112 protein-coding genes and 1 tRNA gene (2 of these 113 cut by a window edge) are annotated in these 115,343 nt (G+C 49.3%); 29 read left to right on the top strand and 84 right to left on the bottom strand.

All coding sequences use genetic code 11. From position 1 onward, the window contains the following. The 15 genes from ACXAG2_RS08260 to ACXAG2_RS08190 all read right to left on the bottom strand — a co-directional run. A protein-coding gene (locus tag ACXAG2_RS08260; protein WP_474865891.1) for an AMP-binding protein crosses the window boundary here: on the bottom strand, positions 1-1,144 show its 5' portion. 239 nt of this gene lie to the left of the window's left edge; only the first 1,144 of its 1,383 coding nucleotides appear in the window; its start codon is at positions 1,142-1,144; its stop codon lies beyond the left edge, outside the window. Beyond that, positions 1,141-1,908 carry an SDR family NAD(P)-dependent oxidoreductase gene (locus tag ACXAG2_RS08255; protein ID WP_119500540.1) on the bottom strand — a complete coding sequence of 256 codons (768 nt, stop codon included), beginning with the start codon at positions 1,906-1,908 and terminating at the stop codon, positions 1,141-1,143. Before ACXAG2_RS08255 ends, ACXAG2_RS08260 begins: the two co-directional genes overlap by 4 nt. Continuing rightward, on the bottom strand, positions 1,892-2,131 hold the full coding sequence (locus tag ACXAG2_RS08250) for an acyl carrier protein (RefSeq protein WP_474865888.1): 240 nt from the start codon (positions 2,129-2,131) through the stop codon (positions 1,892-1,894). The genes ACXAG2_RS08255 and ACXAG2_RS08250 overlap by 17 nt, the downstream gene beginning before the upstream one ends. Before the next feature lie 18 nt (positions 2,132-2,149). After that, the gene (locus ACXAG2_RS08245; protein WP_474865885.1) at positions 2,150-2,725 is read right to left on the bottom strand and encodes a GNAT family N-acetyltransferase; all 576 of its coding nucleotides are present in this window, start codon (positions 2,723-2,725) and stop codon (positions 2,150-2,152) included. After that, entirely contained in the window at positions 2,722-3,747 is a 1,026-nt protein-coding gene (gene pseG, locus ACXAG2_RS08240) for a UDP-2,4-diacetamido-2,4,6-trideoxy-beta-L-altropyranose hydrolase (RefSeq protein WP_474865882.1), read from the bottom strand. The genes ACXAG2_RS08245 and pseG overlap by 4 nt, the downstream gene beginning before the upstream one ends. Before the next feature lie 24 nt (positions 3,748-3,771). After that, on the bottom strand, positions 3,772-4,827 hold the full coding sequence (pseI, locus tag ACXAG2_RS08235; RefSeq protein ID WP_474865879.1) for a pseudaminic acid synthase: 1,056 nt from the start codon (positions 4,825-4,827) through the stop codon (positions 3,772-3,774). Beyond that, the gene (locus tag ACXAG2_RS08230; RefSeq protein WP_474865877.1) at positions 4,820-5,791 is read right to left on the bottom strand and encodes a glycosyltransferase family 9 protein; all 972 of its coding nucleotides are present in this window, start codon (positions 5,789-5,791) and stop codon (positions 4,820-4,822) included. The genes pseI and ACXAG2_RS08230 overlap by 8 nt, the downstream gene beginning before the upstream one ends. 4 nt (positions 5,792-5,795) lie before the next feature. Continuing rightward, positions 5,796-6,488 (bottom strand): pseudaminic acid cytidylyltransferase, encoded by a 693-nt coding sequence (pseF, locus tag ACXAG2_RS08225; RefSeq protein ID WP_474865874.1) that lies wholly within the window; start codon positions 6,486-6,488, stop codon positions 5,796-5,798. Further along, positions 6,485-7,630, bottom strand: a complete 1,146-nt coding sequence (pseC, locus tag ACXAG2_RS08220) for a UDP-4-amino-4,6-dideoxy-N-acetyl-beta-L-altrosamine transaminase (protein WP_474865871.1) — start codon at positions 7,628-7,630, stop codon at positions 6,485-6,487. Before pseC ends, pseF begins: the two co-directional genes overlap by 4 nt. Beyond that, on the bottom strand, positions 7,627-8,625 hold the full coding sequence (pseB, locus tag ACXAG2_RS08215) for a UDP-N-acetylglucosamine 4,6-dehydratase (inverting) (RefSeq protein ID WP_303574400.1): 999 nt from the start codon (positions 8,623-8,625) through the stop codon (positions 7,627-7,629). Before pseB ends, pseC begins: the two co-directional genes overlap by 4 nt. 68 nt (positions 8,626-8,693) lie before the next feature. Beyond that, positions 8,694-9,005, bottom strand: a complete 312-nt coding sequence (locus ACXAG2_RS08210) for a hypothetical protein (RefSeq protein WP_474844635.1) — start codon at positions 9,003-9,005, stop codon at positions 8,694-8,696. Next, the gene (gene fliS / locus ACXAG2_RS08205) at positions 9,002-9,430 is read right to left on the bottom strand and encodes a flagellar export chaperone FliS (RefSeq protein ID WP_119500530.1); all 429 of its coding nucleotides are present in this window, start codon (positions 9,428-9,430) and stop codon (positions 9,002-9,004) included. The genes ACXAG2_RS08210 and fliS overlap by 4 nt, the downstream gene beginning before the upstream one ends. Positions 9,431-9,446: 16 nt before the next feature. After that, entirely contained in the window at positions 9,447-10,889 is a 1,443-nt protein-coding gene (fliD, locus tag ACXAG2_RS08200; RefSeq protein ID WP_474865868.1) for a flagellar filament capping protein FliD, read from the bottom strand. A 13-nt stretch (positions 10,890-10,902) separates the two neighbouring features. After that, positions 10,903-11,346 (bottom strand): flagellar protein FlaG, encoded by a 444-nt coding sequence (locus tag ACXAG2_RS08195; RefSeq protein ID WP_474844633.1) that lies wholly within the window; start codon positions 11,344-11,346, stop codon positions 10,903-10,905. Positions 11,347-11,428: 82 nt separating this feature from the next. Continuing rightward, positions 11,429-12,253 carry a flagellin N-terminal helical domain-containing protein gene (locus ACXAG2_RS08190; RefSeq protein ID WP_474851016.1) on the bottom strand — a complete coding sequence of 275 codons (825 nt, stop codon included), beginning with the start codon at positions 12,251-12,253 and terminating at the stop codon, positions 11,429-11,431. Positions 12,254-12,673: 420 nt separating this feature from the next. On the opposite strand from ACXAG2_RS08190, the gene ACXAG2_RS08185 reads away from it, so the two are divergent. After that, entirely contained in the window at positions 12,674-12,847 is a 174-nt protein-coding gene (locus ACXAG2_RS08185) for a hypothetical protein (RefSeq protein ID WP_474865866.1), read from the top strand. Between the two features lie 202 nt (positions 12,848-13,049). Here the strand turns inward: ACXAG2_RS08185 and ACXAG2_RS08180 are convergent, their stop codons facing one another. After that, positions 13,050-13,883 carry a flagellin N-terminal helical domain-containing protein gene (locus tag ACXAG2_RS08180; RefSeq protein WP_474844632.1) on the bottom strand — a complete coding sequence of 278 codons (834 nt, stop codon included), beginning with the start codon at positions 13,881-13,883 and terminating at the stop codon, positions 13,050-13,052. Positions 13,884-14,636: 753 nt separating this feature from the next. Further along, a complete protein-coding gene (locus ACXAG2_RS08175) occupies positions 14,637-15,476 on the bottom strand; it encodes a flagellin N-terminal helical domain-containing protein (protein WP_474844631.1) in 840 nt (279 codons plus the stop codon). Positions 15,477-15,702: 226 nt separating this feature from the next. On the opposite strand from ACXAG2_RS08175, the gene ACXAG2_RS08170 reads away from it, so the two are divergent. Then, complete coding sequence (locus ACXAG2_RS08170) at positions 15,703-16,686, top strand: hypothetical protein (protein WP_474865863.1); 984 nt, start codon at positions 15,703-15,705, stop codon at positions 16,684-16,686. On the opposite strand, the gene flgL is transcribed toward ACXAG2_RS08170, so the two are convergent. From flgL to ACXAG2_RS08105, 13 genes are all read right to left on the bottom strand, one after another. Continuing rightward, the gene (gene flgL / locus ACXAG2_RS08165) at positions 16,654-17,880 is read right to left on the bottom strand and encodes a flagellar hook-associated protein FlgL (protein WP_119500523.1); all 1,227 of its coding nucleotides are present in this window, start codon (positions 17,878-17,880) and stop codon (positions 16,654-16,656) included. The two genes, ACXAG2_RS08170 and flgL, sit on opposite strands and share 33 nt — an antisense overlap. A gap of 8 nt (positions 17,881-17,888) precedes the next feature. Further along, positions 17,889-20,006 (bottom strand): flagellar hook-associated protein FlgK, encoded by a 2,118-nt coding sequence (flgK, locus tag ACXAG2_RS08160; RefSeq protein WP_474865859.1) that lies wholly within the window; start codon positions 20,004-20,006, stop codon positions 17,889-17,891. A 49-nt stretch (positions 20,007-20,055) separates the two neighbouring features. Continuing rightward, on the bottom strand, positions 20,056-21,009 hold the full coding sequence (flgJ, locus tag ACXAG2_RS08155) for a flagellar assembly peptidoglycan hydrolase FlgJ (protein WP_474865856.1): 954 nt from the start codon (positions 21,007-21,009) through the stop codon (positions 20,056-20,058). Further along, positions 21,009-22,121: a flagellar basal body P-ring protein FlgI gene (locus tag ACXAG2_RS08150; protein WP_474865853.1), complete on the bottom strand. Its 1,113-nt coding sequence runs from the start codon at positions 22,119-22,121 to the stop codon at positions 21,009-21,011. Before ACXAG2_RS08150 ends, flgJ begins: the two co-directional genes overlap by 1 nt. Positions 22,122-22,130: 9 nt before the next feature. Further along, on the bottom strand, positions 22,131-22,811 hold the full coding sequence (flgH, locus tag ACXAG2_RS08145) for a flagellar basal body L-ring protein FlgH (protein WP_119500520.1): 681 nt from the start codon (positions 22,809-22,811) through the stop codon (positions 22,131-22,133). Between the two features lie 11 nt (positions 22,812-22,822). Further along, on the bottom strand, positions 22,823-23,611 hold the full coding sequence (gene flgG, locus ACXAG2_RS08140) for a flagellar basal-body rod protein FlgG (protein ID WP_119500519.1): 789 nt from the start codon (positions 23,609-23,611) through the stop codon (positions 22,823-22,825). Positions 23,612-23,658: 47 nt separating this feature from the next. Continuing rightward, positions 23,659-24,402: a flagellar basal-body rod protein FlgF gene (gene flgF / locus ACXAG2_RS08135; protein WP_474844624.1), complete on the bottom strand. Its 744-nt coding sequence runs from the start codon at positions 24,400-24,402 to the stop codon at positions 23,659-23,661. A 213-nt stretch (positions 24,403-24,615) separates the two neighbouring features. Continuing rightward, the gene (gene flgE / locus ACXAG2_RS08130; protein ID WP_119500517.1) at positions 24,616-26,001 is read right to left on the bottom strand and encodes a flagellar hook protein FlgE; all 1,386 of its coding nucleotides are present in this window, start codon (positions 25,999-26,001) and stop codon (positions 24,616-24,618) included. 14 nt (positions 26,002-26,015) lie between these two features. Then, the gene (locus ACXAG2_RS08125) at positions 26,016-26,705 is read right to left on the bottom strand and encodes a flagellar hook assembly protein FlgD (RefSeq protein ID WP_119500516.1); all 690 of its coding nucleotides are present in this window, start codon (positions 26,703-26,705) and stop codon (positions 26,016-26,018) included. 24 nt (positions 26,706-26,729) lie between these two features. After that, positions 26,730-27,152 carry a flagellar basal body rod protein FlgC gene (gene flgC, locus ACXAG2_RS08120; protein ID WP_474865849.1) on the bottom strand — a complete coding sequence of 141 codons (423 nt, stop codon included), beginning with the start codon at positions 27,150-27,152 and terminating at the stop codon, positions 26,730-26,732. Beyond that, positions 27,152-27,559, bottom strand: coding sequence for a flagellar basal body rod protein FlgB (flgB, locus tag ACXAG2_RS08115; protein WP_119500514.1), 408 nt, complete (start codon positions 27,557-27,559; stop codon positions 27,152-27,154). The genes flgC and flgB overlap by 1 nt, the downstream gene beginning before the upstream one ends. A 142-nt stretch (positions 27,560-27,701) precedes the next feature. Next, positions 27,702-28,535: a CheR family methyltransferase gene (locus ACXAG2_RS08110; protein WP_474865846.1), complete on the bottom strand. Its 834-nt coding sequence runs from the start codon at positions 28,533-28,535 to the stop codon at positions 27,702-27,704. A 19-nt stretch (positions 28,536-28,554) separates the two neighbouring features. After that, a complete protein-coding gene (locus ACXAG2_RS08105) occupies positions 28,555-29,475 on the bottom strand; it encodes a chemotaxis protein CheV (RefSeq protein ID WP_474844621.1) in 921 nt (306 codons plus the stop codon). A gap of 165 nt (positions 29,476-29,640) precedes the next feature. Here ACXAG2_RS08105 and flgA point away from each other — a divergent pair, with 165 nt between their 5' ends. The 3 genes from flgA to flgN all read left to right on the top strand — a co-directional run bounded on the left by flgA (position 29,641) and on the right by flgN (position 31,246). Further along, positions 29,641-30,375, top strand: coding sequence for a flagellar basal body P-ring formation chaperone FlgA (gene flgA, locus ACXAG2_RS08100; RefSeq protein WP_474851004.1), 735 nt, complete (start codon positions 29,641-29,643; stop codon positions 30,373-30,375). A gap of 93 nt (positions 30,376-30,468) precedes the next feature. Beyond that, the gene (gene flgM, locus ACXAG2_RS08095) at positions 30,469-30,804 is read left to right on the top strand and encodes a flagellar biosynthesis anti-sigma factor FlgM (protein ID WP_119500510.1); all 336 of its coding nucleotides are present in this window, start codon (positions 30,469-30,471) and stop codon (positions 30,802-30,804) included. A 10-nt stretch (positions 30,805-30,814) separates the two neighbouring features. Beyond that, on the top strand, positions 30,815-31,246 hold the full coding sequence (gene flgN / locus ACXAG2_RS08090) for a flagellar export chaperone FlgN (protein WP_474865843.1): 432 nt from the start codon (positions 30,815-30,817) through the stop codon (positions 31,244-31,246). 78 nt (positions 31,247-31,324) lie between these two features. On the opposite strand, the gene ACXAG2_RS08085 is transcribed toward flgN, so the two are convergent. Next, the gene (locus tag ACXAG2_RS08085) at positions 31,325-31,801 is read right to left on the bottom strand and encodes an LPP20 family lipoprotein (RefSeq protein WP_474865840.1); all 477 of its coding nucleotides are present in this window, start codon (positions 31,799-31,801) and stop codon (positions 31,325-31,327) included. A gap of 234 nt (positions 31,802-32,035) precedes the next feature. Here ACXAG2_RS08085 and ACXAG2_RS08080 point away from each other — a divergent pair, with 234 nt between their 5' ends. Then, entirely contained in the window at positions 32,036-33,211 is a 1,176-nt protein-coding gene (locus ACXAG2_RS08080; protein WP_474865838.1) for a flagellar assembly protein T N-terminal domain-containing protein, read from the top strand. A 284-nt stretch (positions 33,212-33,495) separates the two neighbouring features. Next, positions 33,496-33,572, top strand: a tRNA-Arg gene (locus tag ACXAG2_RS08075). Positions 33,573-33,808: 236 nt separating this feature from the next. On the opposite strand, the gene ACXAG2_RS08070 is transcribed toward ACXAG2_RS08075, so the two are convergent. From ACXAG2_RS08070 to ACXAG2_RS07985, 18 genes are all read right to left on the bottom strand, one after another. Continuing rightward, positions 33,809-34,681 carry an IS5 family transposase gene (locus ACXAG2_RS08070; RefSeq protein ID WP_474866221.1) on the bottom strand — a complete coding sequence of 291 codons (873 nt, stop codon included), beginning with the start codon at positions 34,679-34,681 and terminating at the stop codon, positions 33,809-33,811. 271 nt (positions 34,682-34,952) lie between these two features. After that, complete coding sequence (locus tag ACXAG2_RS08065; RefSeq protein WP_474865836.1) at positions 34,953-35,288, bottom strand: 2Fe-2S iron-sulfur cluster-binding protein; 336 nt, start codon at positions 35,286-35,288, stop codon at positions 34,953-34,955. Positions 35,289-35,356: 68 nt separating this feature from the next. After that, positions 35,357-35,773, bottom strand: coding sequence for a tautomerase family protein (locus ACXAG2_RS08060; RefSeq protein WP_474817790.1), 417 nt, complete (start codon positions 35,771-35,773; stop codon positions 35,357-35,359). A 44-nt stretch (positions 35,774-35,817) separates the two neighbouring features. Continuing rightward, positions 35,818-36,570 (bottom strand): SDR family oxidoreductase, encoded by a 753-nt coding sequence (locus ACXAG2_RS08055; RefSeq protein ID WP_474865835.1) that lies wholly within the window; start codon positions 36,568-36,570, stop codon positions 35,818-35,820. A gap of 160 nt (positions 36,571-36,730) precedes the next feature. Continuing rightward, a complete protein-coding gene (gene dmpG / locus ACXAG2_RS08050; RefSeq protein ID WP_474817788.1) occupies positions 36,731-37,768 on the bottom strand; it encodes a 4-hydroxy-2-oxovalerate aldolase in 1,038 nt (345 codons plus the stop codon). Beyond that, the gene (locus ACXAG2_RS08045) at positions 37,768-38,685 is read right to left on the bottom strand and encodes an acetaldehyde dehydrogenase (acetylating) (protein WP_474865832.1); all 918 of its coding nucleotides are present in this window, start codon (positions 38,683-38,685) and stop codon (positions 37,768-37,770) included. The genes dmpG and ACXAG2_RS08045 overlap by 1 nt, the downstream gene beginning before the upstream one ends. Continuing rightward, the gene (locus ACXAG2_RS08040) at positions 38,682-38,903 is read right to left on the bottom strand and encodes a tautomerase family protein (RefSeq protein WP_474817786.1); all 222 of its coding nucleotides are present in this window, start codon (positions 38,901-38,903) and stop codon (positions 38,682-38,684) included. The genes ACXAG2_RS08045 and ACXAG2_RS08040 overlap by 4 nt, the downstream gene beginning before the upstream one ends. A gap of 13 nt (positions 38,904-38,916) precedes the next feature. Beyond that, a complete protein-coding gene (gene dmpH / locus ACXAG2_RS08035; RefSeq protein ID WP_474865830.1) occupies positions 38,917-39,711 on the bottom strand; it encodes a 2-oxo-3-hexenedioate decarboxylase in 795 nt (264 codons plus the stop codon). Next, positions 39,708-40,505 carry a 2-oxopent-4-enoate hydratase gene (dmpE, locus tag ACXAG2_RS08030; protein WP_474865828.1) on the bottom strand — a complete coding sequence of 266 codons (798 nt, stop codon included), beginning with the start codon at positions 40,503-40,505 and terminating at the stop codon, positions 39,708-39,710. The genes dmpH and dmpE overlap by 4 nt, the downstream gene beginning before the upstream one ends. Before the next feature lie 10 nt (positions 40,506-40,515). Further along, complete coding sequence (locus tag ACXAG2_RS08025; RefSeq protein WP_474865826.1) at positions 40,516-41,976, bottom strand: 2-hydroxymuconic semialdehyde dehydrogenase; 1,461 nt, start codon at positions 41,974-41,976, stop codon at positions 40,516-40,518. Positions 41,977-42,129: 153 nt separating this feature from the next. Beyond that, a complete protein-coding gene (locus ACXAG2_RS08020; protein ID WP_474865824.1) occupies positions 42,130-43,188 on the bottom strand; it encodes a 2Fe-2S iron-sulfur cluster-binding protein in 1,059 nt (352 codons plus the stop codon). 1 nt (position 43,189) lies between these two features. Beyond that, the gene (locus tag ACXAG2_RS08015) at positions 43,190-43,549 is read right to left on the bottom strand and encodes a phenol hydroxylase subunit P4 (RefSeq protein WP_474865821.1); all 360 of its coding nucleotides are present in this window, start codon (positions 43,547-43,549) and stop codon (positions 43,190-43,192) included. Between the two features lie 31 nt (positions 43,550-43,580). Continuing rightward, entirely contained in the window at positions 43,581-45,101 is a 1,521-nt protein-coding gene (locus ACXAG2_RS08010) for a YHS domain-containing protein (RefSeq protein WP_474865819.1), read from the bottom strand. A 196-nt stretch (positions 45,102-45,297) separates the two neighbouring features. Continuing rightward, complete coding sequence (locus tag ACXAG2_RS08005) at positions 45,298-45,567, bottom strand: MmoB/DmpM family protein (protein WP_474865817.1); 270 nt, start codon at positions 45,565-45,567, stop codon at positions 45,298-45,300. Further along, the gene (locus ACXAG2_RS08000; RefSeq protein ID WP_474865814.1) at positions 45,567-46,574 is read right to left on the bottom strand and encodes a ferritin family protein; all 1,008 of its coding nucleotides are present in this window, start codon (positions 46,572-46,574) and stop codon (positions 45,567-45,569) included. Before ACXAG2_RS08000 ends, ACXAG2_RS08005 begins: the two co-directional genes overlap by 1 nt. 87 nt (positions 46,575-46,661) lie before the next feature. Further along, a complete protein-coding gene (locus tag ACXAG2_RS07995) occupies positions 46,662-46,940 on the bottom strand; it encodes a phenol hydroxylase subunit (protein ID WP_474865811.1) in 279 nt (92 codons plus the stop codon). Between the two features lie 21 nt (positions 46,941-46,961). Next, complete coding sequence (locus ACXAG2_RS07990; protein WP_474837970.1) at positions 46,962-47,891, bottom strand: catechol 2,3-dioxygenase; 930 nt, start codon at positions 47,889-47,891, stop codon at positions 46,962-46,964. A gap of 407 nt (positions 47,892-48,298) precedes the next feature. Then, positions 48,299-49,093, bottom strand: coding sequence for an SDR family NAD(P)-dependent oxidoreductase (locus tag ACXAG2_RS07985; RefSeq protein ID WP_474865808.1), 795 nt, complete (start codon positions 49,091-49,093; stop codon positions 48,299-48,301). A gap of 386 nt (positions 49,094-49,479) precedes the next feature. Between ACXAG2_RS07985 and ACXAG2_RS07980 the strand changes: the two genes are divergently transcribed. From ACXAG2_RS07980 to ACXAG2_RS07970, 3 genes are read left to right on the top strand one after another with little or no spacing between them, the layout of a single operon-like run. Next, entirely contained in the window at positions 49,480-50,154 is a 675-nt protein-coding gene (locus tag ACXAG2_RS07980) for an FAD-dependent oxidoreductase (RefSeq protein ID WP_474865805.1), read from the top strand. Between the two features lie 4 nt (positions 50,155-50,158). Beyond that, entirely contained in the window at positions 50,159-50,290 is a 132-nt protein-coding gene (locus ACXAG2_RS07975; protein WP_474865803.1) for a hypothetical protein, read from the top strand. Between the two features lie 54 nt (positions 50,291-50,344). Beyond that, a complete protein-coding gene (locus ACXAG2_RS07970) occupies positions 50,345-50,506 on the top strand; it encodes a hypothetical protein (protein ID WP_474865801.1) in 162 nt (53 codons plus the stop codon). A 57-nt stretch (positions 50,507-50,563) separates the two neighbouring features. Here ACXAG2_RS07970 and ACXAG2_RS07965 read toward each other — a convergent pair whose 3' ends face one another. The 5 genes from ACXAG2_RS07965 to ACXAG2_RS07945 all read right to left on the bottom strand — a co-directional run bounded on the left by ACXAG2_RS07965 (position 50,564) and on the right by ACXAG2_RS07945 (position 58,985). Further along, positions 50,564-52,273, bottom strand: a complete 1,710-nt coding sequence (locus ACXAG2_RS07965; RefSeq protein ID WP_474865798.1) for a sigma 54-interacting transcriptional regulator — start codon at positions 52,271-52,273, stop codon at positions 50,564-50,566. A gap of 118 nt (positions 52,274-52,391) precedes the next feature. After that, positions 52,392-54,776: an efflux RND transporter permease subunit gene (locus ACXAG2_RS07960; RefSeq protein ID WP_474865796.1), complete on the bottom strand. Its 2,385-nt coding sequence runs from the start codon at positions 54,774-54,776 to the stop codon at positions 52,392-52,394. Then, entirely contained in the window at positions 54,776-55,879 is a 1,104-nt protein-coding gene (locus ACXAG2_RS07955; RefSeq protein WP_474865794.1) for a WD40/YVTN/BNR-like repeat-containing protein, read from the bottom strand. The genes ACXAG2_RS07960 and ACXAG2_RS07955 overlap by 1 nt, the downstream gene beginning before the upstream one ends. Positions 55,880-55,955: 76 nt before the next feature. Beyond that, positions 55,956-57,308: a DUF1329 domain-containing protein gene (locus tag ACXAG2_RS07950; protein WP_474865791.1), complete on the bottom strand. Its 1,353-nt coding sequence runs from the start codon at positions 57,306-57,308 to the stop codon at positions 55,956-55,958. Between the two features lie 12 nt (positions 57,309-57,320). Continuing rightward, positions 57,321-58,985 (bottom strand): DUF1302 domain-containing protein, encoded by a 1,665-nt coding sequence (locus tag ACXAG2_RS07945; RefSeq protein ID WP_474865789.1) that lies wholly within the window; start codon positions 58,983-58,985, stop codon positions 57,321-57,323. A 179-nt stretch (positions 58,986-59,164) separates the two neighbouring features. On the opposite strand from ACXAG2_RS07945, the gene ACXAG2_RS07940 reads away from it, so the two are divergent. From ACXAG2_RS07940 to smrA, 3 genes are all read left to right on the top strand, one after another. After that, positions 59,165-60,064 carry a LysR family transcriptional regulator gene (locus ACXAG2_RS07940; RefSeq protein WP_474837988.1) on the top strand — a complete coding sequence of 300 codons (900 nt, stop codon included), beginning with the start codon at positions 59,165-59,167 and terminating at the stop codon, positions 60,062-60,064. A 281-nt stretch (positions 60,065-60,345) separates the two neighbouring features. Further along, complete coding sequence (locus ACXAG2_RS07935) at positions 60,346-62,667, top strand: acyl-CoA dehydrogenase (RefSeq protein WP_474865787.1); 2,322 nt, start codon at positions 60,346-60,348, stop codon at positions 62,665-62,667. A gap of 190 nt (positions 62,668-62,857) precedes the next feature. Further along, positions 62,858-63,445 carry a DNA endonuclease SmrA gene (smrA, locus tag ACXAG2_RS07930; RefSeq protein WP_474865785.1) on the top strand — a complete coding sequence of 196 codons (588 nt, stop codon included), beginning with the start codon at positions 62,858-62,860 and terminating at the stop codon, positions 63,443-63,445. Between the two features lie 817 nt (positions 63,446-64,262). On the opposite strand, the gene purL is transcribed toward smrA, so the two are convergent. Continuing rightward, on the bottom strand, positions 64,263-68,159 hold the full coding sequence (purL, locus tag ACXAG2_RS07925; RefSeq protein ID WP_474865783.1) for a phosphoribosylformylglycinamidine synthase: 3,897 nt from the start codon (positions 68,157-68,159) through the stop codon (positions 64,263-64,265). Between the two features lie 169 nt (positions 68,160-68,328). Between purL and ACXAG2_RS07920 the strand changes: the two genes are divergently transcribed. Next, complete coding sequence (locus ACXAG2_RS07920) at positions 68,329-69,327, top strand: membrane-bound lytic murein transglycosylase MltF (protein WP_474865781.1); 999 nt, start codon at positions 68,329-68,331, stop codon at positions 69,325-69,327. A gap of 275 nt (positions 69,328-69,602) precedes the next feature. Here the strand turns inward: ACXAG2_RS07920 and tadA are convergent, their stop codons facing one another. Then, positions 69,603-70,139, bottom strand: coding sequence for a tRNA adenosine(34) deaminase TadA (tadA, locus tag ACXAG2_RS07915; RefSeq protein WP_474865779.1), 537 nt, complete (start codon positions 70,137-70,139; stop codon positions 69,603-69,605). Between the two features lie 295 nt (positions 70,140-70,434). On the opposite strand from tadA, the gene ACXAG2_RS07910 reads away from it, so the two are divergent. Continuing rightward, positions 70,435-70,668 (top strand): hypothetical protein, encoded by a 234-nt coding sequence (locus tag ACXAG2_RS07910; RefSeq protein ID WP_119500502.1) that lies wholly within the window; start codon positions 70,435-70,437, stop codon positions 70,666-70,668. An 8-nt stretch (positions 70,669-70,676) separates the two neighbouring features. Here ACXAG2_RS07910 and ACXAG2_RS07905 read toward each other — a convergent pair whose 3' ends face one another. Then, positions 70,677-72,614 carry a cation:proton antiporter domain-containing protein gene (locus ACXAG2_RS07905; RefSeq protein WP_474866219.1) on the bottom strand — a complete coding sequence of 646 codons (1,938 nt, stop codon included), beginning with the start codon at positions 72,612-72,614 and terminating at the stop codon, positions 70,677-70,679. Positions 72,615-72,788: 174 nt separating this feature from the next. Here ACXAG2_RS07905 and ACXAG2_RS07900 point away from each other — a divergent pair, with 174 nt between their 5' ends. After that, positions 72,789-73,694, top strand: coding sequence for a GGDEF domain-containing protein (locus ACXAG2_RS07900; protein ID WP_161599110.1), 906 nt, complete (start codon positions 72,789-72,791; stop codon positions 73,692-73,694). Positions 73,695-73,756: 62 nt separating this feature from the next. On the opposite strand, the gene tilS is transcribed toward ACXAG2_RS07900, so the two are convergent. From tilS to rpsB, 17 genes are all read right to left on the bottom strand, one after another. After that, complete coding sequence (gene tilS, locus ACXAG2_RS07895) at positions 73,757-75,109, bottom strand: tRNA lysidine(34) synthetase TilS (RefSeq protein ID WP_474865776.1); 1,353 nt, start codon at positions 75,107-75,109, stop codon at positions 73,757-73,759. A gap of 16 nt (positions 75,110-75,125) precedes the next feature. Then, on the bottom strand, positions 75,126-76,082 hold the full coding sequence (gene accA, locus ACXAG2_RS07890; protein WP_119500499.1) for an acetyl-CoA carboxylase carboxyl transferase subunit alpha: 957 nt from the start codon (positions 76,080-76,082) through the stop codon (positions 75,126-75,128). 33 nt (positions 76,083-76,115) lie between these two features. Beyond that, complete coding sequence (gene dnaE / locus ACXAG2_RS07885) at positions 76,116-79,598, bottom strand: DNA polymerase III subunit alpha (protein ID WP_474844612.1); 3,483 nt, start codon at positions 79,596-79,598, stop codon at positions 76,116-76,118. An 11-nt stretch (positions 79,599-79,609) separates the two neighbouring features. Further along, positions 79,610-80,185, bottom strand: a complete 576-nt coding sequence (gene rnhB / locus ACXAG2_RS07880; RefSeq protein WP_474865773.1) for a ribonuclease HII — start codon at positions 80,183-80,185, stop codon at positions 79,610-79,612. Beyond that, the gene (lpxB, locus tag ACXAG2_RS07875) at positions 80,178-81,332 is read right to left on the bottom strand and encodes a lipid-A-disaccharide synthase (protein WP_474865771.1); all 1,155 of its coding nucleotides are present in this window, start codon (positions 81,330-81,332) and stop codon (positions 80,178-80,180) included. The genes rnhB and lpxB overlap by 8 nt, the downstream gene beginning before the upstream one ends. Continuing rightward, positions 81,333-82,103: an acyl-ACP--UDP-N-acetylglucosamine O-acyltransferase gene (gene lpxA / locus ACXAG2_RS07870; RefSeq protein WP_474865768.1), complete on the bottom strand. Its 771-nt coding sequence runs from the start codon at positions 82,101-82,103 to the stop codon at positions 81,333-81,335. A gap of 1 nt (position 82,104) precedes the next feature. Beyond that, complete coding sequence (fabZ, locus tag ACXAG2_RS07865) at positions 82,105-82,554, bottom strand: 3-hydroxyacyl-ACP dehydratase FabZ (RefSeq protein WP_303574431.1); 450 nt, start codon at positions 82,552-82,554, stop codon at positions 82,105-82,107. Positions 82,555-82,740: 186 nt separating this feature from the next. Continuing rightward, positions 82,741-83,256, bottom strand: coding sequence for an OmpH/Skp family outer membrane protein (locus ACXAG2_RS07860; RefSeq protein WP_119500493.1), 516 nt, complete (start codon positions 83,254-83,256; stop codon positions 82,741-82,743). Positions 83,257-83,304: 48 nt separating this feature from the next. Next, positions 83,305-85,782, bottom strand: a complete 2,478-nt coding sequence (bamA, locus tag ACXAG2_RS07855) for an outer membrane protein assembly factor BamA (RefSeq protein ID WP_349584945.1) — start codon at positions 85,780-85,782, stop codon at positions 83,305-83,307. Between the two features lie 57 nt (positions 85,783-85,839). Then, positions 85,840-87,195 (bottom strand): sigma E protease regulator RseP, encoded by a 1,356-nt coding sequence (rseP, locus tag ACXAG2_RS07850; protein ID WP_474865766.1) that lies wholly within the window; start codon positions 87,193-87,195, stop codon positions 85,840-85,842. After that, the gene (ispC, locus tag ACXAG2_RS07845; RefSeq protein ID WP_474865764.1) at positions 87,195-88,376 is read right to left on the bottom strand and encodes a 1-deoxy-D-xylulose-5-phosphate reductoisomerase; all 1,182 of its coding nucleotides are present in this window, start codon (positions 88,374-88,376) and stop codon (positions 87,195-87,197) included. Before ispC ends, rseP begins: the two co-directional genes overlap by 1 nt. Further along, positions 88,376-89,239, bottom strand: a complete 864-nt coding sequence (locus ACXAG2_RS07840; RefSeq protein WP_119500489.1) for a phosphatidate cytidylyltransferase — start codon at positions 89,237-89,239, stop codon at positions 88,376-88,378. The genes ispC and ACXAG2_RS07840 overlap by 1 nt, the downstream gene beginning before the upstream one ends. Before the next feature lie 53 nt (positions 89,240-89,292). Then, complete coding sequence (gene uppS / locus ACXAG2_RS07835; RefSeq protein WP_474865762.1) at positions 89,293-90,063, bottom strand: polyprenyl diphosphate synthase; 771 nt, start codon at positions 90,061-90,063, stop codon at positions 89,293-89,295. Between the two features lie 18 nt (positions 90,064-90,081). Beyond that, entirely contained in the window at positions 90,082-90,639 is a 558-nt protein-coding gene (gene frr / locus ACXAG2_RS07830) for a ribosome recycling factor (protein ID WP_119500487.1), read from the bottom strand. A gap of 16 nt (positions 90,640-90,655) precedes the next feature. Then, the gene (gene pyrH / locus ACXAG2_RS07825) at positions 90,656-91,396 is read right to left on the bottom strand and encodes a UMP kinase (RefSeq protein ID WP_119500486.1); all 741 of its coding nucleotides are present in this window, start codon (positions 91,394-91,396) and stop codon (positions 90,656-90,658) included. A 193-nt stretch (positions 91,397-91,589) separates the two neighbouring features. After that, positions 91,590-92,462, bottom strand: a complete 873-nt coding sequence (tsf, locus tag ACXAG2_RS07820) for a translation elongation factor Ts (RefSeq protein WP_474844604.1) — start codon at positions 92,460-92,462, stop codon at positions 91,590-91,592. Between the two features lie 128 nt (positions 92,463-92,590). Next, on the bottom strand, positions 92,591-93,322 hold the full coding sequence (gene rpsB / locus ACXAG2_RS07815) for a 30S ribosomal protein S2 (protein WP_119500484.1): 732 nt from the start codon (positions 93,320-93,322) through the stop codon (positions 92,591-92,593). Between the two features lie 404 nt (positions 93,323-93,726). Here rpsB and map point away from each other — a divergent pair, with 404 nt between their 5' ends. The 3 genes from map (at position 93,727) to dapD (ending at position 98,178) form a co-directional block, all read left to right on the top strand. Beyond that, positions 93,727-94,521: a type I methionyl aminopeptidase gene (gene map / locus ACXAG2_RS07810; protein WP_303574437.1), complete on the top strand. Its 795-nt coding sequence runs from the start codon at positions 93,727-93,729 to the stop codon at positions 94,519-94,521. A gap of 184 nt (positions 94,522-94,705) precedes the next feature. Continuing rightward, a complete protein-coding gene (gene glnD, locus ACXAG2_RS07805) occupies positions 94,706-97,357 on the top strand; it encodes a [protein-PII] uridylyltransferase (protein ID WP_474865759.1) in 2,652 nt (883 codons plus the stop codon). Continuing rightward, entirely contained in the window at positions 97,354-98,178 is an 825-nt protein-coding gene (dapD, locus tag ACXAG2_RS07800) for a 2,3,4,5-tetrahydropyridine-2,6-dicarboxylate N-succinyltransferase (RefSeq protein ID WP_119500480.1), read from the top strand. The genes glnD and dapD overlap by 4 nt, the downstream gene beginning before the upstream one ends. Positions 98,179-98,278: 100 nt before the next feature. Here dapD and ACXAG2_RS07795 read toward each other — a convergent pair whose 3' ends face one another. From ACXAG2_RS07795 to ACXAG2_RS07785, 3 genes are read right to left on the bottom strand one after another with little or no spacing between them, the layout of a single operon-like run. Further along, complete coding sequence (locus ACXAG2_RS07795; protein WP_349584919.1) at positions 98,279-98,728, bottom strand: flavodoxin domain-containing protein; 450 nt, start codon at positions 98,726-98,728, stop codon at positions 98,279-98,281. A gap of 22 nt (positions 98,729-98,750) precedes the next feature. Further along, positions 98,751-99,470: a pseudouridine synthase gene (locus tag ACXAG2_RS07790; RefSeq protein WP_474865757.1), complete on the bottom strand. Its 720-nt coding sequence runs from the start codon at positions 99,468-99,470 to the stop codon at positions 98,751-98,753. A gap of 28 nt (positions 99,471-99,498) precedes the next feature. After that, positions 99,499-99,810 (bottom strand): YqcC family protein, encoded by a 312-nt coding sequence (locus ACXAG2_RS07785; protein ID WP_474865755.1) that lies wholly within the window; start codon positions 99,808-99,810, stop codon positions 99,499-99,501. Positions 99,811-99,919: 109 nt separating this feature from the next. Here ACXAG2_RS07785 and ACXAG2_RS07780 point away from each other — a divergent pair, with 109 nt between their 5' ends. Continuing rightward, a complete protein-coding gene (locus ACXAG2_RS07780) occupies positions 99,920-100,972 on the top strand; it encodes a DUF3549 family protein (RefSeq protein WP_474865752.1) in 1,053 nt (350 codons plus the stop codon). Between the two features lie 4 nt (positions 100,973-100,976). Continuing rightward, entirely contained in the window at positions 100,977-101,279 is a 303-nt protein-coding gene (locus ACXAG2_RS07775; protein ID WP_303574442.1) for a DUF3301 domain-containing protein, read from the top strand. A gap of 847 nt (positions 101,280-102,126) precedes the next feature. Here ACXAG2_RS07775 and ACXAG2_RS07770 read toward each other — a convergent pair. Beyond that, positions 102,127-102,774 (bottom strand): GNAT family N-acetyltransferase, encoded by a 648-nt coding sequence (locus ACXAG2_RS07770; RefSeq protein ID WP_474865750.1) that lies wholly within the window; start codon positions 102,772-102,774, stop codon positions 102,127-102,129. 135 nt (positions 102,775-102,909) lie between these two features. After that, the gene (locus ACXAG2_RS07765; protein WP_474865748.1) at positions 102,910-103,269 is read right to left on the bottom strand and encodes a DUF3192 domain-containing protein; all 360 of its coding nucleotides are present in this window, start codon (positions 103,267-103,269) and stop codon (positions 102,910-102,912) included. Between the two features lie 208 nt (positions 103,270-103,477). On the opposite strand from ACXAG2_RS07765, the gene ACXAG2_RS07760 reads away from it, so the two are divergent. Then, entirely contained in the window at positions 103,478-103,771 is a 294-nt protein-coding gene (locus ACXAG2_RS07760; RefSeq protein WP_474865745.1) for a hypothetical protein, read from the top strand. A 3-nt stretch (positions 103,772-103,774) separates the two neighbouring features. Here ACXAG2_RS07760 and syd read toward each other — a convergent pair whose 3' ends face one another. Beyond that, on the bottom strand, positions 103,775-104,323 hold the full coding sequence (syd, locus tag ACXAG2_RS07755; RefSeq protein WP_474865743.1) for a SecY-interacting protein: 549 nt from the start codon (positions 104,321-104,323) through the stop codon (positions 103,775-103,777). A gap of 102 nt (positions 104,324-104,425) precedes the next feature. Here syd and queF point away from each other — a divergent pair, with 102 nt between their 5' ends. From queF to ACXAG2_RS07720, 7 genes are all read left to right on the top strand, one after another. After that, positions 104,426-105,268 carry an NADPH-dependent 7-cyano-7-deazaguanine reductase QueF gene (gene queF, locus ACXAG2_RS07750; RefSeq protein ID WP_474866217.1) on the top strand — a complete coding sequence of 281 codons (843 nt, stop codon included), beginning with the start codon at positions 104,426-104,428 and terminating at the stop codon, positions 105,266-105,268. Between the two features lie 32 nt (positions 105,269-105,300). Next, a complete protein-coding gene (locus tag ACXAG2_RS07745; protein WP_474865740.1) occupies positions 105,301-106,812 on the top strand; it encodes a GGDEF domain-containing protein in 1,512 nt (503 codons plus the stop codon). A gap of 9 nt (positions 106,813-106,821) precedes the next feature. Beyond that, positions 106,822-108,180 (top strand): nucleotide 5'-monophosphate nucleosidase PpnN, encoded by a 1,359-nt coding sequence (ppnN, locus tag ACXAG2_RS07740; RefSeq protein WP_474865737.1) that lies wholly within the window; start codon positions 106,822-106,824, stop codon positions 108,178-108,180. Between the two features lie 91 nt (positions 108,181-108,271). Further along, positions 108,272-108,646, top strand: a complete 375-nt coding sequence (locus tag ACXAG2_RS07735; RefSeq protein WP_474865735.1) for a DUF3192 domain-containing protein — start codon at positions 108,272-108,274, stop codon at positions 108,644-108,646. A 10-nt stretch (positions 108,647-108,656) separates the two neighbouring features. Continuing rightward, positions 108,657-110,270 carry an HDOD domain-containing protein gene (locus ACXAG2_RS07730; RefSeq protein WP_474865733.1) on the top strand — a complete coding sequence of 538 codons (1,614 nt, stop codon included), beginning with the start codon at positions 108,657-108,659 and terminating at the stop codon, positions 110,268-110,270. 219 nt (positions 110,271-110,489) lie between these two features. After that, positions 110,490-111,497 carry an isocitrate dehydrogenase gene (locus ACXAG2_RS07725; RefSeq protein WP_119500469.1) on the top strand — a complete coding sequence of 336 codons (1,008 nt, stop codon included), beginning with the start codon at positions 110,490-110,492 and terminating at the stop codon, positions 111,495-111,497. Positions 111,498-111,666: 169 nt separating this feature from the next. Beyond that, complete coding sequence (locus tag ACXAG2_RS07720; protein ID WP_474865731.1) at positions 111,667-111,990, top strand: ComEA family DNA-binding protein; 324 nt, start codon at positions 111,667-111,669, stop codon at positions 111,988-111,990. 58 nt (positions 111,991-112,048) lie between these two features. Here the strand turns inward: ACXAG2_RS07720 and galU are convergent, their stop codons facing one another. The 4 genes from galU to wecA form a co-directional block, all read right to left on the bottom strand. Continuing rightward, on the bottom strand, positions 112,049-112,942 hold the full coding sequence (gene galU / locus ACXAG2_RS07715) for a UTP--glucose-1-phosphate uridylyltransferase GalU (RefSeq protein ID WP_119500467.1): 894 nt from the start codon (positions 112,940-112,942) through the stop codon (positions 112,049-112,051). A 359-nt stretch (positions 112,943-113,301) separates the two neighbouring features. After that, the gene (locus ACXAG2_RS07710) at positions 113,302-114,159 is read right to left on the bottom strand and encodes a glycosyltransferase family 2 protein (protein WP_474865729.1); all 858 of its coding nucleotides are present in this window, start codon (positions 114,157-114,159) and stop codon (positions 113,302-113,304) included. Beyond that, positions 114,156-115,046, bottom strand: a complete 891-nt coding sequence (locus ACXAG2_RS07705; RefSeq protein WP_474865727.1) for a glycosyltransferase — start codon at positions 115,044-115,046, stop codon at positions 114,156-114,158. Before ACXAG2_RS07705 ends, ACXAG2_RS07710 begins: the two co-directional genes overlap by 4 nt. A 93-nt stretch (positions 115,047-115,139) precedes the next feature. Beyond that, a protein-coding gene (wecA, locus tag ACXAG2_RS07700; protein WP_474865724.1) for a UDP-N-acetylglucosamine--undecaprenyl-phosphate N-acetylglucosaminephosphotransferase crosses the window boundary here: on the bottom strand, positions 115,140-115,343 show its end. 867 nt of this gene lie beyond the right edge of the window; the window shows 204 of its 1,071 coding nt (coding positions 868-1,071); its start codon lies beyond the right edge, outside the window; it ends in the stop codon at positions 115,140-115,142.

Genomic DNA, 115,343 nt, shown 5'->3' with positions numbered 1-115,343 from the left:
CCAGTCCGTCCAGATTCACCCGTTCACCGGCCAGTTTAATAATGCGTTTCAGACGGCCTGTTATGGTGTAGTCGCCATCTTCATCGAAAAAGGCTAAATCGCCGGTATGAAGCACCGGGGGAGGAGTAAACACTGCCAGATCGGTATGATCAGACACATACCCCAGCATGACATTTTTTCCTTCATACAGCAGTTCACCTGTTACGCCGGGCTCACTGATAAGCCGGCCATATTCATCACAAAGTGACAATTTGCCGCCCGGTATCGCTTTACCTGCTGCTGAAGGTTTGCTCAATACGGTATGTGGTTCGAGATATGCCATTCTCGCGGTCGCCTCTGTTTGTCCGTACATGATGAAACATTGCTTGTTATACTTATCGGCATATTCAGCGAGGGTTTTAACCCCGGCTTCTTTGAGCTTGCCACCAGCCTGAGTGAAATAAGTAAGTTCCGGCAATAATTGGCGGTCAAACCGTAAGCGCAGCAGCATTTCATAAAAAGACGGTACGCCGGACAGTGACGTCACCGCTTCATCTTTAAGCAACGTCCAGAATGCACGGTCCATTGGCGTAAGTGAAGTCAACCTGACTGTCGCCCCTTTTGCCAGATGGGTATTTAGTACCGACAACCCGTAGGAATAAGAGAGTGGCATGGTAAGCAGGGTTTTATCTTCTGATGTAACAGGAAGATAAGAACAGATAGAGGCCGTATTCGCAGCAAGGTTTTCACGGGATAAAGCAACAAACTTTCCACCGCCGGTTGAACCCGATGTGGTAAGCAACAGTGCCAGTTCCCCGGCTACAGGTATGCATCGCTGGTGTTTTACGGTCAGGCTGTTGTCTGCCACCAGCAAATTGGGGGTGAGCCTGGTGATTAATGCCTGTTGTCCCGCTGCGGACAAACCAGGGTGAAACAGCACCAAAGGAAAGCCCGATTTCAGACAGGCCAGGTAGCAACTTACAGAATTAACATTGCTGCACATTGCCAGCGCCACTAACGGTCGCTCCACGGTGCTACTGAGTTTTTCCTGCCACTCTGCAATATGCTTTTGCAGCACAGTGTAAGAGCAGCTCCCGTCGTCTGTGATCAGTGCCGCCTTATCACTGTTGCAGGCAAACACATCCTCTGGGAACACAACGCTCACGGATAAAATAACCCGTCCACGGGCAAGGTATGACCCGTCGTATAAGCCGACTGACGGGACAGTAAAAATACAACAGCCCGCGCCACATCACCGGCACGGCCAGCCCTTTTCATGGTAATTCTGGCTTCAACTTCAGCCCTGGCATCCTCTTCATAATGCGCGGTAAGTCCTGTATCGATGAAGCCCGGAGATACCGCATTCACACGGATCCCCACTGCCGCCAGTTCTTTCGCCAGCGATTTGGTTGCTCCGCTCAGCGCAGCTTTACTGGCACCGTAGGCACTCATGCCTGTAGCCCCCATTTCGCCAATCTGAGAAACAATGTTCACAATACTGCCATGACGGTGGCGCGCCATTAAGCGGCTGGCCAGTTGCATATGCTGATAAGGGGCCAGAAAGTTCACATTCAACTGGGACTTCAGCGCGTCCATACCGCTTACGGTAAAAGCGGCCTCTTCCATAATGCCGGCATTATTAACCAGGCCGGTTAACGGACCGATATCACTTTGATTCTGTTGTTTCTGAATTTGACGAAAGGCATCTTTAACCGCTTTTTCGTCAGTCACGTCATAGTTCAGCGGGATCACCCGTGATTCATACTGATTTACCAGCGCAGCCAGTTTGGCTTCATTGCGCCCGGCAGCAAATACTGCGGCACCGGCCTGCACGCACTCATTAACAATGGCACGACCAATATCACCGGTAGCCCCTGTTACCAGTACCGAGCCACCTTTAAGCAGGATAGATTCAGAATTGGACGTCATACTTTGTCAGGATCTCTTTCGCTTTGCCCACGGAACTCATATCAATAATGTCGTCAGTATCGAGCATGACATCAAAGGTGTTTTCCAGCTCGGAGATCAGGATCATGTGTGCAGTAGAATCCCACTCTTTAATAGTGTTGTAGGTCAGTTCATCCGTGACCTGCTCTGCACCGATCCCCAGAGCCTGAACAAATGACTGTACGAGCTTTTGCTGATTATCCACAAAAAACCTCTTTATTGACTAAGACTTGCGCGGACGCGACAAGAAAGATTTCAATGTTACAGTTTGCCGCTCATAGGCCTCTTTTTGCAAGCGCAAGCGCACAAAATCGTCCTGACCGCTGATTTCATAGCCCAACTGACGGTTATATTTCAGTGCGGCGACGTTATCCGGTTTTACCGCCGCCGAAAATTCGGTCACATTGAAATGGGAAAAACAATAATCATACATCGCCAGAGTGGGAGCGAAAGCCAGAATGTTACCCTGATAATCGGGTTCACCAATATATAAACCGGGCTCTAATACCCGGGCGGAGACTACCGTCTCTCCGATGACCGGCACTTTCACATTGGTTGAGCCAACAGGCCGACCTTTGTATTCGATAATCCAGTGCATCTGATACGGGTCGTGACTGATTTTTTGAAACCATGCAGCTTGTTGCTCCGCAGTGATGAGTGATGTCGACACCATCTTCTCACGCACGAAGTCGCTGTTCCGCCACTGCCTTAATTTATCCAGGTCGCCCTCTTCAAGCGGCCTTAAGGTAACCTGCCATGCTTTAATACGTGGTGCCTTAACAGCTGACTCCTGCCTCATGGCTGAATGACCTCTGCGATAGCATTAAGGACATTAAACGCACCGTCAGCGTGATACTTACCTTTTACTGCCTGCTGCATAGCTTCCAGCTTACCGGGTTGCTGCCAGAGTGCATGCACTGTGCGGGCAATCTCGTCAACAGGCACATCGCCGGTACAATCAAAGGTGGTACACCAACCTTCCTGCTGAGCCTGCTCAGTCGCCGTTCTCTGGTTTTCTGCCACCATCAGCAGTACTGAAGGTGTTTCGCAGACGCCCAGTTCAAATTGACTGCCTCCGGCGGCACTGACAGCAAGCTTACTGTGCCGCCACACATCGGCCATATCCTGACAATTATGTATATGCTGAATCGCCAGCGGACTCGCCTTTATTGCCTCATTCAGCGCACTGATATTATTAAACGCCGCTCCGGTAATTACCCGGACCGGCACATCATCAAGTACATCAGACAACGCATTGATTAACGGGACGGTCAACCCTTTCGGATCGCTGCCGCCGATACAAACGGCGATGCCAAAGCGCTTATCCTGTGGCGGGTTGACTCCCCGTTGAAATTCTCGTCTCATCAAACGGTAATCAGGCCCGGAACAAATTTTTACTGCCGAATTAATTTCCAGATATTGCGCATCCAATGACGAAGTGGTGCTGTTTACCACCAGCGAGGCCTGCGCGACCTGACTAAGCTGCCCGTCATCCATGACCACCACAGGGATCCCTGCCCCGCGCAGTCCGCTCAATGAAACAGCCGGAATATCGTAGCCGTCAACCACAACAGCTGAGGCATTCATGCGCTGTGCCTGTTCTGTCAGCCAGCGACTTTCTTCATCACTGCCACAGGAAACTTCCGTCACCGGATAAATCCAGTCGTTTCTTGCTACAGCCAGCGCCCTGCCGCCTTTATCTGTAAAAAAATGGCAGGGAATATCGTAGCTTCCGGCCGCCTGAGCCAGTGCCAGCGAACGCATCAGATGTCCCATTCCAATCGCGGGCGACACACTGACTCTGAATACAATAGGTCTCACTTAAACGTTCTCACTTCAGGACTCTCATTTCTCCAGATGTTCCCACTTGAGCGCGGTGCCTTTTTTCAACGCGGTACGGGCTTTACTGCCGAGGACTTCCTGCCAGTGCTTTGGCGCAAGGCCAAAAGCCGGCCGGACGATTTTCAGGTTAGACTCATCCAGCGTGTCACCAATATTCACATCTGCGCTTATATAAATTGAGCGGCGGTATTGTTTTGCCGCTTCCTCAGCCTGACTGCCTCCGTAACGAACCTGCCCCATGCCTTGCCAGGCACGCTCAGATTCTGTTACCAGCATTTTGAGCTCTGCAGGCTCCAGTGAAAAAGCCGCATCCACACCACCGGCGCTGCGATCCAACACGAAATGTTTTTCAATAACAGTGGTGCCCAGCGCGACGGAAGCCACTGCCACACCGATACCGCCGGTGTGATCACTCAGTCCCACCTGACAGTGAAAAGCGCTGCGCATATTGGGAATAGTGTTCAGATTAGTATTGCCGGGGTCTGCCGGATAGGTGCTGGTGCACTTCAGCAGCACGATATTGTCACACCCGTTGCGGCGGGCACAGTGAACGGCCTGCTCAATTTCAGCAAGGCTTGCCATGCCCGTAGACATGATCAGGGGCTTCCCTTTACTCGCGGCCCGGGCGATAAGGGGTAAATCAGTCAGCTCGAACGACGCAATTTTAAAACACGGCACGTCCAGACTGTCGAGGAAATCCACAGCTTCACCATCGAAGGGAGAGCTGAAAGCGAGCATACCCAGCGCCTTTGCCCGGTCAAACAGCGGCTTGTGCCACTCATAAGGCGTTGCCGCTTTTTGATATAACGCGTGCAAAGATTCGCCATGCCACAAACTGTCTTTTTCTGAAATCACGAAATCGTCGGTAGCTACATCCAGCGTCATGGAGTCGGCGGTGTAGGTTTGCAATTTAATAGCATGGGCACCGGCTTCAGCTGCAGCATCCACCATCGCGCAGGCAAGGTCAAAGTCCTGACTGTGGTTGCCGCTCAGTTCTGCAATAATAAACGGAGGTTCATCCGGGCCGATTAAACGGTCACCAATTTTTACATCATGCACGGGCATTCCCCTCTAAGATATTCATCACGCCCTGTGCGATCTGCTCAGGTTCAACAGCCACATCTGACATGTCAGTGGCATACTCGGGCATCAGCGTTCTGGGATCGACATTGCCGCTGATAACCAGAGACGGCGTACCGGTTGCTGTTGCCAGCCACTGCGGTGCAGAAGGTACGGTTATCAGTAACTGACTTGCTTTGAGTTGTGATAACGTCTGACGCATAGAGCAACGCCCGTCAAAACCGGTCCAGACATGAACGCCCTGTGCATCAAGAAGCGCTTTGAGCGCCTCTCCGTGGGGGTAATTCCGCTCCGCAGTTCTTGCGCCTGTCGCCATGGCAACCACAGGCTGATTGAGACCGGCAAGATGACTGTCGGCTTCTACATCAATGGTCATGTCCATGTCGATAGTGCTGAATCCGCAACAACGTCTGAGATAAAATTCAGGATACCCCCGCTCAGGTACCTGTCCGTACTCCCACCAGGTTGTATGCCATTGTGCCATGCTCATCCAGCTGCTTTGCATATACTGAGCAGGTAAATTAACGTAATCCGGCGACAGAGTTTGCTTCTGAAATTTATCAACGAGTTCAGCCACACTGATACTCATGGTATTACCAACCACTGGTTCACCGGCATCTTTTAAGAAGCGGGCGAGGAAACACGGCATAAACCACGTGTCGAGATTGATGATCTGAGTATATTCTTCAGCCAGGATCTGTTCAGCCAGCCCGAGAAACGTTTGCATGGCATCTACGATGTTTTCCGGCCACTCTCCCTGTTTCAGCGCGTGAACGGTAATGTCCGGTTCTGCCAGCTTCAGTAACTCCTCACCGGCGGCATAAGTCAGTGCGTGAATACTGGCTCCGGGGAATTTTGTTTTTACGTAGCGGATAGCCGGGATCCCCACACAGGTGACATCGCCAAGTCCCAGCATTCTGATTATGAGTATTTTTTCCTGCATAAATTTATTCTGTCTTTATATACGCGCGGTACATGAGTTCAGCCCTTTCCCAGTCCTCCGGTGTGTCAATATCCTGTACCAGATGGCGGGGCAGGATCACGGGAATACTGGTAGGCGCAAACATAGGCTTATCTGTCAGCCAGGCAGAAGCTTTCCCCCAATAGAACTGGCCGGCATCGTGAAAACTTTCGGTCAAATCCTGAGAACGGGTGGCCATTTTGCTGGCATCGAAAGGAAGCACGCCTTTGCCATGTAACCGGATTGCACGTTGGATTGGGAATGGAAACGTTGTGACTGAAAAAGCAAAGTACATGTCAGGATTGTCGTTCAGCCGTGACAACCCTTCTTTCAGGTATGTGGCACTTAGAAAAGGCGCTGTGGCATAGATACAACATACGTTGTCTACCTGCCCCTTATCGTCCTGATAAGAATCAATAGCATGACATACTACCGGCGCAGTGCCGGTGAAATCATCAGCCAGCGACGCCGGGCGACGGATAACATAACTGGCACCGTACTTTTCTGCGATAGCGGCAATTTCTTCACTGTCGGTGGATACGACAATATCATCGAAAACAGCGGCTTTCAGCGCCGCTTCAATAGAATAAGCAATGAGCGGTTTACCGGCAAAATTCCGGATATTTTTACCTTTTATCCGTTTGCTGCCGCCCCGTGCCGGAATAATGGCAATGTTCACAGTAATACCTCTTTCAGACAGTCAATCACCTTTTGCTGCTCGCCGTCTGTGAGTAAAGGATATAAGGGCAACGTCAGTGCACCCAGGTAATATTGTTCACTGACAGGAAAGTCACCTGCGCCAAATCCTAAAGCCTGATAATAAGGATGAAGATGTATAGGGATGTAATGAACATTTACGCCGATACCAACGGCTCTCAGGGTATTAAAAATGGCTGTGCGCTGCGCCGGTTCCACTTCAATCATATAAAGATGCCACGCACTGTTGTCATCAAACAACGGACGTTTTACCGGCAATGACGCCAGTGTCTCATGATATCTGGCTGCTCTGGTGCGTCTTTCTGCGACAAAACTGTCCAGTCTGCCCATTTGTGCCACACCTAAAGCAGCGTGCAAGTCACTCAGCCGGTAGTTAAAGCCTAAATGTATTTGCGCGTAGAACCAGGGTTCATCGTCATGCCCTGCCGGCAAGGTCGTCGGATCTTTAGTAATGCCATGACTGGCATATAAACGAAGTTTATCCGCCAGCACCTGAGATTTCGTCAACACCGCGCCGCCTTCAGCTGTCGTCACTGATTTCACCGGATGAAAACTGGTCACGACCATGTCGGAGTAAACACAGGAGCCGACACGGTTTCCCGCGGCATCTTTACCTCCCAGAGCGTGGGCAGCGTCTTCAATGATCGTAATTTTCAGCGGGCGACATAAATCAGCAATCGCTTTCATGTCACAGCTACTACCCGAAAAATGCACAGCAATAAGCACGTCAGGCAAGTTACCGGCAGCAGAAGCTTTTTCCAGTTTAGCCGCAAGGGCATCCACACTTAAATTACGGGTGACAGGGTCAATGTCGACAAAATCCACAGTAGCCCCGCAATACAACGCCGCATTGGCAGAAGCCGCAAAGGAGTTCGGGACTGTCCATACTAAATCTCCGGCTCCCACGCCGGCGGCCAGACAAGCAATATGAAGTCCTGACGTGCCGCTGTTACAGGCGACTGCATATTTTGCCCCGGTATAGTCACACAAGGCCTGCTCAAAGGCAGGGACCTGCTTGCCCTGGGTCAGGAACTCATTTTCCAGCACCTGTACCACGGCATCCACATCTTCTTTAGCAATAGTGTGTTTACCGTAAGGGATCATGAGGTGAGCTTATCCAGTTCGCGAAGCTCTTTCACTGACAGAAAATGTGGATTTTTACCGGAATGATATTCAAACTTTTCTTCTGCGGCTTTACCACGCTCACCGGTGCGATTTTTGAAGTAATCCACATTCTTATCGAAGAAGGTAATGGCCGGCGCGATAACAAAGTGGTCATCGAACTCAATAGAATGATGTGCCATTTCTTCAGGCACCATCACCTCGTGAAGCTTTTCACCTGGGCGTATACCAATGGTTTCGTATTCCCGTTTACCGCTCATAGCTTCCACCAGATCGACGATACGGATTGAGGGTATTTTAGGAACGAAGATTTCTCCTCCCTGCATGCGGGAGAAGTTTTTAATTACGAATTCCACCCCTTCATCCAGAGTGATCCAGAAACGGGTCATTTCCGGATGAGTCACCGGCAATTTGTCACGGCCTTCACTGAGCAACTGACGATAAAAAGGAACTACCGAGCCGCGGGAGCCGACAACATTGCCGTAGCGTACTACCGAGAACCTTGCACCGTTGGCTCCGGATATATTATTGGCTGCTACAAAGAGTTTATCCGAAGCCAGCTTCGTTGCGCCATACAGGTTAACCGGATTAGCGGCCTTATCGGTGGATAACGCAATGACCCAGGATACTTTATTGGCTATGCAGGCATCGATGACATTTTGCGCGCCGTTGATATTGGTCTTTATACACTCATTAGGATTGTATTCTGCCGCCGGTACCTGCTTCAGTGCTGCCGCATGGACCACGTAATCCACATCTTTCATGGCAGTGATCAGACGTTCTTTATCTCTGACATCACCAATGAAGTAACGCATGCAGCTGTCATTGAAGCGCTGCTGCATTTCAAACTGTTTCAATTCATCGCGGGAATAAATGATGATTTTTCGGGGTGAGTAATTTTTGAGTAAGTGACTGACAAACTTTTTCCCAAAAGAGCCTGTACCACCGGTAATCAAAATATTTTTATCATTGAACATATTCGTGTTCCCACAAAGCGTGAGCCCTAAGGCTGCAAGTCAAGATTCAGCGCATCATACAGCCAGACTTAACGGTATTTTTTTACCGCCTTCTGGCTTCTCAGAAATTGGCTGACATCGTCTTTAGCTGATTTTAGCAAAGTCTGCGCCATTTCTTTTAACATATTATTGACGGTAACTTCCTGTTCTGCAAAAGATCTTGCCGTTTCAGGGTCTGAATTTTCAAGGTGGGATTGAATAACCGTATCACGCCGGGTCATCAAAGACAGCAAAGTGCTGTAGCGGGCTTCTTCGTCATCGTCCGTCAGGCACTGCAGGATTTCAGCATTAATGTCTGCCAGCGCCTGAGGAGTAAACTCATGATTTAATTGTATATTCACACGGCCTGTCGTTTTTGACGCTGTGCTTCGTACGCTTCCTCTTTAGCGGCTTGAGGAATCTGTACCCAGGCATCACGAATGGGAGTTAACAGGCTAATCACTTCATCCAGGATCTGCAAGTCATTCCGTACGTGAGCTTCCCCGGTTCTCTCAATCATATACTCATAAAGTGAGTACATGTTTTCAGCAACTTCTCCGCCCACATCCAAATCCAGTGTGTCACGAAGATTCATCAGAATAGCCGTCACGCGGGAAAGAAACTCAGATTTAGCGGCAAATTCTTTACGCTCCATTGCGCCTTTTGCAAACGCTAACCGGTCCAGTGCGCCTTGCATCAACATAAGCGTCAACTTATGGGGATCAGCATTTGCGATATCTTGTTTCAGGTTACCCTTGCGGTATGCGTTTATGCCTGTCAGTGCCATTATAATTCCTCACTTATCACAGAGATGCCAGCAGTGCAGAGCCTGTCGAATTCAATTGCGAAACGGTCTGGTCGAGGGCCAGATATTTATCCCGCAATATTTGTTCGTAGTTTGCCATTCTTAATTCCAGACGCTCACGATCATCATAAAGCTGCTCCCGGTCATCCTTCGCTGCACGCTCTCTTAAACTGATTAATCCACTGTATGACGTGTATTGATCAGTGAACTCATAGAGTTTAACGGCAATACCTTCGTTTTCATCAGTAAATAATTTGGCTATTTCGTCAAAATTATCTTCAAGTGCATCTTCAAGGCGCTCATTACCGGAACCCAGACCGAAATCTGTGTCACCGATTTCCAGCTCACCATCGGAATTAAGCTCTACACCCAACTGGAATAAACCGCCAAGCGCAGAGGATGAAACACTGCCGCCGACAATCGAACCCAGTCCGGTCATGATGCCCCGCATCAGCGAGTCGCCGGCAAGATCACCATCGTCTTCCAGTTCAGATTCACCGTAACGGGTAAGGTTCTGCAACTCTTTGATGACACCGTTATAGGTGTCGACGAAATCACGGATCTTTTTATCAAGGCCGTCACGGTCATAACCGACTTCTAATGTTGATGTCTGAAAACTCAGACCATCAGCGGATTTTGGCGACACGCGCTCCGCTTCAAAAGAAACGTTCTGGATAGTGTTTTCAAATTCGTTGGTACTGCTCTCTACCACGATACCGTCGATGGTAGCCCGTGCATTGGTCGCAGACGTGATATTAGACGAAGAGATTAAACCGGCAGAGGTTGAGCTGCTTGTTGCCACACGGTTAAGTTCCGCCGCCCCGGTATCGTTGACAATTTCCAGATCATTACCGTCTCCGGTCACATCAGATGTGAAAACCAGCTTAGGACCGGCCGATGTGCCCGTGTCGATAATATTGGCATTAACACCGAAATTATCTTCACTATTGTTAATAGCTTCCCGCAACTGCGCCAGAGTCATACCGGCAGACACGTTGATAGTAAAGGAATCGCCGGATGCCCCTACATTAAACGTCAGGGAACCTGAACCGGAGCTCAGTACAGCATCGGAAGAAGAAGAGAAATTACCGTCATCAGTGACAATACGGCTGCCCGTTGCCAGCTGCTCTACGGCAATTTCATAGCTGCCCCGCAGGGCAGAATTTGATGCATCTGCAGAGAGGATCTCTACATCTTCATCAGGATTGGTAATAGTAGGCTCACGACCATTGATGTCGTTATCGCTGCGCAGTTTATCCACTGCGTCTTTAAAATCGGACAATAAGGATTTAACCTGCCCGAGACCAGAAATTTCAGCTTCAATACGATCTTCACGCTCATTCAGGCGCTCTTCTTTCGGCGTCCTTTCGGCCTCAAGCAGTTGCGTGACCAGATCGTCAAGCGCAAGTCCGGAACCAACACCTAACGATTGAATAGTCATTTGCTTACCTCATTTAAACTTTGTTGTTTACCAGCACTCCTACACTGCTGCCAACATCTTCCTGCAAGGTTTTAATCCGTTCCGCAAGCTTTAACACTTCATCGGACGGGATCTGCCGGATGACATCACCAGACTCAGAATCTTTAACAGTAACCACTGAACGATTAGTATTTTCGTCAACGGAAAATGCCAGGTTTCGATTCTGAACCTGTAGGAATGCTTCTACCTCACGCGCAGCAACTTCGATGTCTTGCTGAGCCTGACCCTCTCTGCTTACTATATCGGCAGCATCGGTCACACCTTGAGCATTTCGGGAAGAATTACGCTCTTCCTGTTGCTTCTCAGTTGCTGACGCATCCTGGTTTGCAGGGGCAGGTGTTTGCACACGTTGAGACTGCACTTCTGTAAGGTTTGAAGCAGCAAAATTTTGGCCAACTTGTAAATTTGCAATTTCCACGTTTACCTCCATTCTCAAACGGCTCAGACGGGAAACAGAACTCCCTGTTTCCCCTTAGCCTTTCAAGTACGGCTTTCTACTATTATCCTAGCAGAGACAGAGCTGTTTGTGGACGCTGATTAGCCTGACTCAGCACAGAAACAGACGCCTGCTGGATGATCTGATTACGGGTCAGTTCTGCAGTTTCAGACGCAAAGTCAGTATCACGGATACGTGAACGTGCAGTTGACAGGTTTTCAGAAATACTGCTCAGGTTACGAATAGTAGACTGGAAGCGGTTTTGCAATGCACCCAGGTCAGCCCTTGCAGCACCGATAGTAGAAATGGCGTTATCAATGGCCGTTAAGGCGGATGTTGCGCCGTCTACAGTAGCAATTGACAATGTACCAACGCCCAGACCGGAAGCACCGTAACCGCCACTGCGTGACAGGTTAACACTGATAGTCTGACCAGCATTTGCACCTACCAGGAACGCGGCAGAATAACCGCCTTTCAGCAGGTCAACACCACCAAACTGAGTGTCGGTAGAAATACGGGAAATTTCAGTTTGCAGTGCTGCCACTTCTTTTTGCAGCGCCGCGCGATCAGCTGAGCTATTAATACCGTTTTGTGACTGAACAGCAAGCTGACGGATACGCTGTAAACTGGTTGTTACCTCAGCTAACGCACCTTCAGTAGTCTGCGTTAATGAGATAGCATCATTTGCGTTACGCACGGCCTGGTTTAAGCCCTGAACCTGCGTAGTCAGACGATCTGAAATTTGCAGACCGGCTGCGTCATCAGCAGCACTGTTAATGCGGAAACCTGACGACAGTCTTTCAAAAGATGTGCTTAGCTTATTGCCTACATCGAACAACTGACGCTGTGCGTTGAGAGCAGAAGCATTTGTATTTACGTATAAAGACATTTGAATACCTCCTGGGGATCCGTTGCATACAATGCTACAATCAAATCCTTCCTGTTCAGATTCTCCGGGTCACTACTCCCATTGAATCCCCTCTTAGCGAACACATTCGGTGAATCGCATTAAAGTAATTAAATTACCCCTCAGCTATAGGTATCGGCGACTTCTTGAGGATCTTTAGCTTTTTTTCGAAAAAATTTAAAATAATTTTATGCTATTGATTTATAAAGATTTTACATAATTAAAAACAGCTAAAATGTAGTTTTAGAGGAGTATTGATAAAGATATTTAGTTTGCGAACGGGCAAAAATGTGCAAAATAGAAAAGTATAACTGGCACAACTTGTGTATCTGAGAAAATACACAACTGATGCAAACGCCAACAATTTGACAATTAGTTGGCACAGGAAATGCTAAGATTAGAATGAATACTTCAGGTATGAAAATAATGCCGGGGGATTCATCATCGACGTTTGATGAAAAAGTTTCGCTCTTAAAAAGAGAAGCAAATTACGGTGTTCCGGTACATCCTTTAAAAAAGGCCGGAACAGATGTTCCGGCCAATTTGCTCACGTTAGGAGATAGAGCAAACTTTTAAAATGTTTCCAGTCGGCTGGCAGGAAAATTAGTAGAATTAACTGGCCTCTCAACCAACACTTCTACCTCTCAGTCCTGTTAGCCGGCGTTTTCTTGCTACGGCCCCCACTCGGGGGCCGTTTTTCATGGGCTGGCCTCTCATTTCCTACCCCCCCATTTTTTTACCCTTTATAATTACGCAGGGTATAGCGCTCTATTCCTTATTAACCTCCGAGCAGAGATAACGCTGCCTGCGGACGCTGGTTTGCCTGTGACAGTATAGTTGTACTTGCCTGTTGCAGGATCTGATTGCGGGTAAGCTCTGCCGTTTCGGTGGCAAAATCTGTATCACGTATGCGGGATCTTGCCGCTGATACGTTTTCCGAGATGTTGCTCAGGTTGCGGATAGTTGACTGAAAACGGTTCTGTATCGCACCGAGATCTGCCCGTTTAGCATCAATATTGGAGATAGCCGCATCCACCGCTGTCAAAGTCACCGAAGCGTTAGACTCAGTAAGCACGTTAAGCTGGCTATTACCATTGGTCAGTCCAGAGAAGCCATAACCACCGGCACGAGAAATATTCACACCTATTGTTTGCCCGGCGTTCGCCCCGACCAGGAAGGCTGAAGAAAAGCCGCCCGTCAAAATATCCACACCGGCAAACTGGGTAGTTTGTGCGATACGGGAAATTTCAAACTTAAGCGCAGATACTTCTTTTTGCAGTGCCAGCCGGTCCGCAGAACTGTTGATACCGTTCTGGGATTGAATAGCCAGTACACGAATACGCTGTAATGCGTTGGTAATTTCCTGCATCGCACCTTCAGCGGTTTGAGCAAGTGAAATACCGTCATTTGCGTTACGAACTGCCTGATCAAGACCCATGATTTGTGACGTCATACGGTCAGAGATTTGCAGACCTGCAGCATCGTCGCGGGCACTGTTGATACGGAAACCGGAAGACAGGCGTTCGAACGCAGTTGTCAGTGAATTTCCAGTGTTAAACAATTGTCGTTGTGCATTCAAAGATGACACGTTGGTGTTTACATAAAGACTCATGGGTCTCTCCTAACAATTTAAGTAAGTGTTGTATTTATCTTTTTTATCAACACCGGTTTTTTAAAATCTGGCACAGCGTATGCTAGATAAGCTATGTCAGTGATAATTCTCTGACACTTCCGGGTCACTCCCGGGAGTTGAGCGTCACGCTCTGCTGACAGGCAGGTATGTTGTTCCAGACCTCATACCTCTCACTACCTCCTGGCTTCATTCCTGCCGGTCGGCCCCATTAACTAGTAAGCACTCACTATCACTATTAAACCAAATTTTCCATGGCCTTTATTCTTCTGATTTTTTGAGGAAAATTGTTTGGTCTGATGATAGCCGGCAATGTTCGGTTGTTTCGCCGGAGTAAGCGGGCTTGTCAAAATATTGCCACTTACCTGTCATCTCCTAACGATTTTTGTTGCCGGATATGTTTGCTTTTATTCTTTACCGGCGGTGACAAATATTGTTTTTATTCTTGTCACTTATTGTTCATCTGAAGGTAGCCGGATGATTATTATTTTTGTACCGTGCCCCTTTGCTTTATGTATCGTACGGGGACGAAATTTCCTTTAGCCTTTTTTTAAAAAAGCAGAGAAAAAAGATGGGATTTTTTGAGGATTATTGATTTTTAAGGAAAAAATGGCCGGACAAATTGTCCGGCCAACCGCTCTTCGTTAGGAGAGAATGAGCGTATTCTCACGCAAAGGGCCTTACGAGTCACTACCTCCCGGCTTCATTCCCATGCGTTTTCAGCTATACGGGTGATTAACCCAGTAACTGTAAGGCTGCCTGTGGACGCTGATTAGCCTGTGACAATACTGTAGTACTTGCCTGCTGGATAATCTGGTTACGGGTCAGGTCAGCGGTTTCTGAAGCGAAGTCAGTATCACGGATACGTGAACGTGCTGCAGATACGTTTTCTGAAATGCTGCTCAGGTTACGGATAGTAGACTGGAAACGGTTTTGCAGCGCACCTAAGTCAGCACGTACACCACCAATCGCAGAGATTGCGCTGTCAACGGCGTCCAGCACGCTTGACGCACCGGCAACGGTAGCGACAGTGGCATCGCTCATGCCCAGGCCACCGGCACTGAAGCCGTCAATACCCGCCAGATTGGCAGCAGAAAGGTTTACAGAGATAGTCTGACCGGCATTCGCACCAACCAGGAACTGCGCTGAGAAACCACCGGTTAAGATATCAACACCGTTGAACTGAGAGTCCGTAGAAATACGGGTGATCTCTGTTTTCAGTGCAGACACTTCTTTTTGCAGCGCCAGACGGTCAGCAGAACTGTTGATCCCGTTCTGAGACTGAACCGCAAGCTGGCGGATACGCTGAAGCGCAGTTGTAGTCTCATCTAACGCACCTTCTGCTGTCTGTGACAAAGAAATAGCGTCATTGGCATTACGGACGGCCTGGTTCAGGCCCTGAATTTGGGTAGTCATACGGTCTGTGATTTGCAGACCAGCGGCATCGTCTTTTGCACTGTTAATCCGGAAACCAGATGACAGACGCTCAAAAGAGGTGCTCAGGGAATTACCAACATCAAATAATTGACGCTGTGCGTTTAATGCAGACGCATTTGTATTAACGTACAAAGACATAAGTCTCTCCTACACTCTCAGTCCAGCAGGGCTGGCTGCCGGAACAACCGGCGATTACAAATTAGTAGTCACCAAAACCTGAGGGGTAATTGATGAACTGGCTCTCTCAGTAGTGTTATCGACATGGGGGGATTTCCCTTTAATAAAAAAATACAAAAATTGCCGTAGAGCGGCAGACATTTGCCGCCTATACTTAGTTAACACTTTGGTTTTATGACTATTTTCTATGCCCGAAAAAATTTTAAAAATTGATCGTCTTTGCCGCATATCCAGCCCGTATGCCCATTCCGCCTTTACCGGGCTGATAGAAAATGGTGAAACATTTCTTTGCTGTTACCGCCAGGCACTGACCCATGTCAGTGACGATGGCAGGATTGAAGTGACGTCGGTGACCGGTGACGGACGGGTGACAGACAGGCAGAGATTGTCATTACCGGGTTACGATTTGCGGGATCCTAAACTTTCCCGCGATGATACCGGGCGATTATGGTTAATTGCATTTGCCCGTCCGGTGACTCAGGCGACACGGGGAAACCGTTTTCAGATGGTGAGCTGGTTTTCCGGCTCCGGAAAAAGCTGGTCCTCTCCCCGTTTCTTTGGTGAACAACACTGGTGGTTATGGCGGATTATATGGCAAAACAACAAAGCGCTGGGTCTTGCTTACCATGGCGGCCCTCAGCAACTGACGTTATTTACCGGTCATCCCGGCAAAAATATGCAGCGCCATCCGATCCCGGCGATGTCTCTGGCAAGAGATAAGTTGGGCTACCCTAATGAAAGTGACATGCACATAAGCAGTGACGGTGTGATTACCGCACTGGTCAGACGCGATGCAGACAGTTTTACCGCGCAGTTAGGCACAAGCAAACCACCCTATAACCGCTGGTACTGGCGGGATTTGAAAACCTATATTGGCGGACCTGCCATGGTAATGTTGACGGAGGGATATGCACTGGTAGCCGGAAGACAATGGACGGGCAAAGAACTGGTCACACAAATCTGGTTGCTGGATTTGGCGAAGGCTTCACTGGCGCCCTGCCTCACCTTACCGTCCGGTGGAGACAACAGCTATCCCGGCCTTGTGATTCAGGATGACACACTGTTTGTCAGCTATTACTCAGGCCATACCGACGATGAAACCCGCGTGTATTTCGCACGGGTTTCAGGCGTGAATAAGTTAAGAGATATAATTAAACAGGGAAAGGTTTGAGACTTTCGGGAATGTTGCCAGGGCTGCGCTCAGCGCAGCTTCCTGTTTAGCAAACTCTGCTGACGCTTCTGCGTAATCAGTTTCTTCAATCTGTGCACGGGCATCTTTTGCGGTGATTTCTAAGTCCAGATTAGTTTCATATATGGATTCCGCCACGTTCATCCGGCCTCCCAGCGAAGAACGTTCAAGATTGATACGTTCCATGCCGTTGTCCAGACCCACCAGCGCATCACCGAGGGCATCCGTTAACGCATCGCCGCTTAACGAATCATTAATCAGCTGATTGGCGATATCATTCAGCGTTTCGGCCACGTTTTTCTTCACCGGCGTATCCAGAGAGAAATTCACCGTGTCTCCGGTGGTTCCGTCAAGGGTAAATGCCATCCCTTTAATGGTGAACGGCTCTCCGGACGTGAAATCTACTGTACCTTCCACAGCACCGGTACCGGTATTCGTTAACTGTACCTGTCCGGTACCCAGCACTGTCAGTTGGTAATTATTATTTGCCGCTGTCACCGGGTCATAGTTATTTTCATAAAACTGATCAAACGTGCCCTGCTCTCCCACCTTCGCCGTTTGTACGGTGGCGCCGGCAGAACCGGTTACGGTGAAATCAAAACGACTGAGCACATTTTCAAACACTTCCTGTCCGGACGTGCTGCGCTGCACCGTGACACTGTCTGAAAGCTTCACTGATGTCGCGCCCGAATCGCCGGTATAGAAAATAGCATTACCGGTGGCAGCGGGATTGAAGGTAAAAGCCTGCTGCTGCGACTGATAGCCGGCGAAAATATAATTACCGGCAGCATCCTGCGTGTTCATCAAGTCGAACACCTCATTACGGATTTGCTCGAGTTCCACGCCGATTGCCCGTTTATCTTCATCGGTCATAATGCCGGAGCCCGCCTGCACAACCAGAGTCCGGGCACGGTTCAACGAATCATTAATATTGGTCAGTACTGCTTCCTGTTGTTCCAGGGCATTAGTTAACAAGTCATTGTTACGCTGATACTGGGTAAGCTTATCGAGTTGTTCGGTGATACGGATAACCTTTGCAGCTCCCACAGGATCGTCACTGGGGCGATTCAGTTTTTTCCCCGTCGCCAGCGCTTCCTGAGTATCTGCCAGGCCTTTCTGGTTATCCATGATGGCGCGGATATTTTGATCGTAAATCTGATTAGTTGAAATACGCATAAGTTACATTACCTCGCTGCCGATAAAATCGTATCGAACAACTCCTGAGCCGTGGTGAGAATGCGGGCTGCCGCAGCATAGGATTGCTGATAGCGAACCAGGTTCGCCGCTTCTTCGTCCAGACTCACGCCGGATGTGGAATCAAACCAGTTTTCCGACTGCACTTTCATCGCCTCGGCGGCATCCAGAGAAATTTGTGCCGTAGCAGATTTCTCACCAACCCGTCCAACCAGCGACGAATAAGCATCATGAAAAGTACGCTGTTTATTCGAACTGTCACTGCTTAATTGTACCAGGCTTTCACGCTGTAACGCCGCCATTTCTTCGGCGTTAGTATTGTCAGCAATCCCGTCAGTATTATAGGTCAGATTAAAAGAATCTCCCGCAACAGGAATGCCGCTCAGGCTGACATCGTAACCGGGATAATCATCCAGCGCACTGAACGCGGCCGGCCATGCCGGCCCTGTGCCATTCGCTTCCGCCTGTGCCAGCAAATTGTCGAAACTGGTCACACCGGATACGTTGGTTATGACGTTACCTGCATCGTCCAGCACCTGAAAATCACTGGCAGAGGTAAATACGATTTGCGCCGGCGCACCGACAGTACCACCCGGTGCAGCTGCCGCACTGTGTATACCGCCGGCGCCGTCAAAGGCAGACGCCTCAGCGCCTAAGGCAGCATCAACTGTAGTATTACTTATGGACACTTTACTGACCGTGGCATCACCCAGGTTAGATAAGCTGGCTTCTGCCCGCACTGGAGCAGCAAAGGCGAGATCTTCCGGCCGGTCTGTTGCCAGCGTGAGATCGGATGCCGCATATTTTGACGGCTGGATCAAAAATTCATTGTCGACGCTGTAGCCCGTAGCAGCCTGAAACTCGACCTCAATGCCACCCGGCAATTCGTTGAAACCGGCTCCGACTGAGAGCCCGGCAAATACCACATCAGCGCCGGAAGCGTCTTTCTTCGGCGTACCGTCACCATTTAACAGCTCAACCGTCACTGAAGTGGGAAAGCCTGCGCCGTTTACCGCATCGACGGTAATTTTATAATCTGCATCAGTTAACTGATTACCCTGCCCTGCCGTTACCTGTGCCCGTACGGGTAAGTTATCCGGTGTTCCGCTGAACGGTAAACCGGTAAACTCCGGCATGGAAAAAATATCACCGCCAAGCTGCAGGTCTAAATCCATACCAAGACGGTTTTGCTGATTCACCGCATCAGCCATCGCCAGCGCCATCTGGCCAATATCCCGTTGTGCCGGTCCAAGAATTTCATCGCGAAAACGGAATAAGCCCCCCAGCGAACCGCCAAGATCTTTTTCATTCACGTTGATGGCAGTATTCTGTTTATTAGCAAAATTGGTGGTGAGTTGCAGTTCCTTGAAAGTCAGATCTGCATCATTGCCCAGCTCGAACAAATTAAAACTGCCATCTTCCAGTACCAGCGACTCTCCGGATGATAAATTTACCACCACTGAGCCATACTGGTTTTCACGCACTTCCACTGACATCAGCTCAGCCAGTTCGTTGATCGCCTTGTCACGTTCGTTGAGCAATGCTCCGGGTTCTTCACCACTGCCACCTCTGGCTGTCAGAACGGCGGTATTTAATTCACCGATACTGGCAATCAAACTGTTCGCCCGTTCAATCTGGCTGGTGAATTCCAGGTTCAGCTCTTCTTCTTTCGCTTCCATGAAGTCAGATAACGTGCTCATGCGGGACAACAATCCGGAAGCCTTACCCAGCACCGCTTCCCGTGAAGCAAGGTTAGTCGGATCATCAGACGCTGTCTGTATGGCAGCAAAAAACTGACTCAGACCGTCAGCAATGGAGTTGGCTTCACTGGCCAGCAGGTTATCCAGCGAGTTAGTTTTCTCCACGAAAGTTTCCAGCTCACCGACAGAGGTAATATCACGGCGTAACTGGTTTTGCGCAAAAATGCTGATAACCCGTTCCGTTGTGCCTTTACCCACACCACCTAAAATTGTACTTTCAAATACCGTGCGCTCGCGGACGTAGCCTTCCGTGTTTACGTTAGCTATGTTATTCGACGTTGTATTCAGCAGTTTGCTGCTGGCGGTAACCCCACTGTTAGCAATATTAAAAAGGTCAGTGCGGATCATGGTGTGACACTCCGTAACAGAACATCATAAGGTTGAGCAGGTCCGGTATTCATGGCTGATATCCCTGTACTGCATCACTGCGGTAAACAGCCATCACTTTACTGGCGTATTGCGGATCGGTGGCGTATCCGGCCTGTTGTAATTCATTAAAGTATTGCGATGCATCTGCACCGTTTGCCACAGCCTGCTGATAACGGGGTTGAGTACGGATAAAATCAACGTAATCGGCCAGTCCGGATTCCAGAGAATCATACTGACGAAAGGCTGCTTTGCGCCGTTCGGGTACACCATTACTGAATTCCAGGGTATCAACTACAGCCTGCTCACCCTGCCACTGGTTGTTGGCTTTGATACCAAACAAATTGTGCGTGCTGTTGCCGTGCTTATCGTGAATAACATACTGGCCCCAGCCGGTCTCAACGGCAGCCTGGGCGATAATGGCTCTGGCATCCGTACCCAGTGCTTCTGCGGCTTTTTCTGCGTACGGATAGAGGGTTTCTACAAAGTCCTGCTGGTCACTGAACATTGCGGCCTTGTAGGCGGATTGTGAACCGGCAGACGCGGAATCCAGCATTGTTGCCTGAGCACGGCTTACTGCCTCTGCCCTTTCACGATTGATTGACGACAGGTTGCCGTCGGAGCGCAGGGTACTTGCCGGACGGTAGTCCGGGTCCTGCTGACCAAGTTGCTTCACAATTAAATCAGCCAGGCCGAGCCCGCCATTACTGGATAAGTCCACGGCCAGTTGTTGATCGTGCATATCACGGTAGAACTTAACCTGTTCAGAGTTAAACGGGCTGTCCTCATCAGCAAGGGCATCCTGGGCCTTGCGCATAGACTTCAGCATCATTTGCACAAAAATCGCTTCAAATTGCTGTGCCGCTTCCTGCAACACTTCACCGTTACCACTTGCCATGGCTTCACGCAGGTTATTAAGCCCGCTGATATCACTGGCATTACGGGCCATTTCTAACTGGCTTTGGGAAGTGTTCTGCAGATTCATCAGATAATCACCAGTTCACCACGAAGCGCACCGGCCTGACGCAGGGCTTCAAGGATTGCCATCAAATCGCCCGGAGCGGCACCCACTTCGTTCACGGCACGTACCAGCTGATCCAGTGTTACACCGGGTTCAAACTTGAACATGCGGCTGTCTGCCAGATCCACATCCACAATAGACTGGGTCGTCACTACGGTGTTTCCGTCTGCAAGAGCATTAGGCTGAGACACCTGTTGGTTTTCAGCAATCGTCACCGTTAATCCGCCGTGGGTGATAGCTGCAGGCAGCAGTACCACATCCTGACCGATTACAATGGTTCCGGTACGGCTGTTAATAACCACCCGCGCCGGAGCGTCAGCGGGTTCGAAATCAAAATTCTCCACCGTCGCCAGAAAACCGACCCGCTGACCCACATCACGGGGTGCGGTGACCCGGACAGATGCAGCATCAATAGGAGTGGCAATGGTATAGCCCTGATCCGGTTGCGCACCAAGACGTTCATTAATGGTATCGGCAAGCCGCTTGGCAGTAGAAAAATCCGGATAGTGCAGATTCAGTGTTAAGGTGTCACCGTTAGCAAAACCGGAAGGAACAGTTTGCTCAACAAACGCGCCGTTCGGGATACGGCCAACAGTAGGTGTATTCACCACAATGCGTGATCCGTCTCCGCCCTGGGCACCGAAACCACTTACTACCAGGCTGCCCTGAGCAACGGCATAGACTTTTCCGTCAACCCCTTTTAAGAAGGTTTGCAACAATGTGCCGCCTTGCAGGCTGCTGGCTTCGCCCACTGATGATACAGTCACATCGATAGACTGACCGGGCTTGATGAACGGCGGCAGTTCAGCATGTACGGCAACTGCTGCCACATTTTTAATTTTTGGCTTGGTATTCGGATCCAGGCTGATACCGAAGTTGCTGAGCATGGTGCGGAAGCTTTGTTCGGTAAACGGACTTTGTTCACCGGTACCCGGCAACCCCACAACCAGTCCGTAACCCACCAGCTGGTTGCTTCGCACACCCTGAATACTGGCCACGTCTTTAATACGTTGTGCATCAGCAAGAGGCGCTGCAAATATCACAGCAGTTACAAGGAGAAATCTTAAAATTGGCATAAGTTGCTCCTAGAAAGGCCACACGTCGGAAGAGAAAAAGCGGGTAAGCCAGCCCTTTTCCTGTGCCCGTGCAAAGCTGCCTGTACCACTGTACTGAATGCGGGCATTGGCAATCTTTGTGGACACAATTTCGTTCTCAGGGCTGATGTCCGCAGGACGGATAATGCCGGTCAGACGGATATATTCATCCCCCTGATTCAGCGTCAGCCATTTTTCTCCCCGGATCACCAGATTCTGGTTTGGCATCACATCAACCACGGTAACCGAGATAGCACCTGACAGGCTGTTGCTCTGGTTCGCCTGAGCATTACCGGTAAAATCATTCGACGAATTCAGTCCGAACTGAATGGACTGGCTTCCAAGATTAATGGTATCGCCACCCAGGCCGGTTATTGGTTGCACATCCACGCCGGTGCTTTTCGCTGTTGTGGTATCAGCCGTTTTGGACGCCGCGGTATTTTCACTCAGCGTAACGGTAATGATGTCGCCTACCCGACGCGCGGTCACATCAGAATACAAACTGTTTGCCATGTAAGGGCGGAACAGTGCCCCGTCCTCAGTGATCTGCTCCCGGGGAATATCGGGGATCACCGGAGCAAACGCAGGATCATTCGCCTGGGCCGGTGGCTGCGGGGTGCTGTTGCATCCCGCCAGCATTACACTGATTGCGATAAAGCCAAAAATTCGCATGACATCACCTGTTAAAGCTGCTGAATCACCTGACCAAGCATCTGGTCAACGGAAGAAATTACTTTTGAGTTCATCTCGTATAAACGCTGACTTTCAATCAGGTTTACCAGTTCTTCCGTGACGTTTACGTTGGAGGTTTCCAGCGTGCCCTGAGAAATCGTACCCAACCCCTGCAAACCCGGCACGCCCTGAATCGGCGCTCCACTGGATGCGGTTTCCACAAACAGGTTTTGTCCGGTAGGTTGTAAGCCGGTGGGATTAACAAAATCAGACACGTTCAGCTGGCCCAGCACCTGAGGTTCAGCCTGACCACGTACTGAGGCAGAAATCTCACCATCCTGAGAAATAGTAATTTGCTGGGCATCTTCAGGTACTGCAATTTCCGGCTGTAACAGGAAACCGGCGCCTGAGGTCACAATCTGGCCCTGATCGTTTAACGTAAACTGACCATTACGGGTATAAGCAATGGTTCCGTCAGGCTGCAGAATTTCAAAGTATCCGCGGCCCTGAATAGACATATCCAGTGCATTTTCGGTAGTCAGCATATTACCCTGAGTGTGGGCTTTTTGCGTGGCAACCACTTTTGAACCGGAGCCCAGCATCAGGCCTGAAGGCAGTTCAGTGTCGGCCGACGAACGTCCGCCCGGCTGGTTGATATTCTGATACAGCAGATCTTCAAAGATCGCGCGATCTTTCTTGAAGCCTACGGTTGAGGCGTTTGCCAGGTTATTGGATACCACGGCAACGTCGGTTTGTGCGGCGTCTAGCCCAGTTTTACTAATCCATAACGCAGGATGCATATCGACCTCCTGACCACCGGCAACAGCATGTGGTCGTTAGTTAAAAATTAAATTATGCGAAGCAATTGATTACCACGTGTAGATAGCTCGTCAGCCTGTTTCATCAGCTTGACCTGCATCTCATAATGGCGTTGCAGACTGATCATATTGACCATCTCATCAACTGCGTTCACATTGGAACTTTCCAGCATGCCGGTTCTGACCATGACATTTGCGTCGGCATCGACTGCCGCGCCGTCTTTGGTTCTGAACAGACCGTCATAGCCTTTTTCAAGGTTATTCAAATCGGGGTTAACCAGCTTTAACCGGCCCACCTCTTCCGACACATTCTCCGGTGCGCCAACAGGGCGGGTGGAAATGGTGCCGTCCATTGCAATATTCAGATTATCCAGTGGCACAGGCAGATAAATTGGCCCGTTGTCACCCATCACAATGTTGCCATGCATGTCTGTAAGCATGCCGTCAGCACCAAGCTGAAAGCTGCCGTCACGGCTGTAAGCTTCCTGTCCGTCGGCGCCCTGAACGGAAAACCAGCCGTCTCCCTGAATAGCAACATCCAGGTCGCGGTTGGTCTGCACCATTGCACCGGACTCATAGTTATTAGACGGGCTTTCAGTCATGGAAAATACGCGGGTCGGCAAACCTTCGCCGTATGCCGGCATAGCTCTGGCCTGTTCAAGCTGCGCACGGAAACCGGTAGTCTGCGCATTAGCCAGATTATTGGCGCGCACTCCGGTAGCCAGCAGGTCTTGCTTGGCGCCGCTTGCAGCAATATAGAGTAATTTATCCATGACTGACTTTTGACGTTTTTATGAACCTTACAGTGATAACTGCAAATCAAATGCCAAAAGTAATTTGACGTAAAGAAGGGAAAGTTTGACGGCCTGCTGACAAAGTTGCCTGGCCTGACAACACGGGCGGAGGGTAAATGTCAGCAACCGCCCGGGCGCAGAAATAAAACAGGCCGGAAAACCGGCCTGCCTGAATGTTATACCACTGACGTATTAACGGATATTCAGAATTGTCTGGTTCAGCTGGTTGTTGACCTCCAGCGCCCGTGAGTTCGCCTGGAAGTTACGCTGAGCGATAATCAGGTCAATCAGCTCGGTAGTCAGGTTAACGTTCGCCTGCTCCAGAGCTGATGAGTTAATTTCACCGTAAGTACCGGTTGTGGCTTCGCCTGCCAGTGCCTCACCGGAAGCGATTGATTCTTTCCACTGGGTGCTGCTTTGCTGGGTCAGGCCCTGCTCGTTTGAAAAGCGCACCAGCGCAACCCTTACAATAGGCTCAGAAGTACCGTTCGAAAAGGTCGCCCGAACCAGGCCGTCGGCACCGATATCGATACCCGTCAAACGGCCCACCGGTAAACCATCCTGCTCCAGTGAAGTAACCTCAAACGCTGACGCAAACTGAGTCGGTTCGTTGGTGGTTGCCCCCGCCGGATCAAGGTTAAAGTCTATTGCAATTTGTTGTGACGGATCAGAACCGTTTGACAGAATAGTTCCACCTAAGGCTTCTGTTTGAATCTTCAGGTTAGTCTGAGCCACACCATCCGGCGATTCAATGCCCACAAAATCACCGCCCTGACTGAAAGACATTTTCGCCACGGTGACTGCTGAACCACTTGCAGTACCCACCACGTTCGTAGCCGTTGCCGGGTCTGAGTTAGTCCCGTCAGAGTTCACCAGATCGACGAGATTGTCATCAATGGCAGTAGCAACATACCAGTCATTAGTGGTTGTAGCCGCCGGGTCTTTGATGAAATAGTAAGTCATTACATGGCTGTCACCCAGTGAATCGTAAACGGTGACTGATGTGGCCGCGTTATAAGTCAGCGGATCGTCCGGATTAAATAATGTAGGGTCTAGTGCCTGATCCCCTGCCGGCAGGTTCATCCGGATATCCACTTCGCTTGTTTGTTGCGGCGAACCGGATGAGTCAGGAATGCGTACGGGGATAGTAGTACTTAATGCTACAGATGAACTTGTGCCATCTGTATTTACCGGAAACCCTAATAAGTTGTCACCGTTACTGTTCACAACGAAGTTATCTTCATCCAGCTTGAACTGTCCGGCACGGGTAAATGAGAAGTCCCGTGATGTGATTTCAGGCACCGTGGCAAAGAAGCCGTTACCTGTGATCGCAAGATCCAGAGAAGTATTAGTAAACTGTAAACTACCCTGAGAAAACTGCTGTGCCACATCTTGTGTCAAAACACCGTCACCAACTTTTGTTTTACCGCCTGCCAGCAATGACGATGCATAGACATCACCAAATTCCGCACGGGATTCTTTAAAGCCCACCGTGTTGACGTTCGCGATGTTATTGGCGGTTACGTCGAGATCTTTCTGCGCGGCTGCAACGCCACTAAGTGCAATATTAAAAGACATAACTCTTTCTCCTGTTAACTGCCTATCTGGATGACGTCGCTGAGGTTGATACTCACATCACCCGCCAAATTCAAAATAATGCCCTGACTGCTGCCAGTCATGCTGACACTGCCTACCTGCCGGTTAATAGCAGTAGGAACGGTTGTCCCTTCATTGTCGACGGTGCCGTTAGCATTAACCACATATTCTCCGGCCGGCATAGGATTGCCGTTTGTGTCTGTTCCGTCCCAGTTAAACTGGATATTTCCTGCCGCCTGCGTTCCTGCATCAATGGTCTTAACAATTTCACCATATTGATTTTCGATGGTGATCTTCAGATCCTGCACGGTCTGATCGTTAACGAGTACACCACTGAAGCCGGCACCTTCTTCTGCCATGTAGCCCACATTACCTTCCACCAGCACCTGCTGACCAATCAGACTGGAAGCCTGCAATGCCTGATTGGAGGTCATAGACGCGGCAAAGGATTCGAACTTTTCATTCAACTGGGAGATCCCGTCTGCCATCGTGAAAGATGTCATCTGGGCAACCATCTGATCATTGTCCACCGGTTTAGTTGGATCCTGATTCGCCAGCTGCTCTGTAAGCAGTGAGAAGAAGTCTTCCTGAGTCAGGCGCTGTTCGCTGCCATCGGCAACGGCTACACCTTCTTCCTGCCAGTAGAGCTCTGAATTTAAGCCGGTCGTATTTGAAATAGTACTCACGAAAATACCCTCTGCTCAGCGCGGTTACTGACCGCGACCAAGCTGCAGTACCTGACGGAAAATACGTTTGGTTGTATCAGCAACCTGAACGTTTGTTTCGTAGCCTTTCGAAGCGGACATCATATTTGCCATTTCTTCGACAATGTTGACGTTGGGCTTGTAGATATAACCGTTTTCATCAGCCATGGGATTGTTCGGTGCATACTCAATTTGCAGAGGTGCATCGCTCTCCACTACGCCTTTAACCTCAACACCCACGCCTTTGCTCTGTTCATCAGATGCTCTGGCAAGTTCTGCGGCGAAAACCGGATAGCGTGCCTTGTAGGTTTCATCGTAACTGCTGCTGACGCTGTTAGCATTAGCTATGTTACTGGCGGTGGTGTTCAGACGGACACTTTCTGCTTCCATACCGGTACCGGAAATGGACATGACATTAAACAGGCTCATTAACTTTGCCCTCCACTTAAGGCCTTCTTCATACCTTTCAGTTTTCCTTCGAGAAATTGCAGGGTTGCCTGGTATCTCATTCCGTTATCCAGAAAGGCATTTCTTTCAGCCTGCACTTCAACGGTGTTGCCGTCCCCGGTGTCGGGCTGATTTGGGATTCGATAATCGATGTCGAAGCTGTTGATATTGAGACCGCCACCAATGTGATTTTCATGAGTGCGTTGCAAAGAACCCTGGCGCTGTTCACTGCGGGCGCTTTCCATGGCTTGCTTAAAGTCTATATCGCGGGCTTTGTAGCCGGGGGTGTTTGCGTTTGCCAGATTACCGGCAATCACTTCCATCTTCTGCTCTCTGATATCCAGCGCTTTTTTATGGAAACCGGTCAGATTGTCTAGGTTGATGGCCATGTAAAACACTCCACAGGCAAAGATTTCAACAACATCGAATTAAAAAGAGACTCAGAGTGTGAATCGTCGTTTTCTTATTGTTGAAAACTTTGCAAATGAAGTGCCAAGTATTTTTTGACGCCCCGGGCGGGGCATCGGAGGATTATTTATTTCTTTGATAGTAAAGGCCGGGATGGCACTTCACCATGGTAAAGTGAGATCCGGCTTCACCGATAGATTCGGAAGCACCGAGGAACAAAATCCCCCCGGGCTGCATCTGGGCGGCAATTTGTTGCAGTATCTTTTGTTTCACATCTGCCGGGAAATAAATCAGTACATTACGGCAAAATACGATGTCGAAGCGACCCAGTGCTGTATAACTGTGCAGCAGATTCAGGCTTTTAAAAGAAACCATTCTGCGTACTTCCTCATTGACCTGAACCATCCCCTCACTGTTGGGAGAGAAATAGCGTTGACGGCGTTCTGCCGATAACCCGCGGGCCAGAGAAAGTTCGTCATACACACCTTTGTTGCACTTCTCCAGCATGGCCGACGACAAATCTGTGCCGGTAATTTCCACCCCTGCTCTTAAAGCGCCGGTTTTTTGCCGCTGAAATTCCAGTACTGACATAGCGATGGAGTACGGTTCCTGTCCTGAGGAACAGGCAGCACTCCAGATCCGCAACCGGCGATTTTCACTGGCGTACTGCGGCAAGATATTATTAATAAGTAATTCGTAGGGATAATTATCACGAAACCAGAGGGTTTCATTGGTGGTCATGGCATCCAGAACGGATTGCAACAAATTACGGTTCCCACCGCGTACCACTGCTGCAATCAATCCGTCCAGGCTGTCGTAGTCGTATTCGTACATCAAAGACGACAAGCGGCTACGGACAAGATATTGCTTGTTGTCGCCTAATGAAATGCCACACTGTTGCTGCAGAAAAGTTCCGAACTGACGGTAACTGTCGGCAGACACTTCTTTATTTTTCAAGCTTCCCTTGCCCCGTCAATCAGTTAGACAACCATTTACCTACAGCAGTAGCAAGCTCATCAGGATGGAATTTTGCGATGAAATCATCGGCACCGACTTTTTGCACCATCGCCTGATTGAATACCCCGCTTAACGACGTGTGCAGAACCACTTTTAATTTCTGCAATTCAGGGGTATTTTTAATTTCAGCCGTCAGAGTGTATCCGTCCATTTCCGGCATTTCTATATCGGAAACCAGTACGCCCACTTTATCTGTAACGTCGCCGGTTTCAGCAGCAATCTCTTTGAGACGGTTCAATGCTTCCAGGCCATTCTTAGCCAGCTCCATTTTCAGTCCCAGTGCCGTCAGCGCTTTTTTCACCTGACTGCGGGCAACTGAAGAATCATCGGCAATGAATATAATCTTATCTTCCTGAGCAGTGGTATCCAGCCCGGCGATAACATCTTTACTAACCTCGGCTTTGAGGGGAGAAATTTCGTTAAGAATTTTTTCTACGTCCAGAATTTCCACCAGCTCTTTATCCACTTCCGTAACGGCAGTAAGATAACTGGCGCGACCCGTCCCCTGCGGCGGTGGCATAATGGCATCCCAGTTCGTATTGATAATGCGTTCAACCGCGCCAACCAGAAAGCCCTGTACTGAGCGGTTGTACTCTGCAATAACGATAAACGCTGTTTCGAGGTTTTCAATCCGTCTGCCGCCTGTTGCCATGCTCAGGTCGATGACAGAAATGGTTTGCCCGCGGATATGCGCAATTCCCCGTACCAGTGAATTCAATTTAGGCATTGCTGTCAATGGCGGGCACTGCAGTACCTCCCGCACTTTGAACACGTTAATACCAAAGCGCTGACGGCCGTTGAGTCTGAACAACAGTAGCTCCAGCCTATTCTGCCCCACTAACTGCGTGCGCTGGTTAACGGAATCAAGAATGCCTGACATACATCACCTCTAATTTAAATTGGGCACGAACATTGCGTTTCACCATATCACTTAATGTTTAAAAACAGAATCGCCAAAAAAGTGACACTTTAACCATTACGAATCTAAGGGTTCTGCTTTTAATCATAGTCAAAATACAATGAACTGAACACGAAAAAAGTCATCATGCAGAAAAAGTTATCGAAATTATTGCAGAAATCTTTAAGCAGGCCGCTGATGGTTATGTTGCTGATGATGCTAAACATAGCCAGTATTCCGGCATTTGCCCAATCTTCAGCGCAGATGCGGGAAAAAATTCAGCAGGAAGCTCAGGCTTATCTGTTAAGCGCTATTGGGGACGCTCACGGCGACGATAATATTCAGGTAAGTATTGTGCCAGTTGATGACCGCATTCAGATCCCAGCCTGCCATACGCCTTTTCAGTATCACGCAGACAGCAGCGCCCTCACCCAGTCCTATATTTCAGTAAGAGTGAGTTGCGGCAACAATGACTGGTATCTGTTTACCAACGCACGGGTTGCGCGGACCCGCACGGTGGTGGTGACCTCCGGTCTTATCAGTCCTGGCACAGTGCTGACATCAGCAAACCTGAAGCTGGCTGAAGTAGACATTAACCAGTTACGGCACACCAGTTACATGTCGCAAAAGGAGCTTATCGGCGCGAGAATGAAAAGACGGGTCCGTGACGGCCAGCCTGTACAGGCAAATATGCTATGCTTTGTCTGTAAAGGTGATCGCATCACGATCCGTGCTCAGGCCGCGGGAATGCAGGTGAAAACGGCCGGCATCGCTAGACAGGACGGGGTAATAGGCGATAGTATTCAGGTAGTTAACGCATCGTCGAAAAAGACGCTTATCGCTGAAGTTGCCAGCACGCAAACAGTGGTTGTGAATTTATAGCCTGAAACAGTAAAAAACACTGAAAAAAGGTTAAAGATGCGCCAGTTCAGGCCGATAACGTGTATGAGGTGTTATTGGTAGTGGAAAAAATTTATGGCAATCAACAATGTTAACAATGGAACCCCTAAGGCGCCCATTGACAATGCAAAGCTGAATAATCAGCAGGCACAGACACAAACGGCGCAACAACAGGAAGCTGCGGCGAAAAATACACAGACGACGGCTCCGCGCCAGGATTCTGTCTCACTGACTCAGTCTGCTCAGCAGTTAAGTCAGGTGCAGAAGAAAGGCACTGAGGCGCCGGTCAATCAGGAAAAGGTCGACAAACTGAAGAAAGCCATTCAAAGTGGTGAGTATAAAATCGACCCGGATTCCCTGGCGCAGAAAATCGCACGGTTAGAAGCGCAGGTTTTTGGCATTAAATCGTAGAGAGTAATTTATGTCGCAGTCACTGGTACAGGCACTGGAGCAACAGATCGCAAACTTAACGCATCTGGCGACTTTGCTTGAACAGGAATTGCACCTGATCAGCTCCCGGGATGCTGAGGCATTGATGAATCTGCTCAAGGATAAAGAGCAAACCCTCGATACCATTCAGCAAAGTGATATTGCTATCAGTAAGCAATACACTGCACATACAGCGGAAAAAACAGCGCCAGACGATGTTACCGCCTTGATTGCCCAGGCCAAAAAGCTTCTCGAAGAGTGTCAGTACCGTACATCAGTTAATCAAAAAGCTGTTGAACAGGGTCAGCTCAGGTTGACCCACCTGCGTAATTTAATGCTGGAAGTCCGCGCCAAAGAATCTCTGACCTACGATAAAAGCGGAAAGCCGAAAGGCTCCGGACTGGGCAGAGGCGTGAGCGCCTGATAACAGTGACAAGTACCAAAAAGCCCGTGAAAACGGGCTTTTTTGCTTTTTGCAGAAGACCGGAGCCAGTAAACCGGCTCAGTAATAAGTAACGTCTCTAATCCTTTTAGGCTTAGCGGTTGTCAGGTAAATATCGTACACCTTACGCATGTCCAGCTCTAACTCAGTAGCGTAAGTATCCTCGCCCACCGGATAACTTTTTATCACCCTCGCGCCGCGGATCACGCCTTCAACAGATGCTTTTAATTGTGAATCCTGCATCACCATGTTCGCCACCGACTGAGAACCATTCAGTCGCTGACCGTATACCTGCTCAGCCAGTTCGCGGTAGGCATCCAGCTTTGATGCTTTCATTGCCATCAGAGAGCGGTCATTTTCCGTCTGACCCATTTGCTGCGCAACGGGTGCATATCCTATCGCTGTCAGCACTGGGTAACTTTCCGGCTCCACCACTTCCCACTCAACATGCTTATCAATAAGCCCTGAGCAACCACCCAGCAGTAATACCAGACTGACGCCTGTAGCTCTTGCTGATTGCAGGATAATAGATTGCATAACCCACCTGTAGTTATTAATCAGTTTGCTGAATGTCGCTGAACACCATTGTTCTGCATCCACAGCAGATTGTTTCTGTTACCCGTTTCCAGCAATAACCGTGCCCTGATGTCCTGCGCCATTTTTCAGACGCAATTTCAGGAACGTTTTTTGCTCTTGTCTTTGCACATAAAGCCGGAAACGCTGCTTTGCCAGCGGTTCCGCTTCATTTTAAATATGATTGCGGTGATAAAGATGACTCGAATTGACAATTTGCTCCGGCCAGCGGGGATTAAACTGTTTCTTACAGGGCTATTTTTATTACTGTCGTGGCAAACTTCTGCCGCCTGGTATGAAGCCAGAGGACAGGCACTCATCCAGGGCGGAGATAAAATTGCCGCCAAAGCAAAGGCCACCGAAGAGGCGATCAGACAGGCAATGATTTTTGCCGGCGCTTCTGTGCAAAGTGTTCAGATGCTGACCAACGGACTGTTGCAGGAAGACAGGCTTCAAATCAGTGCCAGCGGAGAAGTGAACAACCTTGAGCTTATTGATGAGAAATGGCACAGCGATTATGTAACAGTAACCATACGGGCAGATATTTTTCCGCAAACCGCTACTTGCAGTGCTGCTGACTTTCAAAAAACCCTGGTCACCACCTGGTTTCCTATCGAACACAGGGCGCAGGCACAGGACGGACAAATCCACGATTTATCCGAACAGGCACCCAGACACCTCCAGCAATTATTTAAAGCCCGCTCTGAATTAACTTCTCTGGCTCAGATAGTGCCCTACACTGTCAGATGGAACCGCGCTAATGTGCTGGCTCAGGCACCTGACCTGGCCCGTCAGAGCCGCTCACAATACATTCTGGCAGCAACCATTACAGATTTGAGTATGCTGCGTCCCGCTCACTCTTCACTGGCATTCTGGAAGAGTGATGATGCATTGCGTCAGTTTTCCCTCGATGTATCTCTGGTAGACGGTATGAACGGTGCCGTACTCATGCAGAAAAATTATGCTACCGAAGCCGTGTGGGAATTCGATCAGTTCTCACAGATTGATGTCAGCAGCTACCGGTTCTGGCAAAGTGAATACGGCAAAGCCGTCAACCGGTTGTTTACCGGCGTGGTTGAAGACATTGATGATATGCTCACCTGTCAGCCTGCTACCGGCCGGGTACTGGCAGTCAGAGGCGATGTCTTGCAGGTATCCATTGGCCGGAGTCATGGTATTCAACCCGGTGACGAACTCACCGTCTATAAAACCAGCCAGGTGCGCGATCCGCAGGGCATGACATTTTTGCAATATAACCTTTATCCCGTGAAAGTGCGGGTAACCAGCGCATCCGTTGACAGCGCTACGGTTGAAGCGGTTGACGGGGGAATTCTTGCCAATATCCAGCCCAATGATTTTGTAGCCAGACGATAGAAAACACGGTAAATCAGAGAATTGCGGGTTCAACTTCCATTCAGGATAGCTATAATAGCGGTTCTCCGGCAGTTCCGGACCGGATGTCCCTATAGTTTAATGGATAAAACAAGGCCCTCCTAAGGCTTAGATGTTGGTTCTTAATTTGGGTATGGGACTGTGCGTATTTAAATTACTGACATACACAGTCAGGTAAATAGATATAAATACGCAATAGCTTATTTTGGCAGGCAAGCGTTAATATAATGCTGAAGACGATCTAATAATCAGTATTTTTCTATTACCGGGACGTAGCTCAATTGGATAGAGCATCCCCCTCCTAAGGGGAAGGTTGTGGATTCGAACTCCACCGTTCCGGCCATTTCTCGAAAAGATAAGAAGTGTAGTTCGATTTGTCACTCTACAAGTGGGACTAGACGTTGAGTCATTCTAAGGAAACTGCGAATAAGTCCTTCAGTTTAGGTAACAAGCGATACTTTTTGCTGGTAGCTTGAATTTTAAACGCTAAATTTTCAATTTTGGCTAATATACTGCCGTTTTAGGCCAGGTTTCGACCTAATTCCGGGCTATTCCCGGATTTCAGACAGATCTTGGCTGTCATCGTAGCATTTGGTCTACTTTAAACAGGTTCGCCAAGGTGAATAACATGGCTAACTGTGAGTCATTTTTCATCAGTCCTTTATAACGTGCTTTGAAAAAGCCAAACTGACATTTGATAATGCGAAACGGGTGTTCAACCTTGGCCCGGATGCTGGCTTTTAAGTATTCGATGTTGATGGCAGTTTTGTTTTTGCGGGGATGCCTCTTCAGCGCCCGAACTTTGCCGGGACGCTCTGCTATCAGCCATTCCACATTAGTATCTTTCAACTCTTCCCGCTTCTCTGCGCCTTGATATCCGGCATCGCCAGAGATGAACTCCTCATCGCCATGCAACAGGTTCTTCATCTGATTCAGGTCATGCTCATTGGCGGCGGTGGTTACCAATTTACGGGTGAGGCCACTCTTGGCATCCACACCAATATGGGCTTTCATGCCGAAATGCCATTCATTGCCTTTCTTGGTCTGATGCATCTCCGGATCACGTTCATTCTTTTTATTTTTAGTAGAACTTGGCGCTTCAATAAGCGTGGCATCCACCAGTGTCCCCTGCGTCATCATCACACCGCTGTCCGTCAGCCATTGGTTAACCGTTTTGAATAATTTGCGAGTCAGCTTGTGTTTTTCCAGCAAGTGCCGGAAGTTCATAATGGTAGTACGGTCAGGAATGGCTTTATCCAGCGACAGTTGTGCAAACTGACGCATCGAAGCAATTTCATATAACGCATCTTCCATTGCTTCATCACCAAGGCTATACCATTGCTGCATACAATGAATGCGAAACATGGTCTCAAGCGCATACGGACGGCGACCATTACCTGCTTTAGGATATCGAACCGCGATTGACCAACGCTTTGTTGTACGCAGACCAATTAGATATCTTACTTTTCGCCTTGCCCATTCTTATTCGCCACCAGGAAATATGACGATCTGATCAGGTAAACGCTGTAAAGTTCAATTTAGGCAACAACGCCTGAAATAATAAATACGCAATGTCATGCGCATTTATTTGAGATACAAAATGAACCGTGCCTAAGAAGTTGATATACACACATACACAGTAATGAGAAAATCAGCCCATATTAACGGTTCGATTCCTGCCGGGGACGCATGAGTATTTCTGACATCCGCAGAAGTATCGGGGTTACTTGTTCAGAACCGCCGCTTCCTTTTTGCGTTGCTCACAGACTTTCTTACGAATATTGCCGATAATCTCCACTACGATATTTGTTGTCGGAAGTGCCTTACAGGCCAGTAAATACCCTTCTGCCTGCTCTTCAGGCGTCACATGGCAGGCGCTCATTTTTGTGGTCTTGCACAGGCCGGAAATCACTCTGACCTTACACACCCCGCAGCCACCGCCGCGACATCCCACAGGAATGCATTTCCCGGAACGTCGCATCATTCCAGCGAGCAGGTTTTCATCTGCTCGGCAGTTGAAGGTTTCATCGCTGTTAGTAACATCGACGTTAAAAGGCATAGTCTTTCTCCCGCTGCCGGCAAAGCCGGCAGGTCTATTACTGGATTGAGGTAGTGGTCAATCAATGCTTAGTGCGTACCTGCGCGACTGGCTATCTCACCTTGTCGGACGGCGGAAGCGGGCTTACCAGCTATGCTCCAGTTGTCCGGTTCAACCTCATTACACACACCGCGAATAATGCTGGCATCACAACCCAGCGTCAGCGATAACATTTCCGTAAAACCCGCAGAAACACGATGGCGCTGTTCAAGTGAGCGTCCTTTCAGGACGAAAAACTCAAAGAACGGTGCTGGTGGTGCGCCGGCATTCAGCGTTTTGCCACCCACAGTGACACAGTAGTCAGGCAGAATATGCGTATAAACACGAATGCGTTCTACCGGACTATCCAGCACCTCTGCATAAATTGCCGTGGCTTTAGCGGCAACGGCCTCGACCTGTTCCCGTCCGGCCAGACGCTCTGGTAAATGAAAGTGAACGATTGGCATAAAACATCTCCTATGACGATATTCGTCACGTTAATAAGAGCAGCCTAGGGCAGCCCTTTACGACGACCGGAATCCAGCATGATAGTAGAGCCTGTCATGGCGATGGCTCGGGGATCGAGCAGATTACACACCGCCCAGGCAACCTGATCGGCGGTGGTAAACTGACGTACCGATGAATCTGCTTTGAGTTCATCAAGCACGTCTTCCACATCAATACCCCGCTGTTCTGCCCGCGCCGATGCTACCCGACGAAGCCGCTCACTATCTGCAGGGCCCGGCGCTATGGTGTGAGCAGTAATACCCTTCTCGCCATATGCCAGCGACAGCTGACGCATCACGTTGACCAGAGCAGCATTGGCTACACCGGCTGATGCGGCATACTCCGTTGGCTCCAGTCCGTAGTGACCACCGATGGCCACCAGACGACTGCCAGCCTCGAGGTGGTCATGGACTGCGCGGGTTACCCGCAGCATGCCGCCTACTTTGATATTCACTGCATCCACCATTGTCTCGGTGGGTGCTGTCATTATTCCACCGGCTACGCCGACACCCGGTCCGTGAACGACCATGGCTACCGTGCCGGATACGGCATTGCCGATAGCCGCAATCGCACTGTCGTTACTGATATCGGCCTGGCAGGTCTGAACGTAGTCATACTGACTGGCAAGGCTCGACAACGCATCTGCGTCCCGACCGACTGCAAGCACATTCAGCCCAGCATCACCAAGCTGACGCACAATTTCAACACCAAAAGTTCCCGTGGCTCCCACGACAACAGCAAGTTTTTTATCGGACATATAAACCTCCTACATACTTCGTGGTAGCGCGACTTTCTGGAGAGACGAGAGTTCTGCTTTTAAAACTCGCGGTGAATCCATCCATGGACGCTCCGCCGCAACATCCATGTTGCGGAGGGTTTTAAAAGCAGAACTCCCCCTCAACAGGTCGCGCTTCAGACTAGCTCGCTTCTTTTAGCAGGCCTTTTTCTTTGGCCAGCGTCATGGCGGTGTCCTGAATCATGTCTTCCTGTCCGCCGATCATTTTCTTACGGCCCAGTTCGACCAGAATATCCCGGGCGGTAATGCCATATTTCTCTGCGGCCTTTTTCGCATGCAGTAGGAACGTGGAGTACACGCCAGCGTACCCCAGAGTCAGGGAATCGCGGTCAACGCGAACCATGTGATCCATCATAGGAACAATGATGTCTTCCGCTACGTCCATCAGCTTAAACAGGTCGCAGCCGGTAGGAATACCCATACGTTCACACACAGCAGCCAGCACTTCCAGTGGCGTGTTACCGGCACCTGCACCAAGACCTGCAACCGACGCATCTATGCGGGTGGCACCAGCCTGAATAGCCGCAATGGAATTGGCGACGCCCATCCCCAGGTTATGATGGCCGTGGAAGCCAATCTCGGTTTCCGGTTTCAGTTCACCGCGGAGGCGGGAGATGATTTCAGTCACATCCGCAGGCAGCATGTAACCGGCAGAATCCGTGATATACACAGTCTGCGCACCGTAAGATTCCATTAGCTTGCCCTGTTCTGTCAGGCCCTGAGGCGTGTTCAGGTGAGACATCATCAGAAAGCCTGACGTGTCCATTCCCAATTCTCTGGCGCAGGCAATGTGTTGTGGTGAGGTATCGGCTTCCGTACAGTGAGTGGCAACGTGAATACTTCTTGCTCCGGCTTCATAGGCTGAGCGCAGCTCTTTCATCGTGCCGAGCCCTGGTATAAGCAGTACCGAGATGATGGTCTCTTTCACCGCTGCAGCTACAGCACTGATATATTCCTCATTGCTGGCCATAGCAAAACCATGTTGCAATGAGTTACCGCCCAGACCTGCGCCATGGGTAACCTGAATGAGCGGTACACCGGCGTTATCCATAGCCGTGGCGACTTTCACCATCTGCTCAACACTGATCTGTTCTTTTTTTGCATGCATGCCGTCGCGCAGACACATGTCATGCAGCATTACTTTTCTCTGCTCACTCATTACGCAGCCTCCACAGGTTTCAGCAACAGGGTGCCGTTAAGTATTTCTTCGGCAAACATCTCTGCTGTGCGGGTAGCAGAGGCAGTCATGATGTCGAGGTTGCCGGCATATTTCGGCAGGTAGTCGCCAAGCCCTGCCACTTCCATAAACACAGCTACTTTATTGCCATCGAAAACCGGACCATTAACCAGGCGATAGCCTGGCACATACTTCTGTACCTGCTCAATCATGGAGAGAATAGAGTTGCGCACTTTGGCTTCGTCCGGCGCATCCTCCGTCAGGCAGTAGATAGTGTTACGCATGATGATAGGGGGCTCTGCGGGATTGATAATCGCCAGCGCTTTCCCTTTCTTCGCCCCACCCACTTTCTCGATAGCATTTGAAGTGGTGTAGGTGAACTCATCAAGGTTTGCCCGGGTACCCGCCCCGATAGACTTAGAAGACAGGCTGGCAATAATTTCCGCGTACTCTACGGTCTGTACCTGAGACACGGCGTTAACGATAGGAATGGTTGCCTGACCAGCACAGGAAATCATGTTTACATTCATTTCCTGTTTTTCTGCATGTTGTTTCAGGTTTACCGGCGGCACACAAAGCGGGCCAATGGCTGCAGGCGTCAAATCGATCATCATCACGCCAAGCTCATTGAGTTTACGGCTGTTTTCAGCGTGGACATAAGCGCTGGTAGCATCGAAAGCGATCTGAATCTCATCCGCCTCAACATGTGGCAACAGCCCATCAACACCATCAGCGGTTACTTTAAGCCCCATTTTCTGAGCCCGTGCCAGCCCTTCAGATCCCGGGTCAATACCTACCATCCATACCGGTTCCAGCACTTCGCTTCGCATCACCTTGTACATCAGATCGGTGCCGATGTTTCCCGAACCTATCAGGGCACATTTGATTTTTTTCATCATAAATTTCCTTCCAGTTTTAATTCTCGCTGGTGATTTCGCTCCGCCATTGTGAGACCCGATACAAAGAAGTCGCAGTCACCATGTTCAGTAATAAGAATGCGAACAGACTCTTTCTTCACACCGAGAGATTCTACGATGGCGTCCGTCACTGCTTTGGCTGCACACCGTTTTTGCTCATCGGTACGACCTTTCATCATATGCATTTCAATTATTGGCATGAGTCACTCCTGCTCAGGTGAAGCGTACGCTGACGCTGCCAAGTTCCTGGTAACGGGCTACCACGGAATCACCAGGCTTCACCGCCACAGCCGCAGTGATACCGCCGCTCATTACAAAGCTGCCGGCCGGCAACACTTCGTTCATATCCGCGAGAATGTTTACCAGCATGGCCATGGCCTCAGCCGGATGACCAAGCACCGCCGCAGAGGATCCGGTCTCAACGATTTCACCGTTGATTTCCAGCACCACACCAAGTCGATCCAGCTCCACATCCTCGGCATACCGGGGGCGACCACCGGCGACAAATTTCGCTGAGGATGAGTTGTCGGCTACCACACTGGGCAAATCGAATTTGAAGTTTTCATAGCGTGAATCTATGACCTCAATGGCCGGCAGTATAAAATCTGTTGCAGCAAGAACATCAGATGCGGTACATCCGGGGCCGGACAGTTCTGCTTTGGTCACAAAAGCCACTTCCAGCTCTACCCGGGGATGAACCAGTTCAGCGGTATCGACCACAGTATTTTCCGGTACGCTCATGGCGTCAGTAAGAAAACCGATAGTTGGCACCGATACGCCCATCTGCTGCATTTTAGCTTTAGAGGTAAGACCGGCCTTCCAGCCCACCAGCCGCTGACCCTGTTCAAGGAAGCGTTTTCGCAACGCGTTCTGCACAAAGTAACCATCCTCGACGGTCATCTCCGCAAATTCATTGGTCAGTTTAGGGATGGCGTAGGCACGGGTCTGCGCGCCTTCCACACGCTCGCAGAAGCGGGTGATCTGATCCTGAGTCAGTTGTGTTTTCATAGTGCTGTTCCCCCTTCAAATCGCACTGAGCATTCACCGATACCGCCCAGAGTACAGGTCAGTTCGTCGCCGTCAGACACCGGCACCAGCGCAGACTGGGAACCGGACAGAATGACCTCTCCGGCCTTAAACGGAATACCGAGTTCACCAAGAGTATTAGCGAGCCAGGCGACAGCATTGAAGGGCGAACCCTGCACAGCTGCGCCGACTCCGGTTGAGAACAGTTCACCGTTTTTATAAAGGGTCATGCCGGACATGGTGATATCCACCTTGCGCGGGTCGAGTTTCTGATCAGACAGCACATAAACCCCGCAGGAAGCATTGTCTGCCACTGTATCCTGAATCTTGATTTTCCAGTCTGTGATACGGGAATCGACGATTTCAAAACAGGGGCTGACATAGTCAGTAGCACGCATCACATCTACCGGCGTGATACCGGGGCCAATAAGATCTTCTTTCAGCACCAGTGCCAATTCCGCCTCTGCTTTTGGCTGAATAAGTCCGTTTAGATCAATCACCTCACCCTGGCGATTCACCATCTTGCTAGTGAGAATGCCGAAATCAGGCTGAAACACGCCGAGCATTTTCTGCACTGCGGCACTGGTAACACCAATTTTCTTACCGGTTACCGTTTCTCCGCTGTTTAGCCGACGTTGAATAAAGCGCTCCTGAATGCGGTAGGCCTGCTCCAACGTGATATCCGGATATTGCTCGGTGAAAGGCGTCAGGGTATTTCTGGAAACGAAAGCTTCGTAAAGCTCATCGCCGAGTTTATTGATTAACTGATTATCCATGTCAGTCTCCTTACATCTTGATGCAGACGTTGCGCAGCTCGGTATAGAACTCCAGCGAATGCACGCCACCTTCGCGGCCTATACCAGACTGTTTGGTGCCACCGAAAGCGGTGCGCAGATCGCGCAGGAACCATGAGTTCACCCAGCAGATCCCTACATCGATGTTTTCTGCCATGCGATGAGCTACGCCAAGGTTCTGGGTCCAGATGGTGGTGGAGAGGCCATATTGCGTATCATTGGCCAGGTTCACCACCTCTTCTTCGCTGTCGAACGGGCGGATATGACAGCACGGGCCGAATATTTCCTCGCGAATGACGGTGGCATCGTCAGACAGGCCGGTCCAGATTGTAGGCTGGATCCAGTTACCGCCTTTCACGCTATCAGGCATGTCCGGAATACCGCCGCCGGTAACTACAGTCGCGTCCTCTTCCACCGCTTTTTTGTAATAGGACAGCACCTTGTCCTGGTGTTCTTTACTGATAAGCGGCCCGTAGTTCACACCCGCGTCGGTAGGACGCCCGAGAGAAACGGCCTCAGCTCTCTCTTTCAGCGCCTGAACAAATTTCTCGAATATCGGACGCTCTACGTACACACGCTCTGTACCCAGACAAACCTGACCGGTATTCAGGAACGCTGAGCGGAAAATACCCTCGACCGCCTTATCAAAATCACAGTCGGCGAAAACGATTCCTGCATTCTTACCGCCCATCTCGAAGGACACGTCCCGTGTACCCTCTGCCGCGGCTTTCATGATGGCGGTACCGGTTCGGGTTTCACCGGTAAAAGTGATGCCGTCAACTTTAGGATGCTGAGTAACAAACTCACCGGCGGAATCCGGACCAAAACCGTTAACCACGTTATACACGCCGGCCGGTACACCCACTTTATTCATCACCTCACCCAGCAGGGTTGCGGTAAGCGGGGTTTCTTCAGAAGGCTTGACCACTACGGTGTTCCCACAGGCCAGTGCCGGACCGACTTTCCAGGTCATCAGCATGAATGGTGCGTTCCACGGGCTGATAACGCCAATAACGCCTTTGGGTTTGCGTACGCCGTAGTTGAGTGCGCCAGCGCCATCCGGCGTATCCAGACGGAAGCTTTCAGTCGCGACGTTCTTAATGGTATCTGCGAAAATCTTGAAGTTTGCTGCACCGCGAGGAATGAAGACATGGCGCATCACATGCTGAGGCTGACCGGTATCGGCCATCTCGGCTTCGACGAAATCCTCAAAACGGCGGGTGATTTCGTCAGCCACTTCGTACAACATAGCCACACGCTCGTCAGTGGTCATTGCGCCCCACTCACCATTAAGCGCCGCCTTTGCTGCAAGCACTGCTTCATTAACGTCTGACTTTCCGGCTTCGGCAACGCTGGCAATGATTTCGCCGGTAACGGGCGATACTTTATCGAAGCGTTTTCCTGAAGCCGCTTCGACAAATTCTCCTCTGATAAAATTCTGAATCTGGCGCATTGTTCTACTCGCTTATTTCACGTTCTTGACGATGATTTTGATAAAATAAATTTACAACTTACTAACACTTGAACCGAGTGTAATCCTGACGTTCTATACCGTCTAATACCATTTAAACCGACTCTTGATACCCTCAAAGTATTAATATTTACTTCAGATATTTTTAAATAACGGACTTCTTACCTGTTGGGCATCGGCGGCAGAAATAAATTTCTCGGTGTAGATGTCACGCTCGAATAACCTTCCCTGCATCAGGGTATTTATGCAGGCATCGATCATCAGAGGTGGGCCACAGAGATACGCTTTATGACCGGAGAAATTTCCATCAAAGGCACGCTGAGCGGCTTCATGCACGAAGCCGGTTTCGCCTTCCCAGTTTCCACTTTTGTTGTCTGACAATGCGGGCACATAGGTAAAGTTCGGATACTTCACTGCCAGCTCAAGAAACTCTTTGTGGTAGTAAAGCTCTTCTTTACTGCGCTGGCCGTAAATCAGGGTGATAGGCAGTTCGCAGCCTTCTTCCAGCAACTCCAGGATCATAGAGCGTGGGCTGGAAAGCCCTGACCCACCGGCCATAAAAATCATCGGTACCTGTGCAGACTTCTTCACAAAGAAGCGGCCATAGGGCCCGGTGAAAGAGATCTCATCTCCCACCTGCAGTTTTTCATGGATATAGGTCGTGGCTGCGCCCCCGGGAACCTGACGGATATTTAGCTCAATCTCGCCATCCTGTAACGGGCTGTTAGCAATAGAAAACGCTCTGCTACCAATGCCATCCGGCACATTTAGCTGAATGTACTGGCCGGCCTGAAACTCAATGGCATCTGGGTTGTTCAGTTTCAGCCAGATTCCTTTAATCGTAGGCGTAAGGTCCTCAATGCGGCTTACTACGCATTCATAATCTGCGATAGGCAGGTTAAGAGAGTCTTCATCCTCTTCAATTTCTGCCTCAATCACCAGATCGCTTTCCGGGCGAGCGCAGCAGGCCAGACATTTATTCTCCTCACGCTCAAAATCCATCAGCGCAAAGCCGGATGCCTCACCATGGTCAACCTCACCGTCCAGCACATCAATTTTACAGGTGGCACAAAGCCCGTGCCCGCAGGCATGAGGCAGGTAAATACCCGCCCGCAGCGCTGCGTCCAGAATGGTCTGTTCTTCCTCAACCTCGATGGTCTGCCCCAGTGGTTCAATAGTGACTTCATAAGTCATATCAGCTCTCCCCTAAAATCAGCGTCGCCAGTCCGGGGGTGGTAAAACGCATCTGATCTTTATGCCCCAGACCATTCTCTTCCAAGGTTCTGTTCATGTCCGGGGTCCAGGGCTTGTTGTCTTTTAGCCATTTAATGGTATTCCAGTCGATTTTTTCGAAGTCCGGGTCCGGTGACATCAGAGGTTTAAGCTGGGCGTCGATAATGTCCCCCAGTTTGTCTTTCGGTGACGCAAACAGCATAAACGGTGCTGCCATCAGCATGTGCTGATCCCAGCAGGCAAACAGCAGATAGTTACCCTGAAAGTTTTCCACCGCATCGCGGGGAGCAAATTTGTATTCACCATTAGCTACTACAGACATAGTTATTCTCCTTATTTTCCTGCGATGGGTTTCAGCTGTTTGACGTGGCCTGACGGCGCCACTTGTCAAAGTTCTGCTGATCTTCGGAACCCTGATAATCACCGGTATCGGTTTCAGGATTCAGCGACACCCACTCCATCCAGGCAGCCAGATCACCGTTCAGCGGCGCCTGCATCAGGCCAGGCATAGGCAGCCAAGACTGAACAAATTTCTCGGGTTCCTGCTCAAACACGTGCTGACAGCCGTCAGAGCAGAAATGATATTTCTCCCCTTCATAAACGGTCTCGCGATGGGCGAGCTGCGTCGGATCATCCGGTTCTGTGTAAAGGCATGGCAGCTGGCAGGTCTGACAGAGTTTTGGCAGACCGAAGTTGTTGTACTCGTTGCCGGCCTCCTTCTGCTTGATGATGTACTCCCAGCGCGGCATATAATATTTCCCGAAGGTGTCCGGGTATTTCTTCTTCAGCCACTCGAAGTCTTCTGCGGTAGGGATCCAACTGTGGAAAGCAGTACCGAATTTCCACTGATAGAGACCCAGCATCAGCTGGTGAGAGGTATGATCGATGGATTTCTCCACGTCGTCCCAGTGCATGGGCTTGCGTATGCCGTAGCGTGCCAGATCTTTAAACAGCGCTTCACCGTTCTCTACGCCATAAATATTCCACGCCTCACGCCAGGACATCACGCGCTTGGGCAGCATGTAGTCCATCATGGTAGCGACCAGAGTCAGCAGGCGGCAGCCGCGCCAGAACCATTTATCAATCCACTTCTGCACGATAGGAATGTTGTCCGGATCCTGCTCAAGAATGAACTTGATACACTCCAGCCCCAGAGTCATGTGTCGGGCTTCATCGGACTGGGCAGAAAAACCAAAAGTCACTGTTGCCATATCGCCGTTATAGGCGGCACCCGACATAAAGGGCACAAACAGCAGATTGGTCAGCACGTATTCAAATGAGAAGCCGATTGCCACCAGAAACTCAAAGGGGCCTGAAGACATAGCGTCATCGAAGAAGCTGCGCGGTACAGAGGTATACCAGATACGGTCACGTTGTTCAGCGAAGGAGGCAAAGCCGTTGTAGAACTTGTTGTAGTTCGACATAGCGTGAACCTGAGTCTGGGCATGACGAATCTCGTCAATGGCCTGCATCTGACAGGCTACCTGCGGACCAACTCCGGCAAACTCTCGCCCCACACGGGCAAAACCACGATGCGCCGCATACTCACCCGGACTGATGCCCTGCAGAAACAGTTTCAGCGCGGTCAGATAACGGGCATCCGTAATATTGAGGTGGCCATTATTTTGCGCGTGAGCGTCAATAATCGCGTAGTATTTCCGCTCTTTTTCTGCCTGATATTTCCAGTAGGAATCCATGGTCATGCGGAACGGATCTTCCCACTTCGACCAGTCATGAATCTTAATGCCCTCATAATCCACATAAGGGAAAATTTCTTTTTTGGTGCGATAGCTCGGTTCCCAGGCAAGATCCCGGGTCATCATGCGATACTTTTCTTTGATGCTGAGTTTTTTAGGTTTCTTCTGAATATCCATTACTCTCTCCAAAATTTTGCAGCCGAAGCGGGCGGAACGCGAGGCCGCTTGGAGAAGGACTGGTCACCTCAGAAACACGCCGTGAACCCATCCCTGGGGGCTCTCTGACAGCGTCCATGCTGTCAGAAGGTTTCTGCTGCGACCAGACGCTATCCTGTCGTGGCCTCGCTGTTCACCGACAGCGACTTGAATTTATCTAGCTATTCCAGGTTAAGGTCAGGCTGTCTTCGTCTTCATCAACGTTGCCACTTAGCGTGACGAGGTTGATGCCGATTTCCTGCATATCGAATTCGCGGCCTACCTGTTCTTCGATGGTTTCCCGTTTGATCACTAAGTGATTAGGGCGCATCACTTTCACCATGGCCGGCTCCTGCACTACTTCGGCTTCAGGGTTATCGATTTCGATGGCCTCGACGATGGGACGGGTGTCTTCGTTGGCCTGTAAAATGATGAACACGTTAGACATCAGGCTTTCTCCTGCTTGAACAGGCCAAGCTTGCGGGCGCGGGCCATCATGGCTTCGTGTACAGTGGCGACTTCCTGATCCGCTTCACTGCCTTCCAGAACAAGACCAGCCACAGGGATCAGCACAGAAGAAACATGAGAAGAATAGGAATCGATCCAGTTTTCGAGGTGAGCACGATTGGCAACAGATTCCGCTGCCATGGTTTTAACCATGGCATCGACCCAGCGGGCAGATTCGGAATACCAGCTGCTCATGAACTGAGTCAGAATAGAGAGCCCTGAGCCGCCTTCTTCAACCATCAATTCATCAACAAGGCGAAGGTAAACAAGCGGGTACAGCAAACCATCAAGGACAAAATTCTGTTTAACAAACAGCTCTACCGGATCACGCACCACCAGCAGGTCTTCCATAGTGCGGCGAAGTGGCTGCCAGGCATCCGCTTCCATCCAGTCTATTTTTGCCCCTTCCAGGGCCACCACATCATCCAGCATCAGACCAATACGCGAGAGGTACTGGGCGATACCAAGGTTATCCATAGCATGGTACATACACGCCTGAGTAAAAATGGCACCGTAACCATAGCCGCAAACAAAGGTATTGTTCTGGTTTGCTCCCCAGGCCACATGCCGCAGTGGAAGTAGCACTTTCTGGGCATCATCCCGTACATTGTCCGGGAGGTTCTCAATCAGTTTCAGGGTTTCTACTGTGGAGAAGTTAGACTCCATGGTTTCCTGTTTTTTTGCCCGGTTGAGGGTGTAAGTGCTGTAGTAAAACTGACGGGGATCTTTCAAATCGTACCAGTCGTTCATGCGAATCTTGCTGAGTTCCGCATCATACAACTGCTGCTCTGGTGCCCAGGTAGGACGATAATGCAGGTTTTCACACGCCTGCAGATCGTAACTGGCTTCCTGATAACGGGACGGAATCTTGTTGCCGAACCGCTTCTGTAAATGAGTAAAAGTAGTGTTTTTCGGTGTAATGCTTACCGTTTGTACATCTATTTGCATCTCGGTTTACTCCGGATAAGTGATTGATAGTGACAGACGCCGGCTCGCGCCACTTGCCACCTCTCCCTTTGCGATAATTTTTCTGTGTCAGGCGTCTCTGAAATGATGGGTGGCGTCATGCAGACGCCAGTCCCAGAGTGACACTTCTGCGTTTCCCGACTCGTTATCAGTCCTCAGGAAAGCAACCTGTCGCTGCCGGCAAAATGCGTTGAAGTCATCTTCCTTCAGGACCATTTCCAGAAACACTTCCGGCTCCCCCATACTGAAATCAAACTCAATAAAGCCGTCTTCCCGTTTGCCTGTTACCCGCACCCACTGGCGCGTGATATCAAACTGTTCAGGACTTGCCGCAATACTCTCGTTCATAACTGACTCCTGTACTAGCGCTTAGCTGACAACAGTGAGGAAGCTCTCGTGCAGCTTGCGCTGTGGATAATCCAGGCCCTGGGCAAAGTTATCCCAGGTCCAGGTGAGGGTTTCGTAGTCAGGATAAGGATGATAGCCGCCCATGAAGGTCTCGAAGCGGTTACCCGAAGGGTCAAAGGCATAGATGGTACAACCGCGGGTGATACCGTGTCGGGTCGGGCCGATATCTACCGCGACATCGTTCATGGACATGATGTCGCCAGCCCTCAGTACCCGCTCCCAACTTTCCATTAAGAATGAACAGTGGTGTAATTTGCCCGGTTCAGGGTATTCCACGAAAGCAATATCATGGACTTTATGAGAACAGGACAGCCAGATACCCGCCTCTGTTTTGCCGTCTTCACCGATCACGCGCTCAACAAGATAGAAGCCGAGCACATCGCAGAAAATCTTTTTCACCTCGGCAATGTTAGGGCCGTACAGCAGCGCATGGTCAAGGCGAACCGGTGCGATACCCCGCTCGCTGTCTTCATACCAGGGAGCAGGGTTCTCCATAGACATCCCGTTCCCCACAGAGGTTTTCTCTGCGTAGAGTTCAAACTCATGACCAGATGGCAGCGTGAAGCGAACACGCTCACCGGTTTCCATCAGGTCGCCGGCCTCAATGCGGCGGGTCTCCACGCCGTAATCGTTTAAATCTTTTTCCAGCTTATCCAGTGTGTCGTTATCCAGTACCTTGAAGCCGATAAAATCGACACCGGCTTGTTCTGCTTCACGGATAATGTAACTGCTATGATCACGCTCATCCCAGCATTTGAAATAGACCCGCCCCATATCGTCACGACCGGTTTCAACCAGGCCCATAACATCACGATAAAACTTAATCGACTCTTCCAGATCCAGTACCCGTACCACTGCGTGTCCCGGACGTAATACCCCTGTCATCGCCATAATTATTCTCCGTTATTGATAAAACAGCACTTACAAATACAACAATTTATTAACTAATATCAGGATGCGTGCCACGTTTTCATGGCATTGTTTTTGTTGAATTAATTAAAATCAGACAATTAGAATAAACAGGAAGCTTTAACTTTTTCTTTACGTAAATGTCAGGCTATCAGCGTGCCTGACAAAATTGTAAAGCCAGGGGCGTTTTATTCAGTAGTCAGAAATACGATGAGGCAAGAATGGTATTGGGTTGGCTTGCACACTGGCTGAAGTCGGTAAGAAGTCGAAATGGACGGAGGCACTTGAAGTAGAAGAGATAAAAGTGGAGTGAGTGATGCATCCCGGGCAGGAAAACGAGTAGCCTGTGGTCTGTCGGCATTTTTCCGACAGACACACATTAACCTTAGTTACATGATGAAATCGACGATTCCACCATCAACGCGCAAGGCGCTGCCTGTGGTAGCTGAAGCCTGCTCTGAACAGGTATATACAATCATATTCGCTACTTCCTCGGTACTGGCAAAGCGACGCGTGATCGAAGAGGGGCGATTTTCCATTACGAACTGCTTGCCTGCCTCATCCACGCTGATATCACGTTCGCTGGCAATATCCTGCAGAATACTTTCAGCGCCTTCACTAAGCGTTGGTCCGGGCAATACGGCATTCACTGTAACACCCGTTTCAGCCATACGTTTAGCAAGTCCACGGGATAAGCCAAGAATTGCAGATTTCGACGTGCCATACTGAATCATTTCCACCGGAATATTAATAGCCGACTCTGAGGCAACAAATAAAATCCGCCCCCATTTCTGCTCAGCCATGGCAGGGGCATAGTGGCGGGAAAGGCGCACTGCAGTCATTACATTTACATCATAATACTGCTGCCATTCCTCATCGCTGATTTCAAAAAAATCCGTGGCACCATAAATGCCCACATTGTTAATCAGAATATCGCAGGAAGGAACTACATCGGTAAGCACTTTGCAGCCTTCAGCCGTGCCCAAATCCGCTGCCACACCGGTGATATCTGCTTCCTGAAATCTTGATTTAAGGTTTTCTACGGCCTCATTGACGCTTTGTTCTGTTCGTCCTGTGAGGAAGACTTTTGCTCCGGCATTTGCCAGCATTGATGCTGTTGCCAGACCAATCCCTTTCGTAGAACCTGTGACGATAGCAGTTTTTCCTGAAAATTCGATTTGCATAATAGTCTCCTGTATCTGCAACAATGAATCAGGTCTGACTCAGTGTTTTCGGTTAAATCTGTACCGACCTGAAGCCAGACGTTCTTGTGATACAAAGTATCGCTATTTTCTATGCCTCTTTGCTTGTACTTAATACGGATATAACAATCGAAAAATTAGACAATGAGCAAATGCCCTTATGAATAATCCAACAACATGACCATTTATCCTTATTATTCAATACTCTGACCTTTTTCCTTTCGACCTCTATTGCCAAAAAGGTGGCTGCGCGTAAGGTAATTTGCTGACCGATATTTCATCAAAGTAGCGCTTTGTATGCTTTCTCAATTCCGGGAAAGTCATATGGAGGTCGGGTGCGCAATAATCAAATAAGCTCAGGAGTCAACATGCAGAGACGTCAATTTATCAGGGGTGGCGCAGCAGGGCTTATTGCAGGCTCTCTTTCCGGCTGTGCAGCCAATACGAAAACCAACAAAGCGACAGCGATGATGCCCGGCGGCAGGCTGGTTCCTATTCAGGCCAGAGCAGATCGGATTATCGCGACCAATGTTTGTACCCGTCCTTTCCGGATGCAGGGACCCCGGAACGAAACCGAAAAGCTCGGCAATAAAACCATTGTTCGCAACTATGGTCATGGCGGTAGCGGTTGGTCACTTTCATGGGGTGCGGCTGAACTTGCTCAGCAAATGGCCTCACTGACAGGTGTCAAAACCATTGCGGTACTGGGTTGTGGTGCTATTGGCCTGACTACCGCTATTCAGGCTCAGCGTAAAGGGATGAAAGTGACTATTTATGCCAAAGAACGGCCGCCTTACGTACGATCCTCTTTTGCCACTGGAATCTGGTCACCGGACTCCCGTATCATTTCAGCTGCCTATGCTCAGCCCTTTGCCAACACCTGGGAGCAGATGGCGCGAACATTCTTCAGAAAATATCAGACACTGCCTGGCCTACCCGGCAACCCGGTAGAATGGGCAAGAATGTTTCAGCTCTCCGATACTCCTTTCGAAGCTAAAGGTCATCACGGGGCTCACGGAGGAGTTTCTCTCCGGTGGCGGTGATATCGTGTATCGGGAGCTGAAGGAGAAGCAGGACTTCAGTAACTTTGAAGAAAATACCATCATCAACTGCACTGGTTACGGTGCCAGAGTGCTTCTTGCTGATGACAGCATCCTGCCAGTGCTCGGACAGACGTGAAAATTAATACCTCAGCCAGAGGTCACTTACGGCGTACAGTATTTTTCCAAGAAAGTGTCCTTCTATCCGCGCAGAGATGGGTTGCTGGTGCAGACCGGTGCAGAGAATGATTTCGGAAATCCTCATGCCGTCATCGACCCGGCTGAATCCATTGGTGCGGTAGAACGTCTGGCGGAAGTTATGGCAGGTATGAAACATCGCCGTGCAAGAGGTTAGCTGGCGAATGATTTAACAATGAACAGGCCAGAAAGTTTATGCTTTCCGGCCACTTTTTTAGCGACTCTTTTCATTAATCCGATAGGCAAGTTGTCGCCGGGTCACACCCAGATACTGGGCTGCGTGAGTCAGGTTGCCATCGGCTTTGCGAACCGCCGCCTCAAACAGCTGCTGTTCGTGCTGGGCCATATCGAACTGTCCGTCTTCCAGCAGACGGTCATAGAAACCTTCATTAAACTCCGGCGATTTATCTACCGCTGTGATATTGCCGCTCTGTGAAACCGTATCAGGCCCGTCGAGTTTTTCCTGAACCGCGTCCGGTACCGCGACGAACAGAGACTCCACCTCAATCTGTTCCCCCTCCCCCGTCAGCAGCACGCCTCGCTCGATGACGTTTTCCAGTTCTCGCACATTACCCGGCCAGTCGTGCGCGGATAAAGCCTGCACAGCCCGCTCTGAAAATCCATTGAGCGTTTTCTTATAAATTCCTGAGAATTTATCTACCATAAATGCGGCCAGCATTATGATATCTGTCAGGCGCTCACGGAGAGGCGGTATACTCACCGGATAAGTGGCAATACGGTAATAAAGATCGGCCCTGAAGCGACTTTCTTTGATGGCATTCTGCAAGTCCACATTAGTGGCAGCTACAAGCCTCACGTTGACTCTGCGAACCACATCATCACCGAGTCGCTCCACTTCACCGGTTTGAAGTACCCGCAGGAGTTTAACCTGCGCTGATAACGGCAAATCACCAAGTTCATCGAGAAATAATGTACCACCGTCAGCCCGTTCAAACCGACCTGGCCGGGAATCTTGTGCCCCCGTATACGCGCCCTTTTTTACACCAAACAGTTCTGACTCAATCAGTTCATCAGGAATTGCACCGCAGTTAACCGCAATGAAGGGGGCATCTTTTCTGGGACTGTGCTCGTGCAACCAGCGGGCAAACACCTCTTTACCCACTCCGGTCTCACCCAGCAACAGCACATTGATGGGGGTATCAGCAGCACGCTTCAGCAAATTCAGGGCATTGGTAAACTGAGGTGACGCGCCAACCAGGCCGTCAGTATCGTGACGGACCTTACGTTTTCCCCTCAGCTGGTTCAGTTCATCTTCGATAGCACGGAACGACGGTTCAAGTGGTGCATCACGAAATAAGTCTACGTAGGCCTCGTCATCCCAGCAGTCAGCAGGTTTACCGATAAACTTGCAGTGCGCCTCGCCCTTACACATGCATTCTGTTTCTTTGAATACAATAAAACGCCGGAAGAAGCGGCTGGTATACCCTGATGCATAACCGATAATTGTCCAGCAACTTGCTTCGCTACTCAGTCCCATAGATTGCAAGTGCGCTTCTGCTTCCCAGGAGTTTTCTACCATGACCTCTCCGAAGAAACGGCCGTCTTTCCAGTCAATATCATAGTCGGTAATGTGAGAACGTACCTGCCCCTCAAAAGCATGCATTTCGGGACCCAGACTGAACACATCATAGTCTGGCTTTTCATTGGCCATTTTATGCGCCAGATCTGCATCCTGCTCGCCGGCCACATAGCCCATACGAATAAGAATGCGTTTAGCAGAATCACTGTCGAGGGTATCGAAAAGCTTTGCCCGCATCTCCATCATGGCTTTGGCATGAAAAAGCAGGAGACGGTTTTCACCAAGCCAGATCTTACCCGTCTCCTGATTGAACCGGAGTTTCGAGCGCAAATCGAACTTATCTACTAACGCCTTTTCTTTCTCAATATGATGTTCTGCTATCATGATTCTGGTCCACTCAGTAAAAATCGTGAAACATGCATGGAGGTCTTTCGACCTCCATCTTAAGGTGAATCCTCACCCTTGTGTTACTATTTTGTTAAATTTTATTTTCTTATATCGATTATGCCTTTTGTTCTTTTAGAAAAAAGTGACCCAGCGCTGGCAGCAGAATTAGTGCTCCCAGCATGTTCCAGATGAACATGAAGGCCAGCAGAATTCCCATATCGGCCTGGAACTTAATGGGTGAAAGCACCCAGGTAGCAACCGCAATACCCAGCGTGATACCGGTAAGTACCACCACCTTGCCGGTAAACAACAATGCATAGTAATAGGCATCAGACAGGTTAGCTCCTTCGCTAAGACGGGTTTTAACTACCGTCAGTATATAAAGCGCATAATCCACCCCGATCCCCACGCCCAGGGCAATTACCGGCAGTGTCGCCACTTTAACGCCGATATTGAGCCATACCATCAGAGCCTGACAGAGCACAGACGTCAGCATCAGCGGTAATACAGCACACAGCACTGCACGCCACGAGCGGAAGGTTAGGAATGCCAGCAGAATGACAGCGGCATAAACATACAGCAGCATCTGGGTATTGGCTTTTTCCACCACGATATTGGTGGCGGCTTCTATGCCCGCATTGCCAGCCGCATTGAGAAAGGTAATGTCGTCACTATTATACTCAGCGGCGAAGGCTTCGACAGTGTTCACCACATCATTCAGGGTGTCGGATTTGTGGTCCTGCAAATAGGCGAATATGGTCAGCAGATCGCAGTTCTGATTGAACATCTCCCTTGGAGCCCGGGTGATGATGGCATTGAGCATGCCCTGTGAAGGCGGGATGCCGTACCATTTCAGATTCCCCTCGTTCATACCGGCATTCGCTACTTTGGCAAGACCTGCCAGGGATGATGTGGTCACTACTCCCGGAAGCTGACGCAGCGATTGTTCCAAAGCATCCACATCCATCAGGATGCTGTAGTGGGCACAGGCGTACTGACCGGTTTTCACCATCACCACATATACATCACTGCTGGTGGCGTAGTGGGACGTGATATAGGCATTATCGAGGTTGTAGCGGGAATCCGGGCGAAGCTCTGGCGCGCCCTGATCGGTATCACCGATTTTTACCTGCGAACCGATGATGACACCACCTATCCCCAGTACCAGTGCAGCGATAACCGTAACCGTTGCGACACCACGGCGGGTGAATAAATCCAAGAAAGCCCACAACGGATGTTTGGTATGGTTGATGTCTTTCGCATCACGCTGTTCCGCTTTCACACTGCGGGCAGCGGCACTGGCAGACACCCCGGTATAGGAAAGCAATACCGGTAACAGAATGAGATTGGTAAATATGAGTACTGCCACGCCGATACTGGCGGTGACGGCCAGATCCTGAATCACCGGGATATCAATCACCATCAAAACGGCAAATCCTACAGCGTCAGAAACCAGCGCCGTAATACCAGCTACAAATAGCCGACGGAAGGTATAGCGTGCTGCCAGCAGCTTATGAATTCCGCGACCAATGTCCTGCATGATGCCATTCATTTTCTGCGCACCGTGGCTCATACCGATAGCGAACACCAGAAACGGAACCAGAATAGAGTATGGATCCAGCTCGTAGCCAAGCGTTGGCAACAGGCCAAGCAACCAGACTACCGCCACCAGAGAACACACCACCACCAGCAGCGTACTTCGGATACAGCGGGTATAGATAAAGAGCACTATTGTGCAGATGCCAATTGTAATCGCGAAGAACACCAGCACCTGCTGCAGGCCGTCGATGAGGTCTCCCACCACCTTGGCAAAACCGGTAATGTGGATCTTAATGCCGTTTTTCTGATACTTGTCACGTACCGATTCGAGATAGCCGGAAAGCTCATGATAATCAATCTGCTCGCCGTCCTGATTGGTTTCCCTGAGCGGAAGCAGAATAATGCTGGATGTGTAATCAGACGCCACCAGCTGACCTACCTCGCCGGAACGCTCCACGTTGAGGCGCACCTGATCCAGGCTGGTTACCGAGCCATCGTAATTGTCAGGAATGACCGGCCCACCATCCAGCCCCTCCTCGGTAACACCCGTCCAGCGGACTGACGGTGCCCAGAGAGATTTCATAAACGGCCGCTCAACACCGGGCATCAGGAATAATTCGTCATTGAGCTGTCGCAGAGTTTCCAGATAGTCAGCATCAAAGATGGTGCCGTTCTCATTTTCTACCGCAATTCTTAGGGCGTTACTGGTATCAGCCAGCTGTTTACTGTTTTCCAGAAAATTCACGATATAAGGGTGATTGCCCGGGATCATTTTCTGAAAGCCAGCACTTAATTCCAGGCGTGCCGACTGATAGGCCAGTACCGCCGTCACCACCAGATACAACAGGATGATCAGCGGACGGAAATTAAAGATAGCTCTTTCCAGCAGACGGCCTGATCCGGTGTCAAAATCTTCCAGGTTTCGGATCAGTGTTTCCTCTCTGGTGTGTTGTGCACTCATTAACGACTACCTCCCTGCACAAGGTTTTCCAGTTTCAGTACGTGCGTTCCGCGGGATGTACTCACGGCAAAGCCGCTGTCTGTTGCAATGAAATCTGTGATGCCACCAAATGGTGTTTGCCCGATCAGGTCAAAGTGCGCACCGTTATCTGCCGAGCGATAAATCTGCCCGCTTTGATCAGCCAGTAAGATAGTATCGTCAGGCGAAACAACTCCGCTGGTCAGCGTCACTTCCATGCCGGTATCGATATGCTGCCATGCTCTGCCATCAGCGGGTTGCAGCCAGATATTACCGCGCAGTCCGTAGAGCAGCGTTGCGCCATTTTCCAGCAACAAACCATCAAAATAACTGCCGATGTAGGGCGTATTCACCCGCTTAAAAGCTTTACCACTATCATCAGATGCAAACACTGCTGACCGCTCACCGATAATCAGAAGTTCATTGCCCTTCTCCAGGACCTGATAAAGATGGCTCCCCATGTCGTTGGGCAATCGTCCGATAATGGAATACCAGTGTTGTCCACCATCATCCGTCGCCAGCGCAAGACCATACGCGCCCACGGCCCAGCCGCGTTTGTCATTGGCAAAATGAATAGCCAGCAGAGGCTTGTCAGCCCCTTCCTTGACCAGGTAACCGGCATTTATTTTAGCGTCTTCGCCGGCTTCTTCGTCGTTTTCTATCATTTTTAGTGCTTCAGCCATGGCCAGTTCCGCAGCTTCTGCACCGTTAAGCTGGGCTTCCCAGGTCTCTCCGCCATCCACGGTATGGATGATTATGCCACTGTGCCCGGCGGCCCAGCCGTTGTTTTCATCGGCAAAGCTTACCGAGGTTAGGGTGACCGAAACCGGCACTTTTTCGGCCTGACGCCAGCTTTCGCCGTTATCATCTGAAAGCAGTACCACGCCCCGCTCACCTACTGACACCAGCCTTGAGCCGGCGTTGTCCAGTGCAAGTTGCAGGCTCTGCAGACTGATTTTGTTGCGCTTGGCATCCGACGTCAGCACCTGCTTTAATGTATCGCTCATTGGCTTTTCTGCAGCGCTGGCAGCAGTCAACGTCAGACCGGAAACAAAAAATCCAAGACCGCATACAAGAGATTTCATTACTCGTTTCATGTGAGGCAATTTCCGTAAAGTCTCAAACCGATAAAAGAGGAGCTCACGCCCCTCCTCCGCACGACTATCTCACCGCATCTGCAGCTACGGCGTCACCAGTGAAGTAAGTTTCAGGCTTGGCATCTACCACGTGAAAACTTTCACCGTTCAGTGACTGAATCACACTCATGGTTTTTGCCTGCAGGTTGAATACGGTGGCAGTTTTAATCAATACCGCCGGTACGGCAGGCACCACAAAGGGAGTCAGCTGAGAGGTTCTCCACAAGTTGCCCTCGGCGTCGTAACCGTCTATCAGCAGAATCACCCAGGAGTCCTCGTCGATGTAATAGGTGCGCTTGGGTACGGCGTGACGACTACCTTCAGCGACATTTGCCTCTACTACCCAAACCCGGTGCTTCTCCCAGCGCACGTGCTCCGGGTTGAGGTGATATTCACTGATGGCTTCATCTGCCGAAGGTTTGATAAATCCGTTGTCGTTGTACGGTACCAGCATTTCCTGCTTGCCCTTCAGCGTCCAGGTAAAGCGGTCAATGTGTCCTAACAGGCCCTGTACCTCATCGAAGTAGTTCGCGCCGGAGGCCACGAAGTCAGGCGTATCGTAAGCAACGGTAGGAGCACGACGAACACGTCGCTGTCCGAGCAGGTATTGCCAGGCTTTACGGGGGTTGTCAGCGTCGATGCTGTCGCGGATCACCAGAGATTCACCGGCTTTAAATGGTGGCTCCATGGTGTTGAAACGGAACATGGAATATTCCCCGTTCCAGTCATCCGGATCCGCATCTCTGTAATAAGGCGGGTACTGGAAGGCAATTTCGTTACGGGTAGCAAGAGTATGGGAGCCGTCAGCATTCCCAACCACATTCTTAAACGTGTATTCGATGGAAGGTGCTTCTACCCGTAGCAGAAAATTCCACATTACCTCGTTGCCATTTTCCGGAATGGGGAATGGGATACCGCCGATACAGCCATCGATGCTGTAGCCGTTTTCGGTGAGCTCGCACTGGGTGGCATTACGTTTGATGCCTTCAATAACATACTCGGGCGCCGTTGCCGTACGGTGGGTTGGATAGACATTCACATAAAATGTATCCGGGTACTTTTTCATCAGGGCTATCGTGCCCTCGCTGAGCTGGTCTTTGTATTGCTCATAGTTGTTAATGTCTACCTTATAAAGCGGTTTCTCATCAGCAAACAAATCCAGCGGGATGTCACCGGCATGGTCGCCCGCCACGTTATCTTTGATACCGCCTGTCCAGGCAGGGATTGAGCCATCAGCGTTGGCGGCCATTTCTCCACCCAATGGCGTTAAGGTGTCACCCAGTTTTGCCGCGTCGGCGTCACTGGCTTTTGCCAGTGCCAGCGGAGATAAACTCAGCGCCAGCGCGGCAGCAATTCCGGTTTTAATCATAGCTTTCATATGGTTATTCCTTTAGAAAGTGCGTTGAATCGAAAATGAGATGAAGTCGCGGTCGCCGTGAAAATTCTTGTAAGACAGCATGGGAACTTCAGTGTCGTACTGGATTACAGAACCGGCGTCACCGATATATTTGGTAAAGCTCACACCAAAGCGCCAGATACGGTTGTAGTCCCCTTTCACGCCAAGGCTCACGTTACCGCCGTGCTCAGCCGGAAAAAGTACGCCATTAACAGACGAACGACCGGACAGGCCGTATCCCATAGCTATGGGCACCTGGAGATCGAGCCCCGGCATAACCTGAAAGTATTCCGGCGAGAACACGAACTGCACGGCGCTGGCGTCACGGGTGGCAAGAGGGTCCAGCTGATCGGCATTTTCAGAAATGTTAAGTCGACGGTTAAAAGCAAACTCACCCACAAAACTCGCGGCATCCCAAACGCTGCTTTCATTTAAAATGGTGACAGCCGAGGCGTTAAAGTGGAAAGTATCGCCACGGGGGAAAGCGGAATTATTACCACCATCGGAGACAGTATCTCCGGGAAGGATGACGGTATTACCGATGGCTACCAGTGGCATGTCGGTGCGCATTGACATCTCTGCTGCTACGTTGGTTTCCCCCACGAGGGTACTGACACTCATGCCGTAAAGTTTGATATCTTCACCGAACACCTGCACGTAGTCGCCGATGCCACCTTCAGTGACATTTACACCCGGACGGACATAGAACTGAGGCAGTTTTTCATGGAAGTTCGCGTGGTAGAAACCCACTTCGTAATCATTAATTTTGTAGCGGATCTGCAGACCGTACTGGCCGCTTTCCTCAGGCGTGATGTCATCGCCGCGAAAGGCAACCACGCCGGGGCCGAGGATCAGCGACTCACCACCTTTATCTACGAAATCTGCAAAGCTGAAATAGCTCCCGGCTGCCGGCAGGCGGCTTCGACGCCATTCCACCTGATAGTAAGCCGCCAGTGTCAGCTTAGAGTTCCACTGTAACTGGCCGGCCAGCTGCGCTGTGGGGCGTGCCACTTCTTTAAATTCGGAATTGGGAACAGATAGTGCCCGGGCCAGATCCAGAGAGGTCATGGCACCGGCCATAGCATTCGAGCCGAAGAAAAGCGATTCACCATACAATTGAGTAAAGCGACCGGCCTTCAGGTTCAGTGCTTTTTTCCCCGGAGTGAAACTGCCGTATACAAAGGCATCCAGCAGTTCGGCGTACTGCCCGTGCAAACCTTCCGTTTCTGCCGTAAATTCATTCGGGCCGACCGATACAGAGTTAACCAATGCGCCACCGAGTTCAGCGGGATTGTCATTGGAATCGTGATAGACAGAGTCGTACCAGGCAGCAGCACTAAAACGCACGCCGTAATTACGTTTGTACCTGAGGTCGAATTCAGACAGTAAATCTACCCGGTTCGACACCAGACCTTTATCAAAATTAAGGTCGCCATCATTAGTATTAGCCTGAGGGCCAATTGAACCATCGGCCACTTTTGCGTCAGGGTCGGTAACCCGGAAAGACGCACTGTACTTAACCGTGTTGTCCCAGCGGATACGCAGATTCGGATTGCTGGTATCGATGGTTGTGGCGTTGGCGACATGACTGACGCCAAGACCTAAGAGAACGGCAACTGACAGGGTTTTTAATGCAGATTTTTTATTATTTTCTTTCATCCATTTCTCCTCCATAGTGTGTTTCCTCGCTGTTTGCACTATGCCCGGACCAATCACGACAGATTGCTCTGCCATGTGTTGTGAATGAAATGTATAATCGCTGTTAATTACCTTCCAATACTATTGACAGCCCGCTTTGATACCTTCAGGGTATTAAGAAAGTGTTAGCAGGAGTGTTTATGGACGTGCGTCAGTTGCGGTACTTTGTGGCAGTTGCCGAGGAAAAAAACATCGGGAGGGCTGCAAAAAGGCTGTTTATTTCTCAACCTCCGCTGACCCGTCAAATCCAGCAACTGGAGCAGGATCTAGGTGTTCAACTCTTTGATCGTACGTCAAAAGGGGTGGAACTGACTCAGGCAGGCAAACTGTTCCTTACTGAAAGTAAGAATATACTTAGTCTGATGGAGCTGGCTCAGGAGCGAACCCGCAGAGCAGGTCAGGGATTAATGGGCCGACTGGATGTAGCGGTATTCGGTTCAGGTATTCTTAAAACCATTCCTGAAATATTGCAACAATTCAAACAACAATACCCGGAAGTACATGTTGTATTGCACTCAATGAACAAGGGAGAACAAATCGAAGCACTTCGACAAAAGCGAATATCTCTGGGTTTTAATCGTATGCTACCGCCGCTCAGCGATATAGACTCAATACAGATCCTGCGGGAAAACCTTATGGTAGCGCTTCACCAGAGCCACCCTCTTGCCGCGCATTCCAGCATCGACCTGGCCTCATTGGCAGGGGAACCTTTAATCGTTTTTCCTAACAGTTCTCGTCCAAACTTTGTTGATTTAGTCGTACGTATTTTTCAGGAAGGCGGTGTGAATATGAATATCGCACAGGTTATGAACGATGCTGTAGCCGGCGTTGCACTTGTATCCGGCGGCTTCGGTGTATGCCTTGTTCCCACCTCCACTACCAGCATGTCTATGCCAGGGGTGGTTTACAGGCCGCTAAATCATTTGCCGGAAAATGCCACCCTGGATTTGAGTTGCGTTTACCTTAAAGATAACCATTCCCCCCTGTTAAGTTCTTTTCTTTCAGTTGTGCATGATTACAAGAGTCACATCGCAGAGTAAACAGACTGAACGGGTCAGACCAGCCATTTTTGTCGGGCAAATAAATTGCCTGACAAAAATGACAAGCTATCAGGTTACTTAAACTTTTCAGAGGCATTGTGCCCCATCTGGCCGACGGGATGTGTGCATCGCCCTTTTAGACCGAGCAAAGATCACTGCAAAACGTCTTCAGTTATTACACCAGCCCATCGCGCGATTTTACAAAATTGAACGTTGCCGAAATTCAAACGGTCGTTTAAATTATACATATCATACACATTCCAGATATGTCGGATACATTTATGTGGTTCATACTCATTGTCGCTATCATTGCTGGTGCAATTGTTTTCGGTATAAGTTCAATTCGCCGTTCACTGGTCACCGGACCAATTTTTGATCTGTTCAAACGGATACTTCCCCCGCTCAGTCAGACCGAGCGTGAAGCTATGGAAGCAGGCAGTACCTGGTGGGAAGCTGATCTCTTTCAGGGCCGCCCTGACTGGGAAAAGCTGCAGGCATTCCCAAAACCAGAGTTAACGGATGAAGAACAGGCATTTATTGATGTTCACGTACCTAAACTGATGAGTCTCATTGACGATTTCGATGCCATTCATGAACGAAAAGATTTCTCGCCTGAAGCGTGGGACTATATGCGTCGCCATGGATTTTTCTCACTAATCATTCCAAAAGCCTACGGCGGTAAGGAGTTTTCCGCTTTTGCCAACTCTACCATTGTGTCTCAAATATCCAGTCGCTCCCTGAGCGCCGGTGTCACCGTGATGGTGCCCAACTCACTGGGCCCGGGTGAACTACTCAGCCACTATGGAACAGAAGAACAGAAAGACTACTGGCTGCCTCGCCTAGCCAGCGGTGAGGATATCCCCTGCTTCGCGCTCACCGCGCCGGAAGCCGGTTCAGATGCGGGTGCTATTCCGGATACCGGTGTCATTTGCATGGGTAAACATGAGGCGAAAGAAACCCTGGGGATTCGCCTTAACTGGGATAAACGCTACATTACCCTTGCCCCCGTGGCCACGGTATTAGGCCTGGCGTTCAAACTCTCTGATCCCGATAAACTGCTGGGTAACAAGGTAAACATCGGCATTACCTGTGCGCTGATCCCTACCTCTCATCCGGGTGTTGAAACCGGTGACCGCCACCTGCCTCTTGAACAGGCGTTTATGAACGGTATCACCCGCGGCAAGGATGTATTTATTCCCATAGACTGGATCATTGGTGGCCCGGATTACGCCGGTAAAGGCTGGAAGATGCTGATTGAGTGTCTGTCTGCCGGCAGGGGCATTTCACTGCCTGCACTCTCCACCGGTAACTGCCAACTAAGTGCACGCACTACCGCGATTTATGCCATGGTTCGCCAACAATTCAATAGCCCGCTGTATAAATTCGAGGGCGTCGCCGAGGGCCTGGCTACTTTAGGCGCTAACGCTTACATGACAGAGGCGGTACGTCAGATGACAGCCATGGCAATTGACGAAGGCAATAAACCTTCTGTTGTTACGGCTATCGCAAAATACCATATGACCGAAGCCGCCCGTACCAGTATTAATATTGCTATGGATATCCATGGCGGTAAAGGGATACAAATGGGCCCCACGAATTATCTGGCCTCTCTGTATATGGCAATGCCGGTATCAATCACGGTAGAAGGTGCCAATATTCTTACCCGTAATCTGATGATCTTCGGTCAGGGGGCAACGCGCTGTCACCCTTACGTGTTTGACGAACTGGTTGCTGCGGCTAATCCGGACAAGGACCAGGCACTTTCCGACTTCGAGAAACTGCTAGGTAAACATGTGAAGTTTGCTGTTGGCAACGGTCTGTTCGCCTTCTTCCATGGCCTTACCGGCGGGCACTTTATTAACGCGCCGGAAACGCCAAATAAAAAGCACTACCGTCAGCTGGAACGTATGAGTAAAGCGCTGGCGCTCTACAGCGATATCGCCATGCTGGTTTTAGGCGGTGAACTGAAGCGCCGTGAGTTACTGTCGGCCCGACTCGGCGACGTGCTAAGCCAGCTTTATCTCACCTCAGCCGTACTGTACCACCATCATAAACGAGGCTATCGCCGCGATGAGCAAGTTTATGTAGACTTTCTGGTAGCGAGAGCGTTAAAGCAGTGTGAGGATGCTATGTACGGATTTACCCGCCATATCAGTAATCCGGTTGCCGGCTGGCTACTGCGTCGCATTGTATTTCCGTTCGGACGCAGCTATGCGCCGCCAGCAGATAAACTTACTCTGGCAATCAGTGAGTCTCTTTGCGAAAACAGTGAATTGCGCACCAAGCTTACGCCCCAAGTTTACACCGACAACACCAATGATCCTATCGCTGTGCTGCAGCAGGCTTTTGACGCGATGATTTCTCTTGAACCGCTTAACAGAAGGCTTAGGAAGGCCCGTAAAGATGGTAAGGTGAAAGAAAAAGGCTCGTTGTTTCAGCTGTGTGAGAAACTGCTGGAGGCCGACATAATCAATGATGATGAAGCCAATCAGATAAAGCAGGCCAATAAGCTCCGCTTACAGGTGGTCAATGTAGACAGTTTTGACCAGCACCTGTCGCCCTACAAAAGCGCCTCTAACGTGACACCGCTTAAGACCGGATAGTTTTTGTTATCGTTTTTTTCTCAGAGCCGTTAACGGCTTTTTTATGACATCCGGTTTAGTAATGTTCACGAAACCGGCAGTCGGTACCCGACCATCTTGCACTGGCAAACAGAAACCATGCACAATGGCTGAAGTGAACGACCCTGGGTTTGCTACGTATAAGTTGGAAATGTCAAGAATGAGGTGAACTATGAACCATCAATATGAAGATGACGATCTACTTTCTTTTATGGAAGAAATGGGAGACGTTAAACCCATCACCTCAGACGACAAAATATTCTGCCATGATGCTCAGGACAATCTGGCAAAAAAGGCTCGTCGCGCAGCGCTTGCTTGGGAAAATCCAGAGGTTTTCAACCCGCTCAGCATGGAAAATGTTAAGCCGGTTAAACCCGATGATTTTATTGCTTATCAGCAACCCGGCATTCAGGATGGAGTGTTTAAAAATCTCCGATTGGGAAAATACGATATTGAGCAGCGCATTTCTCTCAAGAACCTGACTTTAAAAGACTGCCGTGATCTGCTTTATAAGAAGCTGAAGAGTGCCCACGAACGGGGTTCCCGCGCCCTGCTCATCCAGCATGGAAAAGGCGAACAGAGTCAGCCTATACCTGCGCTGAAAAAAAGCTATGTAAATCATTGGTTGAGAGAATTGGATTGGGTAATAGCCTGGCATACCGCGCAACCTATGCACGGCGGTTTCGGTGCTACTTATGTGTTGCTAAAGAAACATCCACAGCAGAAGCTAATTAATCGCGAAAAAAATAGAAAAAAATAAAAAGTGGTCTATGCTTGAGATCCGAGCGTATGATCTTCGTACAAAAAAAGTACGAGATAAAAGTTCAGCTAATCCTGAATTTTGATATGAGTGTTGAATTTTCTACAGGCAAGACTTTCCCAGCCTGCTGAGCAGGAAGTTTTGAATAAGCCGCAGGACGCGCTTATCAGATGTGTTGCGAGCTTTGCTCAGCAACTGCCAATTCTGCAGATTTTGCGGAAGAACTGAACACTGCTGTCAGGATCATAAACAATACTGCTACAGCGACACCGGTTAAACCGAAACCTTTACCAGAACGATACATATTCGTCTCTTATTATCTGCGTTAACTACGGATCGTTAACGATCCTAACCAATATTTTGCATCCTATGCTGATTAGTGTGCGTCTTCCTGACACATACTAATGTAAAACAGCGACCTATAGATCACAAGCGCTCGATTCAAAATTTTGACGCTATATCCACTGTTTTTTGGCGCTTACTATCCAGACAACTCTTTTCTCATTAAGTTTCAGCAATGTGTAAATTTAAGACAGTTTCGGGTCAGAACAGCCAGCGTAGCTTGAGTTAGAAAAAAACTAGCGCTTTTATAACAGCGAGTGCGGACGGGGATCAGAAACCGTTTGCGGCAGGGACGCCGCAACCGAGCTTAAATTGGAAGCCAGAAAAGGTTGGAGATGCCAGCTTCCGCAACCAGCGAGCGCGACTGGGGGTCAGAAACCGTCTGCGGCAGGGATGCCGCAGTCGAGCCCCATGGATGGGTGTATGCGTGTTTCTGACCCCCGGTCGCACCGCGTAATGCGGAAGCGACTACAACCTAGCCCACGAAGACGCGGGCGTTGCGGAAGATGCGCATCCACGCGCCGTCTTCCTGCCAGTCGTCCGGGCGCCAGGAGTTCGCTACAGTACGGAATACACGTTCTGGGTGAGGCATCATAATCGTTGCCCGACCATCAGCAGATGTCAGACCCGTGATACCCGCCGGAGAGCCGTTCGGGTTCGCAGGATAAGTATCTGCTACCTGACCGTAGTTGTTCACGTAACGCAGGGCTACCTGATTAGCGCTCTGAACCGCACTCAGTGCATCCGCAGAGGCAAACTCTGCCTGACCTTCACCGTGAGATACCGCGATCGGCATCATCGAGCCTTTCATACCCTGCAGCAGCACAGAGTTTGACTCCATCACTTCTACCATGGCAACACGGGCTTCAAAGCGCTCAGACACGTTAGTCACAAAGTGTGGCCAGTTTTCTGTGCCCGGAATCAGAGATTTCAGGTTAGACAGCATCTGACAACCGTTACATACACCTAAGCTAAACGTATCGTCGCGGTCAAAGAAAGCTGCAAACTGGTCACGGGCCTGTGCATTGAACAGAATCGACTTCGCCCAACCTTCACCGGCACCCAGTACGTCACCGTAAGAGAAACCACCACAAGCCGCCAGACCTTTAAAGTTGTTCAGAGATACACGGCCGCTCAGAACGTCACTCATGTGCACGTCGATAGCAGTGAAACCCGCGCGGGTAAATGCTGCCGCCATTTCCAGATGAGAGTTAACGCCCTGCTCACGCAGAATCGCTACTTCAGGTTTCACACCCTTAGCAATGAAAGGCGCAGCAACATCTTCAGTAACATCATAGCTCAACTTCGCGCTCAGACCCGGATCTGCCGCATCCTGCTTGGCAGCGTGCTCTTCGTCAGCACATTTCGGGTTATCACGCAGGCTTTGCATGTTATGTGTGGTTTCTGCCCACATGGTACGCAGGTTCACGCGGGTGTCGGTCAGTACAGCAACGTCACCACGGTTGAACTCAACCATGTCTGTCGCATTCAGCGTACCAATATCGTGTAACAGCGCGCCCAGACCGTGAGCTTCAGCAATCGCTGTCACCGCTTCAACGTCGCTTTCTGCTACCTGAATAACCGCACCTAATTCTTCGTTAAACAGTACCGCTAAGTCATCGTCAGCCAGACCATCAAGAGAAACGGTTACACCGGTCTTACCGGCAAAGGCCATTTCAGCAACGGTTGTGAACAGACCGCCGTCAGAACGGTCGTGGTACGCGATAACCAGTTCTTTTTCTACCATCGCCTGTACAGCGTTGTAGAAACCGAGCAGGGTTTCAGCGTTGTCCACATCAGCCGGTTTGTCGGCCAGTTGCTGATACACCTGTGCCAGACAGCTTGCACCCAGACGGTTCTGACCCGCGCCTAAGTCAATCAGCATCAGGCGGGTTGCGCCTTTATCTGTACGCAGTTGTGGCGTCAGCGTTTTACGAATGTCTTTTACTGCACCAAATGCGGTGATCACCAGTGACAACGGAGACGTTACTGCCTTGTCAGCACCATCGTCGTCCTGCCATGCCGTTTTCATCGACATGGAGTCTTTGCCCACCGGAATCGTCAGGCCCAGCGCCGGACACAGTTCTTCACCTACCGCTTTTACGGCTTCGTAAAGACCCGCATCCTCGCCCGGGTGACCGGCAGCAGCCATCCAGTTCGCAGACAGTTTGATACGCTTGATATCACCAATGTTTGATGCAGCAATGTTAGTCAGTGCTTCACCCACTGCCAGACGGGCAGATGCTCCGTGAGACAGCAGTGCTACAGGCGTACGTTCACCCATAGACATGGCTTCACCATGATAGGTGTCAAACGCACTGGCGGTCACCGCGACGTCAGCCACCGGCACCTGCCACGGGCCAACCATCTGGTCACGGGAGACCAGACCGGTGACCGAGCGGTCGCCAATGGTAATAAGGAAAGTTTTCTCAGCGACCGTCGGCAGGCGCAGCATACGCTGAGCTGCATCCGCCAGCGTGATGTCTTCACGTTTCAGTGCTTCCGGCGCAACCGTTGCTGATTGTACATCACGATGCATTTTAGGTGGCTTACCTAACAGCACATCAAGTGGCATATCAATAGGCTGGTTATCGAAGTCAGCATCGTGCAAAGACAGATGCTGTTCTTCAGTAGCCTCACCCACTACCGCAAACGGCGCGCGCTCACGGGCACAAATCGCCGCAAACTTTTCCAGATTCTCAGGGGCAACAGACAGTACATAACGTTCCTGCGATTCGTTACACCACAGTTCCAGTGGCGTCATGCCCGCTTCGTCGGCCAGCACGTCACGCAGTTCGAATTTACCACCACGACCACCGTCGTTAACCAGTTCAGGTAATGCATTAGACAAACCGCCCGCGCCCACATCGTGGATAAACTGGATCGGGTTGTTATCACCTAACTGCCAGCAGGCATCGATAACTTCCTGACAGCGGCGCTCCATTTCAGGGTTGTCACGCTGTACAGAAGCAAAATCCAGATCTTCGTTAGACTGACCGGACGCCATGGAAGACGCCGCACCGCCACCGAGACCGATGTTCATTGCCGGACCACCCAGCACAATCAGTTTCGCGCCAACGGTGATTTCGCCTTTTTCGATATGGGATTTACGGATGTTACCCAAACCACCCGCTAGCATGATTGGCTTATGGTAACCACGTACTTCCACGCCGTTGAAGCTGGAGACTTCCTGCTCGTAGGTACGGAAATAACCCAACAGGTTAGGACGACCAAATTCGTTGTTGAATGCCGCGCCACCCAGCGGGCCTTCTATCATAATATCCAATGCACTGACGATACGCTGTGGTTTGCCATAGTTGGCTTCCCACGGTTGCTCAGCACCCGGAATACGCAGGTTAGAAACGGTAAAGCCAACCAGACCGGCTTTAGGCTTAGAACCACGGCCTGTTGCACCTTCGTCACGGATTTCACCACCAGAACCGGTAGCGGCACCCGGGAACGGCGAAATGGCCGTCGGGTGGTTGTGGGTTTCCACCTTCATCAGAATGTCGATATCTTCATGATGATATTCGTACTGATGCGACTGCGGGTCAGGGAAGAAACGACCCGCCTGCCAGCCTTCCATCACAGCTGCGTTATCTTTATACGCAGAGTGAACAAATTCAGGGTGGGTTTCGAAGGTGTTTTTGATCATTTTGAACAGGGACTTGTCCTGCTCTACGCCATCAATAGTCCAGCTGGCGTTAAAAATCTTATGCCGGCAGTGCTCAGAGTTGGCCTGCGCGAACATGTACAGCTCAACATCGTTAGGGTTACGGCCTAAACGGGTAAAGCTGTCATACAGGTAATCAATTTCATCGTCGGCAAGAGCCAGACCCAGACTGATATTCGCATCAACCAGTGCCTGTTTGCCGCTTCCCAGCACGTCCACCGAGGTAAAGCTCTGGCCTTCGGCATGTTCAAACAATACTGATGCGCTTTCCGGCGCAGCAAACACTGATTCAGTCATGCGATCATGCAGTTCTGCTGCCACCAGCGCTTTATCGGCATCTGTCAGCTCACCATTTACGTCAACATAATACGCACAACCACGCTCAATGCGTTCGATAGCCGTCAGGCCGCAGTTTTGTGCAATGTTAGTGGCTTTAGATGACCACGGAGAAATGGTGCCGGGACGGGGAGTGACAAAAAAGCACTCTCCCTGAGGCGCTTTCGCCTGAGTTTTCGGACCGTAAGTCAGCAATTTGTCGAGAACCTGACGGGCATCGCCGGTTAACGTGCCGGTTGTGTCCACAAGGTGAACAAACTCAGCGTAAATGCCATTCACAGTAATACCGGATTGACCCAGCCTTTCAATAAGTTTAGTTTGTCTGAATTCAGACAGTGCGGGAGCGCCTCTTAGGACCAACATATCGTTTTACCTGATTGTTTGGAAACAGCGTCTGACAGCTCAAACGCTATCTCTTGGATGCACGGGGATTTCGGCGCGGATTATAGAGGAATTCCGCCCACTTGATAACCTACATTCAAAACAAGTTTAGTTTTTTTTCGATTTTCAACCAAAGGTAATACCACTAACCGTGTCGAGTAAGATGTCTTTTCTCCTGTCTGCCCCCCTGACAGTAATGTTACGTTCCGTTACCGGTTTGCTGTTAGTTCTGACCGTTGCCGCCTGCAGCGAACCTGAATTACCCAATCACCTTCGTTCTGTTAAGGAAGCCGGTAAGCTGACAGCAGGCATTGAGTATGCACCTTCACGTTATGAATATGGCCCGCAGGGTCCCCGCGGGTTTGATTACACACTGATCGCCGGATTCGCTGATTACCTTGGCGTTGAACTGGCACTTATCCCCTATTACGACGACCACAGTATGAACGCTGCTCTGGCCGGCTCGGATATCGATTTGATTGTGAGCAGTGATGCCGGAGCGCAGGCATTGTCAGCAGATATGGTTACCGGACCGGCGTATGCCGGCACCGCCTGGGCATTCTCTGCCCGCCTTGATGACTCTCTTCGCAGTGCAGTCTTTGATTACTTTGCGACGCTCAGGAAACAACGTGTGGTTGCCAAAATGCAGAATGAATGGCTGACGCCGGCGGCTCCGCTGCAAGAGGCAGATATTCCGGCATTCATTCTTGCGGCTGCCGGAAAAATAACCGCTCTCAGAGAGCAATTCAGTGCTTACGACAGCGATGCAGAGTGGACTCTGCTGGCAGCTTTCGCCTGGCAATTAAATCAGTGGGAAGATGCCGGTGAAACCGCAGATGCAGTAGAGCAACTGCTTACACTGCATGAAAAAATCCCGTCTCGGATCCCCGCTGCGGAGAGGATGATGATGACCCTTGCAGCGTGGCGCACCGGCCTGACACATCTTGAGGATTGCCGGGAACTGACATCCCGCCAGGGCGGCAATAATGATCGCTGGCTGGACGTGAAACAGCGCTATCCATTGCTGGCCGTTAAGGACGTTTACCGTCACCTTGATTATGGCTACGCAGACGGTGCAGATACCGTGAGATTTACAGAAAATATTCAGCAGTACGCAACAACGTTGGAAACACTGTCTGAAAAAGATTGAAAATTGTCATAAAGCCTTCATGTTATACCGGTAGAACGGCATGAGGCATAAAAACAATGCCACCCTGAATACGTTCTCCTTACACATTTAAGGATGAGGAGGGTTTATGAGAAGACAAAAAGCAATAAAGGCAAAGAAAATTTTGAAAAGTAATAATCGCAGAAAATTAATGATTAAACGTGCCCATCAACGGGTCCTTCAACGCCGCCGTCATTTTATGACTCATGAAATGTTCGCGAAAAGTCCGGAGTCAGCCTGCCAGTAGCAGTTCCGGACTACACCTTTCCCTTTCCCCCGCACTTTTCTGCCTGAGTCGCTCTGGCCAATAACTTAGCAGCTTTGATTTCAGCCCGGCGACGCCGGAAAAAAGCAGACAACTTTTCTCCGCAGACATCAGCCAGCACCCCTCCGGTGATATCACACTGGTGATTAAGCTCCGGATGTTGCAACAATTGCATCACTGATCCCGCAGCACCGGTTTTTAAATCACTGGCACCGAATACCACTCTGGCGATCCGTGCGTGCACCAGCATTCCGGCACACATAGCACAGGGCTCAAGAGTGACGTAAAGGGTTGCACCGGTAACCCGGTAATTTTCTATATGGCTGGCGGCTGCACGTACAGCCAGCATTTCCGCATGAGCGGCGGGATCATGGTCTCTAACCGGAGAATTCCAGCCTTCTCCGATGATCTTTCCGTCTGCAACGACTATCGCGCCCACCGGTACTTCGTTAATTGCTTCAGCTTTATCAGCACGAAGCAACGCCTGCTGCATCCAGTGTTCATCACTGAATAATTCTTCATTACTCATTGGTTATTTTGACCAAACTTTTGGTTATTTCGACTAAAGGAATACAGTACACGGTATAGTAAAAATCATAACCAATTGAAATATAATGATTTACCAAACTGGTCACAATCTTGCGTACTCTTGGTTATCATACAGCAAAAGCACGGTTAAAACGGGTCTGTATGCAAAAATTCAGACTGTTGAAAAACACAATGTTACGATTTTAATTGTACAAAAAGGTTATAAAACAGGCTGAATTAACGACAAAATGCCCGTAAACCGTTACACTAAAATTTTACTTTGTTGAGGGAACAAAATGAATACAACCGCCGTTGTCATTGTTGCAATCTGTGCCTGGGCACTGGTCTCTATCGTCACTGCAGCGAAAGACAAGAGTAAATCGAAAAAAGATATCCGTAGTGATAAAGCCATGGAAGCCGAAATCGCGGCACTACGGGAACGCGTTGAAGTACTGGAAAAAATCGTCACCGAAGAAAATTACGATCTCAAAAAGCAATTTAAAGATCTGGAGAGCGGTAAAGTTGCATAACGGCTTTGTCAGGCACCGTCCATAAAACGACGCTCTGCCCGCTCTACTCTTCTCGGCTTGCCGGCGATGATTAGCACATCACCGGCTTGCAACACCTCATTGCCATCCGGCTGCGCTATTTCGCTGCCATTCCTTCTCAGCCCCTGCAGTCTAACCCGCATTCTTTGAAAATCGATGTCTGACAACGACTGGCCTAAACAGGCTGCATCGTTATTCAGTACAACAGCATGTACAAATTCCAGTTTATCTTCTGTGCCGTAGCTGATTTCAGTGGTTTCCCCGGGATAAAAGCCGTGCAGGTGATCGTACCGCCCCTGACGTTCCTCCCTCACCCTTCGCAGGATCCGCGACATGGGTACGCCGGCATAATGCAGTACCTGGGAAATCAGCATCAGACTGCCTTCCTGTATTTCCGGTACCACCTGACTGGCACCGGCTTTATACAAAGCATCCAGCTGATAGTCCCGTTTTGTGCGTACCATTAAGTTGATGCCCGGCGAGATTTGCCTTGCGGCGTTAATGACTTGCTTAGCTTTCTCAGGCTGGTCAAAAGTGACCAGCAGTAAACTTGCTCTGCCAACACCGGCATTTTCAAGAATGTCCTTCTGACTGGCATCACCAAATAAAATCGGTTCGCCGGCATTGCGGCTTTCATGCACCCTTACCGGGTCTGCATCAATAGTAATAAAGGCAATGTTCTCCAGTTTCAGCAAACGGGCAACAGACTGTCCGACTCTGCCAAATCCGGCGATGACAATATGATTCTGCAAAGCTGAAGCTTCAGGAATGGCACTGTCAGGCTCAACGTTGACCGCTGACGCAGGTTCGAGTTTCTGCGCCCAGGCCACACTGCGGGTTACCAGCAGGGGTGTCAGTGCCATGCTGATCACCCCCATACTGATGATAATAGAAGATGTTCTGCTATCGATGACTCCTTCTGCGGTAGCCAGTGCAGCAATAACAAAACTGAATTCGCCAATCTGACACAATTTGATGCCGGTAGCCCAGGCATCCACCGCATCAGAATTCAGTAACCTTGCAACCAGGCGCAACACCAGCACCTTAAGTACCATTAATACCGCCACCCCACTGAATATCCACAGACCATCCTGATAAAGTACGTGCAGATTGAGTTGCATGCCGACAGTAACGAAAAACAGGCCCATCAGAATATCTCTGAATGGCCGGATGTCCGCTTCCAGCTGGTACTTATACTGGCTTTCTCCCAGCATCATCCCGGCAAGAAAAGCCCCCAGCGCCATGGACAAACCGAAAATATAGGTCAGCCCTCCGGCCAGAATAGCCACAAGAATCGTGGTAAGCACGAACAACTCATCAGTTCTGGTTTTCGCCACTTCCCGGAATATCCAGGGCAATACCCACTTGCCGGCAGAAAGCAGCAGGATAACGACCAGTACACCTTTTATGAGTGCCTGAATTAACGCAGTGGCGAGACTGATGTTCTGTTCCGATGACATTAATGGAATGGCAATGAGGAAAGGGACCACTGCCAGATCTTGAAACAGCAGAATACTGATGGCCATTTCTGTACGACGATGATTAAGTGCTCCGGCTTCAGTAAGCTGCTTAATGACGATAGCAGTGGAGCTCAGTGCCAGCATGCCGCCGATGATAACTGCCGGCCCCCAGGCAAATCCGAGAAAGTGTGCGATTGCTGAGAACACACCCGTAGTAACGACCATTTGCCCTAATCCGACACCGAAAACCAGTGAGCGCATGGACATGAGCTTGGGCAGTGAAAACTCGAGCCCCAGAGAAAATAACAGAAATACAATCCCGATTTCTGCCAGCAGGTGCATGTCTTCCGGATGAGGGAACAACGCCAGCAGTTCCGGGCCGGTAAGCAGTCCGGCAAAAAGGTAGGCCAGAATCGGTGGCAAATGAAGCTTGCGGAATACTGCGACACTGACTACTGACAGCGCCATTAACACTACGATTTGTCCAAATCCACTTGCTACCACGGCAACTCCTTTAATCCGGCACTACAAGCAGGCACACCACTTGCAATACTTCAGTCAGATACGCTTAGATGACGATTTTCTGACGTAAAAGTAAACAATTGACTCTAAGTATAACCCATGTTCCCGAGGAGTACTGTTTTGGAATTCTCAACTTCTGTTTATGAACACGTATACCCTGACAGCTTTTATCCTATGGCCTCATCCGGCCCGCGGTTAACCGCCGATCAGAAAAACAGCTTCCTGGGGCAGATCCTGTCAACCATCGATATTTCTGCACTGGGTTCTCTTTACTTTCATCAACTCAGACAGCATGTTGCACTCGTCCACCTTAACCTGAGCGATGCCTCACGTCACCTGAGTTATGGCCGCATTAAGCCGGAAGACAATGACACAAACACCCTGATGCTGCCTATGAACAACCGTCACAGCACATCCGCGCCGGAATACATCCGCTATGTGTTTGCCAGCATGCCATCACGGGAAGAGCGTCAGTGTGTGGCTGAGTTACATGTGCTGTTCAGCCACCAGTTCGCCAATGCTCTGGAGTTCGAACGACTGAAAAAAATGGCGACAAAAGATGCCCTGACCACATTAGGTAACCGCAACGCATTTGATGAGTCCTGTGGCCGTCTGACCAGCAGAGCAGATCGCCATGATGAAAAATTCGGATTACTGGTCATAGACTTAGACAACTTTAAGACAGTGAATGACACCTATGGTCATCAGGAAGGTGATAAGGTATTGCAAGCTGTGGCTGCAGAGATTTCCTCTGTGCTGCGGAATGAAGATGAAGCATTCCGCATCGGGGGTGATGAGTTTTGTTGTCTGCTGGACTGCAAACAAAAAGAGTCGCTGAAAGTCATTGCTGACCGTCTCAACAAACGAATCGAAAAGAACCCGTTACTTAAAGGTCACGGGGTTTCCTGCAGTATCGGCGGTGCGGTCTACCGTCAGGGAGATAATATGCAGTCGTTATTTGAGCGTGCTGATCACGCGTTATACCAAGTTAAAGCCGCCGGAAAGAATGCTTATCTTGCGGCATAATCTCCCCGCAGACTTTTAAACAAAGAGGCAAAACCTTGCCTCTTTGCCAGAAAACTGCCGTCTTATTTACCGCTGCGTTTGTACATTATCCTGTTGAGATCCTGATTGCCGGCCGCCAGCCAGACCACTCTGTCTGTCAGCAGCAAAGCTGCCGCTTCACCATTACACAGCAAAACAGGAATGGGTTCTCTTTCCCAGGGCGGTATCTTCCACTGCTTAAACCATTTCCGCGCTGTTTTCCCTATGGGATTCCGGCCCACATAAATTTTATCCAGACTTACCGCCGGCACCCGCTGCCAGTCACCCGGGCCGGAGATTTTAAATGTTACCGCCAACCCGGGGACTTGCTGCCACTGCTCTATATCTACCGGTTGCGGATCCCCGCTTTCCTGCATCATATTTTCCGTGCAGTTCCCGATATCCGCAGTAACCAGCAGTTCGCTGTTGTAGCGGCGGATCACGCCAGCGCCGGCTTTAACGCACGGTGTGGCATCGTCTCTGGCATGTAACATAGCGAGGATCTCGTCCATCTGAGCTTTAGAAGGCAAGGTCACACCCCGTCCGGTGAGCCAGTGACGGATAATCGCCCTCTGCCAGCCTGTGCTTTGCAGCAGCAAAGCAGGAACACTCAGTCCACCGTTACCGATCTCAGCGTCTTTAACCCGTTCCGCGGTCACTTCTGCCAGCAATGCATTTTGTTCCTGTAACAGTTCACAGGAGCGTGAAGCGGCTTTTGCAAAGCCAGGCCAGCGCCTGTGCATATCCGGCAGAACACGGTTTCGAAGAAAATTACGGTCGAAACGGTTGTCCTGATTGGACTCATCCTCAACCCGCGGCATCCCCAGTGAATCCGCCGCAGCCTCAATGTCCTCGCGGCGAAAGTTAAGCAAAGGCCGCAGAACAGCAACGGGTGACTCGCTCTCACTAACTTGCCGGTAATGCAGCCCCGGCATGCCAGCCAGACCTGCCGGCCCGCTTCCCCGCTTCACCGCCAGTAGTAAGGTTTCGAGCTGATCGTCCTGATGCTGGCCTAAAACCAGCGCACCGTTGTGCTGCCGGCAATAGCTTAATAATGCATCATAACGGGCGTCTCTGGCACTTGCTTCAAGGCTGGTGCGGGACTGTACTGTCACGTTAACGGATAACGCAGAAAAGATAACATTGCGCTGGCGACAAAAGGTTTCGCAGTGATTTTGCCACGCGTCTGCGTTGGGACTCAGACCGTGATGGATATACACCCCGTGAACGGGCAAAGAAGAATATGAAGAGAGTGCGTGGAGTAATAAACCGGAGTCTACCCCGCCACTGAAACCTACCACAAGGCAGTTTGGCGACGGGGTGACAGTATCGAGCAACCTGGCCGTTGTGCAGATGATGTCAGAACACAGCGGCTTGACATCCATTTCACCAGCCATCGTTACCCGCTCCGGATCAGCAGTAACCGAAAGACATCAGTCTCTGGTAACGCTCTTCCATCAGGTTTTCAACATCCAGTGTTTTCAACTGGTTCAATTGCTGTTTGATGGTCGCTTTCAGGTTTGCAGCCATGCCGTCATGGTCACGGTGTGCGCCACCTAAAGGCTCTTCAACAATACTGTTGATTAAACCCAGTTCTTTGATTTGCGGTGCACTTACACCCATCGCTTCTGCAGCCAGGGGCGCTTTATCTGCGCTCTTCCACAGAATAGATGCACAACCTTCCGGGGAAATAACAGAATAGGTAGAATATTGCAGCATGTTAACGCGGTCGCCAACACCAATTGCCAGTGCACCACCGGAACCACCTTCACCGATAACGGTACAGATGATGGGCACACGAAGCTGAGCCATTTCAAACAGGTTGCGGGCAATAGCTTCACTCTGTCCACGTTCTTCCGCGCCAACGCCCGGATATGCTCCCGGTGTGTCGATAAGTGTAACGATAGGCAAATTGAAACGCTCAGCCATTTTCATCAGACGCAGAGCTTTACGGTAACCTTCAGGTTTTGGCATACCAAAGTTACGCTTAATTTTTTCGTGCGTATCACGCCCTTTCTGATGACCAATCAGCATAATTGGCTGATCATCAATTTTTGCCAGACCACCAACAATCGCTTTGTCGTCAGCGTAAGCACGATCACCGGCCAGTTCATCAAACTCAGTGAAGATGCGGCCAACATAATCCAGCGTGTAGGGACGCATGGGGTGACGGGCAAGCTGGGAAATCTGCCAGGCGCCCAGATCTGAGAAAATCTTGCGTGTTAAATCCGAACTTTTAGTACGAAGTTTTGTGATTTCTTCTTCAATACCAACGTCAAATTCACCGCCCTGATTAACCAGCCGAAGCTCTTCGATTTTTGCTTCTAGTTCAGCTATCGGCTGTTCAAATTCCAAAAACTGTATACTCATTCTGTGTCCTATCTATACTACCTTTCACGCCTGTCAGTGATAACACATGGCGACTGACTGCTCACCCAGACACTGTTTTAATTCGTGCAACAGCTGGTCTTCCGGCGTCACATACCATTGTGCGCCACAGGCCAGCACTGCTTCCGCATCCGGGTGTACTACACGCATTTGTACCGGACAACTGCCGCCCCGGTACGTTTGAAGAATTGCCTGTAGCGACGAAATTCTGTTTTCATCAATTTGCACGGTGTCGAGTTCCAACATCAGTGCTTTTGCGTTCTGTTCTCTGGCCTGAACAATATCCATTGCATCACGGGCAGAGATTGTATTGCCACCGGAGAAATCATCAAAGCTGACCTGTCCTTTTATTAACAGGATACGGTCAGTTTCGAGAATACTCTCATATTTTTCGTACATATCGGGGAAAAAACGTACATCCATGCGCGCGCTCTTGTCGTCGAGAGTTACAATGGCCCAGCGACGCCCCTTTTTGTTTGTCATTACCCTGACGCCCAGCACCAGACCAACGGCCGTGGACATCTGATCTTTTCCGGTTGGTTTTAAATCAACCAGTCGACCATCAGAGTAATGCTTAATTTCATCAGCATACTGATTAATAGGATGCCCTGTCAGATACAAGCCCAGAGTGTCTTTTTCACCATCAAGCCAGACTTTTTCCGGCCAATATGGCACATCCGCAAAGGCTTGCTTTACGTCATCCGGCTCTGTAGTCAGCAAACCGAACATGTCGGACTGTCCGTAGGATTCCGCTTTAGCATGTTGATCTGCAGCAGCAATAGCTTCGGGTAAAGAGGCCATAATCGATGCACGGTGCGGACCCTTGCCGTCCTGCGGACCAAGATTGTCCATGGCGCCGGCGAGGACCAGCTTTTCCAACACCCGCTTGTTCACCCGTTTGAGGTCAACTTTAGCACAGAAATCAAACAAATCAGTAAAATTACCTTGTTGTTCCCGGGCTTCAATAATGGCTTCAATGGGGCCTTCACCGACCCCTTTAATAGCACCGATACCGTAAACAATGCGGCCATGCTCATCAACCGTAAACTTATACCGGCCAACATTCAAATCCGGCGGCAAAATGGTCATCCCCATACGGTCGACTTCATCTACCAGCGTTACTATCTTATCGGTGTTGTCCATGTCCGCCGACATTACCGCCGCCATAAATTCAGCAGGGTAATGTACTTTCAGCCACAGCGTCTGGTATGACACCAGTGCATAGGCCGCAGAGTGCGATTTGTTAAATCCGTATCCGGCAAATTTTTCTACCAGATCGAAAATTTTCATCGCCAGCTCGCCGTCGATGTTGTTGTCTCTTGCGCCATCCTCGAAGGTTGAACGCTGCTTTGCCATTTCTTCAGGTTTTTTCTTACCCATCGCACGGCGAAGCAAGTCAGCGCCACCCAGACTGTACCCGGACATTTCCTGGGCAATCTGCATAACCTGTTCCTGATACAGGATGATACCGTAGGTGGGCTCAAGAATTTCTTTCAGACACTCATGCTGATAATCAGCATCCGGATAAGAGATTTCTTCACGACCGTGCTTACGGTCAATAAAGTTGTCTACCATGCCTGATTGCAGCGGGCCCGGACGGAACAGGGCCACCAGTGCGATAATATCTTCGAAACAGTCTGGTTTCAGGCGCTTGATCAGCTCTTTCATCCCGCGGGATTCAAGCTGGAATACTGCCGTGGTTTCTGCCGCCTGCAGTGAGCGGAAACTCTTTTTATCTTCCAGCGGGATGGCACTGATATCGACATCCACTCCCTGACCTTCTTTGATCATGTCCAGTGCCCACTGGATAATGGTCAGTGTACGCAGACCGAGGAAGTCGAATTTAACCAGACCTGCCGTTTCGACGTCGTTTTTATCGAACTGGGTGACCGGGTTTTTCCCTTCGTCATCACAGTAAAGCGGAGCAAAGTCGGTGATAGTAGTAGGCGCAATAACCACACCACCGGCGTGTTTACCGGCATTACGGGTAACACCTTCCAGAATGCGGGCCATGTCGATAAGGTCTTTGACTTCCTCATCGTCGTTATAAAGTTCCGGTAAACGGGGCTCGACCTCAAAGGCTTTGCCAAGAGTCATACCGGGATCGGACGGGATCAGCTTGGAAATCCGGTCAACGAAACCGTAGGGATGACCAAGCACCCGGCCCACATCCCGCACAACAGCCTTAGCAGCCATCGTACCGAAGGTGATAATTTGTGATACCGCCTGACGGCCGTAAAGCTCGGCCACGTGATCAATCACCTCATCCCGCCGGTCCATACAGAAGTCGACGTCGAAATCAGGCATAGATACTCGTTCGGGGTTCAGGAACCGTTCGAAAAGCAGGTCAAATTCCAGCGGATCCAGATCGGTAATTTTCAGCGCATAAGCCACTAATGAGCCTGCACCGGAACCACGGCCCGGTCCCACCGGAATCCCGTTGTCCTTACTCCACTGGATAAACTCCATAACGATAAGGAAGTAACCCGGGAACCCCATCTGGTTAATTACGTCGAGTTCTATTTTCAGACGGTCGTCGTATTCAGGACGCTTTTCTGCTCTGACGGTTTCATCAGGGAACAGGAATTCAAGACGCTCTTCCAGTCCCTCTTCCGATTTTTTAACCAGAAAATCTTCCGTTGTCATACCACCGGTAGGGAACTGAGGAAGGAAGTACTCACCAAGCCTTACAGTGACATTACAACGTGTAGCAATTTCTACTGTATTTTCGATAGCTTCCGGAATATCACTGAACAGCTCAACCATTTCATCGCTGCTACGCAGATATTGCTGTTGGCTGTAGCGTTTGGGGCGACGGGGATCTTCCAGTGTGTAACCGTCGTGAATGGCTACGCGGATTTCATGGGCCTCGAATCCCGCCTGTTCAATGAAACACACTTCATTCGTAGCCACCACCGGCAAACCGTATTCTTCTGCCACAGCCACAGCCTGATGAAGATAGTCTTCTTCACCGGGACGGCCGGTGCGGATAAGCTCAAGGTAGAAACGGTCGGCAAAATGCTGCTGATAAAACTCAAGGGAGTCCGCCAGCATCTTCTGGTTGTTCTTGGTCAGAGCAATACCGACGTCGCCGTGCAATGCTCCGGAAAGTACAATCACGCCTTCAGCATGTTCTGCCAGCCAGGCCTGCTCTATCACCGTTTTATGGTGCACCGCACCGCGCAGGTAGCCTTTTGAAATCAACAGGGTAATATTTTTATAGCCCTCGTTGTTCATGGCCAGCAAAGTGAGGCGGAAAGGTTCCTCATTCAGAACATCGTTCTGCACCCAGAAGTCGGTGCCGATAATGGGTTTGATGCCGCGGTTATGGGCTTCAGAATAGAATTTAACCAGACCACACATGTTCATCTGGTCTGTAATAGCCACCGCAGGCATGTTAAAGGCTTCAACCTGCGCGAGGATGGGTTTAACCTTGTTTAACCCATCCATCATTGAAAAGTCGCTGTGAACGCGAAGATGAATAAACGGCGAAGACATGTGAGTTTCTCTTATTTTTGTGCTGCCAGACGCGCCTGTACGGGCTTAAAGCTCATACGATAACACGGCAGGACACCATATGCTTCTAATGCTTCAAAATGGGCTTTCGTCGGATAACCTTTGTGACCGGCGAAGTTGTATTGCGGATGAAGGGCATGCAATGCAATCATATCATTGTCACGTTCAACTTTAGCAAGAATCGAGGCTGCAGAGATTTCTGCATGCAGTCCATCCCCTTTCACGATCGCTTCTGCTGCATACTGCCAGTCCGGCAGACGATTTCCGTCTACCCGCACGAAATCCGGCTGTACTGACAATCCCTCAACGGCACGCTTCATGGCCAGCATGGTTGCATGAAGAATGTTCAGCGTATCGATTTCCTGCGGCGTTGCCCGCCCGATTGCCCAGCACAGGGCTTTTTGCTTAATCTCTTCTGATAAAGCGATACGTTTTTTTTCGGATAATTTCTTTGAATCGTTGAGTCCGGCAATGGGTTTTGCAGGGTGAAGAATAACCGCTGCCGTCACTACATCACCCACCAGCGGTCCGCGCCCCACTTCATCGACACCGGCAATATATTCAGCCATTGATAACCTCTGCAATCGCATCTGCTGCCATTTTATCAGCATCCAGTTTTAGGGACTGGTGCAAACCGGTAAACCGGCTTACCAGTTCAGTCGTATCCTGCGTGAAAAGGAGCAATAAGTAATCGCAAAGCGTGTCAGAATTCACGTCGTCCTGCAGTAATTCAGGAATTAACGCTTCATTGGCCAGTAAATTAGGCAGGGAGAAGAACGGCGCTTTGTAGAGTCGCTGCATTATTTTATAGGTCAGCGGTGACAACTTATAGCAAGTCACCATGGGGCGCTTGCAAAGCATGGCTTCCAGGGTTGCCGTACCTGATGCCAGCAAAATGACATCGCTGGCAATCATGGCGTCTCTGGCCCGCCCTTTCACCAGCTTGTAGTCGCTGTCACTGAGCCAGGCACTGCAATGCTCTTTCAGATAAGCCTGAATGCCATTAAAACGATACTGATTAGCAGCAGGAATTACAAAACGGATGCCTGGCAGCAGGGTTTTCATTTTCTCCATGGTGGCAGTAAAAACAGGTAACAGTGCTTTTAACTCACCGCCACGGCTGCCGGGCAATACGGCCAGCACAGGACCGGAGCTGCTCAGGCCCAGTGTCTCACGGGCGGCAGACTGATCTGGTTCTAATGGCACGGCATCCGCAAGTGTATGACCGACAAACGTATAGGGAACATGATACTTATCGTAAACCTGCTGTTCGAAAGGAAACAAACCCAGCACGTGATTTGTGGCGGCTTTAATCTTATGAATGCGCTTTTCACGCCATGCCCACACGGTAGGACTGACATAATGAACAGTTTTAATCCCCCTGGCTTTCAGGGCTTTTTCCACACGAAGATTAAAGTCAGGTGCATCCACACCAATGAATACATCCGGCGGATTGGCTTCAAAATGCGCCAGCAGTTGCTTCTTCAGTTTGAGAATAGCAGGAAGATGAGACAACACTTCCACCAGTCCCATGACAGAAAGTGTTTCCATATCGAAGAGTGAGTGAAAGCCGGCGGCTTTCATGTGATCACCACCGATGCCTTCGATAATGGCATCGGGGTAACGCTTTTTCAGTTCGGCTATCATACCGGCGGCAAGCACGTCTCCTGAAGGCTCACCTGCCACAACGCCAATTCGCAATGTTGATGCGGGCATTTAGCGGATGATACCCCGCTCAGCATTTTCAAGGAAAGACACCAGTGAGCGGATATTTTCATCGCTTTGGGCTACATCAGACAGCTTAACCACAGCTTCAGCGATGGTATTGTTGTCACGGTAGATGGCACGGTAAGCCCGCTTTATTGCCATAATTTGACCGGATGTAAATCCACGGCGGCGTAAGCCTTCAGAGTTAATGCCCGCAGCGACGTGCTTCTGCCCGTTAACCATGACAAACGGCGGTACATCACGCAAGACAATCGCGCCGGCGCCAACGAAGGCATGACTACCTACTTTGCCAAACTGGTGAATAGCGGCACCACCACCAAAAATAACAAAATTACCCAGTTCAACATGCCCTGCCAGTGAAACATTGTTCGCAAGAATACAATCGTCCCCGATGATCACATCGTGAGCCACGTGGGCATTGATCATAAACAGGTTGCGGGAGCCAATTTTTGTCACCCCTTCATCCTGAATAGTGCCACGATGCACTGTACAGGTTTCACGGAACACATTGTCATCACCGATTTCCAGACGGGTTTCTTCTCCGGCGTACTTTTTGTCCTGGCATTCTTCACCTACAGAACAAAACTGAAAGAAGCGGTTACGCTTACCCACAGTCGTCGGGCCTTTGATGACCACATGAGACTCAAGTACACAATCGTCACCGATAACCACATCGTCACCGATATAACAGAAAGGACCTACGGAAACATTATTTCCCAGTGTCGCCTTTTCAGATATCACGGCAGTAGAATGAATCACGTTAAACCATCTCTCTCATTGCACACATGAATTCGGCACTGCAAGCTTCTTCACCATCAACGCTGGCGGTACCCTTAAACTTCCAAATCCCTCTGCGCTCTTTGACCAGACAAACATCAAATTCCAGTCTGTCACCAGGCGTAACAGGACGCTTGAAGCGCGCGCAGTCAATGCCGGCATACAAGTATAGCTTATCTGACTTACCCATGGTTTTGAATCCCAGCACGCCGGCAGCCTGTGCCATTGCTTCCAGGATAAGAACGCCCGGGAAAATTGGACGGCCGGGGAAGTGCCCTGTAAAGCAGGGTTCATTCATGGTGATGTTTTTATATGCCTTGATAGACTCGCCTTCCACGTAATCAGTTACGCGATCAACAAGCAAGAACGGATACCGGTGAGGCAATAAATCCAGGATTTCCTGAATATCAATAGTGTTGAGTGAATTGGCCAAAAAAGCTCTCCTAATGCCAAAACCAGTCTGTCATAGGCTTATAGCAGACTGTTTGCCGTATTGTAATTTTAAATGGCGGCAACCATACGCGCATATGCGCTAAAAACAAATCAGACCAACGCCTCACGACGTTAGTCTGCTTGCGGGCTCAGGCCCGGTAATCTTCAGCCGGTAACCGGCCGGACATTACTTAATTTTTTTAACCTGTTCCAGCACTTGCTCAGACAGATCATGCTGGTCGTCTGCGAATGCTACAGCACCGGCATTCAGTACCAGGTCGTATTTTTCTTTCGCAGCCACTGAGTCAATCGCCTGCTTGATCAAGCCCAACAGTTTGTTGCGCTCTTCGTTGCTGCGACGCTGGATGTTCTGTTGCAGAGGCTGACCTTTTTCTGCCAGTTGCTCACGAACACTCAGAATTTTCTGTTGCAGTTCTTTTTTCTCATCTTCACTCATCGTAGCGGCATCACGCTGCAGACGCTCAGCATAGAACTGACCATCTTTCTGAAGCTGGTTAACTTCGTCGATTTGCGCTTTGAATTCGACCTGAATGTTATTAGAGATTTCAGCGGCCTGTGGCATCGCCTGGAATACGCCCTGTACATCCACAACGCCAATTTTTTGTTCAGCCATTGCAGAGGCACTTACCAGCGCACTACCTAACATCAGGGTTGCTACGAATTGTCTTGCCAACTGTTTCAAAAGGAACTCCTTTTTAAAATTTAAGCCCGGTTCACTGCCGGATTAGTATTAGAATGTTTGACCGATATTAAACGTAAAGAACTTGGCATCATCACCATCGCGTTCCTGAATAGCACGCGAGAAGCTGAATACCATGGGTCCCATCGGTGAAATCCATTGTACAGAAATACCGGCGGAACTACGATACTGTGTCCAGTCGGAATAGTCCAACAACTTACCGTACGATGAGTTGATCTGGTCTAAGTTTTTGTACTTATCGTAGTCGAATTCAGTATCCCACACGTTACCTACGTCGAGGAACACACTGGTACGTACTGAATTATCGTATTCAACATCCACAAATGGAGTCGGAACGATTAACTCGATCCCACCCAGTGCCATGGCGTTACCACCCAGGCTCCGGCTGGAGATCTGAATACTATCATCAGCTGCATCGCCCGGATACACCTCTCCGTCAGGACCGGTCACCGTATTATAATTACGTCTGATCACACCACGGGGGCCCACTGTGTTATTTTCAAAGCCACGCAGCGTATCTGCACCACCGGCCGTGAAGTTTTCCGTAAACGGCAGGATCTGCTCGTTACCGTTAATGTCGCCGTAACCGTTACCGTAACCTAAACGCAGACGTGCCAGCACTGACCAGCGCTGATTACGTGACAGCGGAAAATAGAACTTGGTATCGAATACAGTTTTAAAGTAATTCACATCAGAGTTTGGCGTAGTAATACTGAAACTCGCACGTTGCGATGAACCGGCTGTCGGGAACAGACCACGGTTCAGTGTACTGCGACTCCACGCGACACTGGCCTGGAAGCTGTCATAGTTAATAGGAGCTTCCGGATCGGCGGAATCTCGGAACTGATTATAAAACTGCTCAGTCTGCTCGTAATAACCGGTGTTATATAACTCCACACTGGAGTAAGTAATACCGAAGTTAATACGGTTAACTTCGTTGATTGGATAACCAACGTTAGCGCCCACTGACCAGCGCTTAGAGTTGTACTGGATAACGTTAAAGTCAGAGCCGTCGAACTCGCTGTAACCGATGCTACCACCCAGACTGATACCGTCGATGGTGAAATAGGGGTCGTTATAGGTAATTTGAGCTGAACGTTGATACGATACCGTACTGATGTTCAGACCCACCTGCTTACCTGTACCCAGGAAGTTATTCTGCTGAATACCGGCATTCAGACTCAGCTTCGTTCTGTCACCGTAACCGATACCGGCGTTAAACGAGCCTGAAGGTTGTTCCTTCACTGAGAAGTCCACATCAACCTGATCATCAATACCTGGCAGACGGTTAGTTTCGAACTCAACCTCTTCCATGTAAGTCAGACGGGAAAGCTGCGCTTTTGAGCTTTCCAGCAGTGAATTCGACAGCCACGTGCCTTCCATCTGGTTAACGTTATGACGTAATACATTATCAGACGTAACAGAGTTACCTTCGAAGTTTATACGACGCACATAGATACGTTTACCCGGATCGACTGACAAGGTCAGTTTAACCGTTTTATCTTCGTCGTTGATTTCCGGCACCGTGGTCACTGTCGGATAAGCGTAACCAAAACGGCCCAGATATTTACTGATAAATTCTTCGGTATAGGTAACTTCAGCCTGACTGTAAAGCTCGCCAACAGTCAGCGGCAGCACCCGCTCGATATACTCTTCGTTACCCAGCAAATCACCGACAAGCTCCACATCAGAGATGGTGTATTGCTCTCCTTCGGTGACATTCATCGCAACGTAGATGCCGTCTTTTTCCGGCGTCATGGAAACTTGCGTAGAATCAATATTGAAACGCAGGTAACCGCGGTCCATATAATGGCTTCTTAACGTTTCCATATCCCCTTGCAGGGTTTGCTGCTGGTAGCGGGTTTCAGACAGAAAATCCCACCAGGGTGTGTCAAACTGCAGTTCAAGGTCCTGCATCAGTTCTTCATCAGAAAATACTGAGTTACCGACGATATTAATTTGCTGGATTTCAGCGGCATCGCCTTCTTCGAACAGCAGTTTCAAATCAACACGGTTACGGGGCAACGGTGTCACAATAGCAGACACATCAGCATTGTATTTACCAATGCTGTAGAAGAAGTCTTTGAGGCCATTTTCAATTGACGTCAGCACGGTTTTATCCAGCGGCTCGCCCACACGGATCCCGTTACCATCCAGACTCTCCTGTAACTGCTCATCTTTGATGTCATCGTTACCTTCAAAGATAATGTTACTGATAGTCGGACGCTCTGACACTTTCACTATAAGGGTATTACCGTCGCGTAATACCTCTACCCGCTCAAAGTGAGTAGAAGAATAAAGAGAGCGAATAGCCTGGGTGATGCGGAAGCTGTTAAGGCGGTCGCCTACCTGAACAGGCAGATAGGTCAGTGCCGCACCCAGTGCCACACGTTGCAGGCCGGTAATTTTAATATCTTCAACAACGAATTCACTGTCAGACGCTGCAGCATTGGCGAAGCTAGCACTGGAAACCATGATTCCGGCTGCTACTAACTGATTTAACTTCATCTATTCTTTTATTCCTGGCCGCGTTTGCTGTTCTAATGTAAAACTGCCGTTTTGTCCCTAAGAAACAAAGCGACTAATATCGTTAAATATGGCGATGCTCATCATCATGAAAAGCAGTGCGCCGCCAATTTTAAACCCCCACTCCTGCACATGTTCCGGTACAGGTTTGCCCGATGCCCACTCGATGATATAAAACAGCAAGTGACCGCCATCCAGCATGGGAATTGGCAACAAATTGATAATGCCGAGACTGACACTGATCAACGCTAAAAAACTTAAAAAGTACGCCAGTCCATATCCGGCACTGACGCCTGCGCCCTGCGCAATGGAAATTGGTCCGCTGAGATTATTCAGCGATACATCGCCGGTAACCAGCTTGCCGAGCATTTCCACACTGACGGCTGTCAGCCGCCAGGTTTTATCCAGTGCTTTACCCACGGCCTCAACAGGACCGTACTGATGAGTAAAGACATAACCTTCAGGCCAGGGCTCCGCTTTAGGGCTTACCCCTAAGAAACCATCCTGACCGTCAGGGGTATCCCGGCGCGCTATTGTAGCACTAACTGTCTGTTGCTGACCGCCCCGCATTAACGTAATGCTGACGGTTTCACCGGGTAACCCTTTAATAGTGTCAACCAGAGACATCCAGCTTTCTATCTTTTCGCCATTCAGCGCAATCAGTTCATCATCGACCTGTAACCCCGCCTGTTCTGCAGGACTGTCTTCAGAAATGAATGCCACTACGGTGGTAATTTCAGGTCTGAAAGGTACGATGCCCAAACTGTTTAAAGCAGACTGTTTTTCCGGGTCAAAGTTCCAGCCGGCGATATGTAAATTCGTCTGACTGGTCACACCTTGGGCAGATTTCACGGTAATTCCCACCTGAGGTGTACCAATCGCAGAAATCAATTCCAGATTTACCGATTCCCAGTCAGGCGTTTCATGACCACCCACTGTAATGATTTCATCACCGGCTTTTAACTGAGCCTGCGCAGCAAAACTGTCCGGCGTTATATCGCCAATCACCGGCTTTACTGTATTCTGACCAATCAGGAACATCATATACAATGCGAGCACTGCAAAGATAAAATTTACACCGGGGCCAGCGGCAATAATAGCCATACGTTGTAAAACAGGTTTGTTATTGAACGCCAGGTGACGCTTTTCCGCAGGCACGTCATCCACACGCTCGTCGAGCATACGTACATATCCGCCCAGCGGTATAGCGGCTACCGCAAATTCGGTGCCCTTCTTATCTTTTCGTGTCCAGAACGGTTTACCAAAGCCAATTGAAAACCGCTCGACATGCACGCCACACATCCGGGCAACAATAAAATGTCCCCACTCGTGCACCGCGACTAAAATACCCAGTGCGACTATGAATGAACCTAAACTCCACAGAAACGTGAACACTACACCTTACTCCGTACCAGTTCTGTGGCGACTTCCCTCGCCATTCTGTCTTCTTCAAGGATCTGTTGGAGTGACGATACCGTTACAGGTTCCATTCTGTTTAACGTTTCCTCGTTAATTGCTGCAATATCGGTAAAACCAATAGCGCCATCCAGAAAGGCGGCAACGGTAATTTCATTGGCCGCATTAAGCCGCGTTGTGGCAGCCTGACCGCTGTCACAGGCATCAATAGCCAGTTTCAGGTTAGGATACCGCGCGTAACAGGGTGACTCAAAAGTAAGGCTTGCCATTTTCGCAAAATCCAGCGGTTCAACACCGGCATCAATACGTGCAGGCCAGGCGAGGCCATAAGCAATGGGCGTACGCATATCAGGGTTGCCTAACTGGGCAATCACCGAACCATCGGTGTACTGTACCATGGAATGGATCACACTTTGAGGATGCAGTACCACCGTAATATCTTTTGAAGAAACACCGAATAACCAGCAGGCTTCAATAAATTCCAGTCCCTTATTCATCATGGTCGCCGAGTCCACCGTGATTTTCCGGCCCATGGACCAGTTCGGGTGATGACAGGCTTCCTCTACAGTGATGGTGTGAAAGGTGTCAATATCGCGGTGACGGAAAGGTCCGCCGGAACCGGTAAGCAAAATTTGACTGATCCCTGCCTGCTGCAATTCACCATAGCGAAATCCTTCAGGCAAACACTGGAATATGGCATTGTGTTCACTGTCTATGGGAAGAATTTCTGCCCCGCTCTGATTAGCGGCATCGATGAAAAGTGCACCGGACATAACCAGCGCTTCTTTGTTTGCCAGCAATACACGCTTACCTGCTTTTACCGCTGCAAGGGTTGGCAATAAGCCTGCTGCGCCAACAATGGCCGCCATCACCGAAGTCACCTCCGGTGCACTGGCAACTTCTTCCAGCGCCTTAGGGCCACAAAGAATTTCCGAACTGACTTTCATCGACTGCGCCAGCTTCACCGCATCGTCATACAAATTATCGTCTGCGACTACCACGTAACGTGCTGCGCAGCTGATTGCCAGCTGCATGAGCTTTTCAAGCTGACTGTTGCCGGTAACAGCGAAAACCCGGTATTTATCCGGGTGTCTGTTGATAACGTCGAGGGTACTGCAACCGATGGAGCCGGTTGCGCCAAGTATGGTAACTGTCTGCATCAAGCCATCCAGGTAACATAGCAAAATGCAAATACGGGAAAGGCCGCAGTGAGGCTGTCGATACGGTCAAGAATACCACCGTGTCCGGGCAGTAATTTGCCGCTGTCCTTAATGCCTGCACAGCGCTTCAGCATGCTTTCGTTCAAATCACCCAGCGCAGATACCGCCACGGTAATACCACCAATAAGCAAGTGCAGCCAGATGCGGTCTGTTGCTACCTGATAATGTAATGCTGCAAAAGCGATAATAGCGAAAGACGCACCGATACCACCGATTAAACCTTCCAGCGTTTTGCCGGGTGACACATTAGGCCGCAGTTTATGGCGACCAAATTTAACGCCGCTGAAGAATGCGCCGATATCCGCCGCCCAGACAATACCGAGCACATAGAAAATAAGCGATGAGCCGTATAAGGTGTCAACATCATGAAGACTGGTTCTGAGACTGATAACTGCAACCCAGGTAGGAATTAAGGTCAGCAGACCGAAGCCTAAACGAATCAAATTATTGTTCCGCCAGAAAGCAGAATACCGGGGATAGAATATGATCATCCACAGCGAGAACATCCACCAGATAACGGATACGCCCAGGATGAAATGGTAAAGCCCGTGGAGTTGCCCCTGGTACCAGATGTATTGGGCATCCACTATGGACGATAGCACCAGACACAGCGCGAAAACAAAAGCAGCAAACATGGCTTTGCGGGGACGTGCTGTGATGCCGGACATATTCGCCCACTCATAAGCCCCCAACCCGACGACACCGGCAATGGCAACTTCAAACTGCCAGACCGGTAAAAAAAGGATGGCTATCAGCGCCAGAGGCGCCAGAATTAATGCTGTTATTATTCGTTGTTTTAGCATAATTGGCGATGTGCTCCTGATGGCGGTGCCGGCACCGCCGTTAGTTGCAGGCTTCAGTTCCGTGGAACGCTGACCTGTTCGCCCGTAAGACCGAAACGGCGCTGGCGTAGTTTGAAATCATTGACTGCCTGCTGAAAAACATCTTCAGAAAAATCAGGCCATAACACGTCAGTAAAATAGAGTTCAGCGTAGGCACATTGCCACAGCAAAAAGTTGCTGATGCGATGCTCACCGCCTGTGCGGATAAGTAAATCCAGCTCCGGCAGCCCTGCTGTTGACATTTTTGCGTCGAAAGCCTCTTCAGTGATATCTGCAGCAGTCATCGAGCCTTCTGCTACAGCCTGAGATAACTCCCGCGCCGCATTAACGATATCCCAGCGGCCACCATAATTGGCAGCAATATTGAGAACAAGATCCTTATTGTCAGCAGTCATTTCTTCTGCTTTGCGGATCTTATCTTTCAATTTATCATCAAAAGCTGAAACGTCACCGATCACTTTTAAACGTACACCGTTTTTATGTAATCGCTTCGCTTCATTATTCAAAACAAGATTAAAAAGCTCCATCAATACAGACACTTCTTCTTCCGGACGTTTCCAGTTTTCACTGGAAAACGCGAAAAGCGTTAATGACTGAATACTATTCTGACGGGCAAAACGCACAACTGCCCGGACAGATTCCACGCCGGCTTTATGGCCAAACGTTCTGATTTTGCCTTTTTTTTGCGCCCACCGACCGTTTCCGTCCATGATGATCGCAACATGCTGAGGACCCGGTACATTGACCGGGGTCTCAGTGGTTTCAGGCGCTGTGTTAGACCGCATTCCTAACATAGTAACTTTTTAAATTTCCATCAGTTCTTTTTCTTTGTCTGCCAGCATGGCATCCACTTTTTTAATGAAATCATTCGTCAGAGACTGAATGTTTTCTTCCGCAGCTCGGCTTTCATCTTCACTGATTTCTTTTTCTTTCAGCAAATCTTTAATGTCACCGTTTGCGTCACGGCGGATGTTACGGATAGCAACACGACCACCTTCCGCCTCGTTACGTACAACGCGGATAAGATCTTTACGACGTTCTTCCGTCAGCGGAGGTAACGGAATACGAATCGACGCCCCTGCACTCATCGGGTTGAGGCCCAGATCAGATTGCATGATAGCTTTCTCTACAGCCTGAATAGCACTTTTATCAAATACACTCAGCGCCAGCGTGCGGCTGTCTTCTGCGACAACGTTCGCAACTTGCTTCAGCGGCGTATCCACACCGTAGTAAGGCACCATGATGCCGTCAAGCAGGCTCGGGTGAGCACGGCCTGTACGAATTTTGCTTAACTGACTTTTCAGTGCACTGATGCTCTTATCCATACGCTCTTGCGCATCTAATTCAATTTCATCAATCACAGTTGTTTCCTATTTCTTACTTAAAATTTTCAGGATGGTCGATCAACGTACCTTCCTGCTCACCCATGACAACCCGCTTCAGACAGCCCGGTTTGTTCATGTTGAATACGCGGATAGGCATACGGTGATCACGTGCCAGAGTGAAAGCAGATAAATCCATCACTTTGAGTTCTTTTTCCAGCACTTCCTGATAAGACAGTTGGCCATACAGTGTAGCGTCAGGATTTTTTACCGGGTCGTCGCTGTATACACCGTCTACCTTAGTGGCTTTCAATACGGCTTCAGCTTCAATTTCAATGCCGCGCAGACAGGCAGCAGAATCGGTAGTGAAGAAAGGATTACCGGTACCTGCAGAGAAGATCACTACGCGGCCGGATTTTAATAAGCTGATAGCTTCTGCCCAGTTGTAGGCGTCACAAACACCATTTAAAGGAATAGCAGACATCAGGCGGGCGTTTACAAAAGCACGGTGCAATGCATCACGCATAGCCAGACCGTTCATGACAGTGGCTAACATACCCATGTGGTCACCCACTACACGGTTCATACCCGCTTTCGCCAGGCCTTCACCACGGAAAAGGTTACCGCCACCGATAACTAAGCCAACCTGTACACCCAATTCAACCAGCTCTTTAATTTCCTGAGCCATGCGATCGAGCACTTTAGGGTCGATACCGAATCCTTCGGAACCCATTAGCGCTTCACCGCTGAGTTTTAACAAAATACGTCGATAGGCTGATTTTGGTGTGATACTCATTGTTTGAATAGTCCTTATGAATTCGGCTTGTCTCATGCCTCGTTATACATAACAAGAAATGACGCAAGCCGACTCGTTACAAGCGATATTTTTACTGTCAGGCAGTTGATTGCCTCACTCATAAAAAAGCACCCCCGAAGAGGTGCTCTGTAGTGTATCCGACATTGGCCGAATGAAAAAGCGAAACGCAGAATTATTTCTTCGCCGCTTCCATTTGAGCCGCAACTTCAGCTGCGAAGTCTTCAGTTTTCTTCTCGATACCTTCACCCACTTCAAAACGGATGAAGTTAACAACGTCAGCACCTTTGCTCTTCAGCAGTTCACCAACAGAAACAGAAGGATCTTTAACGAAAGGCTGACCTGTCAGGCTGATTTCGCCGGTGAATTTCTTCATACGGCCAGCAACCATTTTTTCAGCAATATCAGCAGGCTTACCAGACTGGATAGCCAGTTCTACCTGGATTTCTTTCTCTTTTTCTACTACTTCAGCTGGAACTTGCTCAGGCTTAACGAACTGAGGGCTTGCCGCTGCAACGTGCATTGCTACGTCTTTAGCCAGTTCTTCGTCGCCACCGTTTAAGATAGCGATTACGCCGATACGACCGCCGTGCACGTATGCACCCAGGTTGTCGCCTTCAACGTTGATAACGCGACGAGGAGAAATGTTTTCACCGATTTTAGCAACTAACGCGTCACGCACTTCGATAACTTTCGCGCCGTCTAATTCAGCTTCGTTCAGCTCTTCAACAGAGTTGATGTTACCGGCATGTGCAACGGCCAGAACTTTGTTACCGAAGCCCAGGAAACCTTCGTCACGGGCAACGAAGTCAGTTTCACAGTTTACTTCCATCATGGTAGCGCGGTTGCCTTCAACCTGAGTCAGGATTACACCTTCAGCGGCAATACGGCCAGCTTTTTTAGCGGCTTTAGCCTGACCAGACTTACGCATGTTTTCGATGGCCAGTTCGATATCACCGTCGGTTTCAACAAGCGCTTTTTTACAATCCATCATACCTGCGCCGGTACGCTCACGCAGTTCTTTAACAAGTGCTGCAGTCACTGCCATTTTTCAATTCCTCAGCATTAAACATTTAATAAGGTAAAAGGGGCTATTGGTGCCCCTCTTGAGATATTCGGTATTTTTGATGACAGTGGCATGTCATTGCCATGACCACTGTCACCGGTCAGGTCTGATTACTCAGCGGCTTCTACGAAGTCGTCTTGCTCAGCCTGAACTTCAAGGTTGCTTTCGCGACCTTTGTTTACTGCATCAGCAGCAGCATCAAGATACAGCTGGATAGCACGGATCGCGTCGTCGTTACCAGGGATGATAAAGTCAACACCGTCAGGGTTAGAGTTAGTATCTACAACACCAACTACAGGAATACCCAGGTTACGTGCTTCAGTGATTGCAATGTGCTCGTGGTCAGCGTCGATAACAAAGATCACATCAGGCAGACCGCCCATGTCTTTGATACCGCCAAGGCTGCTTTCCAGCTTGTCCATTTCACGTTGCAGCATCAGCGCTTCTTTTTTGGTCAGCTTGTCGAAAGTACCGTCTTGTGCTTGTTGCTCAAGATCTTTCAGACGCTTGATAGACTGGCGAACTGTTTTCCAGTTAGTCAGCATACCGCCCAACCAACGCTTGTTCACGTAGAACTGGTCACATTTCTGTGCTGCATCTTTTACAGCTTCACCAGCCGCACGCTTAGTACCAACAAACAGGATTTTACCTTTCTTGGAAGCAACACCAGACAGGTAGTTCATTGCTTCGTTGAACAGAGGTACTGTTTTTTCCAGGTTGATGATATGAACTTTGTTACGGGCACCGAAGATGAAAGGCTTCATCTTAGGGTTCCAGTAGCGGGTTTGGTGACCGAAATGCACACCGGCTTTCAGCATGTCACGCATTGATACGTTAGCCATGATATTTTCCTCTTGGGGTTAGGCCTCCATATACCCCTTCCATCGATCCGCGCAATCTGTGAAGACCTTGCAGACACCCCGATGACAAGTGTCGGTATATGTGTGTTATTTAAAAAGTTAATTTACGAATATTGCGGCCCGGATAAACAGTGTTTTTCCGACTCTCACAAAACGCGGGCGCTTTATACCACAACAGGCCCCCATGCTCAAGTTTTAACGTCATCTGAGGCTGTCAAAATACAGGATGACTATACAGTCGCGCTGTCAGACGTTACCATAATAGCAATCATGCGCCTGCCGTTTTAATTTGTGATAACTTCAAATACCTGAGTCAGGTATATCATCAGACTAAACACATTTCCGGCGCATTCCCGTTTTCTCTGTTATCAATGATCGAGGGTACAGTGGCAGCTATTATTAAAACCGCTGAAGAAATTGAAAAAATGCGCGTTGCCGGCAAACTCGCCGCAGATGTGCTGACGATGATTACACCACATGTAAAAAAAGGTGTAACCACAGACGAACTGAATACCTTATGCCACGACTATATTGTCAATGAGCAACAAGCAATTCCGGCACCATTAAACTATGGTCATCCGCCCTTTCCAAAATCTATATGCACGTCGGTAAACCATTGTATTTGTCATGGCATCCCGTCGGATAAAAAACTTAAAGACGGCGATATCATTAATATTGACGTAACCGTGATAAAAGACGGTTACCACGGCGATACCTCAAAGATGTTTATCGTCGGTAAGCCCGCCATTCTGGCTGAACGCCTGGTGCGGGTAACACAGGAGTGTTTGTATAACGCCATCAGGCAGGTAAAACCCGGCATGCGCCTGGGGGACATCGGTCACCTTTGTCAGACACACGCTGAATCGCATAACTATTCTATTGTCCGTGAGTACTGCGGACACGGTATTGGTGCAGGTTTCCACGAAGAACCTCAGATTGTGCACTATGGCCGTCCGGGCACGGGGGATGAACTGGTTCCGGGTATGTGCTTCACAATCGAACCCATGGTAAATGCCGGTAAGCGCCACTCAAAGGTACTGCCGGATCAATGGACTGTGGTCACTAAAGACCGTAGCCTGAGCGCCCAGTGGGAGCATACTTTGCTGGTTACTGAAGACGGCGTTGAAGTACTGACGCTGCGTGAAGAAGAAGATTTGCCCAGAGTTATCAGCCACAGTTAATTCTGGCCGGTAAGTTTTTCCGACAGGCGTATCCCGGCGCCTGTCCTTCTCCCTTAGTTATAACTTTTTCGACTAATTATTCACTTTTTAGCTCATTTTCATCACCTTTGCATAATGCGAAAATATGACGTTTCATGTTATTGTTCGCCAGATTTTTCCTTTCTGAAGTAATAAAAGGCACATTTTGAGCTTACAAAGACTAATCGAACAGGCCGAAACCATCACCTCCGCTGAAGATATCGCAGGTATCAAAGCGTGTATTACCGCGTCTAATCAGTGGCTCGAAAGTGCGTTTGATACGACACCGGTGGATCAACTGGTCACCGGCCGTGCGAAGTTTGTGGATGCCATGCTTGCCCACCTCTGGCAACTGATGGGTCTGGATGTTGTATCCGGCCTGGCGCTTTGTGCGGTAGGGGGATATGGCCGCGGTCATCTTCAACCGCATTCAGACATCGACTTATTAATTGTCAGTCACAAAAAGCTCAATAAAGATGTGCAGGAGCGTATCAGTCAGTTCATCACGCTGTTATGGGATATCAAACTGGATGTGGGTCAATCTGTCCGTACAGTGAAAGAAACACTGCAACTTGCTAAAGAAGATATCACGATCACCACAAATCTTGTGGAGAGCCGCCTGCTCACCGGTGATATGGATGTGTTTGAAACACTGTGGGATAAGCTGAACAGCCGCAAAGCCCTTTCATCGAAAGACTTTTTCAAAGCCAAGTACGACGAGCAAATGGCCCGCCATGCCAAATTCAATGGCACGTCTTACAACCTTGAGCCTAATATTAAAGAGAACCCGGGTTGTTTGCGTGATATTCAATCCATCGGCTGGGTCGCGAAGAAGCATTTCAAAGAATATGACGGCTTTAATCTGGTTGGACACGGTTATTTTACTGAAGAAGAACATGGCGAACTGATAAGCTGCCGCATGCACCTCTGGCGTATGCGTTTTGCTCTGCACCTTGTAGCCGGACGCAGTGAAAACCGCTTACTGTTTGATTACCAGCCGGATGTAGCAGAAAAACTGGGGTACGGCCGCGACGGAAAAGCATCAGTGGAAAAAATGATGCGTGACTTTTTCCGCATTATCCGCCGTGTGAGTGAACTGAATAAAATGCTGCTGCAACGGTTCCGCTACGATATGCTGAATCAGAGTGTACAGTCTGAAATGCCGGTTAACGCAGACTTCAAACTCCTGGACGGAATGATATCCCCTACCCGCTCCGGTGTATTTGATTGCCCGGAAGCTGTGCTGGATTTTCTCAAAGTCGTGGCCGACACCCCTGCGGTACAGGGACTGGACACCGATACCATCCGCCAGCTCAGGAATGTCCGCAGAAAGTTTGAAAATAACTACTACGTAGAACGGGAAGGTTGCCGCGAACGGCTGATGCTTCTTTTCGGCCATCCGCACTTTTTCGATTTCGCATGGGATATCATGCATCAGTACGGCATTCTGGAATGTTACCTGCCTGAATGGGACAAGATTGTCGGCATGATGCAATTCGATTTATTCCATGCCTACACCGTTGATGAACACACCCACCGTGTGGTGAAAAATGTGAATCATTATTTCCAGCCGGAAAACATTGAATTTCCCCGGTGCGGCAGAATTGTCCGTAACCTGGACAAACCTGAGCTGATTTATATTGCCGCAGTATTTCACGACATTGCAAAAGGCCGGGGCGGCGACCACTCAGAACTGGGCGCTGAAGATGTGGCAAAGTTTGCCGGACTACATGGCATAAAGCCGAAAGATGCAGAGCTGATTGAATGGCTGGTCGAAAACCACCTGCTGATGTCAGTGGTTGCCCAGCGTCGTGATATTTATGATCCGGATGTGATCAGCGAATTTGCCACCGCCGTGCGCAGCCACACCCACCTGAACCTTTTATACGTACTCACTCTGGCGGATATCCGCGCCACCAATGATAACCTGTGGAACGACTGGAAGTCATCGCTGCTCAGAGAGTTGTATCTCATGACCCAAAAGGCACTGGACAATGGTTTGCAATGCCAGGTCACGCTGGACGACCGGGTAAAAGAACATAAACACACAGCGCGTATTATTCTGGACGCGCAAGGCGTGCCGGAAAACGATATTCAGTCGCTGTGGGATCGTCTGGAAGACGATTACTTCGTGCGCTTCAAGCCGGCGCAGATTGCCTGGCATACACTGGAGATTTTAAACGGGGAAAAATCCGTACTGGCAGACAATCCCGACGCTCTGGTTGTTAAAGCTAATGACAACTCCGCAAAAGGCGGCACTGAAATTCTCATTTACGGGCGGGACCGAAAAGCACTGTTCGCTCAGGTTGCCTCAGTCATAGACAGCAGAAACTGTTCAATTCACGATGCCCACATTACAGTCACCCGTGACGGCTATGTGTTTGACAGCATTCTGGTGCTGGAAAATGACGGTTCCAGATTAAGCGGTGAAAATCGTACGAAGAGTCTGGAGAACGCCATTCTTTCTCAACTGGAAAAGCCGGGACGGGCCCATGACAACAAGCGCAAACTTTCCCGCCAGATGCGTCAGTTGGATGTCCCCACGAAAGTCCGCTTTTTTACATTAAATGATGAAAGCACACTGATAGAACTGGAAGCGCTGGACGCCCCCGGGATTCTGGCTAAAATTGGCCATGCATTCGTGGATAAAAGCGTGGTGCTGAAACTGGCAAAGATTGCCACCATCGGGGAACGTGCCGAAGATATTTTTATTGTCAGCAACGACGCTGGCAAATCATTAACCCAGGAGCAGCAGGTTGCCCTTAAAAAGCAAATCCTGTTTAAACTCGATCAACTTGAAGACATCAACATATCATGACTGAATTGAAATCCATCATTGAAGATGCGTTTGAAAACCGTGACGCTTTGTCACCCTCTTCTGCGCCGGACGAAGTAAGACAAGCTGTTGCAGACGCTATCGCTATGCTGAACAGCGGTAAAGCCCGCGTAGCGGAAAAAATTGCCGGTGAGTGGGTTGTTCATCAATGGCTGAAGAAAGCGGTATTACTATACTTCCGTCTTCACAACAATGACATTATCGATGGTGCTGAAACAACATACTTCGATAAAGTACCTTTAAAATATACCGGCTACACTGCTGAACAATTTGCCGCGGAAGGCGTACGTGTTGTGCCACCGGCTGCAGTACGTACCGGTTCATTTGTCGGTAAGAATGTGGTTGTGATGCCGTCTTACGTAAACATCGGCGCATTTGTTGATGAAGGCACTATGGTAGATACGTGGGCAACTGTTGGCTCGTGTGCACAAATCGGTAAAAATGTTCACCTGTCTGGCGGCGTAGGCATTGGTGGTGTACTGGAACCACTGCAGGCCAACCCGACGATTATTGAAGATAACTGCTTTATCGGTGCACGTTCTGAAATCGTTGAAGGCGTGATCGTAGAAGAAGGCGCGGTAATTTCTATGGGCGTTTACATCTCCCAGAGCACCCGCATTTATGACCGTGAAACCGGCGAAATTACTTATGGTCGCGTACCGGCAGGTTCAGTTGTGGTTTCAGGTTCTCTGCCTTCTAAAGATGGCTCTCACAGCCTGTATGCAGCGGTCATTGTGAAGAAAGTGGACGCAAAAACCCGTGCAAAAGTAGGCATCAACGCCCTGCTCCGTGGGGTAGAATAATTCTGCGGATCACATAAATAAAAAGCGCAGCCGGGAGTATAAACTGACCCGCCTGCGCTTTTTTCGTTATAGCTGCCTGCTATAAACACACTGACGGCGATTACACCACCAGTTCATCTTTGATAGATTCAACAAACGCCAGCACCGGCTTTTCCGGCTCAAAGCATTCGATAGCATCCACCTCCAGCATCTCAGCCACGGCTTTACCCTGCAATTCGCTTAGCAATTCAAACCACTGGCGTCCTGCTGCACAATACGTATCTCCGTAGCTGCTGTCACCTAACGCACAAACAGCGAATGGTTTTCTGTCGAGCAACGGAAACTGGTCTTTTAGATCTGAAAATACAAATTCCAGATTCGGTGGCACATCTCCCTGTCCGGTTGTTGATGTGATCACCAGCAAAGCACCGGCGTCAGTCACATCTGAAACTTGCGGATCACTGCACACCTGACACTCGATTCCTTGCGCACTCAGGGATTCAGCTACCGTTTCTGCGGCATGCTGCGCATTTCCGTAAACACTGCCGGCAAGAATGGTTAATGCTGTCATATCAGCCCTCTTTAATCAGTCATTAAGTCACCTCGTACCCGGCCAGGTTGCTGAGCATACTGGCAAAAGGCGCATGAGGCGTTGTATTGATGGTAACGGTTTTTCCCGTCACCGGATGTGAAAATTGCATTAAAGTACACGTAAGGGCTAATTGATTAAAACCAAACTGCTCCCGTGCAAATTTATTTTGTTTGCCATCACCGTGTGAGGTGTCACCGATGATTGGATGGCGTAAATGAACAAGGTGTCTGCGCAACTGATGTTTGCGTCCGGTAAACGGCCTCAGCGCCACCAGCGAATAACGCGCAGAATCATACCTTCCCACCGGCACAGGCACACTGAATTTTTTCATAACCGTGTATTCAGTTACTGCATGCTGCGGGGCTACGTCCTCTGCCCGGTGAGCATCGGCAAACTTGTCCCGTTTAAACGTGAGGGCATAATCGATGAAACCACAGCCGTTCATCCATCCGCGCACCAGAGCCTGGTAGCCTTTACGGATTTGTTTGCCCATCATTGCCTGCCCCAGCTGACTGGCGATCTGTCCGTTAAATGCAAATACCAGTACACCGGAAGTAGGCCGGTCCAGACGGTGAACCGGATAAACGTGCTGCCCCACAGTATCCCGTAACTTCTGAACGGCAAATTCAGTTTCCCGCTTATCTATCGGGCTGCGGTGAACCAGCAACCCCGGAGGCTTGTCCATGGCAACAATGTGATCATCCCGATATAAAATCTTCACTGGCTGATGACCGGTTATCAATCCCGCTTCACTCTCCACAAACAACCTCGTCAAGTTGCTGCAGCACCAGATGCAAATCCACCTCGCCCGGCAACGCAATTTGCGCCATCGGCAGTAAAGCCATATTGGTGGGTAAAGATTGCCCTGCAGCGATTAATTGCTGAAAGCGGGGAATGAAAATAAATTGCAGCCATGCTTCAAAGGCCAGCGTATCGCGGGCGAAGGGCTGCGTACTTTGCAACGCTTCCGGCGCCGGTGCTGTTGACGACCAGTAGCCACCTGCTTTAAGGACTGTTTCCAAATCTTTCAGTAACAGACCAATGTGTTCAACCTGTGACATAACGGCTCTTTATGATGAAAAGCGGCCATTATAGAGTCACTGTTACGGTAGTAAAAGCCCCGGCACACCGTTATCATACCGCCTTTGTTTTCAGGTGGAGCAGTTCAGTATGTCCGGTCAGTCAGCCCAATCCATTCAAACACTCAGCGAATTTCTGCTTCACGCAGGAACGGACTTTCAATTGTTTGATTTAGGCCGCGGTGTACACCCTCTGGACACACAGCAATTCCTTGAAATGGAAAGCGGCATGCGCCCCTGCCCCAGACCACGCCAGCAACACGCCTGGTTTGGCATTGTTTTCTGGTCGGGCAAGCCGGTAAAATATCATTATATCTGGTTTCTGAAGTTCCCGGTTGATGAACGGGGTTTACTGGTCATGGCCGCCCGTAATCATTTTTTGCAAATTATTGTCGATGTGCTCGGTAGCAGTCCGGAAAATGAAAAGCAGGATACATTGCCGGATAATCCTTACTCTTTTGTGCCGGTACAGTCGCAGATGGCGCAGTTCAACGCCCTGACCAGAAATATGCTCGGCCTGCCGGCGGCGCCGGGCACAGATAAAGTTGCGCAGTATGTAAAAGCCCCGGCAGTCAGTGACTGGCGGGAACTCTCTGTACAGGCCATTGCCGATTATGCTACTACGCTGACATCAGATGACGCGGTCACCGCTGTAATAACTAACCTGTCACTTTTTCAGCAGGATTTTGTCAAGACACTGATGGAGAGTTGCGAACCCGTCGACCTGGCACCAACATTGAAACAGGCCATCGCCGTTTACTGTCAGGAAACGCTGATTGAGAACCCGGTAACGGGTCTGGCAGCATTGCGGGCGCTGGCCAACGAAACAGCAGATAACACTGTCACAGCACTGTTGACAGATTTACTGAACGGGGAACAGGCAGATATTCATCTGCTCAGCGTGATTGCCGGCCGCCACTATGCGCAGCTCGATGAAACCCTTCTTGTTCGCTTTTTTGAAAATGCTGCCGCTGTGGATGATAAAGAAAACAGGCAAGGCGCAGTATTTGGCGGCTTTTTCTCTGACCTGGTTCAGTTACCGGTGCTGAGATTACAGGTACTGACCCTGTTGAGAACGGATACGTGCAGCGAAAAGCTGAAACTGGCCTTCGGGCGGTTGTTTAACCAGGCACAGAAGCAGTAAACAAATGACTTTAGGTGAATTAACTTTATTTCTGTTGATTGGATTTGCGGGCTTTCAGTTCTGGCGGATCCGCAGCATTTCAGAGGCCGCATTCGAACACGCGCGCCGGTACTGCGACACGCATCATCTCCAGTTGCTGACACTGGCCCGTCGCTCCACACGACTGACTTTCAAATATGCAAAGCCAGACTGGCATTCACGATTTGAGTTTGAATTTTCCGGAAACGGAGAAGACAGATATACAGGAGAAATGGAAATGGTGGGAAAACGGGTACTCAGAACGCAATTACCGCCTTACCGCGTATAAAAACGCAAAAAAAGCGATAGCCCGACGCTATCGCTTTTTCTGAATTTTGAGCGTCCTTCTCTGCGATCCATTGCAACTTTCACCGTCCAGTAAAAATCCGTATGCGCCCCTTTCCTTCTTTTCCTGCGTCATCCTGAGCAGGCCACTCTGTTCCGTGAGCGGATCCCTTTCCATTTTTCCTATAGTAACTACACATCCTTCGTGCAGCATTCTTCAATCCCTGAAGTTGTCCATTGCGTTCATCATGAACGCTATCCTAATCCCTTAATCCATATTAACCACTCATCCGTGCAGTGGTAATCCCCGTTCCTGAGGTTGTCCCTGATGCGCTTTCCTTCGCGCTTCCAATGTCCTTATTACCACAATCCCCGTGGTATTCTTCATCCTGAAGTTGTCCCTGACGGTCATCCTGACCGTATCCCTTTTCCGTTCTCCTGAAAACTGGCTCTTCCTGAGTCAGTATTCCGTTCCTTCGGTTGTCCGCAGTTCATCCATGAGTGTCGTAAAGTTCATCCCTGACTCGTCGTGTTTCCCTGTGACATGATTAATAGTACTGATCCTGAAGATCTGTGCTACATGCTTTTTTCAATTATTTTCACCGTCATAAATCTGTCATTACCGGCATTACCAAAAAGTCTAATAAAAACAGCTACTTTATACTTTGGTATAATAAAAGCGTCATAAAAAAAACTTCAAAGTCCCACACTTTTGTAAGACATGTCTTACAAACTTTTGGGTAATGTCTACAGGGGAAATTTTGTGAAAAAACACCGGTAGCAGAATAATGATGAAAAAAAGCGCAACCATCAGGTTACGCTTTCAAAACAGGTAGATAGAGGCTAAGTGATCAGACCAGCGGCTTTGGCTTAAAGAGGATCTCTCCGGTAACGTCAGACACTGTGATCACCGAGATCTGTTGATAGAATCCGCTTCTGAAGAACTTCAGATATTTGGGCAGGCTCACAAAAACGCCTACCCCTTCGCTGGATGGGTCTTCATTTACAATACTGTCTATTGCCCCCATTAATAAATGACCCAGACCATGATGCTGATGGTCCGGATGGACGGCGATAAAAGATACCATATGATAATGTTCAGCGGGCATTGCACTACGGATCTTCTCTTCTTTCTCAACCATAGCACGGGTACTGAAATAGCCTGCTGTCAGCAGCATTTTCAATCGCCAGTGCCAGAAACGCCCGCTGGAAAAGCTGCTTCCGGGTTTCGTCAGACAAGTGACAGCCAGCAAGCGACTGTCTTCGAACAAACCTATCATGGGTTGACCTGCATCCCAGAAGGCATCCAGCTCTTCTCTGATGGCACTGCGCAGACGGCCTTCATAGCCTTCTTTTTCTGCCTGAAAGATGTCCATGAACAGAGGATCATCATGATAGGCGTTATAAAGAATTGAAGCGGCTACTTTCAGATTGTCGGCAGTGAGGAATACTGCACGCACGTCTTCGATATGTACATCTGGCTCAAGAACGGTATTCATGGGACGATCTCCTGTAAATGAGAACAGGCGGATGTACTACTGACGCCTGACAAACAGTTATAGCCTGTTTTTTAATCACTTTACAGAAGAATGCCCCATTTGTTAACTAAAAGTTAACTCACACTATTTAGCGGTTCAGAGCTGGTTGTAAGCACCGTCCCCCCAGCCCGTAAGAACACCGTCACGGAATACCAGAGGCGTACATTCGTCTTTAGATGTGACACCATCATCCATGGTGCGTTGAGTACGGTAGAACAGTACGCGGTAAGCGTGATCATTCTTATCGTGCATTTCGTTAAAGTCGGCTACACCCATTTTGCGGACAACCGATTCATAGGTCATACCGGCCTCTAATTGCGAAACATGCTTACGGTTATTGTACTCGCGATCCTGCCAGTCTGAAGAATAGTGTCCGTCATCTCCGCCTACGGAAATAACACAACCGGTGAGTGTGAACGGTGAAATAAGAGCAGCGGCCAGAATAAGATGTTTCATTGTAATCCTTTTTTATAAAAATAATTTCAGTGGTTTTATTAACACCTTAAGAATCAATTTTCAGACCACAAATTAACTCACTGATTTTGTTTAACATTATAAAATTTAGCAAAGTAAACCGGGTTAAAATTTAGTGTATTACACTATTAACTGGTGCTTTATACTATTCCCGAAACCTCTGTATTCTCAGTAACCGAAGTAAGGAAAAATGATGTCTCACGCCGACCAGTCACAACAACTCGTTATGATTTGCCACAAAATGCACAAGGAAGGTTTGCAGCCCGGCGTAGGGTTGTTGCGCGCGCGGGCTCCTTTCAAAGTCTCAGTGACGCAGGCTATCGATGCGATAAAAGCCTGGAATGCCAGCAGCAAAATGCCGGCAACACCAGCTTCAGATGCCGGAGACCGGGTCGCTGCGCTGGAAAAACGTGTCAGCGAAATGGAATCGGCTATTGCGATACTTGAACAACGTCTCGCACAATTGAGTGATAAAACAGCGTAAAGATTAAGGGCGCGGGGTAAGCGCTGACAGAAAATCAGCCATTGAAGGGGCCAGCACCTGCTCAGCACGTTTGCCAACTCTCTCCAGCAATACCTCTCCGGTGCTGTTGTCCAGTGAAATCAGGTAGTCATCGTCGTCTGTGAGTGCGAAGAATAATGTAGCAGGCTGTTTCAGGCGACGTTTCATCATAATGTGTCCGATGAGATTTTCCTGAAGTCTTTCAAAATCTTCATCGCCGCAAACCTGCAGCAGTTCACAGTTGCCCTGCTCTGCCTTTGCCGGTAAATGAAAGCTGAAGTAGCGGGTGAACCAGGTAACAAAATCAGGGTGCAATTTAATATCCAACGCCTCTTCCAGACCATTGAAGTTATTGTTGCCTGTTTGCTTAACAGGTTGCCAGTTTATCACTTCACCATTCTCAGCATTCCGTGAATAACACGGTGAAGGCCAGTCTTTATCAAATTTAATCGTCAGAAAATCGGGATTTTGTGACGCAGCGGTAAGGCATTGCTGAATAAAAGCATCTAAACTTTGTGTTAATTGGTCGGGCATTTCGGTGGCCTTTTGGTTACACTGAGGGCCTGCTTCATTCTGGTTTTATCAGATTGCGGGCCCGTTGACTTTTCTGCCCGCTATTTTAAGGTTGAATCACACATTATGACAAACCCAAAGCCTTTCAAGGTGCCTTCAGATCTTTCCCTTGGAAAAACGGTTGAATACGAAACGTCTTACAATCCTTCATTGCTGCAAGCTGTACCACGGAGCCTGAGCAGAGATACGCTGTCATTATCAGCGGAAGCCTTGCCTTTTCAGGGCTGCGATATCTGGACCGGCTACGAGTTGTCATGGCTGAACAGCAAAGGTAAACCCTGTGTAGCGATTCTTGAATGCAGAGTACCGGTCACGTCTCCTTCATTAATTGAGTCTAAATCTTTCAAGCTTTACCTTAACAGCTTTAATCAGTCGAAATTTGATGATGCAGAAGCGGTAAAGGACGCCCTGACCAGAGATTTATCTGCCTGTGCCGGAGAAGTTGTCGATGTCGCAATTATCCTGCCAGACGCATTCAACACGCTGGGAATGGAAGAGCTGTCAGGGCAGGTGATTGACGATCTGGATATTACGGTGACGTCATATTCCCCTGACAGCGGGTTATTAACTACAGAAAATCAGGATGTTGCCGAAACAGTAGTCAGTCATCTGCTTAAATCGAATTGTTTAATCACAAATCAGCCAGATTGGGCTAGTATTCAAATCAGGTACAGCGGAAAACAAATCAATCACGCATCGTTACTGAAATATTTAATTAGTTTCAGACAACACAATGAATTCCATGAACAGTGCGTTGAACGAATATTTTGCGACATTATGAGCCAGTGTAAGCCGGAAAAACTTACTGTCTTTGCCCGTTATACCCGACGGGGAGGACTGGATATTAATCCGTTCCGGTCGAATTATGAAACTGCAGGTGTATACACCCGTTCGGCTCGCCAATAGTGGGCAGTCACTCCGCCGGTATGCAAAGGAAAATGATGGATTCTAAGCAATTATCTTCACATAATGAGACGCTGGTACAGTTCATAATACGGTTAAGTTCCTTTTATGAGGGTTTGTCAGCCGAAACAGATAAAGAATTGCGGGTTCTGCGGGGACACTTGTCCGGGAAGCCTGATTTTACTCTCGCCACGGTCAGTATTAACAAGCTGAACACCCATATCCAGCATGCTGACACATCAGTGAAACAGCACACCCAGCTTACTGTTAAAGAACTTGAAAAGGCGATCAAACAGTTTCAAAGCACATTTCAGCAGAATAAGACATTGCGTCAGCAAAGTGCGCATTTACTGATTGCCGCTCAACAGCCCGTCGATAACCTGTTTCAGCTGCAGTCATTGTGTCTTAGAGCAATCAAGCTGTTCTCTCTTGTATCTGCAGAAGCCGTTGAGGAAAACGCCGGCTCATCTCCCCGACTGCACAAAAAGCCTGAAGCACGGACGAGCGGCTCACTGTTTGAGGAAATTCAGAACGAACTGAGTCAGCTCATCGACAGCTATGCAAAAAAGCAACCTGATGAACCGAAGGTTGTTGATTTGCGCACGAAACTGGAGTCACAACTTTCTGAAGAAGAGCTGCTGCAGACTTGTATTATTGTTATCAGGCTGGTAGTCACTGAATCCATGCATGAGGCAACCCTGTCCGGACGTATGATCTACCGTATCCATCACGCGTTAGGCGGGATTCAGGAAGGCGTTGAAGCCAGTATGGCTTCGTCGGGCAAAGCCTTTGAAGCGCGAAATGCCAGTGCAGATGACATTACCAGCCAGCTGACGGAAATGGGTCAGACCGTTCAGGACTCTGATTCACTGGAGAAACTGAAAACGCAGGCTCAGGCACACATTACGTCTATTTCTACGGCCGTGGCTAACCGGAAAGAGGCAGACAATAAGGAACAGCAGGCACTTATGGGCTTGCTGAGTGCGATGCAAACGCAAATGGAAACCCTGCAGCGTCAAACTCAGGTTTACCGTCGCAAGCTGGCTGAGCAGACTGCATTTAGTCATACTGATCCTCTTACCCGCCTGCCAAACAGACTGGCTTACAATGAACGCTTCAACCGCGAGTATGAAGATGCCCTGAATGACAACCGTGCGTTATCACTCGCTGTGATTGATATCGACTTTTTTAAATCTATTAATGATCGCTTCGGCCATCAGGCCGGTGATAAAACCTTGCAGGTGGTGGGACACCATCTGAGAAAACAGCTTCACGGTGATGAGTTTATTTCACGCTGGGGTGGTGAGGAGTTTGTCATGATCCTGCCATTTATCGAAACCTCAGCGCTGGAAAAAAAGCTGGATGACATGCGGGAGTCTCTGTCCCGTTTACCTTTCAAATTTAAACAGGAAAAAGTCAGTATAACCGCATCATTCGGTGGTACCTGCCTGCGTGAGAACGATGAACCTCATTCCATGTTTGAGCGGGCCGACGAATTACTCTATCAGGCGAAAAAGAACGGCAGAAATCGCGTTGTAGTCGAATAGGACTGTGATATGAATAAAGTGCAACTGAACCCGGTAGGCTGGATGAGCCAGCTGTCACAAGATGAAGTCGCCAGACTTCAGGACACCACTAACAGCAAGTTATTCGATGTTTTTAAACGATGTTGTCTCGCAGTCCTCAACAGCGGCGTAGACGAAGACAATTTTGAATTGCTCTTTGCACCATACGACGACTTTGATATTCGTCTGATACGGCGTGAGCGCGGAGTCAAGATAGAGCTGATTAATCCCCCTGAGGTTGCCTTTGTGGACGGCAAACTGATGCGTGGCGTACATGAGCACATATTCGCGGTGCTCCGTGATTTACTTTTCATGGGTAATAAATACGCTTTTGTACATGAAAAAGCGCCCACAGAAGGCAGCGCTGTTACCGATATGGTGTTCGATATGCTGCGTCACGCCCAGGCACTGGAAGGCAATGATGAACTGAATACCATTGTCTGCTGGGGTGGTCATTCCATCAGGCAGCACGAATATAAATATACCAAGGAAGTCGGATACCAGCTGGGTCTGAGAGAAATGAATATTTGTACCGGCTGTGGTCCCGGCGCCATGAAAGGGCCGATGAAGGGGGCTGCCATAGGCCACGCCAAACAGCGCTATTCCAAAGGGCGTTACATTGGCATTTCAGAGCCGGGCATTATTGCTGCCGAGCCACCAAATGCTATCGTCAATGAGCTCATTATCATGCCGGATATAGAAAAGCGTCTTGAGGCTTTTGTTCGTCTTGCGCATGGCATTATCATCTTCCCGGGTGGCGTGGGTACAGCAGAAGAATTGCTGTACCTTCTCGGTATTTTAATGAACGACCGCAACGCCCAGCAGCCTTTTCCTGTCATTCTTACCGGTCCCGCTGAATCAAGAGTCTGGTTTGAAGCGATAGACGAGTTTATTGGTGCAACACTCGGTAAAGAAGCACAGGATAAGTATCAGATCATTATCGATGATGCCGCAGAAGTCGCCCGTACGCTCAGCGCCGGTTTGAAAAAAGTAGAAAATTTCCGCCGCGCAATGGGGGATGCATTCAGCTTCAACTGGTCGGTGCGTATCGATGAGTCATTCCAGATGCCTTTCGAGCCCACTCACGAGAGTATGGCTGCCCTTCCTCTGCACACTGACCAGCCGGTTTCAGAAATAGCGAAAGTACTGAGACAAGCCTTTTCCGGCATTGTCGCCGGTAACGTAAAAGCGGACGGTGTAAAACAGATTAAAGAACAGGGGCCGTTCCGTCTTACCGGCGATCCCGCCATGATGGAACGCATTGATACGCTGTTGCAGTCATTTGTATCACAACAGCGAATGAAGTTGCCCGGTTCGGATTACGTTCCCTGCTATACAATTAATACCTAGTTCCGGTTAAAGCTTGTTACGATTTAGTCGTTACAGTTGAACGGTGTTTTAAGGTACACTGAGGGCAATTCGCAGTTAAAAGTGAAAAAGGATGAATGGCAAGGTTTTAAAACTGATTTTGCTGGGCGCGTGCGCCTACGCCCTCTTTGTTTTTCTGGTAATGTCATTTTACCCTGACAAGCCGGAAAATATGGATTGGCAGGATCGGGAAGAATACAACAAGGTTCAAATCACCAAACTGAAGTTAGGTGCCACCCGTGAAGAAGTACTTGCCCTGCTCGGGTCTCCGGACATTACCGAAGCAAAGATGGACTCTGGCACAACTATCCAGGTGATGTTTTACCGTACTCAACATGTCAGGGCTGATGGTCTGACTACTCAGGATGAGTGCACGCCTTTGTTGTTTGAGGGCGATCTGTTGATCGCCTGGGGAGAAGGTGCCTATCAGAGTTATCTGAAGTCATAACTCCCCTGCAATGCACAGTGCCATTGAAGATCTTGTAAACCATATCCATCAAACCAGCCTGCTGTTTACGCAGGCGTGTCCTCCCGCAGAAATAACCAGGCAGAGTCTCTCTCTGGCCATCCGGCTAATTAAATCCGGCCGCACATTACCCGACTCACTTCTTGCGATCGGATCGCTTTCGCCGGACTCTTTTGTTCACAATCTGTTGCCTCAACGTGCAGCTTGTTTAATGACCTTTCTGGGCCTTAAGTTTCAACTTAATGATCACTATCTTCAGCACCTCGTAGCCGCTACTTTCGCCGTTTGCAGTCTGAAAGACAATGCTGAACAACAAGAAGGTTGTCATCTTTTCTGGCGGGAGAAGCGACTGCTTTTTTTTTCCGGTTTACTGAAACTTCAAAAAGTGGCTAAGGCACCCGCCCCCCACCGTTTCCTGCATCCTCACCGGTTAAACGAAGAACAATCTCTGTTTATCTCCGTCATTTCACTGATTAAAAATCAGCAGGGCTCAATGGTAAGCAGGTTGAAACCGGTTATCCCCCGTACTAATGAGAGGGATCTGCACCGGTTTAAATCTTTGCTGAAGTATCCCGGCGAGTTTATGCCCGGCTGCGCAGTGTCTTTTCCTAAAGGCGAAGGTGTTTTCCTGTTCACTTTAACGTCCACCACAGGTGCTGTATTGACAGCCTCCGGGGATGTGGAGGAGAAACACCTTCGTCAGATTAAAATAACACGCTATCAGGCTCTGTCTCTGAATGAATGGTTATCTAAAGTAAAGGCCTGCGATGCGGCTTTTAAACCTGCCGTCAGACATCTGATACCCGATAGCTATCCTGTGAGTCGTTTACCGGGTGATCTGCAGACTATCATTACGAGTTTGCACGACACCAATACCGACATTCATAAGCTCTCGCGCAGGCTTTCACGCATGCCGGTGTTTTCAGACTATCTGAAGAAAACGGCCAGTCTGGACAACCGGCTTCAGTTACCGGTGAAAGACGTTAAACAAGCCATTATGACATACGGCCTTACCCGGGTAGGCGATATGCTTATCATGCGGGCACTGAACCAGCGTCTGCACCAGCGGCACTTCCCGCAGCTTGCTGTTTGTATGCGGTTCGCTGAACTTGTTGCTGCGATTGCATCAGAACTGGTAGAGAGGAGTAATGTTAAGCAGACATCGCAAACGGCAGCTTTGATTGCCACCTTCACAACTGCACCTTTATTTACCTTGCATGCGCTGAAGATTATAAAACACTGGCCGCTTCAGCGGCAGCGGTTGTATCAGTTAACGGCATTGCAGGAGACGGAAACTCAGCCCCTCCCGGCCCTGTCTGCTTCGCTGGCAAAACAGTGGCAACAGCCGGCGCGCTATCAGGCTGTGATCAGTCATTATTCAACGTTACCGGCTTATGTGCCTGAAGCGGTGCGGGCAGATGCGGCTTTAGCCGGACTCAGTATATTACTGGCGAACAAGTGGTTGTTTGGTGGCGCTGAATGTGAAGACACGAAGCTATTTCAAAGTCAGGCATTACAGACTCTGAAGCTCACACCTTCTTCTTTGTCACAGATAGCCGGCGCTACCGGCTACCTGATGTGGTTACCTCTTCGCCAACGCTCATAGCCAACATTCATGAAATTTATGGCGAGTGACATGCAGTTTTCTGTTACGCCCTGTCGTCTTGATATAAAATAGAGGGGTTAAGACTTTTGCCGCTGGCATCGGTTTTACGCATTTCCGGCTTTGGCGACTCTCCGTAGGTGACACAACTTTACCGCTGTCACAGTAGCGCCTGGCAACCTGACGATTAATTAAAAACAGAAACCCAAAGGATTCCTCAACATGACTCAGCAACGCATTACAGTCATTCGCGGCGACGGCATTGGTCCGGACATCATTGATGCCACTATTAAAATTCTGGACAAGGTGGGATGTAACTTCGCTTATGACTATGCTGATGCAGGTCTGGTAGCGCTGGAAAATCATGGCGAACTGCTACCACAAGAAACCCTCGACCTTATCGCCAAAAACAAAGTGGCACTGAAAGGCCCGCTGACGACGCCGGTTGGTGAAGGTTTTACATCAATCAACGTAAGCCTGCGTAAGCAGTTTTCTTTATATGCTAACGTACGTCCGGTGTTATCTTTCAAGGGTACCAAAGCCCGCTATGAAGATATCGACATTATTACTGTACGTGAAAACACCCAGGGTATGTACTCAGGTCTTGGCCAGGTGGTCTCTGAAGACGGCCAGGAAGCTGAAGCGATGAGTAAAATCACCCGCCAGGGTGCAGAGCAAATCGTAACGTTTGCCTATGAACTTGCCCGCCGTGAAGGACGCAAGAAAGTCACTGCAGTGCATAAAGCGAACATCCTGAAGTCTACATCCGGCTTATTCCTGAAAGTGGCCCGTGAAGTGGGTGAGCGTTATCCGGACATCGAATCAACAGAAATGATTGTTGATAATACCTGTATGCAACTGGTTATGAACCCTCACCAGTTTGATGTCATTGTTACGACCAACCTGTTCGGTGACATTTTGTCTGATCTGTGCGCCGGTCTGGTAGGTGGTCTGGGTATGGCTCCGGGAGCAAACATCGGTAAAGACTGCGCCATCTTTGAAGCGGTACATGGTTCTGCACCGGATATCGCTGGTAAAAACCTGGCAAACCCGACATCAGTGATCCTTGCTGCAATCCAGATGCTTGAGTATCTCAACATGGGTGACAAAGCAGAAAAAATCCGCAGTGCACTGAAAGAAGTTATCGAAACCGGTGACCGTACAACCCGTGATCTGGGTGGCCAGGCCGGAACGACTGAGTTTACCGACGCGGTACTGGAACGTCTCTGATAGCGAACGGCTGAATGAACTTTGTAGAAAGCGGACATCATGTCCGCTTTTTTATTGTCCTGACCTTTACCTGTACAAAAACTGGTCTCTCATTTTATCTTTTTTGGATTTAAGCTTTTTATGTACACCGGTACACACAAATCACTTAATTCAACACAAGGAAGATACAATGAACAAATCCAGACTGGCATTGGCCGCTTTATTTGCAACACTCTTTTTGAGTCAAAGTGGCGCTACTCTTGCCAATACTATTGAAACAGATGTCACTGAAGCAGCCGGAATTACTCTGCCCGATGCATTAGACTTAAACACTGTCACGGCAGAAGAATTGACTGCCTTACCTGGCATCGGACTGAGTAAAGCGGAAGCCATCATTGCTTACCGCAATGAAAGGGGCTATTTCCATGAAGTGGACCAACTCACCGAAGTAAGAGGTATAGGTGAAAAATTGCTGGCAAAGGTACGGGACCGCGTAAAAGTAGTTCAACATTGATCACCGCACATAAAAAAGCCCGCAAAACGCGGGCTCCATTATTATTCTCGTTGCGGCATTAACCATTCAGTGAAGCAATGTACTGCTTGAACTCTTCACCCAGGTCAGGGTGACGAAGAGCATATTCAACATTTGCTTTCATATAACCAAGTTTACTACCACAATCATGGCTCTTGCCCTTCATGTAATACGCATCAACCTGCTCAATTTTCATCAGTGAATCAATGGCGTCAGTTAACTGAACTTCGCCACCGGCACCTGGAGGCGTGAACTCCAGCAGATCCCAGATTTTCTCGGACAACACATAACGACCGACTACTGCAAGATCTGAAGGTGCTTCTTCCAGTTCTGGTTTTTCTACCATTTTGTGGATTTTCGCAGATTCACCCGGTTTAATGTCTACGCCTTCCAGATCTGCAATACCAAATTTAGAGATATCTTCTTTTGGCACCTGCTCCACCATAACCTGACTAACGCGGCTGGTATTAAATTTTGCAACCATGTCTGCCAGGTTATCTTTCTTCGGATTACTCGCAACATCGTCAATAATTACGTCAGGCAGAACAACCGCAAATGGAGCATCACCAACCAGTGGATGCGCACACAAGATTGCGTGACCTAATCCTGCAGCATGACCCTGACGGACGTGCATGATGGTTACGTCTTTTGGACAGATTGACTGTACCGCTTCGAGTAACTGACGTTTAACACGTTTTTCCAGTGTCGCTTCAAGCTCGAAGGACGTATCGAAATGGTTTTCAATGCTGTTTTTACTCGCGTGAGTAACCAGGATAATTTCTTTCACACCAGCAGCAACACATTCGTTTACTACATACTGGATAAGCGGCTTATCAACAACTGGCAGCATCTCTTTCGGGATGGCCTTGGTTGCCGGCAACATACGTGTTCCCAAACCAGCTACCGGAATAACCGCTTTCTTTACTTGACTCATATTCGTGTCCTTTTACTGAAAATCCTCAACCGATGATGTAGTAATGCAATCCGTATTCCGCTCTACAACATGGTTCACAACTTAAGCTGCCATCAGTGATTAACACCAGCTTTAAATATCATTTCTCGTAAGCGGGATGCGTTACCCGTACTTCTACGATAGACAAGTTAATGTGGCTCAATCAACGTGTATTTACTGCAACAAGAATAAAATAGCCACCCTTTTCGCACAACCAAGGTGCGATTGCACCATAAACAAACAAGTTCGCACTCCGTTAGAACAACTCATCTTAACGACTATGTATTAAAATCGCGACAGTCTACATAACTACCGTGACGAATTGATGACGAAGCACTCCCCTATTTTAACGGTCCAATTTTTCCTTTTAGTCCGTCAATCAAACCTTTCGCAAAATACCGGCCCCGCAGCTTTCCGTCGCCGAAAACCCAGCGGTTGATGAACCACCTCACAGGTATTGCGGGAATATTTCTCAGCTTCCAGTAAAGCGGAACATAGCTTCTGCGACTTAGTATAAGCACATTACGTACCTGATAATATAATCTGACCGGTGCGCCAAGTTTAAAAGTAATCCCGAAGATCTTATGTCTGCCGTCACCTTGCTTGTGTAGCATAGTGACGTTAGTTAACATAACTACTGAGAAACCTTTATTTCTGGCTCTCCAGCACCATTCATGGTCAACACCATCAATGAACAATGACTCTTCTTTGGCACCAATAATATCCAGCTCAGATAGACTGAGCATCATCCCGGAGGCAATGATTTGTTTTACACTGGCCAGGCCATCACGGACATCCACGGCTTTCTGCACTTTCGGCTTTACCGGCTCATTATGAAATTCGCAGATAATTTGCGGGCCAATTGCAGCTACGTTGCCGAAATGTGCCTTCGCTTTAACAAAACCTGCACATAGTCCTTCCAGTAACGCGGGCGTGACTGCACTGTCCTGATCAAATAAGATTGCATGGCTGAACTGGTTGCCGGCAAGATAAGTCAGACCACGATTCTGAGCAGCAGCAATCCCAATGTTTTGCGGATAATGGAAGTAAACAACTTCTTGCGGTAACTGCAGCGTTAATTCATGGGGAGAATTGTCTACCAGTAGCACCTGAAAGCCTGAATCAATCAGTGTTTCTAACATCCGGCTAAGATGTGCAGTATCAGGATGAAACAGGATTATGACAACCCCGGTTTTCATGACTTCCCGCCTCTCTCCAGCATCTTCCGGTCCATTTTATACGCCAGCTTAACCAGCTTAGAAGGCATCATTCGCATCAGCAGTACGCAACTGGCATAAAACAGATTCCAGAGTGTCATACGCTTTAACACACGCATAGCAAACAACCTGGCACGGAATTCATTAACTGATTTAGAAAATCCACGGCGTTTATAGAAATTATTAACACGGCGAAATTCCAGTAAACGCTCACTAAGATTTCTGAATACGAAACCTTCTTCTGCAAGCTGAATCCACAGGAAGTAGTCCTGAGTATTCATTAACTCAGTATCGTAGCGAAAGCCCTGACGGAAGATTTCATACCGGAAAGCGACAGTAGGATGATTTACGGAACAACGTCGCGGGAGTACTTTTACAATTTGCTCATGGGATTCCGGCATAATCCTCGCCCCGACTACAACCCCACTTTCGTTGATTTCTGTCAATGCAGTCCCCAGAACCCCCACATTCAAATTACTACTAAGATAGGATACCTGCTTTTCAATACGGTCAGGCAGTGAGATATCATCGGCATCCATTCTGAAAAAGAAGTCAAAATTCAACGCCATGCCCCACTCGATAGCAAAATTCATGCTGGCAGCAAGGCCAATATTGGAGCTGTTTTCAGCAAGAAAAATGCGCTCATCACCTGTTGCCGTATGCTTCAGGTAGCCAGCAATACTCTCGTCTACCGGGCCGTCAATGATAATGAGAAAAATGAATTTTGAGTGGGATTGCCGGGTAATACTGCTAACAGCCTGCTTTAACCAGTTCAGCTGATCTTTGTGGTATACAGCCATTGCAACAAGAGACCCGGTTCCGGCCGGAATTTTCCCCTGATGAATTATCGTTGTTTTTGCTTTTGACAAGGCGGCCGCCAGTAACACGTCACAATTTTAATGGCAGCAAACATACCAAAATTCTTCCCCGCCGTCTGCACTATTTGCGGGCATGCTGTGGTTTTAAGGTTTTGTTTTCAATGTTCGTTTAACGTGACGGATCAATTTCCAGATGTTTTGAATGATATAGCTATACACCATTAATAAGGCCATAAATGACCAAAACATGATGTACTCAGGTACCATCAGGATTTCACCCAGAATTCCGACGCCAGCGTAACACAAACCAAGAAACAAAATCGCTGCCAGTGCTTGCCTGCTGGAGAG

The organism is Alteromonas sp. ABH4_456 (genome assembly GCF_056160645.1).
Note: the sequence above shows the minus strand (reverse complement) of the source record. Positions and strands in the feature narration are given on the sequence as shown.

Excerpts from the sequence above, each read along its gene's own strand:
- ACXAG2_RS08255 (WP_119500540.1), bottom strand. The coding sequence starts at position 1,908 with ATGACGTCCAATTCTGAATCTATCCTGCTTAAAGGTGGCTCGGTACTG.
- ACXAG2_RS08245 (WP_474865885.1), bottom strand. The coding sequence starts at position 2,725 with ATGAGGCAGGAGTCAGCTGTTAAGGCACCACGTATTAAAGCATGGCAG.
- ACXAG2_RS08230 (WP_474865877.1), bottom strand. The coding sequence starts at position 5,791 with ATGCAGGAAAAAATACTCATAATCAGAATGCTGGGACTTGGCGATGTC.
- pseC (WP_474865871.1), bottom strand. The coding sequence starts at position 7,630 with ATGATCCCTTACGGTAAACACACTATTGCTAAAGAAGATGTGGATGCC.
- pseB (WP_303574400.1), bottom strand. The coding sequence starts at position 8,625 with ATGTTCAATGATAAAAATATTTTGATTACCGGTGGTACAGGCTCTTTT.
- fliS (WP_119500530.1), bottom strand. The coding sequence starts at position 9,430 with ATGGCACTGACAGGCATAAACGCATACCGCAAGGGTAACCTGAAACAA.
- fliD (WP_474865868.1), bottom strand. The coding sequence starts at position 10,889 with ATGACTATTCAATCGTTAGGTGTTGGTTCCGGACTTGCGCTTGACGAT.
- ACXAG2_RS08190 (WP_474851016.1), bottom strand. The coding sequence starts at position 12,253 with ATGTCTTTATACGTAAATACAAATGCTTCTGCTCTCAACGCACAGCGT.
- ACXAG2_RS08185 (WP_474865866.1), top strand. The coding sequence starts at position 12,674 with ATGAATACTTCAGGTATGAAAATAATGCCGGGGGATTCATCATCGACG.
- ACXAG2_RS08180 (WP_474844632.1), bottom strand. The coding sequence starts at position 13,883 with ATGAGTCTTTATGTAAACACCAACGTGTCATCTTTGAATGCACAACGA.
- ACXAG2_RS08175 (WP_474844631.1), bottom strand. The coding sequence starts at position 15,476 with ATGTCTTTGTACGTTAATACAAATGCGTCTGCATTAAACGCACAGCGT.
- ACXAG2_RS08170 (WP_474865863.1), top strand. The coding sequence starts at position 15,703 with ATGCCCGAAAAAATTTTAAAAATTGATCGTCTTTGCCGCATATCCAGC.
- flgL (WP_119500523.1), bottom strand. The coding sequence starts at position 17,880 with ATGCGTATTTCAACTAATCAGATTTACGATCAAAATATCCGCGCCATC.
- flgK (WP_474865859.1), bottom strand. The coding sequence starts at position 20,006 with ATGATCCGCACTGACCTTTTTAATATTGCTAACAGTGGGGTTACCGCC.
- flgJ (WP_474865856.1), bottom strand. The coding sequence starts at position 21,009 with ATGAATCTGCAGAACACTTCCCAAAGCCAGTTAGAAATGGCCCGTAAT.
- ACXAG2_RS08150 (WP_474865853.1), bottom strand. The coding sequence starts at position 22,121 with ATGCCAATTTTAAGATTTCTCCTTGTAACTGCTGTGATATTTGCAGCG.
- flgH (WP_119500520.1), bottom strand. The coding sequence starts at position 22,811 with ATGCGAATTTTTGGCTTTATCGCAATCAGTGTAATGCTGGCGGGATGC.
- flgG (WP_119500519.1), bottom strand. The coding sequence starts at position 23,611 with ATGCATCCTGCGTTATGGATTAGTAAAACTGGGCTAGACGCCGCACAA.
- flgF (WP_474844624.1), bottom strand. The coding sequence starts at position 24,402 with ATGGATAAATTACTCTATATTGCTGCAAGCGGCGCCAAGCAAGACCTG.
- flgE (WP_119500517.1), bottom strand. The coding sequence starts at position 26,001 with ATGTCTTTTAATATTGCACTTAGTGGCGTTGCAGCCGCGCAGAAAGAT.
- flgC (WP_474865849.1), bottom strand. The coding sequence starts at position 27,152 with ATGAGCCTGTTTAATGTCATGTCCATTTCCGGTACCGGTATGGAAGCA.
- flgB (WP_119500514.1), bottom strand. The coding sequence starts at position 27,559 with ATGGCCATCAACCTAGACAATCTGACCGGTTTCCATAAAAAAGCGCTG.
- ACXAG2_RS08105 (WP_474844621.1), bottom strand. The coding sequence starts at position 29,475 with ATGTCAGGCATTCTTGATTCCGTTAACCAGCGCACGCAGTTAGTGGGG.
- flgA (WP_474851004.1), top strand. The coding sequence starts at position 29,641 with ATGCAGAAAAAGTTATCGAAATTATTGCAGAAATCTTTAAGCAGGCCG.
- flgM (WP_119500510.1), top strand. The coding sequence starts at position 30,469 with ATGGCAATCAACAATGTTAACAATGGAACCCCTAAGGCGCCCATTGAC.
- flgN (WP_474865843.1), top strand. The coding sequence starts at position 30,815 with ATGTCGCAGTCACTGGTACAGGCACTGGAGCAACAGATCGCAAACTTA.
- ACXAG2_RS08085 (WP_474865840.1), bottom strand. The coding sequence starts at position 31,801 with ATGCAATCTATTATCCTGCAATCAGCAAGAGCTACAGGCGTCAGTCTG.
- ACXAG2_RS08080 (WP_474865838.1), top strand. The coding sequence starts at position 32,036 with ATGACTCGAATTGACAATTTGCTCCGGCCAGCGGGGATTAAACTGTTT.
- ACXAG2_RS08065 (WP_474865836.1), bottom strand. The coding sequence starts at position 35,288 with ATGCCTTTTAACGTCGATGTTACTAACAGCGATGAAACCTTCAACTGC.
- ACXAG2_RS08060 (WP_474817790.1), bottom strand. The coding sequence starts at position 35,773 with ATGCCAATCGTTCACTTTCATTTACCAGAGCGTCTGGCCGGACGGGAA.
- ACXAG2_RS08055 (WP_474865835.1), bottom strand. The coding sequence starts at position 36,570 with ATGTCCGATAAAAAACTTGCTGTTGTCGTGGGAGCCACGGGAACTTTT.
- dmpG (WP_474817788.1), bottom strand. The coding sequence starts at position 37,768 with ATGAGTGAGCAGAGAAAAGTAATGCTGCATGACATGTGTCTGCGCGAC.
- ACXAG2_RS08045 (WP_474865832.1), bottom strand. The coding sequence starts at position 38,685 with ATGATGAAAAAAATCAAATGTGCCCTGATAGGTTCGGGAAACATCGGC.
- ACXAG2_RS08040 (WP_474817786.1), bottom strand. The coding sequence starts at position 38,903 with ATGCCAATAATTGAAATGCATATGATGAAAGGTCGTACCGATGAGCAA.
- dmpH (WP_474865830.1), bottom strand. The coding sequence starts at position 39,711 with ATGAAAACACAACTGACTCAGGATCAGATCACCCGCTTCTGCGAGCGT.
- dmpE (WP_474865828.1), bottom strand. The coding sequence starts at position 40,505 with ATGGATAATCAGTTAATCAATAAACTCGGCGATGAGCTTTACGAAGCT.
- ACXAG2_RS08025 (WP_474865826.1), bottom strand. The coding sequence starts at position 41,976 with ATGCGCCAGATTCAGAATTTTATCAGAGGAGAATTTGTCGAAGCGGCT.
- ACXAG2_RS08020 (WP_474865824.1), bottom strand. The coding sequence starts at position 43,188 with ATGACTTATGAAGTCACTATTGAACCACTGGGGCAGACCATCGAGGTT.
- ACXAG2_RS08015 (WP_474865821.1), bottom strand. The coding sequence starts at position 43,549 with ATGTCTGTAGTAGCTAATGGTGAATACAAATTTGCTCCCCGCGATGCG.
- ACXAG2_RS08010 (WP_474865819.1), bottom strand. The coding sequence starts at position 45,101 with ATGGATATTCAGAAGAAACCTAAAAAACTCAGCATCAAAGAAAAGTAT.
- ACXAG2_RS08005 (WP_474865817.1), bottom strand. The coding sequence starts at position 45,567 with ATGTCTAACGTGTTCATCATTTTACAGGCCAACGAAGACACCCGTCCC.
- ACXAG2_RS08000 (WP_474865814.1), bottom strand. The coding sequence starts at position 46,574 with ATGCAAATAGATGTACAAACGGTAAGCATTACACCGAAAAACACTACT.
- ACXAG2_RS07995 (WP_474865811.1), bottom strand. The coding sequence starts at position 46,940 with ATGAACGAGAGTATTGCGGCAAGTCCTGAACAGTTTGATATCACGCGC.
- ACXAG2_RS07990 (WP_474837970.1), bottom strand. The coding sequence starts at position 47,891 with ATGGCGATGACAGGGGTATTACGTCCGGGACACGCAGTGGTACGGGTA.
- ACXAG2_RS07985 (WP_474865808.1), bottom strand. The coding sequence starts at position 49,093 with ATGCAAATCGAATTTTCAGGAAAAACTGCTATCGTCACAGGTTCTACG.
- ACXAG2_RS07980 (WP_474865805.1), top strand. The coding sequence starts at position 49,480 with ATGCAGAGACGTCAATTTATCAGGGGTGGCGCAGCAGGGCTTATTGCA.
- ACXAG2_RS07965 (WP_474865798.1), bottom strand. The coding sequence starts at position 52,273 with ATGATAGCAGAACATCATATTGAGAAAGAAAAGGCGTTAGTAGATAAG.
- ACXAG2_RS07960 (WP_474865796.1), bottom strand. The coding sequence starts at position 54,776 with ATGAGTGCACAACACACCAGAGAGGAAACACTGATCCGAAACCTGGAA.
- ACXAG2_RS07955 (WP_474865794.1), bottom strand. The coding sequence starts at position 55,879 with ATGAAATCTCTTGTATGCGGTCTTGGATTTTTTGTTTCCGGTCTGACG.
- ACXAG2_RS07950 (WP_474865791.1), bottom strand. The coding sequence starts at position 57,308 with ATGAAAGCTATGATTAAAACCGGAATTGCTGCCGCGCTGGCGCTGAGT.
- ACXAG2_RS07945 (WP_474865789.1), bottom strand. The coding sequence starts at position 58,985 with ATGAAAGAAAATAATAAAAAATCTGCATTAAAAACCCTGTCAGTTGCC.
- ACXAG2_RS07940 (WP_474837988.1), top strand. The coding sequence starts at position 59,165 with ATGGACGTGCGTCAGTTGCGGTACTTTGTGGCAGTTGCCGAGGAAAAA.
- ACXAG2_RS07935 (WP_474865787.1), top strand. The coding sequence starts at position 60,346 with ATGTGGTTCATACTCATTGTCGCTATCATTGCTGGTGCAATTGTTTTC.
- smrA (WP_474865785.1), top strand. The coding sequence starts at position 62,858 with ATGAACCATCAATATGAAGATGACGATCTACTTTCTTTTATGGAAGAA.
- purL (WP_474865783.1), bottom strand. The coding sequence starts at position 68,159 with ATGTTGGTCCTAAGAGGCGCTCCCGCACTGTCTGAATTCAGACAAACT.
- tadA (WP_474865779.1), bottom strand. The coding sequence starts at position 70,139 with ATGAGTAATGAAGAATTATTCAGTGATGAACACTGGATGCAGCAGGCG.
- ACXAG2_RS07910 (WP_119500502.1), top strand. The coding sequence starts at position 70,435 with ATGAATACAACCGCCGTTGTCATTGTTGCAATCTGTGCCTGGGCACTG.
- ACXAG2_RS07905 (WP_474866219.1), bottom strand. The coding sequence starts at position 72,614 with ATGGCGCTGTCAGTAGTCAGTGTCGCAGTATTCCGCAAGCTTCATTTG.
- tilS (WP_474865776.1), bottom strand. The coding sequence starts at position 75,109 with ATGGCTGGTGAAATGGATGTCAAGCCGCTGTGTTCTGACATCATCTGC.
- accA (WP_119500499.1), bottom strand. The coding sequence starts at position 76,082 with ATGAGTATACAGTTTTTGGAATTTGAACAGCCGATAGCTGAACTAGAA.
- dnaE (WP_474844612.1), bottom strand. The coding sequence starts at position 79,598 with ATGTCTTCGCCGTTTATTCATCTTCGCGTTCACAGCGACTTTTCAATG.
- rnhB (WP_474865773.1), bottom strand. The coding sequence starts at position 80,185 with ATGGCTGAATATATTGCCGGTGTCGATGAAGTGGGGCGCGGACCGCTG.
- lpxB (WP_474865771.1), bottom strand. The coding sequence starts at position 81,332 with ATGCCCGCATCAACATTGCGAATTGGCGTTGTGGCAGGTGAGCCTTCA.
- bamA (WP_349584945.1), bottom strand. The coding sequence starts at position 85,782 with ATGAAGTTAAATCAGTTAGTAGCAGCCGGAATCATGGTTTCCAGTGCT.
- ispC (WP_474865764.1), bottom strand. The coding sequence starts at position 88,376 with ATGCAGACAGTTACCATACTTGGCGCAACCGGCTCCATCGGTTGCAGT.
- ACXAG2_RS07840 (WP_119500489.1), bottom strand. The coding sequence starts at position 89,239 with ATGCTAAAACAACGAATAATAACAGCATTAATTCTGGCGCCTCTGGCG.
- uppS (WP_474865762.1), bottom strand. The coding sequence starts at position 90,063 with ATGCGGTCTAACACAGCGCCTGAAACCACTGAGACCCCGGTCAATGTA.
- pyrH (WP_119500486.1), bottom strand. The coding sequence starts at position 91,396 with ATGAGTATCACACCAAAATCAGCCTATCGACGTATTTTGTTAAAACTC.
- tsf (WP_474844604.1), bottom strand. The coding sequence starts at position 92,462 with ATGGCAGTGACTGCAGCACTTGTTAAAGAACTGCGTGAGCGTACCGGC.
- rpsB (WP_119500484.1), bottom strand. The coding sequence starts at position 93,322 with ATGGCTAACGTATCAATGCGTGACATGCTGAAAGCCGGTGTGCATTTC.
- dapD (WP_119500480.1), top strand. The coding sequence starts at position 97,354 with ATGACTGAATTGAAATCCATCATTGAAGATGCGTTTGAAAACCGTGAC.
- ACXAG2_RS07795 (WP_349584919.1), bottom strand. The coding sequence starts at position 98,728 with ATGACAGCATTAACCATTCTTGCCGGCAGTGTTTACGGAAATGCGCAG.
- ACXAG2_RS07785 (WP_474865755.1), bottom strand. The coding sequence starts at position 99,810 with ATGTCACAGGTTGAACACATTGGTCTGTTACTGAAAGATTTGGAAACA.
- ACXAG2_RS07780 (WP_474865752.1), top strand. The coding sequence starts at position 99,920 with ATGTCCGGTCAGTCAGCCCAATCCATTCAAACACTCAGCGAATTTCTG.
- ACXAG2_RS07775 (WP_303574442.1), top strand. The coding sequence starts at position 100,977 with ATGACTTTAGGTGAATTAACTTTATTTCTGTTGATTGGATTTGCGGGC.
- ACXAG2_RS07770 (WP_474865750.1), bottom strand. The coding sequence starts at position 102,774 with ATGAATACCGTTCTTGAGCCAGATGTACATATCGAAGACGTGCGTGCA.
- ACXAG2_RS07765 (WP_474865748.1), bottom strand. The coding sequence starts at position 103,269 with ATGAAACATCTTATTCTGGCCGCTGCTCTTATTTCACCGTTCACACTC.
- ACXAG2_RS07760 (WP_474865745.1), top strand. The coding sequence starts at position 103,478 with ATGATGTCTCACGCCGACCAGTCACAACAACTCGTTATGATTTGCCAC.
- syd (WP_474865743.1), bottom strand. The coding sequence starts at position 104,323 with ATGCCCGACCAATTAACACAAAGTTTAGATGCTTTTATTCAGCAATGC.
- ACXAG2_RS07745 (WP_474865740.1), top strand. The coding sequence starts at position 105,301 with ATGATGGATTCTAAGCAATTATCTTCACATAATGAGACGCTGGTACAG.
- ppnN (WP_474865737.1), top strand. The coding sequence starts at position 106,822 with ATGAATAAAGTGCAACTGAACCCGGTAGGCTGGATGAGCCAGCTGTCA.
- ACXAG2_RS07735 (WP_474865735.1), top strand. The coding sequence starts at position 108,272 with ATGAATGGCAAGGTTTTAAAACTGATTTTGCTGGGCGCGTGCGCCTAC.
- ACXAG2_RS07730 (WP_474865733.1), top strand. The coding sequence starts at position 108,657 with ATGCACAGTGCCATTGAAGATCTTGTAAACCATATCCATCAAACCAGC.
- ACXAG2_RS07725 (WP_119500469.1), top strand. The coding sequence starts at position 110,490 with ATGACTCAGCAACGCATTACAGTCATTCGCGGCGACGGCATTGGTCCG.
- ACXAG2_RS07720 (WP_474865731.1), top strand. The coding sequence starts at position 111,667 with ATGAACAAATCCAGACTGGCATTGGCCGCTTTATTTGCAACACTCTTT.
- galU (WP_119500467.1), bottom strand. The coding sequence starts at position 112,942 with ATGAGTCAAGTAAAGAAAGCGGTTATTCCGGTAGCTGGTTTGGGAACA.
- ACXAG2_RS07710 (WP_474865729.1), bottom strand. The coding sequence starts at position 114,159 with ATGAAAACCGGGGTTGTCATAATCCTGTTTCATCCTGATACTGCACAT.